Source organism: Rhodanobacter sp. AS-Z3 (assembly GCF_029224025.1).
Taxonomy (GTDB): Bacteria; Pseudomonadota; Gammaproteobacteria; order Xanthomonadales; family Rhodanobacteraceae; genus Rhodanobacter.
Window position 1 is genome coordinate 2,634,540 of the sequence record NZ_CP119392.1, and the last position, 115,343, is coordinate 2,749,882.

The 115,343-nt window shown below is 62.4% G+C and carries 100 protein-coding genes and 1 tRNA gene (1 of these 101 only partly in view); 47 read left to right on the forward strand and 54 right to left on the reverse strand.

The annotated features are described in order from the left end of the window. Window positions 1-598, forward strand: partial view of a hypothetical protein gene (locus PY254_RS11690; protein ID WP_281012219.1) — the 3' portion only. The gene continues 47 nt to the left of window position 1, outside the view; the window shows 598 of its 645 coding nt (coding positions 48-645); its start codon lies beyond the left edge, outside the window; the stop codon is at window positions 596-598. A gap of 556 nt (window positions 599-1,154) precedes the next feature. Here the strand turns inward: PY254_RS11690 and PY254_RS11695 are convergent. Together PY254_RS11695 and PY254_RS11700 are read right to left on the reverse strand one after the other, a co-directional pair. Beyond that, window positions 1,155-2,135 (reverse strand): IS5 family transposase, encoded by a 981-nt coding sequence (locus PY254_RS11695; protein WP_281012220.1) that lies wholly within the window; start codon window positions 2,133-2,135, stop codon window positions 1,155-1,157. A gap of 28 nt (window positions 2,136-2,163) precedes the next feature. Next, complete coding sequence (locus PY254_RS11700; RefSeq protein WP_281012221.1) at window positions 2,164-3,549, reverse strand: DUF6119 family protein; 1,386 nt, start codon at window positions 3,547-3,549, stop codon at window positions 2,164-2,166. Between the two features lie 266 nt (window positions 3,550-3,815). Between PY254_RS11700 and PY254_RS11705 the strand changes: the two genes are divergently transcribed. Together PY254_RS11705 and PY254_RS11710 are read left to right on the forward strand one after the other, a co-directional pair. After that, window positions 3,816-4,517, forward strand: a complete 702-nt coding sequence (locus PY254_RS11705; RefSeq protein ID WP_281012222.1) for a hypothetical protein — start codon at window positions 3,816-3,818, stop codon at window positions 4,515-4,517. Between the two features lie 206 nt (window positions 4,518-4,723). Then, window positions 4,724-6,343, forward strand: coding sequence for a patatin-like phospholipase family protein (locus PY254_RS11710; RefSeq protein WP_281012223.1), 1,620 nt, complete (start codon window positions 4,724-4,726; stop codon window positions 6,341-6,343). A 216-nt stretch (window positions 6,344-6,559) separates the two neighbouring features. On the opposite strand, the gene PY254_RS11715 is transcribed toward PY254_RS11710, so the two are convergent. The 5 genes from PY254_RS11715 to serS all read right to left on the reverse strand — a co-directional run bounded on the left by PY254_RS11715 (window position 6,560) and on the right by serS (window position 11,167). Then, entirely contained in the window at window positions 6,560-7,531 is a 972-nt protein-coding gene (locus tag PY254_RS11715; RefSeq protein WP_281012224.1) for an ImmA/IrrE family metallo-endopeptidase, read from the reverse strand. A gap of 149 nt (window positions 7,532-7,680) precedes the next feature. Beyond that, window positions 7,681-9,117, reverse strand: coding sequence for a site-specific integrase (locus PY254_RS11720; protein ID WP_281012225.1), 1,437 nt, complete (start codon window positions 9,115-9,117; stop codon window positions 7,681-7,683). 84 nt (window positions 9,118-9,201) lie between these two features. Beyond that, a tRNA-Ser gene (locus PY254_RS11725) sits at window positions 9,202-9,291 on the reverse strand. Window positions 9,292-9,506: 215 nt separating this feature from the next. Then, window positions 9,507-9,890, reverse strand: a complete 384-nt coding sequence (locus tag PY254_RS11730; RefSeq protein WP_281012226.1) for an LrgA — start codon at window positions 9,888-9,890, stop codon at window positions 9,507-9,509. After that, on the reverse strand, window positions 9,887-11,167 hold the full coding sequence (serS, locus tag PY254_RS11735; RefSeq protein WP_281012227.1) for a serine--tRNA ligase: 1,281 nt from the start codon (window positions 11,165-11,167) through the stop codon (window positions 9,887-9,889). Before serS ends, PY254_RS11730 begins: the two co-directional genes overlap by 4 nt. A 273-nt stretch (window positions 11,168-11,440) precedes the next feature. Between serS and PY254_RS11740 the strand changes: the two genes are divergently transcribed. Then, window positions 11,441-12,235: a DUF1499 domain-containing protein gene (locus tag PY254_RS11740; protein WP_281012228.1), complete on the forward strand. Its 795-nt coding sequence runs from the start codon at window positions 11,441-11,443 to the stop codon at window positions 12,233-12,235. An 11-nt stretch (window positions 12,236-12,246) separates the two neighbouring features. On the opposite strand, the gene PY254_RS11745 is transcribed toward PY254_RS11740, so the two are convergent. After that, a complete protein-coding gene (locus PY254_RS11745; RefSeq protein ID WP_281012229.1) occupies window positions 12,247-13,599 on the reverse strand; it encodes a replication-associated recombination protein A in 1,353 nt (450 codons plus the stop codon). A 217-nt stretch (window positions 13,600-13,816) separates the two neighbouring features. Here PY254_RS11745 and PY254_RS11750 point away from each other — a divergent pair, with 217 nt between their 5' ends. Beyond that, entirely contained in the window at window positions 13,817-16,864 is a 3,048-nt protein-coding gene (locus PY254_RS11750; protein WP_281015214.1) for a ligand-binding sensor domain-containing diguanylate cyclase, read from the forward strand. Between the two features lie 12 nt (window positions 16,865-16,876). Here PY254_RS11750 and PY254_RS11755 read toward each other — a convergent pair whose 3' ends face one another. From PY254_RS11755 to ald, 4 genes are all read right to left on the reverse strand, one after another. Then, the gene (locus PY254_RS11755; protein ID WP_281012230.1) at window positions 16,877-17,566 is read right to left on the reverse strand and encodes a YoaK family protein; all 690 of its coding nucleotides are present in this window, start codon (window positions 17,564-17,566) and stop codon (window positions 16,877-16,879) included. 7 nt (window positions 17,567-17,573) lie between these two features. Beyond that, window positions 17,574-18,239, reverse strand: coding sequence for an outer membrane lipoprotein periplasmic chaperone LolA (gene lolA, locus PY254_RS11760; RefSeq protein ID WP_281012231.1), 666 nt, complete (start codon window positions 18,237-18,239; stop codon window positions 17,574-17,576). Between the two features lie 101 nt (window positions 18,240-18,340). After that, window positions 18,341-20,617, reverse strand: coding sequence for a DNA translocase FtsK (locus tag PY254_RS11765; RefSeq protein WP_281015215.1), 2,277 nt, complete (start codon window positions 20,615-20,617; stop codon window positions 18,341-18,343). Window positions 20,618-20,701: 84 nt separating this feature from the next. Further along, window positions 20,702-21,766, reverse strand: a complete 1,065-nt coding sequence (gene ald, locus PY254_RS11770; RefSeq protein WP_281012232.1) for an alanine dehydrogenase — start codon at window positions 21,764-21,766, stop codon at window positions 20,702-20,704. 221 nt (window positions 21,767-21,987) lie between these two features. On the opposite strand from ald, the gene trxB reads away from it, so the two are divergent. The 4 genes from trxB to aat all read left to right on the forward strand — a co-directional run bounded on the left by trxB (window position 21,988) and on the right by aat (window position 26,198). After that, a complete protein-coding gene (gene trxB, locus PY254_RS11775) occupies window positions 21,988-22,953 on the forward strand; it encodes a thioredoxin-disulfide reductase (RefSeq protein ID WP_281012233.1) in 966 nt (321 codons plus the stop codon). A gap of 100 nt (window positions 22,954-23,053) precedes the next feature. Next, complete coding sequence (locus PY254_RS11780; RefSeq protein WP_281012234.1) at window positions 23,054-24,310, forward strand: DUF2254 domain-containing protein; 1,257 nt, start codon at window positions 23,054-23,056, stop codon at window positions 24,308-24,310. Next, window positions 24,307-25,470, forward strand: coding sequence for a GNAT family N-acetyltransferase (locus PY254_RS11785; RefSeq protein WP_281012235.1), 1,164 nt, complete (start codon window positions 24,307-24,309; stop codon window positions 25,468-25,470). Before PY254_RS11780 ends, PY254_RS11785 begins: the two co-directional genes overlap by 4 nt. Beyond that, window positions 25,467-26,198 carry a leucyl/phenylalanyl-tRNA--protein transferase gene (gene aat / locus PY254_RS11790; RefSeq protein WP_281012236.1) on the forward strand — a complete coding sequence of 244 codons (732 nt, stop codon included), beginning with the start codon at window positions 25,467-25,469 and terminating at the stop codon, window positions 26,196-26,198. Before PY254_RS11785 ends, aat begins: the two co-directional genes overlap by 4 nt. On the opposite strand, the gene PY254_RS11795 is transcribed toward aat, so the two are convergent. After that, window positions 26,177-27,022: an HD-GYP domain-containing protein gene (locus PY254_RS11795; protein WP_281012237.1), complete on the reverse strand. Its 846-nt coding sequence runs from the start codon at window positions 27,020-27,022 to the stop codon at window positions 26,177-26,179. The two genes, aat and PY254_RS11795, sit on opposite strands and share 22 nt — an antisense overlap. A gap of 103 nt (window positions 27,023-27,125) precedes the next feature. Beyond that, window positions 27,126-28,385 (reverse strand): flavodoxin-dependent (E)-4-hydroxy-3-methylbut-2-enyl-diphosphate synthase, encoded by a 1,260-nt coding sequence (gene ispG / locus PY254_RS11800; protein ID WP_281012238.1) that lies wholly within the window; start codon window positions 28,383-28,385, stop codon window positions 27,126-27,128. A gap of 228 nt (window positions 28,386-28,613) precedes the next feature. Here ispG and ccoN point away from each other — a divergent pair, with 228 nt between their 5' ends. Genes ccoN through ccoS form a run of 7 tightly spaced genes read left to right on the forward strand, consistent with a single transcriptional unit; the run spans window position 28,614 to window position 34,539 of the window. Then, window positions 28,614-30,080, forward strand: a complete 1,467-nt coding sequence (ccoN, locus tag PY254_RS11805; RefSeq protein ID WP_281012239.1) for a cytochrome-c oxidase, cbb3-type subunit I — start codon at window positions 28,614-28,616, stop codon at window positions 30,078-30,080. A gap of 13 nt (window positions 30,081-30,093) precedes the next feature. Beyond that, window positions 30,094-30,753: a cytochrome-c oxidase, cbb3-type subunit II gene (gene ccoO, locus PY254_RS11810; RefSeq protein ID WP_281012240.1), complete on the forward strand. Its 660-nt coding sequence runs from the start codon at window positions 30,094-30,096 to the stop codon at window positions 30,751-30,753. After that, the gene (locus PY254_RS11815) at window positions 30,750-30,938 is read left to right on the forward strand and encodes a cbb3-type cytochrome oxidase subunit 3 (RefSeq protein ID WP_281012241.1); all 189 of its coding nucleotides are present in this window, start codon (window positions 30,750-30,752) and stop codon (window positions 30,936-30,938) included. Before ccoO ends, PY254_RS11815 begins: the two co-directional genes overlap by 4 nt. Further along, entirely contained in the window at window positions 30,935-31,843 is a 909-nt protein-coding gene (gene ccoP, locus PY254_RS11820) for a cytochrome-c oxidase, cbb3-type subunit III (RefSeq protein ID WP_281012242.1), read from the forward strand. Before PY254_RS11815 ends, ccoP begins: the two co-directional genes overlap by 4 nt. Continuing rightward, entirely contained in the window at window positions 31,827-32,078 is a 252-nt protein-coding gene (locus PY254_RS11825; protein ID WP_281012243.1) for a hypothetical protein, read from the forward strand. Before ccoP ends, PY254_RS11825 begins: the two co-directional genes overlap by 17 nt. Then, window positions 32,075-34,333 carry a heavy metal translocating P-type ATPase gene (locus PY254_RS11830; RefSeq protein ID WP_281012244.1) on the forward strand — a complete coding sequence of 753 codons (2,259 nt, stop codon included), beginning with the start codon at window positions 32,075-32,077 and terminating at the stop codon, window positions 34,331-34,333. The genes PY254_RS11825 and PY254_RS11830 overlap by 4 nt, the downstream gene beginning before the upstream one ends. Continuing rightward, window positions 34,330-34,539, forward strand: coding sequence for a cbb3-type cytochrome oxidase assembly protein CcoS (gene ccoS, locus PY254_RS11835; RefSeq protein ID WP_281012245.1), 210 nt, complete (start codon window positions 34,330-34,332; stop codon window positions 34,537-34,539). Before PY254_RS11830 ends, ccoS begins: the two co-directional genes overlap by 4 nt. Here ccoS and PY254_RS11840 read toward each other — a convergent pair. Beyond that, on the reverse strand, window positions 34,469-36,421 hold the full coding sequence (locus PY254_RS11840) for an acetyl-CoA hydrolase/transferase C-terminal domain-containing protein (RefSeq protein ID WP_281012246.1): 1,953 nt from the start codon (window positions 36,419-36,421) through the stop codon (window positions 34,469-34,471). The genes ccoS and PY254_RS11840 overlap by 71 nt on opposite strands. Before the next feature lie 66 nt (window positions 36,422-36,487). On the opposite strand from PY254_RS11840, the gene PY254_RS11845 reads away from it, so the two are divergent. The 4 genes from PY254_RS11845 to PY254_RS11860 all read left to right on the forward strand — a co-directional run bounded on the left by PY254_RS11845 (window position 36,488) and on the right by PY254_RS11860 (window position 42,070). Next, the gene (locus tag PY254_RS11845) at window positions 36,488-37,951 is read left to right on the forward strand and encodes a phospholipase D-like domain-containing protein (protein WP_281012247.1); all 1,464 of its coding nucleotides are present in this window, start codon (window positions 36,488-36,490) and stop codon (window positions 37,949-37,951) included. Between the two features lie 107 nt (window positions 37,952-38,058). After that, window positions 38,059-39,408, forward strand: a complete 1,350-nt coding sequence (gene xseA / locus PY254_RS11850) for an exodeoxyribonuclease VII large subunit (RefSeq protein ID WP_281012248.1) — start codon at window positions 38,059-38,061, stop codon at window positions 39,406-39,408. A gap of 117 nt (window positions 39,409-39,525) precedes the next feature. Then, on the forward strand, window positions 39,526-40,956 hold the full coding sequence (locus PY254_RS11855) for an aldehyde dehydrogenase family protein (RefSeq protein WP_281015216.1): 1,431 nt from the start codon (window positions 39,526-39,528) through the stop codon (window positions 40,954-40,956). A 49-nt stretch (window positions 40,957-41,005) separates the two neighbouring features. Further along, window positions 41,006-42,070 carry an NAD(P)-dependent alcohol dehydrogenase gene (locus PY254_RS11860; RefSeq protein WP_281012249.1) on the forward strand — a complete coding sequence of 355 codons (1,065 nt, stop codon included), beginning with the start codon at window positions 41,006-41,008 and terminating at the stop codon, window positions 42,068-42,070. Between the two features lie 77 nt (window positions 42,071-42,147). On the opposite strand, the gene PY254_RS11865 is transcribed toward PY254_RS11860, so the two are convergent. Continuing rightward, on the reverse strand, window positions 42,148-42,909 hold the full coding sequence (locus PY254_RS11865; RefSeq protein WP_281012250.1) for a YdcF family protein: 762 nt from the start codon (window positions 42,907-42,909) through the stop codon (window positions 42,148-42,150). A gap of 145 nt (window positions 42,910-43,054) precedes the next feature. On the opposite strand from PY254_RS11865, the gene PY254_RS11870 reads away from it, so the two are divergent. Continuing rightward, window positions 43,055-44,494, forward strand: a complete 1,440-nt coding sequence (locus tag PY254_RS11870) for a DUF7379 domain-containing protein (RefSeq protein WP_281012251.1) — start codon at window positions 43,055-43,057, stop codon at window positions 44,492-44,494. 174 nt (window positions 44,495-44,668) lie between these two features. Next, the gene (locus PY254_RS11875) at window positions 44,669-48,094 is read left to right on the forward strand and encodes a trifunctional glycoside hydrolase family 18/polysaccharide deacetylase/glycosyltransferase family 2 protein (RefSeq protein ID WP_281012252.1); all 3,426 of its coding nucleotides are present in this window, start codon (window positions 44,669-44,671) and stop codon (window positions 48,092-48,094) included. A 36-nt stretch (window positions 48,095-48,130) separates the two neighbouring features. Here PY254_RS11875 and PY254_RS11880 read toward each other — a convergent pair whose 3' ends face one another. Continuing rightward, a complete protein-coding gene (locus tag PY254_RS11880) occupies window positions 48,131-48,598 on the reverse strand; it encodes a YehS family protein (RefSeq protein WP_281012253.1) in 468 nt (155 codons plus the stop codon). Between the two features lie 114 nt (window positions 48,599-48,712). Between PY254_RS11880 and PY254_RS11885 the strand changes: the two genes are divergently transcribed. The 13 genes from PY254_RS11885 to PY254_RS11945 all read left to right on the forward strand — a co-directional run bounded on the left by PY254_RS11885 (window position 48,713) and on the right by PY254_RS11945 (window position 62,711). Next, the gene (locus PY254_RS11885; RefSeq protein ID WP_281012254.1) at window positions 48,713-50,548 is read left to right on the forward strand and encodes a vWA domain-containing protein; all 1,836 of its coding nucleotides are present in this window, start codon (window positions 48,713-48,715) and stop codon (window positions 50,546-50,548) included. A 190-nt stretch (window positions 50,549-50,738) separates the two neighbouring features. Next, window positions 50,739-51,293 (forward strand): RNA polymerase sigma factor, encoded by a 555-nt coding sequence (locus tag PY254_RS11890; RefSeq protein ID WP_281012255.1) that lies wholly within the window; start codon window positions 50,739-50,741, stop codon window positions 51,291-51,293. Continuing rightward, window positions 51,290-52,255 carry a hypothetical protein gene (locus tag PY254_RS11895; RefSeq protein WP_281012256.1) on the forward strand — a complete coding sequence of 322 codons (966 nt, stop codon included), beginning with the start codon at window positions 51,290-51,292 and terminating at the stop codon, window positions 52,253-52,255. The genes PY254_RS11890 and PY254_RS11895 overlap by 4 nt, the downstream gene beginning before the upstream one ends. Continuing rightward, a complete protein-coding gene (locus PY254_RS11900; RefSeq protein ID WP_281012257.1) occupies window positions 52,252-52,848 on the forward strand; it encodes an IMPACT family protein in 597 nt (198 codons plus the stop codon). The genes PY254_RS11895 and PY254_RS11900 overlap by 4 nt, the downstream gene beginning before the upstream one ends. Before the next feature lie 42 nt (window positions 52,849-52,890). After that, window positions 52,891-53,241 carry a ribonuclease E inhibitor RraB gene (locus tag PY254_RS11905; protein WP_281012258.1) on the forward strand — a complete coding sequence of 117 codons (351 nt, stop codon included), beginning with the start codon at window positions 52,891-52,893 and terminating at the stop codon, window positions 53,239-53,241. A gap of 117 nt (window positions 53,242-53,358) precedes the next feature. Next, window positions 53,359-55,125 carry an ABC transporter transmembrane domain-containing protein gene (locus tag PY254_RS11910; RefSeq protein WP_281012259.1) on the forward strand — a complete coding sequence of 589 codons (1,767 nt, stop codon included), beginning with the start codon at window positions 53,359-53,361 and terminating at the stop codon, window positions 55,123-55,125. 107 nt (window positions 55,126-55,232) lie between these two features. Beyond that, window positions 55,233-55,916 carry an SDR family NAD(P)-dependent oxidoreductase gene (locus PY254_RS11915; protein ID WP_281012260.1) on the forward strand — a complete coding sequence of 228 codons (684 nt, stop codon included), beginning with the start codon at window positions 55,233-55,235 and terminating at the stop codon, window positions 55,914-55,916. 119 nt (window positions 55,917-56,035) lie between these two features. After that, window positions 56,036-56,593, forward strand: coding sequence for a DUF3228 family protein (locus tag PY254_RS11920; protein WP_281012261.1), 558 nt, complete (start codon window positions 56,036-56,038; stop codon window positions 56,591-56,593). A gap of 274 nt (window positions 56,594-56,867) precedes the next feature. Continuing rightward, complete coding sequence (locus PY254_RS11925; RefSeq protein ID WP_281012262.1) at window positions 56,868-57,944, forward strand: cytochrome ubiquinol oxidase subunit II family protein; 1,077 nt, start codon at window positions 56,868-56,870, stop codon at window positions 57,942-57,944. Beyond that, a complete protein-coding gene (locus PY254_RS11930; RefSeq protein ID WP_281012263.1) occupies window positions 57,941-60,052 on the forward strand; it encodes a cbb3-type cytochrome c oxidase subunit I in 2,112 nt (703 codons plus the stop codon). Before PY254_RS11925 ends, PY254_RS11930 begins: the two co-directional genes overlap by 4 nt. Then, window positions 60,049-60,672: a cytochrome c oxidase subunit 3 gene (locus tag PY254_RS11935; protein ID WP_281012264.1), complete on the forward strand. Its 624-nt coding sequence runs from the start codon at window positions 60,049-60,051 to the stop codon at window positions 60,670-60,672. Before PY254_RS11930 ends, PY254_RS11935 begins: the two co-directional genes overlap by 4 nt. Window positions 60,673-60,758: 86 nt before the next feature. Continuing rightward, window positions 60,759-61,016: a cytochrome C oxidase subunit IV family protein gene (locus PY254_RS11940; RefSeq protein ID WP_281012265.1), complete on the forward strand. Its 258-nt coding sequence runs from the start codon at window positions 60,759-60,761 to the stop codon at window positions 61,014-61,016. A gap of 195 nt (window positions 61,017-61,211) precedes the next feature. Next, window positions 61,212-62,711, forward strand: coding sequence for a catalase (locus PY254_RS11945; RefSeq protein ID WP_281012266.1), 1,500 nt, complete (start codon window positions 61,212-61,214; stop codon window positions 62,709-62,711). Window positions 62,712-62,890: 179 nt separating this feature from the next. Here the strand turns inward: PY254_RS11945 and PY254_RS11950 are convergent, their stop codons facing one another. From PY254_RS11950 to PY254_RS11970, 5 genes are read right to left on the reverse strand one after another with little or no spacing between them, the layout of a single operon-like run. Further along, the gene (locus tag PY254_RS11950) at window positions 62,891-63,067 is read right to left on the reverse strand and encodes a hypothetical protein (protein WP_281012267.1); all 177 of its coding nucleotides are present in this window, start codon (window positions 63,065-63,067) and stop codon (window positions 62,891-62,893) included. Further along, on the reverse strand, window positions 63,061-63,645 hold the full coding sequence (locus tag PY254_RS11955; protein ID WP_281012268.1) for a rhodanese-like domain-containing protein: 585 nt from the start codon (window positions 63,643-63,645) through the stop codon (window positions 63,061-63,063). The genes PY254_RS11950 and PY254_RS11955 overlap by 7 nt, the downstream gene beginning before the upstream one ends. Then, window positions 63,642-64,181, reverse strand: coding sequence for a YeeE/YedE thiosulfate transporter family protein (locus PY254_RS11960; RefSeq protein WP_281012269.1), 540 nt, complete (start codon window positions 64,179-64,181; stop codon window positions 63,642-63,644). Before PY254_RS11960 ends, PY254_RS11955 begins: the two co-directional genes overlap by 4 nt. Next, window positions 64,178-64,687, reverse strand: coding sequence for a YeeE/YedE thiosulfate transporter family protein (locus PY254_RS11965; protein WP_281012270.1), 510 nt, complete (start codon window positions 64,685-64,687; stop codon window positions 64,178-64,180). Before PY254_RS11965 ends, PY254_RS11960 begins: the two co-directional genes overlap by 4 nt. Before the next feature lie 2 nt (window positions 64,688-64,689). Then, window positions 64,690-65,613, reverse strand: coding sequence for a sulfurtransferase (locus PY254_RS11970; RefSeq protein ID WP_281012271.1), 924 nt, complete (start codon window positions 65,611-65,613; stop codon window positions 64,690-64,692). A 153-nt stretch (window positions 65,614-65,766) separates the two neighbouring features. Between PY254_RS11970 and PY254_RS11975 the strand changes: the two genes are divergently transcribed. Together PY254_RS11975 and PY254_RS11980 are read left to right on the forward strand one after the other, a co-directional pair. Next, window positions 65,767-66,966 (forward strand): sensor histidine kinase, encoded by a 1,200-nt coding sequence (locus PY254_RS11975; RefSeq protein ID WP_281012272.1) that lies wholly within the window; start codon window positions 65,767-65,769, stop codon window positions 66,964-66,966. Next, the gene (locus tag PY254_RS11980) at window positions 66,963-67,715 is read left to right on the forward strand and encodes a LytR/AlgR family response regulator transcription factor (RefSeq protein WP_281012273.1); all 753 of its coding nucleotides are present in this window, start codon (window positions 66,963-66,965) and stop codon (window positions 67,713-67,715) included. The genes PY254_RS11975 and PY254_RS11980 overlap by 4 nt, the downstream gene beginning before the upstream one ends. Before the next feature lie 526 nt (window positions 67,716-68,241). Here PY254_RS11980 and ilvD read toward each other — a convergent pair. Beyond that, window positions 68,242-70,083 carry a dihydroxy-acid dehydratase gene (ilvD, locus tag PY254_RS11985; protein ID WP_281012274.1) on the reverse strand — a complete coding sequence of 614 codons (1,842 nt, stop codon included), beginning with the start codon at window positions 70,081-70,083 and terminating at the stop codon, window positions 68,242-68,244. A 104-nt stretch (window positions 70,084-70,187) separates the two neighbouring features. Between ilvD and PY254_RS11990 the strand changes: the two genes are divergently transcribed. The 3 genes from PY254_RS11990 to PY254_RS12000 all read left to right on the forward strand — a co-directional run bounded on the left by PY254_RS11990 (window position 70,188) and on the right by PY254_RS12000 (window position 74,077). Continuing rightward, window positions 70,188-71,093: a LysR family transcriptional regulator gene (locus tag PY254_RS11990; RefSeq protein ID WP_281012275.1), complete on the forward strand. Its 906-nt coding sequence runs from the start codon at window positions 70,188-70,190 to the stop codon at window positions 71,091-71,093. Between the two features lie 384 nt (window positions 71,094-71,477). Next, the gene (locus PY254_RS11995; protein ID WP_281012276.1) at window positions 71,478-72,614 is read left to right on the forward strand and encodes an SPFH domain-containing protein; all 1,137 of its coding nucleotides are present in this window, start codon (window positions 71,478-71,480) and stop codon (window positions 72,612-72,614) included. Continuing rightward, window positions 72,611-74,077 carry a hypothetical protein gene (locus tag PY254_RS12000; RefSeq protein ID WP_281012277.1) on the forward strand — a complete coding sequence of 489 codons (1,467 nt, stop codon included), beginning with the start codon at window positions 72,611-72,613 and terminating at the stop codon, window positions 74,075-74,077. Before PY254_RS11995 ends, PY254_RS12000 begins: the two co-directional genes overlap by 4 nt. A gap of 154 nt (window positions 74,078-74,231) precedes the next feature. Here the strand turns inward: PY254_RS12000 and PY254_RS12005 are convergent, their stop codons facing one another. Next, the gene (locus PY254_RS12005; protein WP_281012278.1) at window positions 74,232-74,960 is read right to left on the reverse strand and encodes a hypothetical protein; all 729 of its coding nucleotides are present in this window, start codon (window positions 74,958-74,960) and stop codon (window positions 74,232-74,234) included. A gap of 367 nt (window positions 74,961-75,327) precedes the next feature. Between PY254_RS12005 and PY254_RS12010 the strand changes: the two genes are divergently transcribed. Next, the gene (locus PY254_RS12010) at window positions 75,328-76,593 is read left to right on the forward strand and encodes a phospholipase D-like domain-containing protein (protein WP_281012279.1); all 1,266 of its coding nucleotides are present in this window, start codon (window positions 75,328-75,330) and stop codon (window positions 76,591-76,593) included. Window positions 76,594-76,696: 103 nt separating this feature from the next. Here the strand turns inward: PY254_RS12010 and PY254_RS12015 are convergent, their stop codons facing one another. From PY254_RS12015 to fabV, 6 genes are all read right to left on the reverse strand, one after another. Continuing rightward, entirely contained in the window at window positions 76,697-77,158 is a 462-nt protein-coding gene (locus PY254_RS12015) for a methyltransferase family protein (protein ID WP_281012280.1), read from the reverse strand. Between the two features lie 598 nt (window positions 77,159-77,756). After that, window positions 77,757-78,029 carry a hypothetical protein gene (locus tag PY254_RS12020; RefSeq protein WP_281012281.1) on the reverse strand — a complete coding sequence of 91 codons (273 nt, stop codon included), beginning with the start codon at window positions 78,027-78,029 and terminating at the stop codon, window positions 77,757-77,759. A gap of 658 nt (window positions 78,030-78,687) precedes the next feature. Further along, entirely contained in the window at window positions 78,688-78,981 is a 294-nt protein-coding gene (locus PY254_RS12025) for a hypothetical protein (RefSeq protein WP_281012282.1), read from the reverse strand. Between the two features lie 203 nt (window positions 78,982-79,184). Continuing rightward, window positions 79,185-79,475 (reverse strand): type II toxin-antitoxin system RelB family anti-toxin transcriptional regulator, encoded by a 291-nt coding sequence (locus PY254_RS12030; protein WP_281012283.1) that lies wholly within the window; start codon window positions 79,473-79,475, stop codon window positions 79,185-79,187. 66 nt (window positions 79,476-79,541) lie between these two features. Continuing rightward, window positions 79,542-79,793 (reverse strand): type II toxin-antitoxin system RelE/ParE family toxin, encoded by a 252-nt coding sequence (locus PY254_RS12035; protein ID WP_281012284.1) that lies wholly within the window; start codon window positions 79,791-79,793, stop codon window positions 79,542-79,544. Window positions 79,794-79,896: 103 nt separating this feature from the next. Further along, complete coding sequence (gene fabV, locus PY254_RS12040) at window positions 79,897-81,099, reverse strand: enoyl-ACP reductase FabV (RefSeq protein ID WP_281012285.1); 1,203 nt, start codon at window positions 81,097-81,099, stop codon at window positions 79,897-79,899. Between the two features lie 135 nt (window positions 81,100-81,234). Here fabV and PY254_RS12045 point away from each other — a divergent pair, with 135 nt between their 5' ends. The 4 genes from PY254_RS12045 to pdeM are packed head-to-tail and all read left to right on the forward strand — an operon-like array spanning window position 81,235 to window position 86,897. Continuing rightward, entirely contained in the window at window positions 81,235-82,242 is a 1,008-nt protein-coding gene (locus tag PY254_RS12045) for a ligase-associated DNA damage response exonuclease (protein WP_281012286.1), read from the forward strand. After that, window positions 82,242-83,837, forward strand: coding sequence for an ATP-dependent DNA ligase (locus PY254_RS12050; RefSeq protein WP_281012287.1), 1,596 nt, complete (start codon window positions 82,242-82,244; stop codon window positions 83,835-83,837). Before PY254_RS12045 ends, PY254_RS12050 begins: the two co-directional genes overlap by 1 nt. Then, window positions 83,794-86,238, forward strand: coding sequence for a ligase-associated DNA damage response DEXH box helicase (locus tag PY254_RS12055; protein ID WP_281012288.1), 2,445 nt, complete (start codon window positions 83,794-83,796; stop codon window positions 86,236-86,238). Before PY254_RS12050 ends, PY254_RS12055 begins: the two co-directional genes overlap by 44 nt. Beyond that, window positions 86,235-86,897: a ligase-associated DNA damage response endonuclease PdeM gene (pdeM, locus tag PY254_RS12060; RefSeq protein WP_281012289.1), complete on the forward strand. Its 663-nt coding sequence runs from the start codon at window positions 86,235-86,237 to the stop codon at window positions 86,895-86,897. The genes PY254_RS12055 and pdeM overlap by 4 nt, the downstream gene beginning before the upstream one ends. Window positions 86,898-86,976: 79 nt before the next feature. Here the strand turns inward: pdeM and PY254_RS12065 are convergent, their stop codons facing one another. The 8 genes from PY254_RS12065 to PY254_RS12100 form a co-directional block, all read right to left on the reverse strand. After that, window positions 86,977-87,180, reverse strand: coding sequence for a cold-shock protein (locus PY254_RS12065; RefSeq protein ID WP_007805352.1), 204 nt, complete (start codon window positions 87,178-87,180; stop codon window positions 86,977-86,979). A gap of 154 nt (window positions 87,181-87,334) precedes the next feature. Beyond that, window positions 87,335-88,096: an S-methyl-5'-thioinosine phosphorylase gene (locus PY254_RS12070; RefSeq protein WP_281012290.1), complete on the reverse strand. Its 762-nt coding sequence runs from the start codon at window positions 88,094-88,096 to the stop codon at window positions 87,335-87,337. 155 nt (window positions 88,097-88,251) lie between these two features. Then, a complete protein-coding gene (locus PY254_RS12075; RefSeq protein ID WP_281012291.1) occupies window positions 88,252-88,815 on the reverse strand; it encodes a hypoxanthine-guanine phosphoribosyltransferase in 564 nt (187 codons plus the stop codon). Next, complete coding sequence (gene nagZ / locus PY254_RS12080; protein ID WP_281012292.1) at window positions 88,812-89,828, reverse strand: beta-N-acetylhexosaminidase; 1,017 nt, start codon at window positions 89,826-89,828, stop codon at window positions 88,812-88,814. The genes PY254_RS12075 and nagZ overlap by 4 nt, the downstream gene beginning before the upstream one ends. Continuing rightward, window positions 89,822-90,343 (reverse strand): CYTH domain-containing protein, encoded by a 522-nt coding sequence (locus PY254_RS12085; RefSeq protein WP_281012293.1) that lies wholly within the window; start codon window positions 90,341-90,343, stop codon window positions 89,822-89,824. Before PY254_RS12085 ends, nagZ begins: the two co-directional genes overlap by 7 nt. Window positions 90,344-90,349: 6 nt before the next feature. Next, entirely contained in the window at window positions 90,350-91,690 is a 1,341-nt protein-coding gene (gene rlmD, locus PY254_RS12090; protein WP_281012294.1) for a 23S rRNA (uracil(1939)-C(5))-methyltransferase RlmD, read from the reverse strand. Window positions 91,691-91,767: 77 nt separating this feature from the next. Beyond that, window positions 91,768-92,367, reverse strand: coding sequence for a YdbL family probable chaperone protein (locus tag PY254_RS12095; RefSeq protein WP_281012295.1), 600 nt, complete (start codon window positions 92,365-92,367; stop codon window positions 91,768-91,770). Window positions 92,368-92,414: 47 nt separating this feature from the next. Next, on the reverse strand, window positions 92,415-94,436 hold the full coding sequence (locus tag PY254_RS12100; protein ID WP_281012296.1) for a translocation/assembly module TamB domain-containing protein: 2,022 nt from the start codon (window positions 94,434-94,436) through the stop codon (window positions 92,415-92,417). Between the two features lie 45 nt (window positions 94,437-94,481). Between PY254_RS12100 and PY254_RS12105 the strand changes: the two genes are divergently transcribed. Beyond that, window positions 94,482-95,219, forward strand: coding sequence for a response regulator (locus PY254_RS12105; protein WP_281012297.1), 738 nt, complete (start codon window positions 94,482-94,484; stop codon window positions 95,217-95,219). A gap of 99 nt (window positions 95,220-95,318) precedes the next feature. On the opposite strand, the gene recO is transcribed toward PY254_RS12105, so the two are convergent. The 11 genes from recO to PY254_RS12160 all read right to left on the reverse strand — a co-directional run bounded on the left by recO (window position 95,319) and on the right by PY254_RS12160 (window position 107,831). After that, entirely contained in the window at window positions 95,319-96,065 is a 747-nt protein-coding gene (gene recO, locus PY254_RS12110) for a DNA repair protein RecO (protein WP_281012298.1), read from the reverse strand. A gap of 275 nt (window positions 96,066-96,340) precedes the next feature. After that, complete coding sequence (era, locus tag PY254_RS12115; RefSeq protein ID WP_281012299.1) at window positions 96,341-97,273, reverse strand: GTPase Era; 933 nt, start codon at window positions 97,271-97,273, stop codon at window positions 96,341-96,343. A 146-nt stretch (window positions 97,274-97,419) separates the two neighbouring features. Next, window positions 97,420-98,079, reverse strand: a complete 660-nt coding sequence (gene rnc, locus PY254_RS12120) for a ribonuclease III (RefSeq protein WP_281012300.1) — start codon at window positions 98,077-98,079, stop codon at window positions 97,420-97,422. A gap of 3 nt (window positions 98,080-98,082) precedes the next feature. Continuing rightward, entirely contained in the window at window positions 98,083-98,466 is a 384-nt protein-coding gene (locus PY254_RS12125) for a DUF4845 domain-containing protein (RefSeq protein WP_281012301.1), read from the reverse strand. 178 nt (window positions 98,467-98,644) lie between these two features. Next, window positions 98,645-99,541: a signal peptidase I gene (lepB, locus tag PY254_RS12130; RefSeq protein WP_281012302.1), complete on the reverse strand. Its 897-nt coding sequence runs from the start codon at window positions 99,539-99,541 to the stop codon at window positions 98,645-98,647. 102 nt (window positions 99,542-99,643) lie between these two features. Further along, window positions 99,644-101,437 carry a translation elongation factor 4 gene (gene lepA, locus PY254_RS12135; RefSeq protein ID WP_281012303.1) on the reverse strand — a complete coding sequence of 598 codons (1,794 nt, stop codon included), beginning with the start codon at window positions 101,435-101,437 and terminating at the stop codon, window positions 99,644-99,646. 177 nt (window positions 101,438-101,614) lie between these two features. After that, a complete protein-coding gene (locus tag PY254_RS12140) occupies window positions 101,615-103,075 on the reverse strand; it encodes a Do family serine endopeptidase (RefSeq protein WP_281012304.1) in 1,461 nt (486 codons plus the stop codon). A 189-nt stretch (window positions 103,076-103,264) separates the two neighbouring features. Next, entirely contained in the window at window positions 103,265-103,948 is a 684-nt protein-coding gene (locus PY254_RS12145; RefSeq protein ID WP_281012305.1) for a sigma-E factor negative regulatory protein, read from the reverse strand. A gap of 9 nt (window positions 103,949-103,957) precedes the next feature. Continuing rightward, entirely contained in the window at window positions 103,958-104,569 is a 612-nt protein-coding gene (gene rpoE, locus PY254_RS12150; protein WP_281012306.1) for an RNA polymerase sigma factor RpoE, read from the reverse strand. 183 nt (window positions 104,570-104,752) lie between these two features. Further along, entirely contained in the window at window positions 104,753-107,323 is a 2,571-nt protein-coding gene (locus tag PY254_RS12155) for a putative bifunctional diguanylate cyclase/phosphodiesterase (protein WP_281012307.1), read from the reverse strand. 13 nt (window positions 107,324-107,336) lie between these two features. After that, a complete protein-coding gene (locus PY254_RS12160) occupies window positions 107,337-107,831 on the reverse strand; it encodes a Ycf46 family AAA ATPase (RefSeq protein WP_281012308.1) in 495 nt (164 codons plus the stop codon). Window positions 107,832-108,140: 309 nt separating this feature from the next. Here PY254_RS12160 and PY254_RS12165 point away from each other — a divergent pair, with 309 nt between their 5' ends. Continuing rightward, window positions 108,141-110,222 carry a 3-hydroxyacyl-CoA dehydrogenase NAD-binding domain-containing protein gene (locus PY254_RS12165; RefSeq protein ID WP_281012309.1) on the forward strand — a complete coding sequence of 694 codons (2,082 nt, stop codon included), beginning with the start codon at window positions 108,141-108,143 and terminating at the stop codon, window positions 110,220-110,222. Between the two features lie 66 nt (window positions 110,223-110,288). Here PY254_RS12165 and PY254_RS12170 read toward each other — a convergent pair whose 3' ends face one another. From PY254_RS12170 to PY254_RS12190, 5 genes are all read right to left on the reverse strand, one after another. Next, window positions 110,289-110,858 (reverse strand): DUF2058 domain-containing protein, encoded by a 570-nt coding sequence (locus tag PY254_RS12170; RefSeq protein WP_281012310.1) that lies wholly within the window; start codon window positions 110,856-110,858, stop codon window positions 110,289-110,291. Window positions 110,859-110,896: 38 nt separating this feature from the next. Next, window positions 110,897-111,121: a SlyX family protein gene (locus PY254_RS12175; protein WP_281012311.1), complete on the reverse strand. Its 225-nt coding sequence runs from the start codon at window positions 111,119-111,121 to the stop codon at window positions 110,897-110,899. Next, window positions 111,118-112,461: a UDP-glucose dehydrogenase family protein gene (locus tag PY254_RS12180; protein WP_281012312.1), complete on the reverse strand. Its 1,344-nt coding sequence runs from the start codon at window positions 112,459-112,461 to the stop codon at window positions 111,118-111,120. Before PY254_RS12180 ends, PY254_RS12175 begins: the two co-directional genes overlap by 4 nt. Window positions 112,462-112,628: 167 nt before the next feature. Further along, window positions 112,629-113,378 carry an FKBP-type peptidyl-prolyl cis-trans isomerase N-terminal domain-containing protein gene (locus tag PY254_RS12185; RefSeq protein ID WP_281012313.1) on the reverse strand — a complete coding sequence of 250 codons (750 nt, stop codon included), beginning with the start codon at window positions 113,376-113,378 and terminating at the stop codon, window positions 112,629-112,631. 192 nt (window positions 113,379-113,570) lie between these two features. Beyond that, entirely contained in the window at window positions 113,571-115,319 is a 1,749-nt protein-coding gene (locus tag PY254_RS12190) for a cation:proton antiporter (RefSeq protein ID WP_281012314.1), read from the reverse strand. Window positions 115,320-115,343: the final 24 nt, after the last annotated feature.

Consider the following 115,343-nt stretch of genomic DNA (forward strand, 5'->3'; position numbering starts at 1 on the left):
TTACCTCATCCATCGGTTTGGCGGTGGCGTCACCAAAACGCCCCCGCTCCAAGTGTCCGAAGACAACGGCTGGACCACCATTGCCACAACACCCGCCCCACTCCCACTTCGCATCACCGCCATCTCGGTCATCTTTGCCACCGGCTTGGCCATCATGGTCGGGGTGTCGAAGTCGTCCAGCAACCCCACCTCCGACATGACTCCCCTTTTCGTGGTCCTTGTCTGGTTAGGATCAGGCATCCTCATCCGTCGGATGTGGCAGGGCTATCACGATGGACGCCGCAAGGTCGTTCATTTTCCCGTCCAGGTGTCCGCGCAAGGCATCCGACTGGGCAGCTTGCACATCCCGCCCGATCGCATCTATGCCATCACCCGTCGAAACGGCCAAGATGGTCGTGTGGTGGTGGTCGCCGGTCGCGGTGCTGCGCTGGGTGTGTCGCAGATGGCCGCCGGCACGCTGTCCTTGCTCACGAAAATCAGCCACACCGTGGAGGTGGAACACGATGGCCAGAGCACGGTGCTGGCGGGAGGTCTGACAGAACCTCAGGCGAATGCTGTGGCCACCGAGATTACGCGGCGGCTTCCGGGCTTTGGTTAACGGAAGTGTTTTACGTGCCCATTTCGCTCGCGCCATCCCACACACGCGACCATGCTGATCAAGCACGGCGGTCATATCAAGCAACGGATGCGTCTAGGGCGGTGCCTGTCAAAAAAAGAGAACTAGCTTCTTATTCTCCTCTTCCTGGGCTTCTTCGGCTTAACGGCTTTCCTCCGTTTCACATCAGGGTCGCACGAAATTTTGGCCAGCATGACATTTTCATAGCCAAGCTCCGACAGCCGTGCGTAGACGCTTTTCAAGACCACCTTGGCAAAGAACGGCAGATGGAGATCTGGCCTCTCCGATTGGCTGATGATGCCAAAAACGATGGTGTATTCGGATACGTTACGGGGCATCCTCGTGCCCACAGGATCGGGGCGAAGCTGATGTGCCGCCGGGAGTTCTCCGTTAGGGATGCTCTGATCAATTAAGTTCAAAATGGCCGTCCAGACGGCCGTGCTAAAAATATGGATTGACTACGACGAAAAGGCAGATTGTGAGGCATATCGCCGCCATCGCCGTGCTGGGTTACCCCCAATCGCCTCGATTTCCCGCCTCACAGGCGCACCTCCCCTGCGGACGCTAGCAACGTTCGTCGCACCATCCACAGATTCGATAGCGCGAACAGCGTGAGTATCTGAGCGGTGTTCTTGAGCAAGCCCTTGAAGCGCACCTTCTGATAGCCGAACTGCCGCTTCACCACCCGGAACGGATGCTCCACCTTGGCTCGAACCGCGGCCTTCATGTGCTCGGTGTGCTTGACCGCATCCTTCAACTCGCCCTCGGGCATCGCCTTCACGCTGCCGCGTTTGGCCGCGATATGCCACGTGCGGCCGCGCTTGGGTGCCCGTTTCTCGGCGCCTTGGTAGCCGGCATCGGCATGCACCGTCTTCTCTTGGCCGTGCAGCAACTTGTCCACTTCCGTCACGTCGCCCACGTTGGCAGGTGTCGTGGTTACCGTGTGCACCAGCCCCGATTCCACGTCCACCCCGATGTGCGCTTTCATGCCGAAGTACCACTGCTGGCCCTTCTTCGTCTGGCGCATGTCCGGGTCACGCTGTTTGTCCGCATTCTTGGTCGAGGACGGCGCCTGAATGATCGTGGCATCCACGATCGTGCCCTGGCGTAGCAACAGGCCCTGGCCGCTCAGGTGCGCATTGACCGCTTCGAAGATCTTCACCGCCAGGCCGTGCTGCTCCAGGAAGCGACGGAACTTCAGGATCGTCGACTCGTCCGGAATCGCGTCCTCGTTCAGCTCCAGCCCGGCAAACCGGCGCATGGACTCGATCTCGTACAACGCATCTTCCATCGCTGGATCGCTCAGTGCGTACCACTGCTGCATGAAGTGGATCCGCAGCATCGTCGATGCCGCCATCGGCGGGCGACCGCGACGACCGGAGGTCGGATAGCTCGGTTCGATCAGCGCCAGCAGGTCGGCCCACGGCACGACTTTGTCCATCTCACCCAGAAACCGCTCACGACGTGTCGGCTTCTTCTTGACTTCAAAACTCAACGAGGCGAACGAACGCTGCTTCATCGGCGATGGGCTTCCTGGGGACTGCTGGCTATGATGCCGCAGACGGGGAATAAATCAGAGCATCCTTAGCCAATTCCACATAGCTGGCGTGGGATTTCAACAACTCTCCTGAGACCAAGCCTTGATTGAACAGGTGCCCAAGGACACTGGAACTACCGTAGTGCTTGACGTGGATCAGCTCGCGGTTACCGTAAATATCGCAAAACTCAACTTTGTCGTAGACGCCCCCGACAGGAAGCATTTTTTTGTCCATCAAGCACCACTGCCCCCGGCTGCCTAGCACTGCTGACTTGTTGTAGTCGTCCTCATCGGTATGGTCATAGATAGGCAAAGGCTTGGTGTATCGTGGAATGCTCCTGAACGCGAGGTCGACGTCGCTCACAAAGTCCCTATCGACTTCGAACCAGCGACCGGCAGAAAGAATAAACGACTTGCTGCCATCATCAATTTCGCAATGAATGCAGCGATAAATGGGCCACCGGTCGAGAACGTGCTCCTCCTCATCCACCGGCATCGCGTAGCGTTTCCGTAGAAATTGCAGAGTTGGCTCTTCTTTCGAATACGCCTGCACTAGGCCGGGAAGGTGCAAGTCGTTGGAAACGCCCTCGCCTGCGGAATGCGTGAACTTAAAGCCGTCCACCAATTCCCAGTTGACGATGTCTGGGACCGCAAGCCAGCAACCCTCAACCAAGCCATTCTTGCCCCAAGCTTCCTTGAGCTTCTCGACAAGCATCGCATCCAACTCGGTGGCCTTCTGCCCTTTGGGATTTAGCTGGCAGACCTGATCCACCCATGGGAAGTTCTCCTGGTAGTCCCTTGACTCGAACTTTGTCAGGTAGCGCCGCAACAGCCGGCGGAGATCGGGAACCTCAGCATCGGTAGTGACAGTCAACGCATCCGCGCCAGCCAAGCGACGTCCGAGTTTCGAGTTCAGTGGACGACCCACAATCCCTCGGATGAGATCGCGTTCGATGTCCACGCCGAAGTTCAGTGCGGATGAGGCTTGGCTGGTTTGAACTCGGCTGTTTTGGTCGTCAATAAACGTTCGCTTGTCGATGCTACGAAGGGCATCGGAGCCAATGGAATTCAAAGTCACCACCAAGCCGAACCGTTCCTCATACGCATCCGGATGAAGGAGAAACCGCCCTTGTCCAAACGTCAATGCGAACAGGCGACCATCAACGGGAACAATGAACGCGGCGGCGGATGACTGCACGCGGCCAAGCAAGTTCTTGTCGACGAAGTTCTCAAAGAGGTCGGCCCATTTGGGAGGCTTCGGGTGCGTGGGCTTGACGAACAACTTCCCATAGTCGGAAGGTCCATCAGCGATCACATACGGCTTGGCCCCTGTGACAACGGCATCCTCTGCGGTCGTCACGCTTTCGCGCAACAAGTAGATCGTGAACGTCGCCATCCTTTCCTCCCGCTGAGGATGAGGTCTCGCCCATGCCAGCATTCCAATGCTGGCCCCTAACATCACGGGCGCGTCTGAGTATGCTCTCAGGAGACCTTGGAAATCTCTAAGGCGCCTCGTTGGCATCAAGGGCAGATGGCTCTTCCGATCCTTAGTGGCGCTTGCCGGTCGCGCGCCCTTTCATGTCTTGGGTCGAGAAGTATCCGGAAAAATGCGGCTGAAAAAATCTCAATGCTGACGCGAGGTTAGTTGAGAATAGGCGATATGTGTATTATACCAATCCTTATACCTACTCTGCGGCAACCATTGGCTCTGGCTTGGGTGCGATCATCAATGCTGCGGCCGCCTTTTCCGAAGGCACCGATCAGATAGACCCCTTAGAAGCAGAAATTGAGCGTATCCGGTTACACAGCGAGCTGGTCATCAACATTGCCAGGTTCTGCGAGGTCACCATCAAGCAACTTCTCCATTGCTCCACGGTGCCACGCCGGACGTATCAGCGGGCCACCTTGGGCCAATTGCTGGCTCTCGATTGCGACGCTTGCCGCAAAGCCGGACAACCGACACATGACATTTCGTTACTAGGCGCACTGGCGCACCACTACTACGAATGCCTTGCCTTGGAACACTGCGTGCTGGACCACCTCAAAATCGTCGGCGAGCGGCGAAAGGTGGATGCCGCGCATTCATCGGCCCCGACCTTGAACCCACGAAGCGCCGCTGCCTCACGTGCTGATCTGCGCACTTTGCTCGATGAAGTCGGCCATGGCCTTGGGCACATGGCCGATCACATCGGCACGTATGAGCGAAAATTTTTGGCCGAAGTAAACCTTGTGATCGTCCAGTGGCCCAACGCGCCCACATTGGACCAGCTTTCACGCATTCCAGTTCGCATCAGGCTCGATGATTCGCGTATTCCACCACGCCCCTCGTCGGCTCAGCAGGATGTTAACCAGCTCGACGCTTAGCGTTGACTTGGGCTGTGAGCGTCGTGTTGGGACAACACTAAGACGCGCTCTCAGGTTTGCAAACTTATTCGGGTATGGACTGGGGCCAGGGCCGAACGCTCCCCGAGCTTCGCCGCACGTATATTTTCTTCCTTATTGCCCATTGACTCGACGAAAACGCCCACGGATGATGAAGAACAATATTGACAATCAAGGCAGGGGCTGACATGGAAGTATCCATCGCATACCAAGGGGGCGGAGCGCGACTCATTGAACTGATGGCAGCAGCCTTAGCCTGTCGGCGCATCGAGGATACCAAGAAGATCAAAGTTGTCCGCTCATCGGGCGCATCCGCTGGCGCTATCGCCGCAGCAATGTATGCGACCGGGTGCGACCTTGAGAAGGTCGTGCGGCACATCAAGGATCTGAAGGGCGAGGTTGAGTTGAAATTCCCGCCAGGCCGGCTACGGCAAGTGCCAGCATTCCTCAGGCTGGCGCGTGGCAAACCCGTGTATGACGAACAAGACGTCAGAGCCGTATTGCTGAAGATGTTTGCGTTCGGGGGCGTTGATGCGTCTCGCCCAGTGCGGGAGCTTATTAAGGGCGATTCGCAGCTTCGCATCCTGCGTTCTGACATTCATATCCATGCCACGTCCAACGTCACGGAAAAATCCGAAGCAGCCCTTGTCGACGCGCTCGTCGATTCTGCGGCGATCCCGTTTGTTTTTCGCACACCGAAGACGACGCAACACCCAGAATTGCTCGACGGCGGGTTGTTTCAGAACTTGCCTGGGCGCGTGGCGGCAGATGACTTGGCGCCGGACCAAGTTGTGCTTGCGTTCTCCTTCGAGAAGGTGATCTCAAAAAATATCGGCAAGCAATCCTTACTGGATTACGGGAAGGCCATCGTCAGCAGCCTGATTGACGAACGCGTCGAGGATGCAGTATTCGGCATCAAGGAGTCGAATGTAATTAGGCTCGCGCACAGACGCGAGACACTGGATTTTTCGAGCATATTCTCTGAAGATGCCGTTGACACCTTCGCGGACGAGGTCGTCGATATTGAAGGTAGGATCAAGCAATGGCTGCGGTCTCAGTTCGGATCGAACGGACCCGACTGGCACTCCAGTCACCCACAAGACGTAGCAGCTGTCGCTGCAGCGATGCGTCGCCAGGTCATGAGCTTTTTTGACGTCGTCAAGGTCAAGGCGTATCACGCCGACCACGTCAAGCACGAGATCACTTACGAACGGCTAAACTCGGAGGAACCAGACACCTGCAAGCTTGAAATACAGCTCAACGGCAACAGGAACACGGGACTCCAGTTTTTCCAATTTAATTACTATGGCGATTCAGACGCGTCCTGCCTTCGGCATGTCGATGTCAAAGTCTTTGATGGTGGTGGTAAGCCGCGTAACGTGATGCTTCTGCCCTTCCGCATCGAGGGCAAACGGGCCATTGCAGCGCTGGTCTGCCTCGACCGCCCTCTCGCCGCTATAGACACCATCAAGATCGTCAAGGTCGAGCAGATCTATCGCGGCTTGGCAAGATACGAACGGGATGGTTTAGTGTGGCAGACTCTCAGTCTTGCAGAGGGGCGAACTGCTGACGAATTGCACATCGTCACCCACTTCAGGAAGGCCGACTTTCCGTTACACTACGGTGATGCGATGCGCGACCGCAGTCGAGATGCTCCCGTCTTTGAAGAGACAACGGGTAATCAGTTACCAACAACAACAATCGTGGTCGACGAAAAACCAGGATGGAAAACTCTATCCTCAACCGTGGACTTGTCAGGATTGACAGCTAGCCGGAACTTTGCTAGTGTTATTTACTATAAAGACTAGGAGTTCAGCATGTCCGGTATCCAAGAAATCTGACCGCTCTGTGGTAAACCGAAAGCTTCGGGATCGACGGTTCTCCGCCTCCCGGAGCTTTTTTGCGTTTAGCTTTCAGGCCAAACCCGAGCCTTACCCCTGCAGCAATAGATGCATCTCATCCGGTTTCAAGGGCTGACAGGGCGGCTACGTTGGTTTGATTTTAAGCGCGCCTCACGCCACCATTTACGGCTCAAGTAAGTCAAGCTCCTCGATCCGAATAGCCATCGCTCCCACCGAAACGCCGAACTGGTTAGCCAGCGACCTGAAAGAACGTGTGTTGTAGGTCTCCGCTGCGGCAAGCGTGCGGGCTAGATGCCGCCGGGTGGGGTTCTTTTCCCGCACGAAATCACTGGTCGTCCTGGACAGTGCAAACGCCGTGTCGTCGGTCAACGCGAAACAATCCGTGCCAAAGCACTGATGGAAGCACTCGCGCAGCAATTTCGCCGGCATAAGGAAGAACGTCGCAAACCGGTCAGCCTCCCACTCCCCTGGCTCACGAGATCGGGGGATCCCGTCCAACGGACGATCACGATGAATGCCACCCCCGTCCGGATGCAGGACCGCGTGTCCCAGTTCGTGGGCCAACGTGAACCGCTGGTATGAGATCTCTGGAAATTGAAGCGACGCCTTGACCACCTTCGCATCGCGATCAATCAGGCCAGCCACCTCGATATGAGTCCGTGGGTCATGTCCTAACCCGCTCTCAAAGACAAGTTCATAGCCCACTAGACCCAGCGCTTTTCGGATGTCTAAGACTTCCAGGGGGTTGTTCGGAGGCGCACCGTCCCACAGACGATCTCGCTCGCGCCAAAGCTGCCGCTGCAGCGCCGTAGCAGCCACTTCGATTTTCGCATCGCTGTAACGGCGCTTCGTGTTGTCGACAGAAGGAGAGCGCAGGGTGCTCGACATGGGAGCATCCTGATGCCCGGTCACACCATCCGGGCTGGCAGCGCTAAAACCCCCATCACCATCCAAATAGGCGCAAGGATCTTCCAGCACCTTGCGACTAGCACTAAGGCGTAAGCGAACGACCTCAGATGCCGCGAGAGACGCAGGCACATCTACATCGAACTCGTCTAAATATTCGATGAACGCATACGGGTTTTGATGGCGCCGCCGACACTCGGCAATGCATGACTTGAGCAGATCGTCCACACGAGCCCCCACAGTTAAGTTGAGCACCGTGGACCGGCTACAGCACCTTTCCGGAAGGGTAATAGCCAGAAAATTGAGCGCATTTGGCACAGCCAAAAGCTCCACGGATTGGGAGTCATACTACACCCGAGAGTTTATGAAGCCGCGCCCTACTGCAACAGCAGGCGCACCCCCTCGAAGTTCAACCACTTCCCCCACGGCAACCCCGGGAAGAACGTGGACAGCTCCCTCGCCGACCAAGCGCGCATGTAGTCGTTTTCGTGGACGTCTTCTCCCGGTTCATGCCCGACCAGCGCACGTCGCCGCTCAGCCGGCATCGTGGAACCTTGAAGCGTCTGAATGACGTTCTTGCGCAGGCTGTGGAATCCCACGATGCCCGCGGCGCGGCGCGGCTTGATGTCCAGCGCGCCCAGGTAATAGGAAAAGCTCTTCGAGATCGCATTGCCGGCTCCTGACTTGCTGTCGATGCGCATGTCGGGAAACAGCCGTTCGGCGCCCTGCTTTCGCAAGACTTCCACTCGCTTCCAGAGCCCGAGCTTTACCAGATCGGGATGCAGCGGCACCAGACGCTTACTGTTCTCTGTTTTGAGGCTTTGTCCGTCGCTGTCGCTGGTGAGCCGCACACACTTCACCCCGTCGAGCTCAACAAAGTCCCGCAGGAAGATCTGCGCCACCTCCGACACCCGTGCCCCGCTATACAAGCCGATCAAGGCGACCCAGCGCACATGGATGCCTCGGGTTCGTTTCAGGTTCTCTGGGTCAAAGATGCGTTGCAGCGCCACGACGTCGAACGGTTCCCACGCGTGGCCGTTGTCGCGCAGCGCATCCTTCTCGGCTTTCTTGACGACCACCACGCCCTTGACGGCGTTCTGGCCAACGGGAATGTGACCTGCGCGGATCTGCGCCTCGAAGATCTGGGCGATGTGAGACACCATGTTCGCCACATAGCGTTTTGCCAGTCCCTGGACTTGCAGTTGGTTCGCCCAAGCCGACACCTGAGGCCGGGTGATTTCGTCCACCCGCTTCTTGCCGCCGATCGCCTTGGCAAACGATGCACAAGCCCGCTTGCGCTGCTCCCACGTGTCGGGTTTGAGGTTCTTGCCGTCCACCTTGGCGTAGATGTCGATGGCTTCGGCCAACGTCGGCGCGTTGCTCTGCGCGCGCCGGGCCAGCTTGGTATGCCCCTCCGCGATCAGATCTTTGAGGAAAGGGCCCGATGGAAAACCGGGGCCCTTGACGCCCACGGCGTAGCCCATCGCTGCCAGTGCGGCCACGTTGTCTTCATAGGTGCCGTTGGTCTTGACCGACAGCCCATCGGGGCCTTGGGTCAGTTCAAAGTGGCTCAGCTGCTTCAAATACGCTTCAAACTCGCTGCCCATGCCAGCCCCCGTCCTTGCTTTGGCGATGAGCTGAGCATACCGCGCGCCGAGCGCGTAGGCCCAAGCCCGAGCCTTGACCGGGTCACGGGTGCCCAAGCTGCGTTTGATGATTCGCAGGCCGAAGGCCACGCGCAAATCGGCGGGCACGGTCAGACGGAAGTGCCACGTTCCGGACGGGTGGCGAAGCAGATGATGAGCCAGGCGCATGGTTGGAGTTGACCAACCGAATTGACCAAGCGCTGCTCAGTGAGAAGTCCCGGAAACCCAGCAAAATAGCGGGTTCCCAAGGATTGGCGGAGAGAGTGGGATTCGAACCCACGGTAGGCTTTCACCTACGGCAGTTTTCAAGACTGCTACCTTAAACCGCTCGGTCATCTCTCCACAAACTTTGTCGCCGCCGCAAGGCGCGCATTGCGCGCCACTACGGCAGTTTTGCTCCGGGCATCCTGCCCTTCACCCCTCCGGGACCAGCGGCTGCGCCGCTGTTCGCTTCGGCTTCCTGCCTTCGCGTCAAGTGGCTGCTGCCTTAAACCACTCGGCCATCTCTCCAAACTTGTTGTCGGCGCTTGTGCGTTGCCGGCAGGGGCGGAAGTCTATCAGGAACCAGCCGATGGGCCAGCGCTGTGGTTCTTCTTTGACAACGCCACGAGACAACCGACCAGGATCGCCACCGGAATCAAAGCGCCAATCAGGGGAAACAACAGCACGGGTTGGCGAATGACCATCGGCACTAGTTGGGTGGCACTGGCGAAGGCGATGACCCACAGGCGCAGGCGGCGGTTGTGGCGACCGAACCAGAAGCTTCCGACGACCAGCAGCAATGCAATGGTGGACAACACCAGGTCGACTTGTGGCATTTGCCACACGCCATCGAAGCTCAGGCGCATGCCGATCACCGTGACCAGCACGGTGAGCAGGAAGTAGCTGGTGTAGAACTCGACTTTGTCCCAGCGACCCGTCGGCACAGCCACGGTGTTCATGCGATGCGGTCCAGCCCGCCCATGTAGGGGCGCAGTGCTTCGGGCACGGTGATGGAGCCGTCGGCGTTCTGGTTGTTTTCCATCACCGCGATCAGGGTGCGGCCGATGGCGAGGCCGGAGCCGTTCAAGGTGTGCACGAGTTCGGGCTTGCCGGTTTCTGCGTTGCGTACGCGGGCCTGCAGGCGGCGTGCCTGAAAGTCTTCGCAATTGGAGCAGCTGGAGATTTCGCGGTAGGTCTGCTGGCTGGGCAGCCACACTTCAAGGTCGTAAGTCTTCACCGCGGTGAAGCCCATGTCGCCGCTGCACAACAGCATCTTGCGATATGGCAGGCCGAGCTTCTGCAGTACCGCTTCGGCGTGACCGACCATTTCTTCGAGTTGCGCGTGTGACTGGTCGGCGCGGGCGATGTGCACCATCTCGACTTTTTCGAACTGGTGCTGGCGGATCATGCCGCGGGTGTCGCGGCCGTAGCTGCCGGCTTCGGCGCGGAAGCACAAGCTGTGTGCGGTCATGCGCAGCGGCAACGCATCCGCTTCCTGGATGGTGTCACGCACCAGGTTGGTCAGCGACACTTCGGCGGTGGGAATCAGGTAGCGTTTGGTTTCGCCGACTTCGGTAGCAAACAGATCTTCTTCAAACTTCGGCAGCTGGCCGGTGCCCTGCATGCTGTCGGCGTTGACGATCACCGGCACGTTGCATTCGAGATAGCCGTGCTCGCCAGTGTGCAGGTCAATCATGAACTGGCCGATCGCACGATGCAGCCGCGCGAGTTGGCCACGCAGCACGGTGAAGCGTGCGCCGGACAGCTTGGCCCCGGCGTCACCATCGAGCCAGCCATGACGCTCGCCCAGTTCCACGTGATCCTTTATCGCGAAATCAAACGTGCGCGGTGTGCCCCAGCGGCTGGTTTCGACGTTGCCGTGTTCGTCCTTGCCGATCGGCACGGATTCGTGCGGAATGTTCGGGATGCCCAGCGCGATGTCGGCCAGCTTCGCCTGTACCTCGGCCAGTGCCTGTTCGTTGGCCTTGAGCTTGTCACCGATGCCGGCGACTTCGGCCAGCAGCGGTGCCACGTTTTCGCCCTTGCCTTTGGCCTGGCCGATCGCCTTGGAACGCGTGTTGCGCAGGTTCTGCAGCTCCTGCGTTTCCATCGCCAACTGCTTGCGGCTGTGCTCCAGCGCCTCGACGGCGACCACGTCCAGCGTGTAACCACGGGTTTCGGCGAGGCGTGCAGCGGTTTCGGCGAGGCGCGAACGCAGCAAGGTGGGATCGAGCATGGGCGGGTCCGGGTGAAGTCTTCAGCCACGGATTATCGCTGCCGCGTGGCAATCGCCGCAATGAAAAGACGTAACAACGTGATCGGCAGACACCCGATGGGCCTTCTGAGAAATTGAATTTCGCCGATTCGAAGACCTCAGAGCTGACGCCGGTCGCGCAACACCCTGCGTCGCCTGCACCGGATCATGCCGAGCTTGCGGCGATCGGGAATGCACGCCAGTGCATAATGCTGGCGCTGCAACGCCGGCCGCAACTACCAAGGATTGAAGTACATGAGCGCACGAATCGACACGGTCACCACGCATCGCCGGGTCCATCGCTGGACGGTTGCCGTGGGGGTTCTGGGCCTGTTGCTCGGTGTGCTGGCATTGCTGACCGTGCTGCTGCCGGGGCCGCTTTACCACTACGGATACATCGGCTTGCGTGCGGCCTTCGGCGCGATCCGCATCGGCGCCATCGCCGGCATCGCTGCGATCCTGGTTTGCTTGGCCGGTATCGGGATGGCGCTTCGACCAGGAACGCGCCGCCACCTACTGTTTGCGGCAGTCGGATTGTTGTTGGGTATCGCAGCCTTTGTGCCGCCATGGCTGCTCGCGCGCCGGGCCGGTTCGCTGCCGGCGATTCACGATATCAGTACCGACACCGCCAACCCCCCGCCCTTCGTGGCCATTTTGCCGTTGCGCGCGGAAGCGCCCAATTCGCCGGTTTACGGTGGCGCCGAAGTGGCCGCCAAGCAACAGGCAGCCTATCCCGACATCCAGCCCCTGCTATCCACCCTTGCTCCCGCAGACGTGCTGGACATGGCGCGCAAAGTCGCCGTGGCGATGAAGTGGCGGATCGTCGCCGAACAGGCCGATACCGGACGACTGGAAGCCACTTCCACCACGCGCTGGTTCGGCTTCAAGGACGACGTGGTAATCCGGATACGTGCGGAAGGTGCTGGTTCGCGGCTGGACATCCGCTCCGAATCACGCCTGGGCGGCAGCGACATCGGAGCCAATGCGGCACGCATCCGCGAGTTCGAGATGCGCATGCGCCAGATGCTCCGCGAGCATTCGGCCCCCTGAACCGCTGACGTTCAACCGCCTGATTCTCGGTCCCCACGAGCACGACGTCGGCGCTCGCGTAAATCATCGAGCTTCTCCTTGAGCTGACGCTCCAGCCCGCGCTCCACCGGCTCATAGAACACGCTGCCGATCAGCGCGTCGGGCAGACATTGCTGGTCCAGTGCAACGCCACCTTCGGCATCGTGGTCGTACTGGTAGCCCTGGCCGTAGCCCATGCCTTTCATCAACTTGGTCGGCGCGTTGCGCAGGTGCATCGGCACTTCCAGCGTGCCACCTTCGCGAATCGCGGCGCGAGCCTTGTTGTAGGCCATGTAGGCAGCGTTGCTTTTCGGCGAAATGGCGAGCCAGATCGCCAGTTGGGCCAGGCCCAGTTCGCCCTCGGGACTGCCCAGGCGTTCGTAGGTATCCCACGCATCCAGCGCCATGCGCCAGGCACGCGGCTCGGCCAGGCCGATATCTTCCACCGCCATGCGGGTCATTCGGCGGGCCAGATACAGGGGATCGACACCGCCATCGAGCATGCGGCACAGCCAGTACACCGCCGCGTCGGGATCGGACGAACGCACGGACTTGTGCAACGCCGAGATCTGGTCGTAGAACTGTTCGCCCTGCTTGTCGAAGCGGCGAGTGCGGTCCGCGAGCACCTGATTCAGCGTGACTTCGTCGATGCGTCCGTCTTTGGCCAGCTCGGCGGCAATTTCCAGCAAGGTGAGAGCACGGCGTACGTCGCCATCGGCGGCCTGGGCAATCGATTCCAGCGCCGCGGCATCCACTTGCAGTTGCAGTTCGCCGAGGCCGCGCTCGCTGTCGGTCAGCGAGCGCTTCAACGCGGCCACGATGTCGTCGGTGGAAACCGGCTCCAGCACATGCACGCGGCAGCGCGACAGCAGCGCCGAGTTCAACTCGAATGAGGGATTCTCGGTGGTGGCGCCAATAAAGATGATCACGCCACGTTCGATATGCGGCAGGAATGCGTCTTGCTGGGTCTTGTTGAAGCGGTGGACCTCGTCGACGAACAACACGGTGCGCCGGCCCTGAGCGAAGTTGACCTCCGCTTCGGCCAACGCCTTGCGTACATCCGGCAGGCCGGACAACACGGCAGAAATGGCCCGGAAGTCGGCATCGGCATAGCGCGCCACCAGCAGCGCCAGGGTGGTTTTGCCGCAACCGGGCGGCCCCCACAGCACCATGGAATGGATTTTGCCGGCTTCCAGCGCGCGGCGCAGCGCCTTGCCCGGCCCGACCAGCCGTTGCTGGCCGACAATTTCGTCGATGCTGGCCGGGCGCATGCGCTCGGCCAGCGGTTTGAGGGCTTCGGGTTCGGCAAACAAGCCGGCGCCAGTTGGCAAAATGGGGCGTGACATGGGGCCATGATAAGGCATGCGCTTCATGCGGCCGGCAGAAGGCTGTCACGGCCACTTGATGGGCAGCGATTACCGCTAAACTGGGCGCTTGTCGCGGGTTGACCCCGCGTGCAAGGGGTCGGGGCAGTGCATGTGGGGAATGATCGGTGAGTAAGATGACTTGCGAACGTCAGGTCGCCCGGTGTCGCGCCGTTGCCGCGCCATCACCGCGCCGACGATGCGCTTCGTGAAACGCTACCTGCGCCATGGATATTCCGGTGCGGCGTTGCTGTGTCTGCTGCTTGGCCTGTTGTTCGCCAGCCATCCGGCCCGCGCTACCGGCGGTGATCCGTGGGCATCGTTCGATGCGCCCTGGTTCACCACACTGGACATCGCCGAGGGTATTCCGCATTCCACCACGACGGCGGTAGTACAGGATCGTGCCGGTCTGGTCTGGATCGGCACCATCGGTGGCCTGGTGCGCTACGACGGTTATCGGATGGAGATTTTTGGCGTTCGCGGCAATGGCGTGGCCGGCTTGCCCGACAGCTATGTTCGCTCGCTGTACGCGTTGCCGGACGGCGGCTTGCTGATCGGTACCAATGCAGGCGGTCTGATCCGGTTCGATCCGACCGACAACAGCTTCACAGTCTATCCGGTCGGTCCTGGCGGGCTGGCCGACCACAAGATCTACGCCATCAGCAGTGATCACGCCGGTGGTGTGTGGGTTGCCACCGAAGGTGGTCTGGATCACCTCGACTTGGCTAGCGGATCGATTCGCCGGGTGGCTACCGGAACGGGCACATCGCCACGCAATTTCAGCGTGTTGCAGGACCGTGCCGGCAACTTGTGGCTGGGCAACAACAACGGCCTGTTCGTGCGTCACCTGGGCAGCGATGCGTTTGTAGCTGAAACATCCACCGATCAGAACGCCAACACGGTGCTGCATGATCAGATCTGGAGCCTGCTGCAGGATCGCGAGGGTCGGCTCTGGGCAGGCAGCGTCCAGGCCGGCGCAAGCTGGCGTGACGACGCCGGCCAATGGCATGAGGTGCCCGGCTTCAGCGGCTACCCGAACAGCGAGCGCCACGCCACGGTGCGCGACATTCTGCAGGTTGCGCCGGACACGGTGTGGATCGCGACCGACGGCAACGGCGTCATTGAATACAGCGCCGGCGAACCGGCAACCCGAACCATTGCCCATGATCCGGCGGTGCATTCGTCACTGCCCGGCGATTCGGTGCGTTCCTTGTTGCTCGATCGCACCGGCAATCTCTGGGCCGCCACCGATCTTGGCGTGGCGCGAACCCACCCCGGCCGGCATACGGCGTTCTCGCTGTATCCGTCGCCACTGAATCCCGATGCGCTGAGCGCACCGAACGTGCGCAACATCTTTGTCGATACGCGCAAGCGCATCTGGTTGGGGCTGGCCTCCGGCCACATCGACGTCCTCAATCTCCAGGCTGGCAGCATCAGCCACCTGCGTCTTGCTGGCAGCCAGTTGCAACGCGGCATCCACACCATCACCGAAGCGGCGGACGGTTCGATTTTCGTGGGCACCCAGGGGCTGGCCCGCATCGATCCGGACACCTTGATCATCCAGAATTCGATCCTGCCGGAATTGCGTGACAAGCCGGTGCTCAGCCTGCATTCCGACGGGCAACGGATGGTGCTGGGCACGTACGACGGCATCTATCGTTACGACCTGCGTACCCACGCGCTGGAGCACGTCAGCCATCAGGCGGGCAAACCTGACAGCCTGATCAGCAATACCGTGCGCCAGATCGTGCGCATCGGCACTGACTGGTGGTACGCCACCAGCCGCGGCATCAGCATCGCTCACGGCGACAGCCTGCCGGCCAGCTTCCAGAACCTGCTGCATCGCAATGCGGATGCCTCAAGCCTGCCGCAGGATTACATCAGTTCGCTGATCCCTGACGCCACCGGGCGGATCTGGGCCAGCACACTTGCCGGCATTGGTTTGCTGGAGCGACAGGACGGCGGTTCCTGGGCGGCGCGCACGATCAACACCAGCAATGGCTTGTCCAGTGACAACGTCAACGCGGTGTTGCCGGATAGCCGCGGAAACCTTTGGGCAAGCCTGTCCAACGGCGTATCGCGCATCGATGGACAGACCCTGGCGGTATCCAATCTGGGCGCCCGCGACGGTCTGCACATTGCCAGTTACGTCAGCATTGCCGCCGCTGTTGCACCGGGTGGTGAACTGCTGTTTGGCGGCCAGTCCGGACTGACCGTGATTCGTCCCGACTGGACGCCCGTGGCCACGACAGCGGCAACACTGGCGGTCACCAACGCGGTCATCAACAACCACATTGTGCCGTTCGCCAGCCTGCCCGAGAACGGTCACAACATCACCTTGAACGACGACACGCACAACATGCGTTTCAGTTTTGCCCTGCTCGATTATCAGGCGCCGATGGAAACCACCTACCAGTACAAGCTGGAGGGTTTTGACCACGCGTGGAACGACATTTCCAAAGGCTCGGCACCGGTTGGCAATTACACCAACCTGCCCCACGGCAACTACACGTTGCGCTTGTCGGCCATGACGCACGGCTTGCAGCCACGCACCATCGAAACGCGGATTGCGGTCACCGTCAGCCCCTACTGGTACGAAACCACGCGCGCCCGCATTGCTGCTGTGCTGTTGCTGCTTGCCCTGATCGCCTTGCTGGTGCATCTGCGCACGCTTTACCTGCGCCATCAGGCGCGCCGATTGCAGGACACGATTGATCAGCACACCTACGCACTGGTGGCGGCGAACCGCCGACTCGACGAACTGGCCAGTACCGACAGCCTGACCGGTGTGTATAACCGACGGCGATTCCTTGAGCTGGTCCGGCAGACTTGCGAACAATCACCGGAAGCCGTGATCAGCCTGGCGCTGTTCGACCTGGATCGCTTCAAGCTGGTGAATGACACCTACGGCCACCAGGCCGGTGACAGCGTGATCGTGCGCGCGGTGGAGGTGATCAACCGCCATTGCCGCCACACCGATCTGATCGGGCGTTACGGTGGCGAGGAGTTCGTGTTGTGCCTGCCACAGACCAGCAAGGAACAGGCGCATGAAATCATCGAGCGCATCCGCAACGAGCTGGCCTTGATGACGTTGATGCATGAAGGCATGCAAGTGATGATCACGGCGAGCATCGGCATTGCGCAAAGACTGCCGGATGAGTCGTTCGAGCGCTGGCTGTCACGTACCGATGAGGCGCTCTACCGGGCCAAACGCAGCGGCCGCAACTGTTCGGCTATTGCCAGCTGACGCTGGCAGTAATCAAGAGTTTTCGGAACTCTCCGTTCGTCGCGAAAGGTGGCTGTAGACCGTGTAACTCAAGCCGCTCAATCCGGTGAGCACGGCGGGCACCAGCAAGGTACGTTCCTGCAGCAAACCGAACAACAAGGCTCCGGCGGCGCTGCCCAGCATGAAGCTAAGCGCGACCACGATGCACACGCGAAGGCGCAGCATGTCCACCGGCAATCCGCGGATCAGGTGACCGATGTAGATGCCCAGGTCAGTGAAGATGCCGGTGACGTGCGTGGTGCGAATAATGGCGCCGCTATAAGCGCTGACGATGCCGTTCTGCAAACCCATCCCCACCGATGCCAGGTACAGGCCCGCCGAATGGGACGCGGCCAGCAACGGCACCGCGGCAAACAGCAGCAACGACTCCAGCACCAGCGCAACCCCGTAACGGCGGCCAAGTTTCAGCGTGCTTTGCTGCACGATTACGCCGCTCAACATCGCACCCAGCACGAACGCCGCAATGGCCAGCGCCCAGTGGATTGTTTCTGCGCAGTTACCGCCGCCCAGCGCAATACCGAGCAGGCTGGTATTGCCGGTCATGTTGCTGATCGACTCGTGCCGGAAACCGAGATAGCCCGACGCATTCACCATGCCGGCAATGAACGCCAGCATGCCGGTGCCATACCAGGCCCAGCGCGGCAGTTGTCGAAGGACGGGCATCGCCGAATCAGTCTTTCAGCGGCTGGGTGGTAATTACCGGCAAGTCGCCGATCACATCGGCACCCTTGGGCGGCACGAAGTTGAAAGTGGCCGGCGGAATCGGCGCGTTGCGCTGCCAGTTGGAGAAACGAATGTCCGTGGTGGAACCCAACTGGTCGCGGAATTTCATGCGCGCCAGGCCGTTCGCATCGAAGCCAAGGTCGGCGTAGTCGAACTGCGGGTCCTTCGCGGTCGAGCTTAGCCGCAGCCACTGCAGCCCGTCGTGCTCACCCTGCTCGACGACCTTGAAGTCCTTGTCGATCTGCTTGATATCGGTCAACACAGTGAGCGGGCTGTGCGACTCCTCGCTGCTCTGGATGCGCACGGTGACTTGTTCCAGTTCCGGGTCATACAGCCACACGCGGCTGCCGTCGGCAACGATGGTCTGCTGGTAGGGCTTCATCGTGTCCCAGCGGAACTGTCGCGGTGCCTGCAGGGCCAGCGTGCCGGAACTGTTCTTGCTGGCACTGCCATTGATGTCGGTCAGGGTCTGGCTGAAATTGCCGGTAAGCGAATGCAGGCCGGTGGCAAAAGCGTCCAGTCGCGCGCGTGCCGGGCCGGTCGCAGCCTGCGCCACGGTACCCAGCGACAACATCAACACGGTGGCAGACAGCACAAGCATGAAACGTTTCATCGGATTCCCCGAAGATGGCGGTGGATGAATTGTGGACAGCTCAGGCTTAACCGAACCGTAGGGCAGCAACGCAAGCGAGCGCGACCTGCCTTGCATCGGTTTCAGTCCCGCGGCGGTGGCGGCGCCAGAACTTCGCGATTGCCGTTGTGCTGGGGTGCGCTGACCACGCCATCGGCCTCCATCTGTTCGACCAGTCGCGCGGCGCGGTTGTAGCCGATACGCAAATGCCGCTGCACGCCGGAGATCGAGGCACGGCGCGTCTGCGTAACGACAGCCACTGCCTTGTCGTATAGCTGGGAATCTGCGTCGCCGCCCTCTTCACCGTCCTGCGGCAGGCCGGAGTCGTTGATGAATTTGCCGTCGCTGGTCGGCTGCGCTTCTTCCAGCACGCCTGCGATGTAGTTGGGCGCGCCCTGCGAGCGCAGCCAGTTCACCACGCCATGCACTTCGTGGTCGTCGACGAACGCACCATGCACGCGCTCGGGCGTGGCGGTACCTGGCGGTAGATACAGCATGTCGCCGTGGCCGAGCAGTGCTTCGGCGCCGCTTTGATCGAGAATCGTGCGCGAGTCGATCTTGCTTGAGACCTGGAACGCAATGCGCGTCGGAATATTGGCCTTGATCAGTCCGGTGATTACGTCCACCGACGGACGCTGGGTGGCCAGGATCAGGTGCACGCCGGCAGCACGCGCCTTCTGCGCCAGGCGGGCAATCAGCTCCTCCACCTTCTTGCCGACAATCATCATCATGTCGGCGAACTCGTCGATGATGATGACGATGTACGGCAGCGGTTCCAGCGGCTCGGCAGCCAGGTTCGGCATGTCCGGATTGGGACGGAACAGCGGGTCCAGCAGCGGCTGGCCGGCGTTCTCGGCGTCCTTCACCTTCTTGTTGAAGCCGGCCAGATTGCGCACGCCGACGGCAGCCATCAACTTGTAGCGGCGCTCCATCTCGGCCACGCACCAACGCAGCGCGTTGGCCGCTTCCTTCATGTCGGTAACCACCGGTGCCAGCAGGTGCGGGATGCCCTCGTAGACCGAAAGCTCCAGCATCTTCGGGTCGATCATGATCATCCGCACGTCTTTCGGACTGGCCTTGTACAGCAGGCTGAGCACCATCGCGTTGACGGCGACCGACTTGCCCGAACCGGTGGTGCCGGCGACCAGCAGATGCGGCATCTTGCCCAGATCCACCACGATCGGCTTGCCGCCAATGTCCTTGCCCAGCGCCAGTGCCAGCGGCGACTTCATCTGGTCGTACTTGTCCGAACGCAGGATCTCGGACAGGTAGACGATCTGCTTGTGCGTGTTGGGAATTTCCAGCCCGATCACGTTCTTGCCGGGGATCACGTCGACCACGCGCACGCTGACCACCGACAGACCGCGGGCGATGTCCTTGTCCAGACTCGAAACCTGCGAACCGCGGATACCCGGCGCCGGCTCCATTTCGAAGCGGGTGATCACCGGGCCCGGATAGGCACCCACCACCTTCACGTCGATCTTGAAATCCTTGAGTTTGAACTCGACCTGGCGCGAGAGCACCTCGAGTGTTTCCTCGGAATAACCCGGGCCCTGCGGCGGCGCCTCGTCGAGTAGTGACAAGGGCGGCAATTCACCCGGCGTGGCAGCGCCAACGAACAACGGAATCTGCGTTTCCAGCTTGGCGCGTTCGCTGCGGGTGACCGGCGCCGGCGGTGACTCGATGCGCAACGGCTCGCGCTTTGCCTGCTTGACCGCCTCGGCTTTCTTGACCACCTCACGTTCGGTGCGCGCCTGCCGTGCGGCCATCGCCTGCGGTGCATCGCGCAGTTTGGTCTTGAGCCAGGCAATCAGCTTCAGCGCGCCCTGCCCGGTCCAGTCCATCACCCGAAACCACGACAGCCCGGTGGCCAGGGTCACAGCCACCAGAAAAACCGCCAGCAGCAGCAACGGCGCGCCAGTCGGGCCAAGTGCGTTGAGCAACGAGTGGCCCAACCATTGCCCGGCAATGCCACCGGCACCCTGCGGCTGCACCAGATCGGGCCGGCTGGCGTTGAGCCAGAACAATGCCGGCAAGGTGATGAAGAAGAATACGAAGCCGATCAGGCGCAGTGCCGATTCCCACGGATGCACCACACGTGCCTCGCTGCGCTGGCGTAGCACCTGCACGCCCAGCAACAGCAGCAACAGCGGAAAACCGTAGGCCACCAGACCGAAGATCCAGCGCAGCAGGTCGGCGATGTATGCGCCCACCGTGCCGCCGAAATTGTGCGCATGTTCCAGCTGGCCAGCGTTGGTCCAGCTGGGATCATGCGGGTTGTAGCTGAACAGGCACACCAGCAGGTACAGCGCCAGTGGCAGCAACAGCAAAGCGCCGGCTTCACGCAGCCGGCGCTTCAGCTCATCGCTGAGGGCGACCCTTGGTTGTTGTTTTACATTCGCGCTGCGCGCCACCTTGGGTGCCCCCTTCCTGCCTGCCAAGGCTTAGAGCATACCTTGCAGCGCCGGATGCACCAGCTTGCCGCCGTCGACGTTGATGCCGACCTTCAGCGGCTCGAACTCGCGCCATTCGTTGCCCGCCGCCAGACGCTGCACGTACGGCAGGATCGCGGCGGAAATCGCCAGCGACGAGGTCTGCGGCACCGCACCCGGCATGTTCGTCACGCAGAAGTGCGTCACGCCGTGCACGTCGTAGGTCGGCTCCTTCCAGGTGGTGGGACGGGAGGTCTCGAAGCAACCGCCCTGGTCGATCGCGATGTCCACCAGCACGCTACCGGGTTCCATCGACTTGACCATCGCTTCAGTCACCACGCGCGGCGCCTTGGCACTGGGCACCAGCACGGCACCGACCACGATGTCGGCATCACGCACTTCTTCGGCCACCGAAGACTCATAGGCGTACAGCGCCGTCACGTTGGGACCCATCGCCATCATCTCGGCCAGACGATCCTGACGCTTGTCGAATACCACCACGTTGGCACCGGCAGCCGCAGCCAGTGCCGCGGCGTTGCCACCCGCCGCACCAGCGCCCAGCACCACCACCTTGCCGCGTGGCGTCGACGCCATGCCGCCGAGCAACTTGCCCTTGCCACCCTGCGGACGATGCAGCAGCGTAGTACCGATCTGGGTGGCGATGCGACCGGCGATTACCGACATCGGGTGCAGCAGCGGCAAGCCGCCCGCTTCCTCGACCGATTCGAACGCCACGCCGGTCAGACCGATGTCGAGCAAGCTCCTGGTCAGCGCCGGTTCGGCGGCCAGGTGCAGGTAGCAGAACAGCAGGTGATGCTTCTTCAGCAGGGCCAGATCGCCGGCGATCGGCTCCTTCACCTTGACGATCAGCTCACCCACTTCGTAGAGCGCGGCGGCATCGGGAACAATCTTGATGCCTTCCTTCACGTAGGCCTCGTCGGCAAAGCCGCTCTTCAGGCCGGCGCCGGACTGGATGAACACTTCGTGGCCGCGGCGCACGAGGTCGGCGGCGGCAGCGGGAACGAGGGCAACACGACCTTCAAGGGTCTTGGTTTCGGAGGGGATACCGATACGCATGGCGAGGAGAATCCTGTGGAAGAACGTAGTAAATCCATCGCGCTGTTGGCGCGGTGGTGTCGTTGATCTGCCGGCACCTTGAATCGGTGCTTCGAATTCCCCATTCTTCGGGGGGTTCGTGCGCTTTGTCGCCATCAACCCGCGTCAGGCTGTGAAACTGCCGCGAGGGCTGGAGCGAATAGCCACTCAAGTCACCAGCAAACCCAAGGATTATACCCACCATGTCCACCCCCAAGCACAGTCGCCTGCTGATCCTCGGCTCCGGTCCTGCCGGCTACACCGCCGCGGTCTACGCGGCGCGCGCCAACCTGAAGCCGACCATGATCACCGGCCTGCAGCAGGGCGGCCAGTTGATGACCACCACCGACGTGGACAACTGGCCGGGCGACGTGGAAGGCCTGCAAGGGCCGGCGCTGATGCAGCGCATGGCCGAGCACGCCGAGCGCTTCCACACCGAAATGATCTTCGACCACATCCACACGGCCGACCTGAAACAGCGTCCGTTCCGACTCAAGGGCGATTCGGGCGAATACACCGCCGACGCGCTGATCATCACCACCGGCGCCACCGCCAAGTATCTGGGCATCGCCAGCGAGGAAAAATTCAAGGGCAAGGGTGTCTCCGCCTGCGCCACCTGTGACGGCTTCTTCTTCCGCGACCAGGACGTGGTCGTCATCGGCGGCGGCAATACCGCGGTCGAGGAAGCACTGTATCTGGCCAATATCTGTCGCAAGGTTTATCTGGTGCACCGCCGCGACAAGCTGCGTGCGGAGAAGATCATGCAGGACAAGCTGTTCGAGAAGGCTGCCGCCGGCAAGATCGAACTGGTCTGGAACCACAGCATTGATGAAGTGCTTGGCGACGACAGCGGCGTGACGGGCGTGCGCGTGAAGGATGTCAACTCCGGTGTCACCCGCGACATCGACGCCACCGGCTTCTTCGTGGCGATCGGCCACACGCCGAACACCGGCATCTTCGAAGGCCAGCTGGAGATGCAAGACGGCTACATCAAGATCCACAGCGGTCAGGCCGGCATGGCCACGATGACCTCGGTACACGGCGTGTTCGCTGCGGGTGACGTGGCCGATCATGTCTACCGTCAGGCGATCACCTCCGCCGGATTCGGCTGCATGGCGGCACTGGATGCCGAGCGCTGGCTGGACCAGCAGACGCCAGCGAAGGCGTGACGGCGCAAACGCGGCGCGGCAAACAGCCTCGCCGCGATATCCGCGTCGCAGAGCGTCGGGCCAGCAGGCACAATGAACCGATGATTGCCGGATTCCCACGATGAATGCCAAGTGGCGCCTGCTGCTCGTTCGGATCGGACGGCGTTTGTGGTTCCGTTCGGCGCTTTACGGTGCGTTTGGCATCGCCAGCGCACTGATCGGCGCGTTCGCGAAATCGCTGATTCCGTCCAGCGTGGCCGCACAGATTGGCGTGTCGGCGGTCGGCAACATCCTCGGCATCCTTGCTTCCAGCATGCTGGCCGTGACCACTTTCTCACTGTCCACGATGGTCGCCGCCTATGCTGCAGCCAGCAGCAACGCGACGCCGCGGGCATCCACCCTGTTGATCGAGGATTCCGGCTCGCAGAGCGCGCTGGCCAGCTTTATCGGCGCATTCCTGTTCAGCATTGTCGGACTGATTGCACTGAGCACCGGCATCTATGGCGACAGTGGCCGTCTGATCCTGTTCGCCGCCACGATCGTGATGATCATCATGATCGTGGTCACCTTGTTGCGCTGGATCGATCAGATTTCGCGACTGGGCCGCGTCAGCGAAACCATCGATCGGGCTGAGCGCGCTACCCGCGAGGCGATGAAAAACCTGGTCAAGGCTCGCCACCTGCATGCCGCGCCATGGTCTGAACCACCAGCGAATGCGGTCGGGATCGCCGGCCCGCGCATCGGCTATATCACCTACATCGACGTGGGTCGGTTGCATCGACTGGCCGAAGAGGCCGACGTGGAGGTATGGGCGGAGGTGGCTGCAGGTCGCTTCGTCACGCCTGACCAGCAGCTGGCGCGCCTGTCGCGCGCCGTCGACCAGGAACTGGCCGAACGATTCGCCGAGGCGTTCGTGGTCGAGGATTTGCGAAATTTTGACCAGGACCCGCGCTTTGGCTTGGTCGTGCTGACCGAAATCGCGCAGCGCGCGCTGTCTCCGGCCATCAACGATCCCGGCACCGCCATCGACATCATCGGCACCGTCACCCGGCTGCTTTGTGGCTGGGCCGAGGGAGTCCGCGCGGCGCCCGAGGAAGCGCTGCGATATGCCCGCGTGCATGTGCGTGCACTCGACGAAAAGGACTGCTTCGAAGACGTTTATGCTCCGCTGGCGCGCGACGCGGCGGGTATGCTCGAAGTAGCCATCCGGCTGCAGAAATCGCTGGAAGCGCTTGGTCGGCTGGACTACCCGCCCTACCGCGAGCCGGCGGCTGCGCACGCGGAACGCGCACTGCGTTTCAGCGCTCACGCACTGCTGCTGGAATGCGATCAGCAGCGGCTGATCGAAATTGCCGCGTGGCGCAACGACAACTCATGAACCCGTTCAATCCGCCGTTGCATACACTCTTTCACCAGCGCATCAGCGATATCGACCCGATGGCGTGGGACGCGCTGCGCGCGAACGCCAATCCGTTCGTGTCGCACGCATTCCTGTCTGCGCTGGAAGATACCGGCTGTATCCGGCCCGACCAGGGCTGGCAGGCGCATCACCTGGGCCTGTACGACGGCGACCGACTGGTCGCCGCCGCACCGCTGTACCTGAAAGGCAACTCGCATGGCGAGTTTGTATTCGACTGGGGCTGGGCGCGTGCGTGGGAGCGCGCCGGCGGGCAGTACTATCCCAAGCTGCTCACCGGCGTGCCCTACTCCCCGGTGCCGGGTCCTCGACTGCTCGCTGGTGATGGTGAACACACGCTGCGGCTGCAGCACGAACTGGTCACTGCGATGCAGCGTGAGGCCAGCCGGTTGGGGCTGTCTTCGATCCATGCCAATTTCCTGCAGTCAGACGAACTGGCCGCTTTTGATGCGAACTGGCTGGCGCGCTCGGACGTGCAGTTCCATTGGCACAATCGTGGCTATCGGCATTTCCCGGACTTCCTGGCGGCGCTGAATCACAAGAAGCGCAAGAACATTCTGCGCGAACGCAGCCAGGTCGAAGCCAGCGGTCTGATGATCGAATGGAAAGCCGGCAACAGTTTGAGCAACGACGAATGGGACAGCGTGCACGCGCTGTATCAGGCCACCTTCGATGCCAAGGGCAATCAGGCCGTACTGACCACCGCATTCTTCCGCCGACTGGGTGAACTCGGTACGCTGGCGCAGGTTGCGCTGGCGCGTCGGGACGGAATCGTGGTGGCGATGGCCTTGTTTCTGCATGGCGACGGCGTGCTCTATGGACGCTATTGGGGCGCCTCGGTCGAGGTGCCAGGCTTGCATTTCGAGCTGTGCTACTACCAGGGCATCGAGTATGCGATCGCTCAAAAACTCAGCCACTTCGAGCCGGGTGCGCAGGGGGAGCACAAGCTGGCCCGTGGCTTCCTGCCAACGCGCACACATTCACGGCACTGGCTGGCGCACAAGGATTTTCGTGCGGCGGTGGCGGAGTCGCTCGCGCACGAAGGTCCGGCGGTCGATACCTATGCAGCTGAGCTGTTGCAGCACAGTCCTTACGCGAACCACGGCGACAGCACGCCATGATCCGCCTGCCACTGCTTGATCCGGATGCACCGGAACACTTCCCGAACCCGGCGCGCGCCCGCGCCGAGCCGAACGGTCTGCTCGCCTTCGGCGGCGACTTGTCGCCCGCGCGTCTGCTGGCCGCTTATAGCAGCGGTATCTTTCCGTGGTTCGGCGAAGGCGAGCCGATTCTGTGGTGGTCACCCGATCCGCGTTGCGTGTTCCATACCCAATCCCTGCACCCGAACCGCAGCCTGCGGCGCCAGCTCGCGGGCAAGCACTGGCGTGTCACGATGGACCAGGCGTTCGAGCCCGTCGTGCGCGGTTGCGCCGCACCCCGTGACGACCACGGCTCCACCTGGATCGTGCCCGACATGATCGACGCATGCGTGCGCCTGCACCAGTTGGGCCATGCGCATAGCGTGGAAGTCTGGGAAAGCGAGCGCCTGGTCGGTGGCATTTACGGCGTGGCGGTAGGCAAACTTTTTTGTGGCGAGTCGATGTTCAGTATCGAAAGTGGCGGCTCAAAAGCGGCACTGATGGCCTTGGGCCACCTGTTGCGCGAGCTTGATTGCCCGCTACTCGATACCCAGGTTGCCAATCCGCACACCTTGCAACTGGGTGCCGTGGAAATTCCGCGCGCCGAGTATCTGCAAAAAATCGCCGGCCTGATCGCCGTGCCCGGACGTATCGGCAGCTGGAGCGACCTTGCGGCTCCGTCACTGACTCAACTTTGCGCAGGAAGCTGAGCTTCCACCACGGCGAAGCCTGATCCCTTGCCTAGCGACTTCAGCTCCTCGTAGTGCCGCAGGAACAGCTCCACCAGACGGGGATCGAACTGGCTGCCAGCAGCTTCGCGCAGATAGCCCAGCACCTCCGGCTCCGGCCAGGCCGGTTTGTAGACGCGAGCCGTGATCAGCGCGTCCCATACATCCACGACGCTGAAAATGCGCGCGGCCAGCGGGATGTTTTCGCCAGACAATCCGCGCGGATAACCATTGCCATCCCAGCGTTCGTGGTGGCTGTACGGAATGTCGCCGGCGTCACGCAGGAAATCGACCTGCTGCAACAGGTTGTTGCCCACTTCCGTGTGCAGCCGCATCATCGCCATCTCTTCATCGTCCAGCTTGCCGGGTTTGATCAGCACGGTATCGGGGATGGCCAGCTTGCCAATGTCATGCAGCAGGGCGCCGAAGCCGAGATTGCGCAATTCCCTGCCGCTCACGCCGGCGTGCCTGGCCAGGCCCACCGACATGCGCATTACGCGATCAGAGTGATCCTTGGTTTCCTTGTGCCGGATATCCATGGCCGACACCAGCACCCGCAGCGTCTGCGAATGTCCACGCCAGAGTGAGCGGTTCACCGCCTTGAGCCGCCGCATATTGCGGCCAATCAACCAGTACAGCATGGCACCGGTGGCCAGCACGAACAGCCCGCCCTTGATGCTCTGCAAAAAGGTAAGTTCGACCGGGTTTTTAGTTACCAGATCCAGCGCGCGATCAGAGAACCAGATCCACAGCAAGGACACGACGACATAGAGGGACACGATTCGAAACTGGGCAGTTGTGCGCAAGACGCGGCTCCGTTGCTGTCGCCAGGTGACAGCATTCATGGCATGTTTTCAGTGCCGTGTCGACACGAAAAATGGAGAGCCGCCGCCTAGTGCGAAGCCGCGATCAACCGGCCCGGACGGCGTATTTCCGTGCCACGTAGTCGTCCAGGATTCCAACGAATTCCCTGGCGATATTGTCGCCGCGCAGGGTCATCGCCTTCTCGCCATCGATGAATACCGGGGCGGCCGGCGCTTCACCGTTGCCAGGCAGCGAGATGCCGATGTTGGCGTGCTTGGATTCACCCGGACCGTTGACGATGCAGCCCATCACGGCGAGGGTGAGATTCTCCACGCCGTCGTACTGCACACGCCACAACGGCATCTGTTCACGCACGTGCTCCTGCACCGTCTTGGCCAGTTCCTGGAAGAACTCGCTGGTGGTGCGGCCACAACCCGGACAGGCGGTGACCAGTGGCGTGAACGCACGCAGGCCCATGGTCTGCAGCAGTTCCTGCGCCACAATCACCTCGCCGGTGCGCGAGGCGCCCGGCTCCGGAGTGAGCGAAATGCGGATGGTGTCGCCGATGCCTTCCTGGAGCAGTACTGCCAGCGCCGCCGCCGAGGCGGTGATGCCCTTCGAACCCATGCCGGCTTCGGTCAGGCCAAGGTGCAAGGCATAGTCACAGCGGATGGCCAGGTCGCGATAGACGGCAATCAATTCCTGCACACCGGATACCTTGCACGACAGGATGATGCGGTCACGCGACAAGCCTAGCTTTTCGGCCAGCGCAGCAGAATCGAGCGCCGAGCGAATCAATGCTTCCCGCGCCACGTGCGACGCTTCCCATGGATCGGCACGCAGGGCGTTCTCGTCCATCAACGCGGCGACCATGCCCTGGTCCAGCGAACCCCAGTTGGCGCCGATGCGTACCGGCTTGTCGTAGCGCAGTGCCTTCTCGATGATCGAGGCGAACTGGCTTTCGTGCTTCTTGCCGAAGCCGACGTTGCCGGGGTTGATGCGGTATTTCGCCAGCACCTCGGCGCAGGCCGGTTCGCGCTCCAGCAATTGATGGCCGTTGTAATGAAAGTCGCCAACGATCGGTACGTCCACGCCCATCATCTGCAAGCGCTCGGCGATCCGCGGAACCGCGGCGGCGGCAGCAGGCGTGTTGACGGTGATGCGCACCATCTCGGAGCCGGCGCGGGCCAGTTCGGCGATCTGCCTGGCGGTACTGGTCGGGTCTTCGGTATCGGTATTGGTCATCGACTGCACCACGATCGGCGCGCCACCACCCACCTTGACCTTGCCCACCTGCACGGCCACGCTGGAACGACGATGCGCCGGCTCGGCCGGACGCGGTTTCTGTGCAGCAAGATCACTCATGGAATCAACCGGAATAACAGGTCGCGAAAGGTCGCGGCGATGGAGACAAGAATACCCGATCAGGCTTGCCCTCCCGCGACAAATCAGCGCAGGCTATGCAACGAAGGAGCTTACGCAAGCCATTGCCGGTATTTCATGACGGACGAATTGCCGCAGTGACTTGATCACGGTCAAGGCGAGGTCGCATCCTTCCTCTAGAATTATCGAGTTATCCAGCCGGGAAACCCCATGCCGAACACCGAGTATTACAACGACAGGGTTGTGCGCCAGTTTCTGTTGGCCGCCGCCGTATGGGGCATCATCGGGATGTCGGTCGGCGTTTACGCCGCCGCCGAACTGATGTGGCCCGCGCTCAATTTCGAGATCCCGTGGCTGACCTTCAGCCGGATTCGACCTGACCACACCTTCGGCGTGATCTTCGCTTTCGGCGGCTCGGCCCTGATGGGCACCTGCTATTACGTGGTCCAGCGCACCGGACATGCCCGACTGGCCTTCACCAAACTGGCCGGGTTCACGTTTTGGGGCTGGCAGCTGATTTGCGTGCTGGCGATGGTTTCGATGCCGCTGGGCATGACCCAGAGCAAGGAATACGCCGAGCCGGAATGGATCATCGACATTCTGATCGCGGTGGTCTGGGTCAGTTTCGGCGTGGTGTTCTTCGGCAGCCTGGCCCGTCGCCGGATCAAGCACATCTACGTGGCGAACTGGTACTACGGCGCCTTCATCATCGCCGTCGGCTTGTTGCACATCGTCAACAACCTGGTCATTCCGGTTTCGCTGTTCAAGTCGTATTCGATCTATTCCGGCGTGGTCGATGCGATGGTGCAGTGGTGGTACGGCCACAACGCGGTGGCGTTCTTCCTGACCGCCGGCTTCCTCGGCATGATGTACTACTTCGTGCCGCGTCAGGCCCAGCAGCCGCTGTGGAGCTACCGTTTCTCGATCGTCAATTTCTGGGCGCTGATCTCGGTCTACATGTGGGCTGGCGCGCATCACCTGATGTATACCGCCCTGCCCGACTGGGTGCAGTCGGTCGGCATGGCGTTCTCGCTGGTGCTGCTGATGCCGAGCCTGGGCTCGGCGGCGAACGGCCTGCTGACCTTCAACGGTTCGTGGCACAAGCTGAAGACCGATCCAGCGGCCAAGTTCATGGTGATGTCGCTGGTGTTCTACGGTGCCGCCACGTTCGAAGGCTCGATGATGGCGATCAAGACAGTGAACTCGCTGTCGCATTACACCGACTGGACGATTGCCCATGTGCATTCGGGTTCGCTCGGCTGGGTTGCGATGATCACTATCGGATCGCTCTATGCGATGGCACCACGCGCGCTGGGTCGACCGGAGATGCATTCGCGCAAAAGCATGGAGCTGCACTTCTGGCTGCACATGATTGGCACCTTGCTGTACATCGGTTCGATGTGGACGGCTGGCGTGACCGAGGGCCTGATGTGGCGCGCCACCAATGCAGACGGCGCGCTGACCTACGGCTTCCTGGACAGCCTGATCGCGATCAAGCCGATGTACGTCATCCGCTGGTTGGGTGGCGTATGCATCCTGTCCGGCATGTGGGTAATGGCCTGGAATCTCTGGTACACCGCGGCCGACGCCCGTGCGCGCCTGATCAAGCCGATCCCGGTGCCGATTCCCGAGCCGGTGCCCCATCAGGTGCCCGCGCCACTTCCGGCCGCTGGCTGAGGAACACGTCATCATGGCTTACAAGCATTTCGAAGCAATTGAAAAACACGTCGGCCTGCTCGGCGTGCTGATCGCGATCATGGTCTCGCTGGGTGGCCTGGCCGAGATCACGCCGCTGTTCATGGAGGCACATTCGGTGAAGGCGCCACCCGGCGTGCAGCCTTACGATCCGCTGCGACTGATCGGCAAGGACGTCTACGTGCAGAATGGTTGCTACCTGTGCCATTCACAGATGATCCGCGCGCTGCGGTTCGAAACCGAGCGCTACGGCCACTACTCCACGGCAGCGGAATCAGTGTATGACCGTCCGTTCCAGTGGGGCTCCAAGCGCACCGGCCCGGATCTGGCCCGTGTGGGCGGCAAGTACTCCGACGACTGGCAACGCATGCACTTGATGGACCCGCGCAAGGTCGTGCCGGAATCCAACATGCCGGGCTATCCGTGGCTGGCGCACAACAAGATAGATGCCAAGGATGTGCAGGCGCGCATGCGCGTGCTGCGCACGCTGGGCGACCCGTACACCGACGCCGACATTGCCGGTGCGCCCGCAGCCGTGGAAGGCAAGACCGAAATGGACGCCTTGATTGCCTACCTGCAAGGGCTGGGCATCAAAAACGAACCCTCGTCGACGGCGGGCGCCAATGCCGCAGCGAGTGATGGAGGTACGCCATGACGCCGATCAACCCGATTTGGGGCCAGATTACCGGCGGCTTCATCCTGCTGATGATGATTACCTTCATTGGCATCTGGATCTGGGCCTGGCGCAAATATCACAAGCCAACCTTCAACCGGATGGCGCACTTGCCGCTGGAAGATGAGCCGGAAACTGAAGTCAGCACCAAGGAGAAGCGCCCATGAGCAGCGGCTGGTCGTTATGGGTGATGTTTCTGGTGACGCTTAATATGGGCGTCACCCTGTTCCTGTTCCTGTGGGGCCCGCGCGCGAAGATCCCCACCCTGCCCGACGGTACCAGTGGCCATGTCTGGGCACATGGTGTGCTGCGCGAAGGCGTGCGCAAGCTGCCGATGTGGTGGATCGTGTTTTCCGCCAGCATGTTCGTGGCCGGTTTCTCCTACCTTTACCTCTACCCGGGTTTCGGCAACCACAAGGGCGCGTTGAACTGGACTTCGCACAACCAGCTGCAACGTGACCAGGCTGCCAACAACGCCAAACTCGAGCCGCTGCTGGAGCGGTTTCGCCTGTATCCGGTGGAAAAGCTGGCGGGTGATCCGGACGCGCTGGCGATGGGCAAAGTGTGGTTCGAGGACAATTGCGCCGCCTGCCACGAGCGCAGCGGCAAGGGCAATGTCCTGCTCGGTGCTCCCAATCTCACCGACGGCGACTGGCTCTATGGCGGCAAGGGCAGCGATATCACCACTTCCATCCATGACGGTCGCAGCGGTGTGATGCCGCCGTGGGCCAGTCTGGGTGCGGACAACGTGAAAAATCTCGCGCAATACGTGCTGAGCCTGTCCGGCGCACCGCACGACGCAGCGAAGGCGGCGGCTGGTCAACCACTGTTCGCCACCTGCGCGGCTTGCCACGGTGCCGAAGGCAAGGGCAACCCGGCACTCGGTGCACCCAACCTCACCGACAAGATCTGGCTGCATGGCGGCAGCGTGGCCGATATCGAGAAGACCATCGGCGAGGGACGTCAGGGCCACATGCCCGCATGGAGCCCGCGCCTTACCGACGACCAGATCCACGTGATCGCCGCCTACGTCTACCAACTGTCGCATCCGGTCGATGAAAGCAAGCAATGAAACCCCAGCCCAACCTGGATCGGCGTGGTATCAACAGCCGATCCTGTGGTTGGGTGCATTCGTTTTCGTGGCATCGATGGCAGGTTGCATCTGGCTGATCGTGGTGGGTGCGCGCTATGCCGACACGCCGCTGGATACTTCGCATACCGTATTCGGGGTACCGGTCAGTGCTCACAGCCGTGCCAGTCCACCGCCCAGCGTGCCGGCGCGTGCGCCGACTGACCCGCCGCAATGAACCGCTACGCGGCGTGGGCTCATCCGCAACTCGCCGCGCAGGTACTGCGCCGCCGCCGTGACGGTTGCAGCGAGATAGCTCTCTCGGTTGAATCCCTCAGCGATGCCCGCCAGGTGTTGCAACTGGAGCAGTTGATTCGTTCGCTGCCCGGGGTAAAGCGTGTCGCCATTGATCGACCCGCGCGGCGGGTCCGCGTGGTGCTGGATATCAGCTGCACACCGTTACCCACCCTGCTGGCAAATTTCGCTGCCGCAGGGTGCCCGGCGCAGCCGCTGCAGCACGACAGCATCGATGATGCACGCTCCGAGGAGCAGCGCGACGCCCTGAAGCGCCTGCTGGTAGCGGGAATGTGCGCGATGCAGGTGATGACGTACGCCTTTGTCATCTACATCGGCGTAGTCGATTTTGTCGACTTCAGCACCCGCAACCTGTTTCGCTGGCTCGGTCTGCTGACCAGCATTCCGGTAGTGTTCTACTCGGCCCTGCCGTTCTTTCGCGGCGCCATACGCGAGCTTGGCGAACGGCGACTTGGCATCAATCTGCCAGTCGCACTGGCGGTGGCCCTGGTGTTCCTGGCCAGCATGTTCAACACCTTGCGCGGCCACGGTGAAATCTATTTCGACTCGGTGACCATGTTCGTCACCCTGCTGCTGGGCGGGCGTTATCTGGAATTGCGCTCACGCCATCGCAGCGGCGCGCTGGGCGATGCGGTGATCGATGCGGCGCCCTTGCTGGCGCAGCGCCGCCGTGCCGACGGCGAACTGGAGACCGTGCCCGCGATGACGCTGTTGCCTGGCGACCGCGTACATATTGCCGAAGGCACGCGCGTGCCTGCCGACGGTGTTTTGCAAACCGCGGATGTGCAGGTGGACGAAGCATTGCTGTCCGGCGAGTCGCGTCCGGTACGTCGTCAGCGTGGCGAACCGTTGATCGCCGGCAGCGTACTGATCTCCGGCCCGGCCGAGCTGATCGTCGAACACAGCGGCAACACCACTGCGGTGGCGCGACTGGGCGAGCTGGCAACACGCGCACGCCAGACACGCACGCAGATCGCTGCCAGCGACCGCGAGGTCGGCCGCTTCGTCGCGCGCGTGCTCGGCCTGACCGTACTTACCGCGCTCGGCTGGCTGCTGGTCAACCCGGAGCGTGCTTTTGAGTCCGCGGTGGCGGTGTTGGTCGTCGCCTGCCCCTGCGCGTTTGCACTCACCCGCCCCGCCACCTTGACTCGTGCGCTGGGCGTGCTGGCCACTCGCGGTGTATTGGTGACCAGCGGCGAGGCGCTTGCTCGATTGGCCACGGTCGATTACGCCATGTTCGACAAGACCGGCACGTTGACGGTGCCACAGCTCGACCGTCGCGCGGTCGAGCCGTTGCGCGGCGACAGCATCGCGCAGGTATTGCAGCTGGCTGCCGCGCTGGCGCACGAAAGCTCCCATCCGCTGGCCCGCGCACTGGCCGACACGGCACGCCAGCAGGCGCTGCCGCTGCAGGCGTCGTCAGTACACGTTGATGCCGGTGCCGGCATCAGTGGTGAAGTGGACGGCCAGATGTTGTGGCTGGGACGCGCGGACTTTGCCCTGCGTGCGAGTGGTCAGGCAATGCCTTCGCATGCCAGCGATGCCCTGCTGCTGGCCGACACCAACGGCGCCATCGCCGCGTTCCATCTGGACGAACAGCCGCGTGCCGAGGCGCGCCGGCTGTTGCACAGCCTGCGTGCTGATGGCATTGCCATCAGCATGGCCAGCGGTGATGCCGAAACCCGCGTGGCATCGATGGCCGAGCACCTCGGCATCACCGACTGGCAGGCGCGGCAATCTCCGATCGACAAACTTGAACGCCTGCAGGCCGCACATGCCGCGGGTCACACCACGCTGGCGGTGGGCGACGGCAGCAATGACGCACCATTGCTGGCTGGCGCCGATGTCTCTGCGGCACTGTCTTCCGGCACCGAACTGGCGCAGGCGCATGCCGACTTGCTGCTGATGGATGGACGGCTGGGCGGCTTGATCGACGCGCGATCCATCGCCTGCCAGCTGCACTACGTCACCGCGCAGAGTCGTCGCTGGGCGCTGGCCTACAATCTTTGCGCCGTGCCGTTCGCCGCGTTCGGCCTGGTGCCGCCGTGGCTGGCCGGGATCGGCATGTCGCTCAGCTCGCTGGTGGTGGTTTTGAATGCACTGCGCGTGGGCAAACAGGACTTGGCTGCCGACCAGCGCACCGGGCCGACATCGGGCGCACGCGAGGTGGCGGCATGAATATCCTGCTGGTGCTGATTCCGGTGACCCTGGTCATTGTGGTCATCGCGGTCGGGTTGTTTTTCTGGGCCGTCAATCACCAGCAGTTCGATGACCTCGACAGCCCCGAAGTATTGCCCCTGCTGGATGACCCGACTACGGATTCGGCACCTGTCGCCGCAACGCCACCTGCAGCAACCGGCGCTGCCAGCGATCCGCAAGACTGATCGGAGCAGACAGACCCATGCGTGCCAGCGCCGCGGACTCGCCCGGTGCCAGCTCACCCCGGCGACAGGCCGCAACCAGCAGGCCCAGCTTGCCGCGCCAGTTGGCGCTGACGTATTTCAGCCACTCCAGTGCCGGCAGCAGGCGCTGCTCGATCTCGTTGAAGTCACTGCCAAACGGAAATTTCGGTAACAAGCCATGCTGCCGGAACGGTGCCAGCGCCTTGTGCAAATGACGCGGACGATGCAGCCGCCAGCTTTCGGGTATCACGAAATTGGCGGCCAGCTTGCCATGTGCCTTGGCCTCCGCGCACAACGCATCGAGGAAACGCGCGTCGGTGATTCCCAGCATCGCTTCGATGCACTCGCTGTCACTTTTCCCACGCAGGTCGGCAATGCCGTACTCGGTGATGATGATGTCGCGCAGGTGCCGCGGGATCGTGGTTTCGCCATAGTTCCAGCGAATATTGCTCTCGATCCCGCCACCGCTGCTGCGGGTGGAACGCAACAACAATACCGAACGCGCATCGGGCAGCTCGTGTGCCATCGCCACGAAGTTGTACTGGCCACCGACACCGCTGACGACGCTGCCGTCTTCAAGCGTATCGGAGACTGCCGCGCCGAGTGCGGTGGCCATCATGCAGGTGTTGAAGAAGCGCGCGCCGCGCCGCTGCAACATCGACAGTGATTGGTGCATGCCGTACAGCTGGTTGACGTGGGACACCGCACACATATCAATCGCATCCGGATCAGCCGCCTCGGTGTCGGCCAGCCATTGATACAGTTCACGCGAACCGAGAAAGAACGCGCCGCGCAGATAATGCCCACCTGATGTGCGGTGATCGATCCGGCCGGCCACTGCAGCACGTTCCAGCGCCAGGCTGTCCCAGCTGCGCCGCTTGAGAATGCCGCCGCGCTGCAGGTGCATGAAACCGTCCATCACCATTTCGCTGGCGCCGTACAGACCCTTCTCGAACGCCGCCAGCCCGCCCAGCCAGCCGGCCAGCGCATGGGTCTTGCCGAGCGGGTCCAGCGCCACCAGCGCACGACGCCATTGAATATTGTTCTGATGCCGCAGCAGCAAGGCCTTTACCAGTGCGTCTGACAACGCGCCAATGCCGATCTGCAGGCACCCATCATCCTGGACCAGCGCGCTGGCATGCAGACCCAACGCGTACTCGACCAGATCGACCGGTGCGCGCGGCAGCGCAAACAACGGCGGTGAATGTTCCGGCTGCAGCTCCACGTCGAAAAAGGCTTCCGCCACTTCGGCATCGCCGCCCATGTAAGGCAGGTCCGGATGTACCACGGCCACGCACAGAGGTCGCGGCTTGTCCGCCAACTGGGTCAGACGCAGCAAATCCAGGGTGAGATCAGGGTTGCAGGAAAGGCTGTAATGCACGCCGTCCGGTCCTTCGCGACGGGCAACCAATTGCACCAACAAGTTGATGTCCTGCACCACCAGGTCGCGGGCGACATGTGTGTAGTTCTGGCTGATGTAACTGCGTTGCGCGCTGGCCGAATTCAGCATCGCACCGGACTGCAAATAGAACTCGTGCACTTCGACATTGGCCGGCAACGCGTCGCGAGCCTGATCCAGTGCGTATTGCGGGTCCACCGCGTCACTGCCGAAATGACGTTCGAGAAACGGCTGCAGAAAGCGCTGCTCCAGCCCGGCTGCCGGTTGTGGCCGGGTCAACGACAGCGCGGTGTACAGGCGCATCGAGCGTGTCTTGTCCTTGCCGACCATGCGATACAAGGCATTCAGCAGGCCGTGCGGCTTGCCCAGACCCAGCGGCGCGGCAATACGCAGGTCGGAACCCAACACATCGGCGAGGTGACGGACGCAGGCGGTAGTGTCGGTGTAACGGTGCTCAATCGGCATGCACGCGATGATGCCAGAAGCGTGACGCCGTCGGCGCGTTGACAGGTCATCGCCTACACTCAGCCCATGCCGATACCTTTGATCCCGCCAACCCCGAGTCGCCTGCTGGCCGAACAGGCCTTGAGCCGCGCCGCCGGCGCGCCGCTGCTTAGCGGCAACGCCGTGCAATTGCTGATTGACGCCGCCGCCCACTACGACGCCTGGCTTACGGCCATCCGTGGCGCCCGGCATCGTGTGTTACTGGAAAACTACATCGTGCGCGACGACGAAGTCGGTCGTGCGTTTCGCGATGCGCTGGTCGAGCGAGCCCAGTCTGGCGTTTTCGTCGCGGTGGTCACCGACTGGATCGGCTGCCTGGGCCAGTCGCGTCGTTCGTTCTGGGCGCCTTTGCGTGCTGCCGGTGGTGAGGTGCGCGTGTTCAATCCGCCAGCACTGGGTCAACCACTGGGCTGGATCAGTCGCGATCACCGCAAGCTGCTGGTGGTCGACGGCGTGCTCGGTTTCCTGTCCGGCGTATGCATCAGCGCAAAATGGCTGGGCGACGCGCAGCGCAACGTGCCGCCGTGGCGGGATACCGGCGTGGCGTTGCAGGGGCCGGCGGTGGCGGAACTGGAAGCGGCGTTCGCGCAAAGCTGGGGCGAAACCGGTGCGCCGTTGCGCGTGCTGCCCGCAGCGCCGGATGCGGAAAGCCCGGTCGGCGAGGTTTCGCTGCGGGTGATTGCCACCCAGCCCGCCACCGCCGGCATGTATCGACTGGACCAGTTGATCGCCTCGATGGCACGCAAGACGCTGTGGCTGACCGACGCGTATTTCGTAGGCGTGGCACCTTACGTGCAGTCCTTGATCGCCGCCGCCCGCGATGGTGTGGACGTGCGCCTGCTGGTGCCCGGTAGCAGCGATATTCCGGTGGTGGCCAGCATGTCGCGCTCGGGATATCGGCCGCTGTTGAAGGCTGGCATCCGCGTGTTCGAGTGGAATGGCTCGATGCTGCACGCCAAGACCGCGGTTGCCGATGGACAATGGGCGCGCGTGGGCTCGTCCAATCTCAATATTGCCAGTTGGCTCAACAACCAGGAAATCGACGTCGCGGTGGAGGACGACGGTTTCGCCGGCCAGCTTGCCGTGCAGTACGACAAGGACCTGGGCCATGCCACCGAGATCGTGCTGGCCTCACGCCGCAGCCGCCACGGCAGCAGCGAAAAGGTGTGCAGCAGCGAGGCCCGGCCGGCGCGGCCGCGGCATGCTGGCGGCAGTTCCGGCCGTGCCGCCGCCGGTGCCTTGCGGATTGCCAACAGCGTCAGTGCCGCGCTGATCCATCGTCGCGTGCTGGCTGATACCAGCAGCGGCCCACTGCTGCTCAGTGCCGCGATCCTGCTGGCGCTGGCCGTCGTGGCGGTCCTGTGGCCGGCATGGATCGGCTGGCCGTTCGGCATCCTCGCCGGTTGGTTCGCGCTGAATCTGGGTATCCGTGGCTGGCGCGCCCGCAAGCGCCGCTGGCGCGAATTGCGCGATGGCAGCGACGACGAATGAGCCGGCACGGTGCCCAGCACTTGTCTTGATGCTGTACCTGCGCTTTGAACTTCAAGCAGATGTTTTCTCACAATTTGATACGACGCCCATGTTAGGCTCGCGCCCTTATGCCAGCGTCGTACGACAACCCCGAGACACGTCATGTGCTCACCCCCAGTTCGCTCAACCGGTTGGTGCGCGACCTGCTGGGCGATGCCTTGCCGCAGGTCTGGATTGAAGGTGAATTGTCCAACGTGGCGAAGCCGGCCTCCGGGCATCTGTACTTCACCCTGAAGGACAGTGGCGCCCAGGTGCGCTGCGCGATGTTCAAGATGAAAGCCTCCGCGCTGCGCTTCCGTCCGGTCGACGGCATGCAGGTGCTGTTGCGCGCCAAGGTCGGCTTGTACGAACCGCGCGGCGAGTTCCAGCTAGTCGCCGAATACATGGAGCCGGCCGGCGAAGGCGCGCTGCAGCGCGAGTTCGAGCAACTCAAGGCGCGGCTCGATGCCGAAGGCCTGTTCGACCCCGCCCGCAAGCGTACCCTGCCTGTTTACGCCCGCCGCATCGGCGTGATCACCTCGGCGACCGGCGCAGCGGTGCGCGATGTGCTCAGCGTGCTGGCGCGACGCTGGCCGCTGGCCGATGTCGACGTGTTGCCGGTGCCGGTGCAAGGGCGCGAAGCGCCGCCGGCGATCGTGGCGATGTTGCGCAAGGCTTCCGCCAGCGCACGTTACGACGTGCTGCTGTTGACCCGAGGCGGCGGTTCACTGGAAGACCTGTGGGCTTTCAACGATGAAGCGGTTGCACGCGCGATCCATGCCAGTGCGGTGCCGGTGGTTTCTGCGGTTGGTCACGAAATCGACTTCAGCATCGCCGACTTTGTCGCCGACCTGCGCGCGCCCACACCGTCAGCTGCCGCCGAATTGCTGGTGCCGGACGCGCTGGCCATCGGTCGCCATCTGCGGCAACTGCAACAGCGTCTGCTGACCTTCCAGCACCGCCGGCTGCAAGCGCACGCACAACGCGTTGACCACTTGTTCGCGCGCCTGCAGGCACAACGGCCACAGGCGCGATTGGCACGCGACGGCGAACGACTGCAACACCTTCGTCATCGACTGATGGTGGTGCAGCGCGAACAGGTCCAGCAACGCCGAACCCGGCTGGAGCGACTGCACGCACGTCTGCTGAGGCAACATCCCGGTGCACGATTGCCGTTGCTGGCACGTCGGCTCGCCGAGCAGGATCAGCGCCTGCGCCGCGCCATTACCCAGATTCTGGAACGGCGGCAGACAGCCTTGCGCCATGCCAGGCATGAGCTACATGCGATCAGCCCGCTGGCTACGCTGGAGCGTGGCTACGCCATCGTGTTCGACGCTCAGGGCAACGTGCTGCGCTCTGCCAAGAACCTCGCACCGGGCACACCGCTGCGTGCCCGTCTGGCCGATGGCGAGTTGCCATTGCGGGTCAGCGAAGACTGAGCGTTCCACGTTTGCGACAGCCGCTTGTCGTCGTCATCATCACATGACAACGCAACAACTATGCTGGAGCATTACTGCGCCGAAGGCGCGCTGAAACACCTCATAGAGGACGACGCCGTGCTCAGGAAAACCTACCCGTACTACCTTGCGAACCGTCCGCAGACCTCAAAGCAGATGCTGGAGGTGCACGACAAGTACACCGGCAAAGTCGCCACGCGTGTTGCCGTGCCCGACGCCCGCGCCACCGAGAAAGCGATCGTCGCGGCGGTAGCGGCAACCAAGCCGATGCGCGAGTTCAAGCCGTGGGCGCGCCAGGCCGTGCTGCAGCACTGTGCGCAGCGCTTCACCGAGCGTCGTGATGAACTGGCCGAAGCCTTGTGTATCGAGGCCGGCAAACCGATCAAGGACGCCGCCGGCGAAGTGACCCGGTTGATCGAGACGTTCCGGATTGCCGCCGAGGAAGCGGTGCGCATCAACGGCGAGACCTTGAACCTGGAACTGGCTGCGCGGCTGGACGGCTATCACGGCTACACCAAACGCGTGCCGCTGGGGCCAGTCTCCTTCATCACGCCGTTCAATTTCCCGCTGAATCTGGTGGCGCACAAGGTGGCGCCGGCGATCGCCGCAGGCTGTCCGTTCGTGCTCAAGCCGGCAGAAAAAACTCCGATCGGCGCATTGATCATCGGCGAGGTGCTGGCCGAAACCGATCTGCCCAAAGGTGCATTCTCGATCCTCACTCTGAACGGTGAGCATGCCGCGCCGCTGGTCGAGGACGAGCGCTTCCACCTGCTCTCCTTCACCGGCGGCCAGATTGGCTGGGACCTGAAAGCGCGTGCCGGGCGCAAGAAAGTGGTGCTGGAACTGGGCGGCAATGCCGCCTGCATCATCGACGCGGATCAGGGTGCGAAGCTGGACAAGGTAGTCGATCGACTGGTGTTCGGCGCGTTCTACCAATCCGGCCAGAGCTGCATCGGCGTGCAGCGCATTTATGCCCACGCGGATATCTACGAGGCGCTGAAGCGCAAGCTGGTAGCCGCAACGAAGAAACTCAAGGCCGGTGACCCGAAGAAGAAGGATGTGTTCCTCGGCCCGATGATCGACGAAGCCGCTGCCACCCGCCTGCACGACTGGATCATTAAGGCAAAACAGGCCGGAGGAAAAATCCTCTGTGGCGGCAAGCGCAACGGCAACATGCTGGAAGCGACGCTGATGGAGCACGTACCGACCGACGCGAAAGCGAACCGCATGGAAGCCTTCGGCCCGTTCGCCCTGCTCGCCCCATTCAACACCTTCGACGATGCCATCGCGATGGTCAACGACTCGGATTTCGGCCTGCAGGCCGGTATCTTCACCGACAGCCTCGATCACGCCATGCGCGCCTGGAATGAACTGGAGCAAGGCGGCGTGGTGGTCAACGACATCCCCAGTTTCCGCGTGGACAACATGCCTTACGGCGGCATCAAGCTGTCCGGCCTCGGCCGCGAAGGATTACGCTACGCGATTGAGGACATGACCGAAATACGTTTGATGGTCATGCGCGAATCCTGAATCGCTGTTGCGTCCCCGTCCCTGTTCAATATCATTCAAAGGAACTCCCATGACGATCGATATCCGCGGATACGCCGCACATTCAGCCACCACGCCACTGACGCCTTACCGCTTCGAACGACGCGACCCACGCGCCGACGATGTGGTCATCGACATCCTGTACTGCGGCGTGTGCCACTCCGACCTGCACACCGCGCGCAACGAATGGCATGGCACCAAGTATCCCGTCGTACCCGGCCACGAAATGATCGGCAAGGTCAGCGCGGTGGGTTCGAAGGTCAGCAAGTTCAAGGTCGGCGACATGGTCGGCGTCGGCTGCATGGTGGACTCCTGCCAGCACTGCACCGCCTGCGACCGTGGGCTGGAACAGTATTGCGTCGAAGGTGCCACCTTCAGCTACGGCAGCAAGGACCGGCAGGACGGCCGGATGACCTACGGCGGTTATTCCGAGCGCATTGTCGTGTCGGACAAGTTCGTGCTGAGCATCTCCGACAAGCTTGACCCGAAATCTGCCGCGCCCTTGCTGTGTGCCGGCATCACCACCTGGTCGCCACTGCGCCACTGGAATATCGGCAAGAACAGCAAGGTCGCCGTGGTTGGGCTGGGCGGGCTGGGTCACATGGGCCTGAAGTTCGCCAAGGCGCTGGGCGCCGAAGTCACCCTGTTCACCCGCTCGCCATCGAAGGAAGACGAAGCGCGCCGGCTTGGCGCCGATCACGTGGTGCTGTCCACGGACCCCGAGCAGATGAAGGCGGCAGCAGGCCGGTTCGATTTCATCCTCGATACCGTTCCGCACCAGCATGACCTGAACCCGTATCTGGCCACCTTGAAGATCGATGGCGTACACGTGCTGGTGGGTCTGGTCGAGCCGATCGAACCTACGGTCCACGCAGCCAGCATCATCTTTGGTCGCCGCTCGATCGCCGGCTCGTTGATCGGTGGTATCGCCGAGACTCAGGAAATGCTGGACTTCTGCGCCGAGCACGGCATCACCTGTGATGTCGAGATGATTGACATGCAGTACATCAACGAAGCCTACGAACGCATGCTGAAAAGTGACGTGCGCTATCGCTTCGTGATCGATCTGGCCTCGCTCGACAAGAACCCAGCCTGAGTTGCAACCGGTGCGCGATGCCTACGGCCCGTTAAAAGCGGAAGCCTGGGCATCGCGCTTGTGCGCCGATAGCTGCGCTACAACGCGCCCGCGCGGGTGGCCTGCACGTTCCAGCCCATCGCGTTGTACCAGTGATAACGGGCAATGCCGGCGTATTCATGCAAGGCCATGTCGGCCATGGTGAAGTTGTACGACAGCGGCAACCATGACGCGATGCCGCTGACGTAATCCGCGCGTACTGGCGGGGCGTGGATGCCAAAGTGGCTGAAATACAGTTCGCCACGCCGCAAATGGAAGCCAGAGGAAACCAGCAACACGCGGTCAGCACCGTAGGCCTTCAGCAAGGGGCCACTGAACTGTGCGTTCTGCCAGGTATTCAAGCTGCGTGGCTCCAGCAGCAAATCGGCGGGATCGACGCCAAGCCGCTGCAGATCGCCCGCGTAGATGGCCGCTTCGGACTGTCCCAGCCCACGTGCGTCGCCGCCACTCACCTCGACCTTGCAGTCGCGCTCGGCCTGCCGGCAGGCGTGATAAAGCATCGCGGTCTTGCTGATCCGACCATAGGCAAAAAAGCTCGCCTCGACCGCACCAGTACCAATCACGCGCACGGTGCCGGCGCCCAGCAAGACGATCACATTGTGCTGACCCCAGACTACCGGCGCCGGCACCGCAACCTCCGATTGCAGGTGCGAAAGCAGCCAGATCGGCAGCGGACCGCAACCGGTGGCCAGGCCAATCAGCAGCGCCAGGCCGAACAGCACGCGGCTGCAACGCCGCCAGTGCAGCCAGCCCAGCACGCTCGCCAGCAGGAGCAGGATCAGCAACGTGTTGAAGGTCATCGATTGAAGGCCCGGGTGGGTAAGTGGATGATGGCGCACGCTACTACCATTATGCCGCTGCCCCACGCCGACCTGACCACCACCTCGATGGATTCATGGCTGCGCGGATCTTGCATGGAATGGATCAACGCATCGGAGTTTGCGCATGGCCACCCTCGTCTTCGTGCACGGCTGGAGCGTCACCAACACTTCCGCCTATGGTCAGTTGCCGCAGCAAGTGCAGCAGCAGGCGGCGAGTGCGGGCCTGTCGCTGACCCTCGCCGACGTATGGCTGTCCGAATACGTGAGCTTCGACGATGCGGTGACCATGGCCGACTTGGTGCGCGCCTTCGATCATGCCTTGCGCGACCTGCACCTGCTGGACGCCAGTTTTGATTGCATCACCCACTCCACCGGCGGCCCGGTGATCCGCGAGTGGCTGCGCGCACAACGTGATCGTCCGGCTACACACAGCACCATTCGTCTCAGCCACCTGATCATGCTCGCGCCGGCAAACTTCGGCTCGGCATTGGCACAACTCGGCAAGGGTCTGCTGGGCCGGCTCAAGTCCTGGTTCGGTGGCGTGGAACCCGGCCAGCGCATTCTTGACTGGCTGGAACTGGGTAGTGCGGCATCGCTGTCACTCAACCTCGATTACATCCACAGCGACGACCCGCTCAATCGCGGCCAGTTCCAATTCGTGCTTATCGGCGATCGCCCTGATCGCAGCTTGTACGACCACCTCAACAGCTACACCGGCGAAGACGGTTCCGACGGTGTGGTGCGCATCGCCGCAGCCAATCTCAATGCCCACCACGCGGTGCTGTCGCCACGCACCAACAGTACCGGCGGTATCGATAGGCTGGCACTCAATCTCACCGCCGGCCCGCGTTGCGCGTTCAAGATGATTGCCGGCGCCGCGCACTCCGGCGATCTGGTCGGCATCATGGCGGCCGCCGCGCCTGCCACAGTGGCTGCCATCCTGCGTTGTCTGCAGGTACGCAGCGCCAGCGATTATTCCGCGCTATGCGACGCCTTCGACCATGAGAACGCTTCACGCGACGCGGACAAGGTCGAACTGGAACCGGCCGGCCCCTTCGCGCCGCGCGTGCATATCCACGATCCACGCAGCCTGTTGATCGTGCGACTCACCGACGAGGCCGGCGAGCCGCTGACCGGCGCCGGCTTCCTGCTGACCGCCGGCAAGCCCGCCAGTGCCGACTTGTTGCCCGAAGGCTTTCTGCTTGATCGCCAGGCCAATTCGAAACAGCACACCACCATCTCGCTGTTTCTCGATTACAGCCTGCTCGCCGGCGATGATCGGGTGGCCGATCCGCGCAACAGCCGCAAGACATTGCGCCCCGCCGTGATCAGCCATCGACCCTACGGTGCCAGCGTGCAGCCGATCGATCTGCTCGGGCTGGTTCATCACGCACTGGCCGAAAGCTCCCCGGACGACGATCTGTTCGGCATGCTGGCGCCACACCAGACCACCGTGCTCGACGTGGTACTGCCGCGCAAGCTCTGCGAAGGCGTGTTCCGGTTGACCCGGAACCTGACCCCCGAAGATTTCAGCAAGCCCGTGCCGGGTCCGCTGATCGACTGAGCCAGATCGTCTCGGTGTCAGCCGATGGCAACCCAGGCTGACTGAATACCGCGAGCCTGCCATTCAAGCGCGGCCAGATCAGCGATACTGCCTGCTCGCAAGATCCGTGTGTTCGGCCTGTGGCAGAGCTCGACCGGACTGGCACCACGCAAACTCGGTCGATTCGGCACTGGCATGCAAAAGAAACCCATCTTCTTCGACCCTACCGGCCGTCGCGCCAGCCATGTATCGCGGCTGGCCCTGCTCGCTGGCGTGGTCAGCACGCTGTTCGTGGTGGCTTGTGCCATCAGCCTGTTTGTAAGCCCGACCATGAGTAGCCTGCACATTGGCGAACACGCAAGGACGCGACACGCCCTGACCAATGTGAAAGCGGCGGCGCCGGAATTGCTCAAATCGGCAGCGAAACTGGCGGCGGAAGTTCGGGCGCGACAAAAGCTGCTGCACGCACCACGCACGCACGCCAGCAAAGCCGCAGCAACCCATGTGCCGCCACCCTCGCTGGACAAACCTGCAGACCGGCCGCTGGCGATCGGTTTCTACGTCAACTGGGATGACAGCAGTTACGCCTCGTTGAAACGCAGCCTGCCCCAACTTGATTGGGTGATCCCGTCGTGGATGAGCCTCAGCGGCAAGGACATGGCGCTGCACACCAGCGCCGATGCCAAGGCGCTGAATCTTATTCGCAAGCAAAAACCGTCGACGCCGATCCTGCCGTTGCTGCAGAACGCGGTGGACGCCAAGTGGGACGGTGCAGGGCTGGCTCGCATGCTGGCCAATCCAGCGCTGCGCAAGGAGCGCATTGCGCAGATCGTGGGGTTTCTCGCCAGCAACCATCTTCAGGGCGTCACCGTCGACTTTGAAGAAGTACCCGATGCCGCGCAGCCAAATCTGAAACTCTTCCTCAGCGAGCTCAACGACGCTTTCGATCCGCATGGCTGGGGCATCGTACTGTCGGTGCCTTTCGATGACGCCAACTGGGATTACGCCGGTTACGCCGACATCGTCGACTTCGTGCTGCTGATGGCCTACGACGAACACTGGGCTGGCAAGATACCGGGCAGCATTGCCGGTCAGGCGTGGTTCGAGAAAAATCTCGAACAGCGCATGAAACAGCTCGATCCTGACCAGACCATCGTCGCCATCGGCAGCTACGGTTACGACTGGTCACATGGCAACAATGCCGAGGCGCTGACCTTCCAGGATGCGATGGACCGCGCGTCGGACGCGCAATCGGACATCAGCTTCGACTCGGCTTCGCAGAATCCGCACTTTTCCTACGATGACGACGACGGCCACACGCATCAGGCGTGGTTCCTCGACGGTGTCACCGCGTACAACCAGATCCATGTCGCCGACGAATATAAACCGTATGGCTATGCCTTGTGGCGACTCGGCTCGGAAGACCCGTCGGTGTGGTCGGTGCTCGGCCGCCCTTACGCCGCGCCCGCGCCCGATCAGTTGCGCACGATAGGTGCGGGCGAAGACATCGACATCGAAGGTCAGGGCGAGGTGCTGGAAGTGGCCTCCAAGCCGTCACCCGGCGCGCGCACCATCGAGGTGGACAAGGACGATGGCAGCATCGCCGACGAAAGCTATACGAGCCTGCCCAGCTCCTATGTGATCCAGCGTGCCGGCACGCTGCCGCACAAGATCGCGCTGACCTTCGACGACGGCCCCGACCCGGAGTGGACACCGCAGATCCTGGACATCCTCCAGGAAAAACATGTACCCGGCACGTTCTTCATCATCGGCGAAAACGCCGAGATGGCGCCGAAACTGGTGCAGCGCGAAGTGTCCGAGGGTCACGACGTCGGCAACCATACCTTCACCCATCCCAATCTCGGCGACAGTCCGCCGGGCATGGTGACGCTGGAACTCAACGCCACCCAGCGCTTGTTCGAAGCGCTGACCGGCCATTCCATGCGGTTGTTCCGCGCACCCTATTTCGGTGACGCCGAACCGACCACGGCCGACGAACTGGTACCGATCGAACTGGCGCAGAAGATGGGCTACATCTCGGTGGGTCTGCACGTGGACGCCGAGGACTGGCAGCGCCCCGGCGTCGATGCCATCGTCAACAACGTGTTGAACGCGATCACCACCACCAACGTCGAACGCAAGGGTCAGGTGGTATTGCTGCACGATGGCGGCGGTGAACGTTCGCAGACGGTGGCCGCGTTGCCGCGGATCATCGATGGTCTGCGCGCGCAGGGTTATCAGTTCGTCACGGTTTCGGAACTGGCGGGCCTGACCCAGGCGCAAACCATGCCGGCGATCGAACCCGGCTCGCTATCGCAATGGACCGACCGCATCGTGTTTCTGGCGCTCGGTTTTTTTGGTCATTTCATCCGCTGGTTGCTGACCGTGGCCATCGCACTCGGCGTGGCGCGACTGATCCTGCTGGGTGGACTGGCGCTGATCAATCAGGCCCGCGAACGCCGACGCGTCGTCCCCGTGCTTGGCGAGCAGCCACCCCTGGTTTCCGTGCTGATCCCTGCCTACAACGAAGAAAAAGTCATCGCCAGCTCGATCCGGCAGATCCTCAAGAGTCGTTACGCGAATCTCGAGGTCATCGTGGTCGACGACGGTTCCGTTGATGCCACCTCGGCGGTGGTGCGTGAACACTATGCCGATGAACCGCGGGTGTGCCTGCTCACCATTCCCAACGGCGGCAAGGCGCATGCGGTGAACACTGCATTGCGCGAATCCCACGGCGCGGTGGTGGTGGCTCTGGATGCCGACACCCAATTTGAGCCGGACACCATTCCCCGACTGGTGCGCTGGTTTGCCGACCCGCAAGTCGGTGCCGTCGCCGGCAACGCCAAGGTCGGTAACCGGGTCAATCTGATCACGCTGTGGCAGGCACTGGAATACATTACCGCGCAGAACCTCGAACGGCGTGCGCTGGCCGCACTCGGCGCAATCACCGTGGTGCCGGGCGCCGTCGGCGCATGGCGTCGCGAAGCACTGGAACAGTTGGGCGGCTTTCCCGCCGATACCCTGGCTGAAGATCAGGACCTGACCATCGCCGTGCAGAAGGCCGGCTTCAAGACCTTGTTCGACGCCGAGGCCATCGCGTGGACCGAAGCACCCGATACCGCGCGCGGCCTCGCCCGTCAGCGTTTTCGCTGGGCCTACGGCACCTTGCAATGCCTGTGGAAACATCGGGGCGCCACGTTCAATCCGCGCTACGGATCACTGGGCACCATCGCGTTGCCGCAGGTATGGCTGTTCCAGATCCTGTTCTCGGTGGTCTCGCCACTGGTCGACCTGGTGCTGGTCTGGCAGATCGTCTCCACCACGCTGGACTACATCCAGCATCGCGGTCAGTTCGATGACACCAACCTGATCCGCATGCTGGTGTTCTATGCCGCCTTCATGACCGTCGACCTCGCCGCCTCTGCACTGGCCTTCGCGATGGAGAAGAAGGAAAAGTGGAGCCTGCTGTGGTGGCTGGTGCTGCAACGCTTCGGCTACCGCCAGCTGATGTATTACGTGGTGGTGCGCTCGGTTTGGACGGCCATCAAGGGACCGTCGGTCGGCTGGGGCAAGCAGGAGCGCAAGGCCACGGTGACGGCGGGCGAAAGTTTATCGACTTAATCAGCCGCCACCGGCATCGCTGGCCGGGTGCGTTGCCTAATCGCGCACCCGCATCGTCAAACCCTTCAGAAAATTCCGCAGCAACTGGTCGCCGCACAGCTTGAAGTTCTTGTGGCCCGGTTGGCGGAACAACGCGCTGAGCTCGGGCTTGGAAATCGGCAGGCCGGCGGCTTCGAGGATCTCGTGCATGTCGACGTCCTTAAGCTCGAACGCCACACGCAGCTTCTTCAGCACCACGTTGTTGGTGACGCGCTTCTCCGGCGGTCGCGCCGGACGGCTTTCATCCTTGCCACGACGGTGGAACACCAGCCCGTCCAGAAACAAGGCCAGCGTCTGGTTGCTGCATTCCGCGTAACCCGGCTCGCCGTCTTTTTTCAGCATCGCCAGCACATCTTCCTTGCTGATCGGCTCATTGGCATCCGCCAGGTGGATCAGTTCAACCACCTTGCCGTCGCTCAGGTCGAGCATGTAGCGGATGGAGCGCAGTACGTCGTTGTTGATCATGTCAGTCCGGTGGATGTCGCACAGGGGTGCCATGCTACCGCGCCACGTCGAGTTTGACCCCGTTTCCGTGTTCGGTGCGTTTCATCTTGCACCACAGGAGAGGAGCACCGCCCCATGAAACTGAAAGCCCTGCTGCGCAGCTTGCTGCTGGCCTTGCTGGTGATCATCACCGGCTGCAGCGTGTCCAAACCAGCAAACAACATCCCCGTACCCAAGGACAACAGCGTACCGATGCCGCCACCCAAGACCGAAACGCCGACGAGCGATCCCGCTCCGGTGCCGAGTCTCCCGGCCAACGTCGCGCAAGACAAACAGCAGAACAAGACGGACAACCGGGTCGATGCCTCATCACCGCCGGCTTCGGGTCAGGCCGTACTCATGTCGGTTGCGCCGCCGGCACCCTCTGCGCCGCCAGCCATGGCTGAGGCCATCAGAACCACCTACAGCGCGCAAAGCCAGAAAAGCATGGGCTATATGCGAGCGCCGCCGCTGATCCAGCCGATGCCCGGCGACATCAACCGGGAGAACTACACCCATCGCGATACCAACCCGCTGCAGCTGGTCAGCGAGCAGCCGGTGTCTACCTTCAGCATCGACGTCGACACCGGCTCGTATACCAACGTACGGCGCATGTTGAATCAGGGACAACTGCCGCCAGCCGACGCCGTGCGTGCCGAAGAATTCATCAACTACTTCGATTACGGCTACACCCCGCCAGCTGCGCGTGAGCAGCCGTTCAGCGTGACCACGGAGTTGGCGCCCTCACCGTGGAACGCCAAGCGTCAGCTGCTGCTGGTCGGTATCCAGGGCTACCGCGTGCCGAAGGCGCAGATTCCAGCCTCGAACCTGGTGTTTCTGATCGACACGTCAGGCTCGATGAACGAACCCGACAAACTGCCCTTGCTGCAGGCTTCGCTGAAGCAACTGGTCAATCAACTGCGCGAGCAGGATCGGGTGGCCATCGTGACTTATGCCGGCTACGCCGGTGTCGTCCTGCCCTCCACCGCAGGTGACCAGCACGCCACCATCAACGCAGCGATCGATCACCTCGGCGCCGGTGGCTCTACCAACGGCGGCGCCGGCATCGAACTGGCTTATGCACAGGCCGAGCAAGGCTTCATCAAAGGTGGCGTGAACCGGGTGATCCTGGCCACGGATGGCGACTTCAACGTCGGCACGGTGAGTGAGGAAGCATTGAAGACCACCATCGAGGATCACCGCAAGAGTGGCGTGGCGCTGACCACGCTGGGCTTCGGTGAGGGCAACTACAACGATGCCATGGCGGTGATGCTGGCCGACGTGGGCAACGGCAGCCACCACTACATCGACAGCCTGCAGGAAGGCCGCCGGGTGCTGGTCGACGAAATGTCCGCGACCCTGCTGACCATCGCCAAAGACGTGAAGATCCAGGTCGAGTTCAACCCGCAACAAGTACAGGAATACCGCCTGATCGGCTACGAGAAGCGCATGCTGAAGCGCGAGGATTTCAACAACGACAAGGTCGATGCCGGCGACATCGGTGCCGGTGCCAACGTCACCGCGATCTACGAGATCACCCCGACCGGTTCGGCCGGTGCCCGCATCGACCCACTGCGCTATGGCCACCAGGCTGAGCCCGCCAAACGCGGCAGCGAACTGGCCTTTCTGCGCCTGCGCTACAAGCTGCCGGGTCAGTCGGACAGCCAACTGATCGAACAGCCGATCGCGGCACGGCCTGCCGCCGAGGCCAGCGAACGCCTGCGCTTTGCCGCTGCCGTATCCGCTTTCGCTGACGCGCTGCGCGGCGGCAAGTATCTGGATGGCTACGGCTACACGCAGATTGCCGCACTGGCCAACGGCGCGCGTGGCGATGATGCCGACGGCTATCGTGCCGGCTTTGTGCAACTGGTGAAACTGGCTGACGGTCTGGCCACGCATGGTCATGACAACGACCGCACCGCGGCGCGCTGAAGTTCCCGGCCCCGCCGCCGCGGCTCTGGTTATGGGTAGCACCTCCTCGCTGCCCTTCCCCAACCAGCACCGCGCGACGGGGCCGGACCCTGGCCTGACCCGCTGGAGCGCGTCATCCAGGGCAGTCCGAACCGGCAACAGCCAACGCCGCCTACCCGCTGCAGGGCGATTTGTCTTACCCTCAGCTCCCATGGATGCTGCGGTTGATCCCGATGCCTTGCTGATGCTTGCCTACGCGCGGGGCGACCTTGCTGCGTTCGAAGCACTCTACGCGCGTCATCGCGGCATGCTTTATCGGTTTCTGTTGCGCAGTGTGCGCGACCCGCATCGCACCGACGAGCTGTTTCAGGAAACCTGGAGCCGCGTCATCAGTGCTCGCGAACGTTACCAGCCGCAGGCGAAATTCAGCACCTGGCTGCTGCAGATCGCCAACAACCTGATGATCGACGGCAGCCGCCGCCAGCGCCCCGTGGCCAGTGGCGAGGAAGCGGAAGTCGTGCTGGGCAACCTTGCCACGCCCGAGCGCGAGCAACCCGATCACGCACTGTCCGCATTCGAGCGCCGCCGCAACCTGCAGCTGGCGATCGAGCAATTGCCGGAAGAACAACGCACCGCCGTGTTGCTGCGACTGGAGCAGGAACTGAGCCTGGAGGAGATTGCCGAGGTTACCGGTGCCGGTCGCGAGACAGTAAAGTCACGCCTGCGCTATGCCATGAACCGCCTGCGCGAAGTGCTCTCCGAATGACCACGCCCCTGCCCCCTACCGATCCGTCAACTGCAGACGAGCAACTGCCCGGCGAAGCCGAGCTGTCCGCTTTGTATCGGCAGTTGCCACAGAACGAGCCCTCCGCTGCGCTCGACGCTGCCGTGCTTCGTGCTGCCGCCGCGGCCTTGACCGGAGCCGTGGACCCGACCGTTACCGACCGCCGCCGCGGGCCGCGCGAGCCTGGCGACTGGGTCCATCCCAAGCCGGAGACGCTGGCCATTTCCTCGATCGGTGGCGCCAAGCGTCGTGAGCGCACGCCACGCTGGCTGATTTCGCTTGGCAGCGCCGCCAGCCTGGTGCTGGTTGCCGGAATGGCATGGCAATTGCGCGAATCCAGCCCGCCGCCGCCCGCACAGATCGCACAGCAACATGCCGTGGCTGCAGCAGCTGCCGACATGCCGATGCCTGAAGCCAACGCCCCGATGGCTGCCGCAGCACCGGCCGTCGCTCCGCTAGCGAACCACATGGCCGAAAAGCAGGCGACGGCGCAAGCTGATGCCGTTGCCGACACCGCGAAGAAGCTGCAGCAGGACGACAAGGCTCGCTCCGCAGCACGCATGATCGCTGCCAAGCCGATGGCCACACCGCCGCCGGCCGCTGAAGTTGCCAGCGTGCCGCCTGCACCGCCAGCGCCACCCGCAGCGCCTGCGCCCCCGGCACCACCAGCGATGCTGCAGGAAACTTCGACAAACGCCAGCGCCGGCACATTCGATGCCAGCGCACCGGTTGCCGCCGCACCGGTGGCAACCGGCAAGGTCGACAGCAACCAAGAAACCACGCTGCAGCCCGGCGACACCCCAACGCAGGAACTGGACAAGATCCAGCAACTGTTTGCGCAGGGCCATCACGATCAGGCCATGCAGCGGCTGCGGTCGTTCCACAAGGCGCATCCGCAGTGGCCATTGTTGCCGGCACTGCAGGCACATTTGCAGGAACCATGAGCGAAACGCTGTCCACCCTGGTCCAGCGTTGCGTCCATCAGGAAGAAATAAAAAAGAGCCGCTTTCTCGCCCACGCCGCGCCGGTGGACTCCGCCGAGCAGGCGCTGGCCTTTCTGCGCGAAGTGGCCGACCCTGCCGCCACCCACAATTGCTGGGCTTACCGCATCGGCCAGGACTACCGCTTCAACGACGACGGCGAACCCGGCGGCACCGCCGGCCGACCGATCCTGCAGGCGATCGAAGGCCAGGGCATGGATCGCGTGATGGCGGTGGTGACGCGCTGGTATGGCGGGATCAAGCTCGGCGCCGGCGGCTTGGTCCGTGCCTATGGCGGGACCGCCGCCGAGTGCCTGCGCCGGGCCGAACACCGCGCCATCATCCCGATGGCCACGCTGACCCTGTCATGCCCGTTTGCCGATCTGGCCCTGTTCAAGGCGCGCTTGCAGGAGTTTGATGGGATCATTACGCAAGAAGATTTCACCGCCGATGGGGCGGATCTGCAGCTGACGCTGCCGGTGACGCGCGTGCAGGAAGCGATCGCGCGCATCACTGATCTCACCCGTGGCCATGGTCTGCCCGTACGCATCGACTGACGCAGTGGGCTGCCGTTACTTCCATTCCAGCAAGGAATACTGATGAATCGCGATCCCCAACGTTTCCCCGACGACGAAAACGGCAACGCGCTGTGGCAGATGGCTGAAGCCGGCGACGACTTGTCGATCCCTCGCGAAGTCGATTTCGCCGTGCTGTTTCCCACGGAAGACGACGCCCTGCAATTTGCCGTGCATCTGTTGCGCAGCGATCAGAAGGTGTCGTTGTCGTCCTACGAGGAAAACCACGAATTGCCGTGGCAGGTGCTGGCTCACCCATTCATGGAGCCCAGCCACAGCAACATCTGCGGCTTCGAGCGACTGCTGGGCGAGTCCGCTGAGGACTTCAGCGGCCGCAATGACGGTTGGGGTTGCGAGGCACAGGCGGAGCACTGAAGCGAGGCGCGAGTCGCTCGCTGCCGTCGAGGCTGCAAGCTGCGGTGGGCCGGCGCATTGAATCCACCCGGGACCCGCCCCACGTCATGAAGTCGACGTCGCCTTTCGCGAGACTCCATGATTGCCACCGAAACACCCCAACCCTCCCGTCGCATCGGCGCCCTGCGCGGCTTGTGGCCGTTTGTGAAACCCCATCGCACGCTGGCCATCGGCTGGCTCGTCTTCCTCGGCCTGTCTTCCGGCGCGTCGCTGACCCTGCCGATGGCGTTTCGCTACATCATCGACAAGGGTTTCGGTCATTCCAGCTACGCGGTGATCAACCAGACCTTCATCGCCTTGTTCGGCGTGGCGCTGGTGTTGGCGGTGGCCACCGCAGGGCGCTATTTCTGTATCACCCTGCTGGGTGAACGCGCGCTCGCCTCGCTGCGACAGACTTTGTACGCGCAGGTGATCCGCCTCGATGTCAGCTTCTTCGAGCGCAGTCGCGTGGGTGAATTACTCTCACGCCTCAGCGCCGACACCGAAGTGGTGCAGGCGTTGATCGGCTCCGGCGTGTCGGTGGCGTTGCGCAGCGCGGTGATGCTGGTCGGTGCCAGCGCCATGATGGTGTGGACGGCGCCCTCACTGGCCGGCCTCACCGCGCTGATCATTCCGGCGGTGATGTTGCCGATCCTGGTGTTCGGCCGGCGTGTGCAGAAGCTGTCGCGGTCCAGCCAGGATCGTCTGGCCGACGCCGCCGCGATTGCCAACGAAACGCTCAACGCCTCCACCGCGGTCAAGGCCTACGCACGCGAGAAGATCGAGAGCACGCGTTACAGCAATGCCATCCTGCGCGCGCTGGCCACTGCGCGCCGCCGCATCGGCATGCGCTCTCTGCTGACCATGGCGGTGATCGTGCTGGTGTTCGGCGCGATCACCCTGGTGCTGTGGGCCGGCGCACGCCACGTCGTCACCGGCACGCTGGATGCGGGCGTGCTCGGTCAGTTCGTGTTGTACGCCGTGTTCGCCGCCGGCTCGGTCGCTGGCCTGTCGGAAGTATGGGGCGATGTACTGCGTGCAGCCGGTGCGATGGAACGCCTTGGTGAGCTGCTCAACGAGCGCCCGGAGATCATCGAGCCGGCGCAACCGGTGGCCCTGCCCCGACCGCTACGCGGCGCGCTGCGTTTTGATGGCGTCAGCTTCCATTATCCGACGCGACCCGATACCGCCGCACTGCACGATTTCACGCTGGACGTGCGTCCCGGCGAAACCGTCGCCCTGGTCGGCCCGTCCGGGGCCGGCAAGAGCACGGTGTTCTCGTTGTTGCTGCGCTTCTACGATCCGCAGAGCGGCGCCATCAGCATCGACAACACCGATCTGCGCGCGGTCACGCTGGACGACTTGCGCAGTGCCATCGCGCTGGTACCGCAGGAAACCGTGATTTTCAGCGGCAGCGCCGCCGACAACATCCGCTTTGGCCGCGAAGGCGCCAGTGACGAGGAAGTACGCGAAGCGGCGAGCGCCGCCGAAGCGAATGAATTCATCAGCGCGCTCAACGACGGCTATCAGTCTGAAATGGGCGAGCGAGGTGTGCGCCTTTCCGGTGGTCAACGACAACGCATTGCGATCGCCCGCGCGATCCTGCGTGATGCGCCCTTGCTGTTGCTCGACGAAGCCACCTCGGCACTCGACGCGCAGTCCGAAGCGGCGATCCAGCAGGCACTCGAACGTCTGGAGAAAGGCCGCACCACCCTGGTGATCGCCCATCGTCTGGCTACCGTGCAACGCGCTAATCGCATCGTGGTACTGGACGGTGGCCGCATCGTGGCGCAAGGCACCCATGAAAGCCTGCTCGCCGAAGGCGGCTTATACGCCGAACTGGCGCGCCTGCAGTTCGTGGCGTGACCCGGCTCGCTGGCCCCAGCCGCAGCACAACATTCGCCAGGGTCGTGCGGCTTTCGGACACCCTGTTCGCCCGCTATTCTGTTGGATGAATATTTCTGGAGGCCACCATGCAACTCGATAAACGACGCATCGCGATAACCGGCGGTTTCGGCACACTCGGCCTGGCGGCCGTTCAAGCAGCGCTCGGCGCAGGCGCGCAGGTCGTGGCCATCGACCGTGCTGACGCACCCGCCGAAGGCATCGGTCAGGCGACCTGCATCGGTGGGGTCGATCTGGCCGATCCAAAGGCTGCGAAGCAGGCACTGGCCGCCGCTGCCAAGGCGCTTGGTGGTCTCGATGCGCTGGTCAATATTGCCGGCACCTTCCGCTACGAAACCGTGGCCGATGGCAGCGTGGATACCTGGGATCTGCTGTACCGCGTGAACCTGCGCACCGCCGTGGCCGCCAGCCAGGCCGCGTTGGAACATCTGCATGCCGGTGGTCGCATCATCAATATTGGCGCCGCTTCCGCGCTTAAAGCGGGCGCAGGCGTAGGTGCGTACACCGCATCCAAGTCCGGCGTGATGCGCTTCACCGAAGCACTGGCCGAGGAACTCAAGTCGCGCGACATCACCGTCAATGCGTTGCTGCCCAGCATTCTCGACACGCCGCCCAATCGCGCCGACATGCCCGACGCCGACTTCGCCCGCTGGGTAAAGCCGGAGCAACTCGCCGACGTGATCGTGTTCTTGTTGTCGAAGCAGTCCTCTGCCATCACCGGCGCGCTGATACCGGTGACCGGTCGGGTCTGAACGGGGTCGAATCGAAGGCGCCAGCCTGCAACAGGCTGGCGCCTTCGCCGTTTTTGACCCAGGGCAAGCAACGTCACGACGGGTTACTCTCGTCAGCTGATTCCCACCTGTCAAACCCCATGTCCATCGTACTGACCCCGTTCGCCCACACCCGACTGTTCCCGCGCGACAAAAGGCCGAGCGCCATCCAGGATTGCAGCGCCGCGGAGTTCGAGCAGCGTCTCAACAGTGAAGCACCGCTGCAGGTATTGCCCGGCTACGCACCGTTCTGCCAGCTGCACGTTCATCGCAATTGGACGTCCACCCGTTGCACCGCCACACCCATCACCGACGGCAATAGTCATCTGCTGCGCTCTGCCTACGAGGCGCGCAGCCGCGATGAACTGCCGGTGCTGGTGCGTTGGTTCGAAGGCATCGATCCGCCGGTAGCGAACTACCTGCTGCCGATCCTCTACAGCCGCGACCAGCTCGCCAAGGAAGGCGCGCCGATTGACGCGGACTGGGGTGTGGTCGGCTGTCTCTATACCAGCGAACCGCAAGAGATTCCGATGGTACCCATCACCATGCTGCGCAATGCGCTCGGCGTGAAGGAAGGCGGTTCGGGCGTGCCGCTGGATCATGTAGCGTATCGACGCAGCGTGGCGTTCTGGGAAAGTCACGCCAACTGGCGCGGCTGACTTGGGTACGCCTGTCGTGAGCCTTGCGCCGAAGCCTGTGGCACGCACTGCACATCCCGCCACGCACTGACGGAAAATGCACCGTACCGCTCGCATCATCGCCCCATCATCACAAACACAGGCATACGATTTCGGGCTGAAGCTTGGGAGCCACAGTTGCTCCAACCCTGGCCATACGCGGCGTCGAGTGTTCTTCCGCTGCCGGTCGTTAGCTGAGTGCCTGTCCGTCGCATCGCAGCGCAGCGCTCATCGATGAGAGGAGGCAGCGTTCACCGTGATCAGCGGAAACTCGCACGAAACTCTGATCCGATCCGTCACACCCAAGACCGGTCATAGCGCAACGAAGCCTGGTCGATGCGGCCGCTGCGATCGTTCAACAGGCAGTCGCATACACACCCAGCGCGTGCTATGGCGGGCCCTGGTCTGCGCCGCGACGCTCAGCCTGGCCGCCTGCGCAGGCGGTCCTCATCTTTCGTTCCTGAATCCTCAAGGCCCGATAGCCGATGCGCAACGCTGGCATTTTTACGAAGTGCTCGGGGTCATGGTGGTGCTGGTGGCCGGACCGATCTTCCTGCTACTGCCGTTCTTTGCCTGGCGTTATCGCCTTGGCAACAACAAAGCCAGGTACACGCCACAGTGGAAATATTCGCGCCTGCTCGAAATTTTGTCGTGGGGTGGACCGGTCGTCATCGTCGCGATACTCGCCTTTTTCGTTTGGCGTGACACGCACCGACTGGATCCCTACCGTCCGCTGTCGTCGACGAAAGCTCCGTTGCGGATACAGGTAATCGGCTACGACTGGAAGTGGCTGTTTATCTATCCGGACCAGAACATTGCCACCATCGGAACGCTGGCGCTGCCGGTCGATCGCCCGGTGAGTTTTCGCATCACCTCGGCAACCGTCATGCAGTCGTTTTTCATTCCGGCGCTGGGCAGCCAGATCTACGCGATGGGCGGCATGGTCTCTCAATTGAATCTGGAAGCTCACAAACCTGGAGCATCACTGGGCGAAAACACCATGTACAACGGCGATGGCTTTCATCAGCAGAAGTTCACCGTGCAGGCGATGGATGCGAACCACTTCAGTGCATGGACCAAACAGGTGCGCGCGAGCGGCATGCCGTTGGACGCAAAGACTCTGCAACTCATTGCGAAGCGCTCAACGCGCGCTGAGTTGATCGCCGCCATGCCACGGGTAAATACCATCGAGGGAACCGCCTTTTTCACCGGGGCAAGCCCGACAATTTTTCCGGCCGTGGTCAAAGCGACCATGCAAGGCGACAGCTCGATCCCGGCAAGCGCCTTCACCCCATCGGGTAAACCTGCCGCCGGCAAGGACGATCAGCCATGACCATGCTGCAGCACTGCGCAGGCCCGTTTGGACGGCTGAGCCCGGATGCGCTGCCGTTCTGGCAGATGTTGCAGGCACCTAGCCGCGACAACGTCATCAACGGAATCATCGCCACCGGCGCGGCTTCGCTGGTGGTCTTGGGCGGTATCGCCTTGATCGTGCTGCTGGTCCGCTACAAGTTGTGGCGACCGCTGTGGTCGCATTGGTTGACCAGTCCTGACCACAAGAAAATCGGCATCATGTACGTGGTGATCGCGCTCGTCATGCTGGCACGCGCCTTGATCGAGGCGGTATTGATGCGGGCACAGCAGGCATTCGGCCTTGGCGGCGGTTTTCTCTCGCCTGATCACTTCGCCCAGCTGTTCAGTACCCACGGCACGATCATGATTTTCTTCATGGCAATGCCGTTTCTCACCGGCATCATCAACTACGTCATGCCGCTGCAGATCGGAGCGCGTGATGTTTCCTTCCCCGTGCTCAACTCGATCAGCCTGGGACTGACTGCGGCCGGCGCCGCACTGGTGATGGTCTCACTGGTGATCGGCAAGTTCTCCACCGGCGGCTGGTTCGGCTACCCACCGTTCACCGAAGCCACCTTCAGCCCCGGGGTCGGACCGGATTACTGGATCTGGTCGCTGAGCCTGGCGTCATTGGGCTCCACGTTTACCGGCATCAATTTTGCCGTGACCATCTACAAGGAGCGTGCCCCCGGCATGACTTTGATGCGCATGCCGCTGTTCACCTGGACAGCGCTGTGCACCAGCATCCTGATGATTTTCGCGATGCCGCCGTTGACCGTCGCCACCGCTCAACTGGCACTGGATCGATATCTGGGGTTTCACTACTTCACCAATGCCCTTGGCGGCAACATGATGAACTTCGCCAACCTGTTCTGGCTGTTTGGCCACCCGGAGGTCTACATCCTGATCCTGCCAGCGTTCGGCGTGTATTCGGAGGTGGTCTCCACGTTTTCCGGCAAGGCGTTGTTCGGCTACCGCTCACTGGTCATGGCCACCATGACGATCGCCATTCTGTCGTTTACGGTGTGGTTGCATCACTACTTCACGATGGGCCAGAACGCCAACATCAACGCGGTTTTCGGCATTGCTTCCATGCTGATCGGCATTCCCACCGGGGTGAAAATCTATGACTGGATGTGGACGATGTTTCGCGGGCGCATACGCTTCACCGTGCCGATGATCTATTCAATCGGCTTCATCCTGCTGTTCGTGCTGGGTGGCATGAGCGGCATCCTGCTGGCCAACCCCACGATCGACTATCAGGTACACAACACCGTGTTCCTGGTCGCGCACTTCCACAACGTGGCGGTGCCCGGCGTGCTGTTCGGCATGCTGACCGCTTATCACTTCTGGTTTCCCAAGGCATTCGGCTTCCGACTCAATGAACGCTGGGGCGTTGTCTCCGCGCTGTGCTGGATCGTGGGCTTCATGCTGGCGTTCTTCCCGCTGTATGCGCTGGGCATCATGGGTCTGCCACGCCGCTCGGTGGCTTATGCCGAAGCGCGCTATGTACCGCTGGAATGGGTCGCCTTTGCAGGGGCGTTGGTATTGCTGGCCGCCTTGCTTTCGCTCCTGTGGCAGCTATGGATTTCCATTCGGCAGCGCGAGAGCCTGGGGGTTCCCATCGGCGATCCGTGGGATGGACGAAGTCTGGAATGGGCGGTTCCCGCCCCGCCACCGGCGTACAACTTTGCCGTGCTGCCTACGGTAGAGGCGCGCGATGCGTTCACGCTGGCCAAGCAAGACGATCGCGCCTATCGGCAGGCTGATGACTATCGCGATATTGCGTTGCCACGGAACAGCGCGATGGGACCGGCGGTGGCACTGATCGGTTTTCTACTCGCGTTTGGCCTGGTCTGGCACATCGGCTGGATGATCATCTTGTCGTTTCTCGCTGCCGTTGGCAGCATGATCATTCACGGCTTTGCACGACACACTGATCGAATCGTTACTGCCAACGAGGTACGTACCGAGCATCGTGCCTGGCTGGATGCGGTAGCGCAGACCCGCGCCGTAACCCGTGAGCGCGAGTGCAGCGTTGCCAACCGTGGTCTGGCCACGCAAGACCACGCTGGGGTGAGTCGATGAACCTGCAGGTCACGCAGCCGCCGGAATTCAATCTCGGATCGGAATTCGCAAAAGCAGATCCGATCGCCGAAAAAGTCATGTTCGGCTTCTGGGCGTTCTTGATGAGCGACGCCATTCTGTTCGGGATGGTGTTTGCCACCTACGTGACATCGCTCCACGGCATGGCAGGTGGACCCGGACCACGGCAGCTGTATGACCTCAACAGCATCTTCATTGAAACCTTGCTGCTGTTGATCAGCAGCTTCACCTTCGGCATGGCGTCGCTGGCGCTCAAGTACCAGCACCGCCGCACCAGACTGGTCGGCTGGCTGCTGCTCACGTTGTTGCTCGGGGTGGCATTTCTGTGCCTGGAACTGCACGACTTCGCCAGCATGTTTGCCAAGGGCGGCGTACCCACGCGCAGCGGTTTCCTGTCGGCATTCTTCGGCCTGGTCCCGCTGCACGGACTGCACGTCGCCGCTGGTTGTATCTGGTTGATCGCCCTGCTCGGCCAGCTCGCCCGCTACGGGCTGGATACCGCGACCCAACTCGGCATCAAGCGGCTGGCACTGTTCTGGCACTTCCTCGACATTATCTGGATTGCCATTTTTTCCGTGGTTTATCTGGCGGGGCTGGCATGACTGAGACGGTGAAATCCGCTTCGCACGAAGCCCCTGTGGCAGACCAGGAACGCCGTGAGTTCCACGCCTACGTGTGGGGTTTGGGCTTGGCATTGCTGCTCACCGTGGCGGCGTTTGCGCTGGTATCAAAAACCCTGCCGCTCTCACACGTTCTCTTGCTGGGAATTATCGGCGCACTGGGTCTGCTGCAAATGGCCGTCCACTTCCGCTGCTTCCTGCATATCGGCTTCAGGCGGCAGCGGGAGGATCTTCTGCTGATCCTGTTTTCCACTCTGCTGTTGATCATCATGGTGGGCGGAACGATCTGGATCATGGCCAGTCTGGCAGTTCGCATGGCTCCTTGATGGAAACGTCCGGATTAGGCATGCCGTGCTCCCTGCGCATCCGAACGACGGCTGGTGCTGGAGTCCAGCGAGGTTCCGGCCATCGCAAGAGACTGCCTATCAGCATCATTGGAAGAATCGAATGGCTTGCCCGCCACCTTGCGGGCAGACTGCAAGAACGTACTCCCGCCAGCTTCTGACCAAAGGACGCACGCCATGTCAAAGTCCGACAACGCCGCCAACGGCGGCTCGACCACCGGCTCCGGTGCCCCCGCCATCAGCGATCGCAACTCGCTGACCGTCGGTCCGAACGGCCCGATCCTGCTGCACGACGTGCATTTCCTCGAACAGATGGCGCACTTCAACCGCGAGAAAGTGCCCGAGCGGCAGCCGCACGCCAAGGGCGCTGGCGCGTTCGGCGTGCTGGAAGTCACCGAAGACGTATCGCGTTACACCAAGGCTGCGCTGTTCCAGAAAGGTGCGAGTACCGACATGCTGGCGCGCTTCTCCACGGTCGCCGGCGAGTCCGGCAGCCCCGATACCTGGCGCGACGTGCGCGGCTTCTCGCTGAAGTTCTACACCGACGAAGGCAACTACGACCTGGTCGGCAATAACACGCCGGTGTTCTTCATCCGTGATCCGATCAAGTTTCCGCACTTCATCCGCAGCCAGAAACGGCTGCCGGATTCGGGGCTGCGCGACAACCACATGCAATGGGATTTCTGGACCAGCAACCCGGAAACCGCGCACCAGGTCACCTACGTGATGGGCGAGCGCGGCCTGCCGCGCACCTGGCGGCACATGAACGGCTACGGTTCGCACACCTATATGTGGATCAATGCCGCCGGCGAAAAGTTCTGGGTGAAGTACCACTTCCACACCCGCCAGGGCATGGCGTTCTTCAATAACGCCGAAGCCGCCGCGATGGCTGGCGAGAACGCCGACTTCCACCGCGCCGACCTGTTCAACGCGATCAAGCGCGGCGAGCATCCGGTGTGGGATCTGTCCGTACAGGTCATGCCTTACGCCGAAGCGAAGGGTTACCATTTCAATCCGTTCGACCTCACCAAGACCTGGGCGCACAAGGATTACCCGCTGATCAAGGTCGGTACGATGACCTTGAACCGCAACCCGGAAAACTTCTTCGCGCAGATCGAGCAAGCCGCGTTCTCACCGGGCAACACCGTACCCGGCATCGGCCTGTCGCCCGACAAGATGCTGCTCGGCCGCGCGTTCGCCTATGCCGACGCGCAGCGCAATCGCATCGGCACCAACTTCCATCAGTTGCCGGTCAACCAGCCGAAGGTGCCGATGAACACCTACATGTTCGACGGTCAGATGGCCTACCACCACAGCGGCAACGCACCGGTGCACGCGCCGAACAGTGGCGGCCGCCCGTGGTCCGATGAAACCGGTCCGGTGGCCGACGGCTGGGAGACCGATGGCGAGATGGTGCGCAGCGCCTACACCCTGCATGCGGAAGACGACGACTTCGGCCAGGCCGGCACCTTGGTGCGCACCATCTGGAACGATGCCCAACGCACCCAGTTCGTCGACCAGGTCGCCGGCAGCCTGCTTGGCGGCGTACGCAGTCCGGTGCTGGAGCGTGCGTTCGAGTACTGGAATAACGTGGACGCCAGTATCGGCCAGCGAATCGAAGACAAGGTGCGTGCCGGCAAGGCTGCGGACCCGGCCGAGGGTATGGGCGAGGGCTGAGTGGAACGAAAAATAGGGCCGGTTCGTCCACTTGGCGAACCGACGCTACTTGCCCCGCGGGACTTCCAGCAACGGTCCGTGTCGGCATCGAAGAAGACGAACGTCGCGGCACGAGCGGTGGCCTGCGCGGCACAGTCGTTGTGGGACGCCCGATGCGCTGAATGGGGACTGCCGAAAATTCAGTGCTCCAAACGGTCACCATGCGCTCGTGCCTGCGAGGTACCGAACAGCGCGCTCGCCGCGTAATCGAGATAGGCAATACTGGCGCTATCGAAACGCATGCATTTGCTGGCGCGAAGAGTGGCGAAGTCGAATGCATCGGTCGCATCGGAGGGCTCCATCGCACGCGCTAGCATCCGCGCCTCCGCAAGCTGCCCCCGGTCTGCGTTACGCCCGTAACCCCTCCTTCCTGCTCTGCCTCGATGTGGGGAGACCCTCCGAAGTAGTGACTCAATGCCGCGATTCGTGCACGTTCCGTGGGCGAGCCATTCACCGGCAGCAGCGGACTCAAGACCTCTTCGCGCCAGTCGGCAAGGCCGCCCGGCACGAACACTGCGTGGATGACGCCGAGCGAGCGCAACATGACCCAGGCTTGGGCGGCGTGCGCCCCCTCCTGCGAGTAAAGGACGATGGTCTGGTCGGGCGCAAAGTGTGACCTCGCCAACTGGTCGATCGGCACGTTCTCGGCGCTCGGAATGGCATAGTCGCGAAACTCGGCCGGCGAGCGCACGTCGATGACGCGTAGACCCGGTCGGCGATCGCGTATCCATTCGGCAAGCTGGCGTGCACTGACATGGTCGGAGCCTTCGTCGATCGCCCGGGCGATGGAATCCAGATCAAGCCCTCGCTGCGTCGTGCGAGAGGGGCTGCCTGCAAAAGGCGCCACCAGCCCCAAGGCAAGCGCGCCGATTCCCAACCCTCGCACAAGTTTCATCGTGCTGCCTCCCGCTTCGCGATCCACGCCAACATCGAGATGGCGATTACCGTGACCAGCGCGACCACGACTCCGTAAGGCAGGCCCGTGAGGCGCTGAAGCGTCAGCGGACCGTGTGGCGTCGAGCGGTAGAAAGGTTCGATCGCAGGGAAGGCCAAGCCGACAAGCAAGACGCCAGCGAACAGCCCGAGCATCGTCGCAGCACCTTCGATGCGGCCGCTGGCCAATGCCACGCAGGACGTGCCCGGGCACAGGCCACTCAGCACGAAGCCGAGTCCGAAGACCAGACCGCCGACCAGTTGCGGCAGCAGATAAGTTTCGGGCACATAGAACGTACCAGGATCGAACATGCCCAGCCGGCCGCCCCAAAAAACACCGAGCATCGCGGTCAGCATGGCGCTCAGCATCACCTTGAGGACGGTGAAATCCCGCAGGTAAAACTGGCCGGCGAGCTTCGGTGGATCGCCCAGGCCGGCGCGTTCGAGTGCCCAGCCAAACGCCATGCCGATGCCTCCCGCGATCAGCAAGTCGTTCATGACCAGAGCCTGCGAAACATCGGCGCCACGAGGAATCCGGCGAGGAACAACGCCACCATGAAGATCCAGGCACCGACACTGAGCATCGTGCCGCCACTCAATGCGAGGCCACTGGTGCAGCCTCGCGCCAACGCCGCACCAACACCCATCAACATGCCGCCTCCGATGCCAGCAGAAAGCAGGGCGCCGGACGGACGCACGGCGCGGACGAAGGTCAGGCGGATTCGCCCTGCCAGAGCAGCCGATACGGCTGCACCGACCATCACACCGAGAATTTCGACGACAAGCCAGGCCGTCCATGGCGAACCGTGCTGGAGATAGCTATGAAAGTAAGCACTGTGCACAGCAGTTTCCGGCGAGACTGCGACAACGACACCGCTTGCCACGCTTGCGAAAGCGCCAGATGCACCCAGCCCCTGCCCGGTCAGCGCGAAGCAGGCGAGCAGCACCAGGCCCAAGCACACGCCGGTCGCATGGGGGTCGGCATAAGGACGGAGCGCGGGCATCCTCAGAGCTCAACCGGCAAATCGCGCATCGTCCAATCTTCGAACGAGCCGTCGTAAAGCACAGCATCAATCCCCACGGCACGCGCTGCGAAGAGCACCGCGGTTGCCTGCTGGCCAATGTGGCAATAGGCGATCACCCGATCGCCCGGTTCGACGCCGGCCTTGCGAAACAAGCCAAGCAGTTCGGCGGGTGTCTTGAGGGTCAGATCATCGTTGGTGATGCCGGTGAAGGGCACGTTGTGCGCGCCGGGAATGTGACCGCGATGGTGGTGGCCATCCGCACCGCTCTCTTCGAGGCCGTCGTAGTACATCGCGGCACGCGCATCGATGAGAACGTAGCCCGGCTGCCGGGCGTGCGCACGCACGAACGCGGCGTCGACGATGGTCGGCTGAAGGTTGAAGGGCGTCAGCGTTCCCGGCTGCGTGACTGCAGTGACCAGGTCGGTCAGCGTCCGGCCCTCGCGGCGCCACTTCGGCATGCCGCCGTCAAGCAGGTCGGCATGCGCTGCCAGTCCGGCCGATTGCAGCGTGAACACTATCCGCGTCGCCACGGAAACCTGATTGTTTCCAAAGTACACCACGACGCGGGAGCCGTCGGAGATACCGAGGCCCTGCAGTCGCTGGCGCAATTCCGGCGCCGTCGGCATTTCCAGCGAAAGTTCGCCCGAGGTAGCGGCGACGTCGGCAAGCCTGACCAAGTGCGCCCCCGGAATGTGCGCGGACTTGTACTGCGACTCTTCGCCGACCTGCAGCAGCACAAGGTTCGAGTCGTGCAAGTGACTTTCCAGCCACGCTGTAGATACCCATGGCGCGGATTGCGCGGTGGCCTGCGGGGCTGCTTCTGCGTGCGTACGGTGCGGCAAGGTCGTGGCACCGAAGAGGATCGCAAACGCAACGGCGGCCTTGCCCGGAATCTTGATCTGCATGGTCTCTCCCAATTTCGTGTGTGCGACAGATATAGGGCACGCAGGAGTGCAGCGGGGTGGGCATGCGATGAAACCGGTCGACGATGCGATGAACCGGTCAATGCGCGGATGGTTCGCGGGCGCGATCGCGCTTGCTTTGCTAACGTGTTGCCTATGGATTTACCCAATGACGACTTGCATTCCCGACTGCCGCGAAGCGTGCTGTCGGACCTCGGCAGCTGGACGCTCTACCAGAACTTCCGCACCTTCACCTGGCCCTGGTTGCTCCGCCGGGGCATCGTGTTGTGGCCTTTGGCAGCTCTCGCCGGTTGCACCTATGCCACCTGGCATGCGTCGGCCATGGGTGGGTGGGCAGACTGGCCTGGACTGGCACTCCGGACATGCATTGCATCGTTGATCGCCGTGTCGGCCGGTCCCTTGCTTGCCACGCTGATCAGGCATTGGCGTCTGCCGCTGGCCGTGGAGCGCTTGCTGGTGCTGTTGGCGATCATGCTCGGACTATGGATAGGAACCATTGCACTGGACTGGGTGGGTGCTTATCACGCCCATCTCATGCAGGCCTATTCCGGACGCCCCACGGGACCCAACCTGATCGGTCAGACCGTTTCAAACTTTCTCGCTGCCACCATCAACGCGTCCGTCCTTGTGCTGATCGTGGCGGGCGGAGGTCTCGCCGCCATCTACTATCTCGGCGAACAGCGACGTATCGCCCAATACGCAGCCGGTCGCCAGATCGAAGGCCTGCGCGCGGAACGCAACGCAGCCGACATGCGCCTGGCTGTCCTGCAGGCGCAGATTGAACCGCACTTCCTCTTCAACACACTGGCTTCCGTGAGATCGCTGATCGCCAATGAACCCGAACGTGCGGCAAAAACCATCGACGCGCTTGCGGCGTATTTACGCGTCGCGCTGCCGCGCATCCGCACAACAGGCATCGAGGAAGCCACGCTCGGTCGCCAGATCGATTTGTGCCTGGGCTATCTAGAGATCATGAATGTCCGTACGGCCGGCCGTATCAAGGTTCATCTCGATGCGAGCGACGATGTCCGCGCGCTGCCGTTCCCTCCATTGATCCTGCTGACGCTGGTGGAGAACGCGATGACCCACGGCATCGAGCCGAAACCCGGACCCGGCATGATCGCGATCATCGCCGGCACCGTGGATGGATTCCTGAGCGTGAGCGTCGAAGACAACGGCATGGGATTGCAGCCTGGCACCACGCCCGGCCTGGGCCTCGCGAATGTTCGCGCCCAGCTCCGCGATCGTTTCGGAACACGTGCGAGTTTCGACATCGCATCACGTGCCGGAGGCGGGGTGAGCGCACGCATCCAAGTTCCGCTCACGTTCCCATGACCGCACCCATCACCGCCCTCATCGCCGGAGACGAGAAACCGCAGCGCACGGAGCTGCGCGGCATGCTGGCAGCCCTGTGGCCGGAACTGACGATCGTCGCGGAATGCGAGGATGGCATCAGCGCGCTCGATGCGTGGACATCGAAGAAACCGGACGTTGCCTTCCTCGACATCCGCATGCCGGGACTGGGTGGCATCGAGGTTGCGCGGCAGGCTGAAAGTCCAGCCCAGGTCGTCTTCATCACCGCTCATGACGAATTCGCGGTGAAGGCCTTCGACGCTGGCGCCATCGACTACCTGCTGAAACCGATCCGCACCGATCGCCTTACCGAAACGGTGAAACGTTTGCGTAGCCGTCAGTCCGCAACGCAAGTCGATCTGCCGGCATTGATCGACAGCCTTGCAGGCCGGTTGACGCGAGCGGACACGATCACTTGGATTACCGCAAGCATTGGCGATACCGTCCGGATGATCTCCGTCGAAGACGTCGTTCTTTTCCAGTCCGAGGAAAAGTACACCCGCGTAGCCACGGCCAAAGATTCTGCATTCATCCGGACGCCACTGAAGGATCTGATGCTCAAGCTCGACCCGGAAGTCTTCTGGAGAATTCACCGCAATGCCATCGTTCGCGTGTCGGCGATCCGGCAGGTCAAGCCGGACGGGGATGGTCGCTTCCTGGTCTGGCTCCATGGCATGGCAGAGCCGCTCCGCGTGAGCGACGCTTACCGCCATCTTTTTCGCGCCATGTGATGTGGCATGCAGGACTGATGGCAGGCCAAAGCTGCTGCTCGTGACGAGCCCAACATCGCCTGGTTCAGCAACTGCTGATGTGATTCAGGGGACCCTCGCGCTTCTACGATCTCAAGCAGGTGCGAGGCAAGGACGATCGTGTCGCGTGCATCGTCTGCCGTGATCTCCACTGGGCGATGTTCGGGCGGCCGAGCACTCCATTCCGACAGCCAGTCTTGGCTGCGATCGACAACCGCGAAGTATCGGGATGCCGCGATGCAGAAACTGCGGTGGTTCCAAGCGCCACTTTCACTAGGGCTTGCTGACATGAATACCAAGATGGGCGATCTCTGCCTGCAGCAGCTTGCCCGGCCGTCGTCGGTCCCACAGGGGCAGGTTTCGCCAAATTCGACCATTTGGCACGGTGCGCTGCCCTCTTGAATAGCTGTCGAACCCGGCAACAAAAGGCAATCATCAACTACCAGAGCTGGCGACAACAAGACTGGAATTTTCCATCAGGTGAACCAGTCTGTGCGGCAATCGGCTGTTAGTCCTCCAGCATGCTGACATCACGCACCGCACCCTTGTCCGCACTGGTCACCAACTTGGCGTAGGCCTTGAGCGCGGAACTGACCTTGCGCTTGCGTGGTGACTTCGGCTTCCAGCCGGCGGCAGCCTGGGCGGCGCGTCGACTGGCGAGCTCTTCGTCGCTGACTTCAAAGCGCACGATGCGATTGGGAATATCGATGACGATGGTGTCGCCGGTCTGTACCAGGGCGATGTTGCCGCCTTCGGCGGCCTCGGGGGAAACGTGGCCGATCGACAGCCCGGCGGTGCCGCCGGAAAAGCGACCGTCGGTAATCAGCGCGCAGACTTTGCCCAGCCCCTTGGATTTCAGATAGCTGGTGGGATACAGCATTTCCTGCATGCCCGGGCCACCGCGCGGACCTTCGTAGCGAATGATCACGACATCGCCCGGCTTCACCATGCCGCTCAGGATGGCGGCGACTGCAGCGTCCTGGCTTTCCAGTACCACGGCCGGGCCGCTGAATTGCAGGATGCTGTTGTCGACGCCGGCGGTTTTCACGATGCAGCCGCGCTCGGCGAGGTTGCCGTACAGCACGGCCAGCCCACCATCCTGACTGTAGGCAAATTCGCGCGAACGGATGCAACCGGCTTCGCGATCGGTATCCAGCGTGTCATAGCGGCAGCTCTGCGAAAACGCGGTCTGCGTGCGGATGCCGGCCGGTCCGGCACGATAGAACTCGTGCACTACGGGATCGCTGGTGCGCTTCACGTCCCATGCTTCCAGCGCTTCGGCCAGCGACGGGCTATGAACTACCGGCACCGAGGTATCGAGCAGACCGGCGCGATCCATCTCGCCCAGTATTGCCATCACGCCGCCAGCGCGATGCACGTCTTCAAGGTGGTAGCTGCTGGATGGCGCGACCTTGCACAGGTTCGGCACTTTGCGCGAGAGCCGGTCGATGTCGCTCATGGTGAAATCGATCTCTCCTTCCTGCGCGGCGGCCAGCAAGTGCAGCACGGTATTGGTCGAGCCGCCCATGGCGATGTCCAGCGAAATTGCGTTCGCGAACGCGGCCTTGCTGGCGATGTTGCGCGGCAACGCGCGTACATCGTCTTCTTCGTAATAGCGTCGGGCCAGTTCGACGATGGTTCGACCGGCCTTGCGGAACAACTGCTCGCGGGCGGCATGCGTGGCCACCAGTGAACCGTTGCCCGGCAGTGACAAACCCAACGCCTCGGTCAGGCAGTTCATCGAGTTGGCGGTGAACATGCCCGAACACGAGCCGCAGGTGGGACAGGCGGAACTCTCGATCTGCAGCACCTCCGCATCGGATATCGTGTCGTCCGCCGCCGCCACCATCGCATCGATCAGGTCCAGTGCGACCTCCTTGCCCGCCAGCTTGGTCTTGCCCGCTTCCATCGGGCCACCGGAAACAAACACCACCGGAATATTCAGACGCAACGCCGCCATCAACATGCCGGGAGTGATCTTGTCGCAATTGGAAATGCACACCAGCGCGTCGGCGGTATGTGCGTTGCACATGTACTCCACGCTGTCGGCAATGATGTCGCGCGACGGCAGGCTGTAGAGCATGCCGTCATGGCCCATCGCGATACCGTCATCCACCGCGATGGTGTTGAACTCCTTGCCGACGCCACCGGCGCGCACGATCTCCTCGATCACCAACTGCCCCATATCCTTCAGATGCACATGGCCGGGCACGAACTGGGTAAACGAGTTGGCCACCGCGATGATCGGCTTCTGGAAGTCGCCGTCCTTCATGCCGGTGGCTCGCCACAGCGCGCGGGCGCCGGCCATGTTGCGGCCGGCGGTGCTGGTACGGGAGCGATAGACAGGCATGTGATTTCCCCGGCGATTCTGGCTAGTGGCTGGAACCATTCTGGTTGGCGCTCACCATATCGTCCAATACAATAACCTTGGTCTGGCCATATGTGGAACGAATAGTGGAAATCAGGCAACTGAGATACTTCGTGGCCATCGTCGAGGAAGGCGGTTTCTCGCGTGCGGCCGAGCGCCTGCACGTGTCGCAGCCGCCGTTGTCGACCCAGATCAAGAGTCTCGAAAGCGAACTGGGCGTGCAGTTGCTCGAACGCAGCAACCGCGGTGTCTCGTTGACCGCTGCCGGCTCGGTGTTCTACGAGGAAGCACAAGCGGTGCTGGCTCGCCTGGAGCATGCGCGGGTCAAGACGCAGCAGACTGACCGCGGCGACATCGGCATGCTTGCCGTCGGCTTCGTCTCGATCGCCGACTACAGCATCCTGCCGCCAGCACTGAAAAGCTTTCGCGCCGACTTTCCGCGGGTCGAAGTCCAGTTGCACGAGCTGACCACCGATGCGCAGATTCGCGAACTGCGCGCCGGCCGGCTGGATCTGGGCATCGGCCTGGCGCCGGTGGACGAGCCAGACCTGGCGTTCAAAGGCATCATGCGCGAAGCGCTGGTGCTGGCCGCGCCGTCGGGTCACCCGGCCGCCAAAGGCGATGGTCCAATCGACCTGCGTACGCTGTCGAAGGCCCAGTTCATCGTGCCACCACGCGAAATCGCCTCCGGCCTGTACGACCTCACCATCAGCCACTGCCACGCCGCCGGGTTCGCGCCGCAGATCACCCAGCACGCAAGGCAGATGCAGACAGTGATAGGACTGGTCTCCAGCGGCATGGGTTTGGCGCTGGTGCCCTCTTCCGTGCGCAACCTGCAACGCCGCGGTGTTCACTATCGGCCGCTGCGCGGCAAGCCGGCGCTGATTGAACTGGGCATCGTACGCGCTCGAAATGTCACCAGCCCGCAAGCGGAAAACTTCATCAAGGCACTGATGAGCGCCAAACCCGCAGTATCCGTCGCGAACGCCTGAGTTCTCGATAGTCGACGGCGGCGGCGCTCCGTCGAGTCAGCTTTCGATGGTGGCCCGGTGATCGACCTCTTCCCACGCACCCGGCCAGCGCGTTGCGATGACGCTGCGTGCGAACAAATCACTGGCGTTGAGCAAACGCGACGGGCAAACACACGCCCGATGCGCCGCCGTGCCCGCAAGTTGCCTCATCTGATCCGCAATCCGCCGCATCTTCGGCCCGGCCGCCGCTCCCGTTGCTGTCCCAATAGCCACGAGCGACCTTCCCGCGCGCGTGCAACATGCGCCCGGGTCGGAAACGGTGCGGATTCAATCAGCCACAACAACACAGGGGAGCGCGACATCATGATGGAAAATTCGAGCAGGTTCAGGAAGGCAAGCACGCGCGTGCTCAATCGCAAAGTGCTGGTGCTGGCCTTGCTCGCCCTGGTTGGCTACGAGCTCTACCAACATCCGCCCATCGAAACCATCGGCAGGCAACAAATCGGTATCCGCGTGAACGGGTTGACCGGCTCGGTCAGCGAGCTGGGCGAAGGCATCTGCCTGATGATTCCCGGCATCCACAGCTTGCGCACGTTTCCCCTGCAGGATCAGATCTACCGCCCTGAAGGCAGCGCCAAGGCTAACGGCGCTGCGCCCTTCCAGTCATCGGAGGGCTTGTCGATCGGCGTCGAGCTGGCGATCCGCTACGCGGTGGATTCAACCAGTTTGCCCAAGGTCGCCAGGAAGTTGCCCGATGACATCGGTCGTGACCTGGTCGAGCCGTTGGTTCAGGGCGTCATCTACAAGGTGTTTACGCGCTACACCGTGCGCGAAATTTTCTCGACCAAGCGGCAGGAAATCCAGACGGTGATCGAAGCCGAGCTGAAGCCGATGCTGGCAGCGGACGGCATCGTTCTGCGCAACGTGATGATGGGCAACGTCGACCTGCCGCCGGATTACCGCGACGGCATGAACAAGGTGCTGGCCACCGAACTGCAGACCGAGCAGATGCAGTACACCTTGCAGCTGAAGACCAAGCAGGTGGAGGAATCAAAGCTTCAGGCCGAAGCCGACAAGGCTCGCAGCGACACCGCGGCCGAGGCGGCAGCCAACGAGCAGGTGATTGCCGCCAAGGGCCAGGAGGAAGCGATGAAACATGTGCTTCCATTCAAGCGCAAGCAGATCGAGCAGCGTGAGCTTGAGGCCGAAGCCGACAGTGCTGCCCGCATCCGTACCGCCAAAGGCGCAGCCGAAGCACGCCGCATCGAAGCCTCTGGCGAAGCGGACTCACGCCGCAAACTTGCGGACGCCGAAGCCTATCGACTGGAGCAGATCGGCAAGGTCAACAGCGAACAACTCGAACGCGATGGCGTGCTGATCGACAAGCACCCGCTGCTGATCCAGAAGACCCTGGCCGACAAACTGTCCGACAAGATTTCGGTGATCATCGCACCGCCGCCTGCTGCCGGTGGCTTCATCGGCCAGGCACTGATCGATAGCAAGCAGCAAGCAGCGGGCAACAACGCCGGGGCGGCGCAATGAAGGCCCTTGCATGCATTCCCTTGCTGTTGGGCATCGGCCTCGTGCACGCCGAGTCCGCTCCAGCACCGTTGACGCAGCTGGCGATCGTCACCGAGGACGGCGTCGCCTTGCGTGCCGAGGCGCGCCATTCTGCGGCCCCGCATGCGGTGCTATGGCAGGGCGAGAATCTGGAAGTCCGCGGGCGCTCACTCGACTATTTGCAGGTCTACGACCACCGCATCGAGCGTGCCGGCTTCGTTCGCGCCAGCGCGGTGCACATCATCTCCACCCAACCTGACGACGCTGCCGAGTTGTTGGCCGTCGCGCGGTTTCTGCGCGACATTCCGGGCAACGAGTCACTGGGCATTGCCTACACCGCGGCCTATCTGAAAGCCGCGCCGGCGAAGGAAATAACCGCCGAACCGTTCGACGCTCTGGGCGTGATGGCAAGCCATCTGGCCGAACGCGTTTCGACAAACCGCAGCAAAGCGCAGGAACCGGTTTTGTCGGGGCAACTGGAGGTTGCCGCCGGTTACGGCGTCGCCATCAACAGCATCAATCGCAACGGCCGCATGCGGCTGTGCTACGACGGTGATGCGTTCCGACGCGTCATGGCGCTGGACGCCACCGCAATGCAAAAAGCGACCGCCGCGTTGGCCTTGACCACGTCGGAATGCATGGCCCCGGACCAACCGCCGGTTCAACGCGACGCCTTCGATAGCTGGCGCGCCGAACTGCTGGATCGCGTGCCACGAACAGATCTCCCCCGCTACGTGCAAAATCGCCTGCACATGCGTGCTGCATCGATCTGGTCGGCAATCGCGTACGAACGCACCCGGCGCAATGAATCCGCACAGCAAGCCGCGTCCCGCGCCCTCGATGAATTGGCCGCTGTCGATACCCACGCGCTCATCGAAAGCGACCGCGCCGAGTACAACGATGCAGCAACCCGGGTCGGTGCATCACGCTGGGCGGCAGCGCCGCTGGTCAAGCCGAATACCGGCCTGCATATCGTCACCGCCGTGGGTCAGCCCGGTGAAACGTGCATCAAGCTGCTGGATGGCCAACACGACGAAAGCAAACCACTGGCGCAACGTTGCACCTACGGCACCGTCTGGGCCAGTTCGGCGCGCGCCAACGCCAACGGCACGGCTCTGGCTTTGGCCGTGCAACCGATGACCAGTTGGCGCGAATTGTGGCTATTCCATCGGGTCAACAAGCAGTGGACGATCGATGTGTTGCCGCCGGCAAATGACGATCCCGGACTGGGCTATATCGAATTTGCCGGCTGGGTGCCTGGCGACCACGTGCTGCTTGCGGCCCGCGAAGCCCGCGTCAACGGGCGGTTCGTGCACCGCTTCGAGATCATCGACATGGCCACCCTGGCAACCACCCACTACGCCGACAAGCCGTCATCACTGAGCCTGTTTTATCGGCATCAAGATGCCCTTTGGAAAGGTGGCACGGTCAGCCTGCGGAATTGACGCCCGGTCGTGACCGGCAAGCAAGATCGAAGCTCGGATGGCGCTGTCATGAACAAGACCCTTTCCGTTGGGGTGCATCACGCTCGAGCGGCTTCGCACCAGACCGGCCAGACGATTTGGGGCCACGCATGCAGCTGCCTCCGATTCGCCTGATTCACAACACCGACACCAGCTTGTCCGCCAGCCAAAGCCAAGCCGCAGACCTTTCGCCGACCACTTCGATCACGTGGGCGATGAAGAACACGACAAGGATCAGCAGGAACGGGCTGCGCAACACTGGCTGGTGCAGCCGAAATTTCGCGTAAAGCAGGAATGCCACCAGCGAGGCGTACATCAGCAACAACATCAGTAGGATACCCGGCAGCCCGCCCACGACATGCAGCCCCAGCCGCACCAGCCCCGGCGTGGCGGAAGCCAAGGCGGCCGCGATCATGAAAGCCACATGCTGATGAAAATGCCGTCGCCTGAACAAGGCGATCGTGTAGAACGACAGGAACAGGGTCAGATCGATAAACGGTTGCTCAAGCCCCGCCAGCACCGCATTTCTGGGCGTATGGGCAATATCGTTGAGGTAGGTGTGCTTGATCACCTGCAATGCCGTGAAAAAGAACAGCGCCACTACCACGAGCGACGCCCGGCCCAGCCACCGGTGCAGATCGAGCCGGTTGGCACGGATCAGGAACGGCTGGATCGATAGCAGCGCGAACCAGATCACTGCCACGGCAGCATGCAGATGGAAAATCCAGGGAACTTGTCCGTGATGCGCCAGCGTGCTGAAGTAGCCGAAAAACGGCGTGCCCGCGATATGTGGCGTGAAGCCGGCAACAACCAGCACCAGCAGCAGCAGGAAGAAGAATCCGAGATTGCGGTAGGGGCGCTTCATCGTCTGACCTTGGTGGCAGGGCAACGGGAAATGGAGCGGGACAGAAACACCTGCAGACGAGCTCACGCTGGAAGGAAAGCAGTCGACGCAGCTTAGTGGAAAATCTACCGTCTCCGTCGATATGACGAAGGCCCCGCACTTTGTCGGCGAGTCCGGTCATAGCGCGGCATAGTCGGGGGAACCTACCTCTGATTCCACGCCAGCCATCGAAAGCCGCAGCCGACGATACGACACCAGAAAAAGCCGATTGGCGTCGTCTCACCTCCGCAGGGATGTTGCCGCCATCGACGCCATCAAGACACGATGGGAGCTATCGTGACGGTCATACTGCTTGCCAGCTCTCACTGCCTTCCAGGACTCCGCGCCCATGTGGATCGTGATACTTGTCACCGTCGTGATCACCACGCTCATCGTGATGATCTCGATGAACTTCCATCGTCCGGAAAAGTCCGTGCGGCATCACGTCAAGCACTGCCATCCGATTGACGATCCGCAATTCAAGCTGGAAATGGACGCCATGCTCGGGCCGGCCGTGCTCGATGGCAACGCCATCACTGCGCTGCAAAATGGCGACGAAATCTTCCCGGCCATGCTGCAAGCCATTCGTGGCGCAAAATGCAGCATCACCTTCGAAACCTACATCTACTGGTCCGGCGATATCGGCAAGTTATTCGCCGATGCACTGAAAGAGCGTTGCCAGGCCGGTGTCGCCGTCCATGTCATGCTCGACTGGGCGGGCAGCGCGAAAATGGACGGGCGCTTGCTGGACGAACTTACTGACGCCGGCGTCGAGGTGGAGCGTTACCACCCGCTGCGCTGGTACAGCATTGCGCGGCTAAACAATCGCACCCATCGCAAACTGCTGGTGGTCGACGGACGCATCGGTTTCACCGGCGGCGTGGGCATTGCCGACCAGTGGCAAGGCCACGCGCAGGACCCCGAACATTGGCGCGACATCCACTTTCGCGTGGAAGGCCGGGTGGTGGCGCAGTTGCAGGCCGGCTTCATGGACAACTGGATCAAGACCACCGGCCGGGTTCTGCACAGCGACCTGTACTACCCGCGACTACAGCCTGCGGGCAATAACGGCATGCACTTGTTCGTCAGCTCACCGGCCGGCGGCAACGCCAGCATGCGCCTGATGTACCTGCTTGCGCTGGCCGCTGCCAGCCGATCGATCGACCTGCAGGCCGCGTATTTCATTCCGGACCGCCTGGTCGTCGACGCCCTGCTCGACGCGCGCAAGCGCGGCGTCGCCATCCGCCTGCTGGTGCCCGGTCACTACATCGACTCGAGCCTGGTGCGCATGGCGTCCAAACGCCGCTGGGGCCGATTGCTGACTGCTGGTGTGGAGATTTTCGAATACACGCCGACGATGATGCACAACAAGATGCTCATCCTCGACGCAGAACTGACTTCGGTAGGCTCGACCAACTTCGATATGCGCTCGTTCGACCTCAACGACGAGGCAAGCCTGAACGTCTACTCTCGCGAATTCGGGCAGCAAATGACCGCCGTGATGGATGCCGACTTGCAGCATGCCAAGCCATACACGCTGGCAAAGTGGAAGCAGCGTTCATGGAAGCAGAAGCTGGGCGAGTTGTTGGTGCGGCCGGTGGAGTCGCAACTGTAGGGCTAAACGAAGCATCCTGATCCTGCCGGTCAACAGTAAGAAGTCACCGTTGTCCATGGGCGAAACATGACAAAGTGACCTGACCGTTCCGCACCTTTCATGCTCAAAGCCAGCGGCTGACCGACCGTGTGTATTGCTGGTACGGCTCGCCAAACGTCGCCAGAAGAACACGCTCTTCGGGCATGACCTGGAAGCGCGTGAGGTACGCGATGAAGACGACAACAGTGACGAGCGTCAAAGGATTTGCAAGGTAGGCACAAACCCCCAGGAGCACCAGGGCGAGCCCTAAATACATGGGGTTTCGAGTGAATCGGTACGGCCCGCTCTGCACAATCGTGGTCGCTTTTTCCGGGGTGTGCGGGTTGGGCGTCGTTCGGGCTCGGCGAAACGCAAAAAAGCCAGCCAGCGCCAGTGCCATACCCGCAAGCGCCAGGATCACCGCAATCACGATTCGGGCTGGCATAACGAAAGTCCAGCCAGGCGTGAGCTGAGCCAACAACCACGCCAGTGCCATGCAGGAAAGCGCGATAACCGGGGGCGGAATCTTCAGCTCCAGTGTCGACATTTTGCCTGGTCTCCATGGTTGACTTGAGTCGCGGAACACCTTGTCGCTGCGGACGCGATGCGAGATTCCACCAGCCTTTCTACGCGCTTTTCGTCACGAAATGGACGTGCCGTCGGCGCTGTTGAACGCGTGCAGTATTTCGACGTTGCAATCGTCTGCCTTCATGCATTTATGCGAAATCGCATCCGCAAACTATGCAGCTCCTGTGCGATCAAGCAACGCCACAATGCAGTTGCGTTCCGGCGGCATGCCGAAAGTGAACAAGCCAGAGTGCTTGTGACCGAAACCTTCGGCGTTCTGGCTGGCTTGGCAGCGCGTACAACAAGTGCGCTCGCCATCAAACTGATGGAACAAAGCCTAGCTGCTGCAGAAAGTTCAATCCTCATGATTTGCCCCTGCCGCAGGAGACAGCAGGCACATCATGCAGTGCGCATAGCGACCGCGACAGTGTCTTGGTCTGATCCAGTGCATGAGCCCCAAAGCTCAAACGCTCACATCGCAAAGAGCGTACGGCTCCAGCCTTCTTTCATCGTCACGAAAGCCGTTCCCGGGCCAAGCCGCGACGGGTCAAGCAGAAGTTCATCCCGCAGGTTCTGACTCAACCCACGCTCCTGACACCCGGTGCGTCTTGTGCCGATAGGTCCGGTCGAACTGGCAACGAGGGCTGGCATGGCGCATTCGGGTTCACGCGACCCAGGGTAATATTCTTCGATGCGCGCACATACTTGTTTGCGTACGTCCAGATTTCGCCTGTCTCGGTGATCAGCACGGTCCAGTAAAGATCCGACTCGGGGCCGTAGTCCAGCAGAATGTGGGCAAACCCTTCGCCCTTCGGCGTGTTCATGGGAATCGGCGGGTTGAGCTGAAGCATGGCGTTCTCCATATGGCTAACGGCCTATGTGCCAGCGCACCCGTCAGAAAACGGTGAAGAAAGTTGCCAAGCTTGGCTGAGTCGCGATTTTGCAGTGGGGAGCATCAACCAAGTAAGCGCGCCTCCGGTACGGCCGTCTCCTGGAACGCCTTCGAGCTGCTTCTCCACGTTCGATCTCGTGCCACTGGGTGAGTGAACTCCCAACCACTGCACCGGTAGAACCTTCTGCGCTTGTATCTCCGTCAGCTACTCCTGTTCAACCGGGTGCAAGTGAACCTGACCCCGTTTTCGCCGTTTTCGTAAGTGAACCTGACCCCGTTTTGCATTTACGATGAAGCAACGACAGCTACCTGATGCTTCGCGGGCATACTTGGCCGACGCCTTGCCCCACACTTGGTCAGCTTGTTGACGGGACAGGCCCGAGGCGGGGGTGTAGAGGTTCTGGTTTTCAAGCCACTTCCCGCAAGGCGTCGCTTCCAAGGTCGTGGTTTTCTTTCCCGCTCGACTGCAGAGTTCTGCATAAGCTTCCGCCGCACCACGGTTTTTCCCCGCATCGTCGGAATAGAAAACCGCTCCATCGTGCGAGGATGCAACCGGGAAAGTTCCGGATGCTATGACGCCTTCCAGTCGCACCACTTCCATGTGGGATGTCATGAGATCAGCTCTCGATGGTCACCCAGTAGTCGACTGCGCCCCAGGCATCCAGCAGATTCTTTTCAATCCTCGCCCGAACAAAGCTGTCAATCCGCTCCTGTTCGAACGGCGGCTGCCAATAGGCATCGTGCGGCAGAAGAATGGCGGCCCCGAAACGTCCATCGTCATCCACGATGGTGTCGCAATACAGCAGCAGCACGTGGTCACCATCCTTGTACTGCATGGTGTTGCGATCCCTGCTCGATACCTCGACTCCAAGATCGTTGGTCAACCATTGCGGTGCGATCGCCCTGAACATGTGAACCTTCCTTGATTGTGTGAGCGTGACGGGCACCCATCATTGGTGTCGGCACCATGATGATTCGAAAACAGGGTCAGGTTCACTTACGAAAACGGTACGAAAACGGGGTCAACTTCACTTAAACAAAACTGATGGAATTTCCCGCATGAAATGGATCGTTCAAAAGCGATCTAGCCAAGTCTTCGACACACCCCGCCGCATCACCCAGCCAACGCCTGCAAAACGTTCTTCGGATCCCTGCTGATAGCGCGCAGCAGTGCCTTGGCCGGACCGGTAGGCTCGCGCCGCCCTTGCTCCCAGTTCCGCAGCGTCCCAACTTGCACGTCAATCAGCGTGGCGAACCTGGCCTGAGACAAGCCCGTAGCCTTGCGGATATCGGTGACGCCGATGGCATCGATATGGAATTCACGTGATGGCTCACGCACGCCGTGAACGATCTCGTCCATCTGCGTCACGCTTTCGAAGAAGCTGGCAAATTGTTTGGCGTCCACGACTATCTCCACTGCTCGACGACTTTTCGGAGTACCACTTTCTGTGCTGGCGTCAGGTTGACCTGTTCATTCTTGGGATAGACGAACAACAGGCCGATGCGTGAGGCGGAAATTAAAGTGGTAGTAGATCACCCGTGCACCACCGCTCTTGCCGTGGCCTTTCGCGGCGACCCTCACTTTGCGCAGACCACCTGTACCTGGAATGACATCACCTGCCTGGGGATTGTCGGCCAGCGTTCGTTGAAACGTTCCATAGTCATCGTCGCTTAGCAGCAACTTGATCTGACGGGTGAATAGTGGTGTTTCAACAAAGATCATGAGCGCACATTACGCCAATGACGTATATGCGTCAATGGCGTATATGTCGCGACTTGCACGAAGCGGGTGCGGGTGGCTTTTTATGTACTACTACAGCCGCAGTTCACCCCTCCAAACAATCAAACCGCCGATCCGCCTCAACATCCGCCTCGTAATCCACGTCCTCCCGGTCAAACCCGAACAGCTTCAAAAACTCGTGCTTGTACCCGGCGTAGTCAGTGACCTCGCGCAGGTTTTCGGTAGTAACCGTCGGCCACAGCGTCTGACACGGCTCCTGCACGTCCTCGCGCAACTCCCAATCGTCCAGGCGCAAGCGCCCTTCGTCATCGGTCGCCGGCACCGCGCCATCAGCCCGATACAGCCGATCGTGGAACAACCGATTCGCCTGCTCGATCGGATTCTCGTGGATGCCCTTCTCCTTCATGACCTTGAAGGCGATCGACACGTACAGCGGGATCACCGGAATCGCGGCGCTGGCCTGGGTGACGACGGATTTCATCACGCCGACGTAGGCTTGCAGTCCCGGGTGACGGCTGCGCAATTGTGCAGCAGTGTTGTCCAGATGCTGCTTGGCCTGGCCCAGCGTGCCGTGCCAGTACATCGGCCAGGTGATTTCGGTGCCGATGTAGCTGTAGGCAATGGTCTTGGCGTGGTCAGCCAGTACGCCAGCGGCGCTCAGCGCGTCGATCCACAGCGCCCAGTCTTCGCCGCCCATCACGGTGACGGTGTCCTTGATTTCCTGCTCGGTGGCCGGCTCGACGGTAGCGTCGATGACGGTGTCCTTGTTGGTGTCGACCGAGGTGTTGTGGAACGGTTCGCCGATGGTCTTCAGCGCCGAACGCACCACTTCGCCGGTGTCCGGCAGCTTGCGCACGGGTGAGGCCAGCGAATAGACGACCAGATCGATCGGGCCGCCCATTTCGTTCTTGATGATCTCGATCGCCTTGGCGCGGGTCTCGTGCGAGAACGCGTCGGCGTTGATCGACTTGCTGTACAGGCCGGCCTGCTTGGCCGCCTTGTCGAATGCGGCGGAGTTGTACCAGCCGGCGGTGCCGGTCTTCTCGTGGGTGCTCGGCTTTTCGAAGAACACGCCCAGCGTGGCCGCGCCGTAGCCGAACGCCGCAGTGATGCGCGAGGCCAGGCCGTAGCCGGTGGAGGCGCCAATCACCAGCACGCGCTTCGGACCCTTCGACGGGTCGTGCCCGGCAGCCTTGGTGATGGCGATCTGGTCGAGCACGTTGCGCTCGCAGCCGACCGGGTGGGCGGTAATGCAGATGAATCCGCGGACTTTGGGCTTGATGATCACTCGGTAACTCCTGCGAAGGTTCGGCAATCCGTCATTTTAGCCATGCCGGACGGCCATGCGCTGCCGTAGGGTCAGGTCGGTCGCCGGCTGCGCGCCTTATCGTGGCTTTGACGTTTGCACCCGTAGCATTCGCGGATGTCCGACCCCTTGCTCCAGCCACGACCTGAGGGACTGTATTGTCCCGTCGGCGACTTCTTCATCGACCCCTTGCTGCCGGTGGCGCAGGCGGTGGTGACGCATGCGCATGGCGACCACGCGCGCTCAGGCAGTAGCCGCTATCAGGTGGCGGCGGCTGGCCTGGGGCTGATGCGCGAGCGGTTGGGGGCGGCAGCAGCCATTGACGCCCATGCCTACGGCGAGCCATTTGCGATGGGCGCGGTGACGGTGTCGCTGCATCCCGCCGGCCATGTGCTCGGCTCGGCTCAGGTGCGCATGGAGTACGCCGGTCGGGTGGTGGTGGTTTCCGGTGACTACAAGCGTGAGCCCGACCCCACCTGTACTCCATTCGAGGCAGTGCCATGCGATGTGTTCGTCACCGAATCCACGTTCGGCCTGCCGGTGTATCGCTGGCCACCGATGGATCAGGTGATCGACGAGCTGCTGGCATGGTGTGACGACTGCGCACGAAGGAAGATACCCGCGGTGCTGTTCTGCTACGCACTGGGCAAGGCGCAGCGGATTCTGGCCGAGCTGGCCCGGCGCACCGGTCGCACGGTGCATCTGCACGGCGCGATGCTGCGCCTGGTCGAAAGCTACCGCGAGGCGGGCGTGGTGATGGTGCCGACCGAACCGGTGAGCGAGTCCGCGCACGGCCGTGACTTTGCCGGCGAACTGATCATGGCGCCGCCCTCGGCCGCGGGCTCGCCGTGGATGAAGCGCTTCGCCAAAGCCTCGACCGGATTCGCCTCGGGCTGGATGCAGATACGCGGCAACCGCCGCCGTCGCGGCTATGACCGCGGTTTCGTGGTGTCCGACCACGCCGACTGGCCGGGACTGCTGCGCAGCATCGAGGAAAGCCAGGCCAGCCGTATCTATGTCACCCACGGCGACGGCGAGACCTTGATCCGGCATCTGCGCGACCAGGGCCACGACGCAGTGGCACTGCGCGTGCTGCGCGGGACCGACGCCGAGAGCGGCGGCTGATGCGTCGCTTCGCGGCCCTCTATGCCGAGCTGGATCGAACCAGCTCCACGCTGGCCAAACGCGAGGCGATCGTGACGTATCTGCGCCACGCACCGCCAGCGGATGCGGCGTGGGCGGCCTACGTGTTGGGCGGCGGCAAGCTGCGCCGGTTGGCGAAATCCGGCGAGCTACGCCAGGCGCTGGCCGAGGCAACCGGCTACGCGGACTGGCTGATCGACGAAAGCTACGAACAGGTGGGCGACTTGGCCGAGACGATCGCGCTGATGCTGCCGGCCGGCGACGGCAAACTGTCCGCGGTGCCGCTGCAAAACTGGATGGAGGAACGCCTGCCCGAACTGGGGCGGCTGGCGAGTGACGCGCGCATCAAGCGGCTACAGGCGTGGTGGGCAGCGCTGCTGCCGGCGCAGGTGTTTCTGCTCAACAAACTGATCACCGGTTCGCTACGCGTGGGCGTGTCGCACAAGCTGGTGGTGCAGGCAATCGCCCATTGGTCCGGCCAACCTACCGACCTGATCGCCCATCGCATGAGCGGGGACTGGCGCCCTTCCGCCGATGCGTTGAACGCGCTGGCCCAGCCACCCGGCGAAGACGAGCATCTGGCCGACCGGCCCTACCCGTTCTTCCTCGCCTCACCCCTGGAGCACGAAGTGCACACGCTGGGCGAGCGCGACGAGTGGCTGGCGGAATGGAAATGGGATGGCATTCGCGCGCAACTGATGCGCCGCGGCGACAGTGTGGATTTGTGGTCGCGTGGCGAAGAACGTCTGGACGGCCGTTTCCCCGAGATCGAACGCGCGGCATTTTCGCTGCCGGCGCAAGCGGTGCTGGATGGCGAAGTGCTGGCGTGGGATGCAGTGGCCCAGATCCCGCTGGTGTTCACTGCGCTGCAAAGGCGCATCGGCAAGCTGAAGCCCGGCCCCAAGCTACTGGCCGATGCGCCGGTACGTTTCATGGCCTACGACGTGCTGGAGCACGAAGGCATTGATTTGCGCGAGCAACCGTTGCACGCGCGCCGCGCCCTGCTCGCCCGTCTGCTGACGTCTACTGATCCGAGCCTGATCCTGTCGCCGGCGATCACCAGCGACTCGTGGTCCGCGCTGACCAGCGAGCGTGAGCAGTCGCGCGTGCGGCAAACCGAGGGCTTGATGCTGAAACGGCTGGACTCTCCGTATCGTGTGGGTCGCAAGCGCGGCGACTGGTGGAAGTGGAAGGTCGATCCGCACACGCTGGATGCGGTGCTGCTGTATGCACAGCCGGGGCATGGTCGGCGCAGCGGGCTGTTCACCGATTACAGTTTCGGCGTGTGGGACGGCGAAGCACTGGTGACGGTGGCCAAGGCGTATTCCGGACTGGACGACGAGGAGATCGGCAAGCTCGACCGCTGGATCCGCGCGCACACCACCGAGCGCTTCGGCCCGGTGCGCGCGGTGGAACCGGTGCACGTATTTGAACTGGCGTTCGAGGCGGTGCAGCTGTCCGGCCGCCACAAGTCTGGCGTGGCGGTGCGCTTTCCGCGCATCGTGCGCTGGCGTACCGACAAGGGAATCGGCGATGCCGACAAGCTCGACGACCTCCGCCGCCTGGCATCGGGCTGAGGCCCGCCTGCGCGCGTGGTTCGCCACGCTCGAGCGCAAGCCGGCGGCTTTCCAGCGTGCGGCATGGCGGGCGTGGGCGGACGGCCAGAACGGCTTGATCCACGCACCCACCGGCACCGGCAAGACGTTGGCTGCCGTTGGTGGTCCGCTGATTGATGCCGTGCTGCGGCCGCAACGCGGGCTGCAGTTGCTGTGGATCACCCCGCTGCGCTCGCTGGCCACGGATACCGCACAGCACCTCGCCACCGCGGTGGAAGCGATGGAACTGCCGTGGCGGGTGCTGCGCCGCACCGGCGACAGCAGCAGCAGCGAGCGCGCGAAGCTGCGTCGCGGTGACTGCGAGTTGCTGGTGACCACGCCGGAAAGCCTGGCCCTGCTGCTCAGCTACCCCGACGCAGCCGAACGCTTCCGGCACCTGCGTGGCGTGGTGGTGGATGAATGGCACGAATTGATCGGCAACAAGCGTGGCACCTTGCTGCAGCTCGGTCTGTCTCGCTTGCGTGCGCTGCAGCCCGAGGTACGTATTTGGGGCCTGTCGGCCACGCTGGGCAATCTCGATGAGGCGCTGGCTACGCTGGCTGGTGAAGGCGTACTGATTGGTGGCGGCGCCAACAAGCGCGTGCAGATCGAAACCGCCCTGCCCGATGAAGGCGAACGCTTTCCGTGGGCGGGTCATCTCGGTCTGAAGCAACTGGCGCGCGTCTTGAAAGCGGTGCTGAAAGTACGCTCGGCGCTGGTGTTCGCCAACACCCGTTCGCAGGCCGAGCTGTGGCACGAAGCGCTGGCCTCGGTGTGGCCCGAAGCACCGGAAACATTGGCGATCCACCACGGCTCGATCGATCCCAAGCTGCGCTTCGCCACCGAAGAAGGTTTGCGCCAGGGCACGCTGCGCTGCGTGGTGGCCACCTCCAGCCTTGATCTGGGCGTGGACTTTTCGAGTGTGGATCGGGTGATCCAGATCGGCAGTCCCAAGGGCGTGGCGCGACTGCTGCAGCGTGCCGGTCGCAGCGGTCATGCGCCCGGTCTGCCGTCGAAAATCCTGTGCGTACCAACCCATCTGCTGGAACTGGCCGAAATTGCCGCCGCGCGGCGTGCGCTGGCAAAACATCATCTGGAACCGCGCCGGCCGCTGCGTGGCTGCCTGGACGTGCTTGCGCAGCACCTGCTGACGCGTGCGCTCGGTGGCGGTTTCGAGGCTGACCAGGCCTATGCGGAAATCGCCAACACGCGTGCCTACGCGCAACTGCCGCGAGCGCAGTTCGATGCGGTACTGGCGTATCTGCAACACGGCGGCACGGCCCTGGCCGGCTACCCGGAATATCAAAAACTGCAACGCGACGCGGGCGGCCGCTACGTCGTCGAAAGCAGTCGAGTGGCGCGACTGCACCGCTTGTCCATCGGCACCATCACCGCCGACGGCAGCCTGCAGGTGCGCTACCTGAAAGGCGCCCGACTGGGCGCGGTGGAAGAGAGCTTCGTATCACGGCTGCGCCCGGGCGATCGCTTCCTGTTCGCCGGTCGCAACCTGGAACTGGTGCGCGTGAAGGACATGACTGCCTACGTACGCAAGGCATCCAACCGTCAAGGCGGCGTGCCGCGCTGGATGGGCGGGCGGCTGCCGCTGTCCGGCGAACTCTCTGCCGAACTGCGGCGCACCCTTGCCGATGTCGATGCACCGGAGGCGGAGATGCGCGCACTGCAGCCGTTGCTGGCGATCCAGCGACAACAATCGCGGGTACCGGCCGAAGACGAGCTGCTGATCGAACGCTGCCACACGCGCGAGGGCGAGTATCTGTTCGTCTATCCGTTCGCCGGGCGGCTGGCACATGAAGGCCTGGCCGCCGTACTCGGCTATCGGCTTTCGCAGCTGGCCAAAGCCGATTACGGCTACGCCATCAACGATTACGGTCTGGCGATCACCGCCCGCAAGTTGCCACCGCTCGATGCCGCTGCGATGCGCCAGCTGCTGCATCCGTGGCAGCTGCGGCGTGACATTCGCGCCAGCATCAACCTCACCGAACTGGCACGGCGGCAGTTTCGCGAGGTGGCGCGCGTGGCCGGGCTGGTCTTCAACGGCTACCCCGGCAGCGGCAAGACGCTGCGCCAGCTGCAGGTATCCAGCGGCCTGCTGTTCGACGTGCTGCGCCGGCATGATCCCGATCATCCGCTGCTGTGGCAGGCGGAACGCGAGGTGCTGGACCAGCAGCTGGACTACGCCCGCCTGCGCGACTGCCTGATTCGCTGCGCGCGCCATCGGCTGTTGTGGGTGGAAACACCCCGACTGAGCCCGCTCGCGTTTCCCCTGTGGGTGGAACGCTTGCGCGGCGGGGTGCATGCGGATGACTGGAAGAGTCGCGTCGAGCGGATGTTAGCCAGTCTGGAAAAGGCAACCAACCGATGAATGAGATGCGCCTGGAGATCGCTGGGGAATCGCTGGAATTGCACGCAGAGCGCGCAGCATATTGGCGCCACGCGAAATGCCTGCTGGTAGCCGACGTGCATTTCGGCAAGGGCGCGGTTCTTCGCCGTGCCGGGATCACCGTGCCTACCGGACAAACCTTGGCTGACCTTGGTCGTCTCGATGACCTGATCGCTCACTACCAGCCTGCCCAACTGATCGTGTTGGGCGATCTGGTGCACGGAACAGCGCCGCGGGATGCACCGTGGATCGGTCAGGTCAGCGCGTGGCGACAGCGTCATGCCGACGTCGACATGCGCTTGATTGCCGGCAATCACGACCGCCATTTCGACACTCGACGGCTGGGTTTCGAAATGGTCGGCGACGCACTGGCCATGCCACCGTTCCTGCTGCGCCACGAGCCGGGTGCCGTCGCTGGAAGCTATGTGTTGGCCGGCCACGTGCACCCTGGCACGACCTTGCGCGACGGCTGGCGACGCCATCGCGTGCCCGCCTTCCGGTTTGCAGACGATGCTGGGTTGCTGCCCTCGTTCGGAACGCTGACCGGTCTGCACGAGACGCCAGTGCAGCCAGGCGAACGAATCGTGGCGGTCACGCCCGGCGGGTTGCTGCCGTTGGGCGCCGCCAGCCGGCGTGAATGAATTGCAGCGACCGCATAAAAAAAACCCCGCACAGGATGCGGGGTTTTCAATCGTGCTTGGCAAGGCTTAATCAGACAGATCAGGCAGCTTCAACCGCCGACGCCTGGGCACCCTTGGGCCCCTGGGTGACTTCGAACTGCACGCGCTGACCTTCCTGCAGGCTGCGGAAGCCCTTGGTATTGATCGCCGAAAAATGGACGAACACGTCCGCACTGCCATCCTCGGGTGCGATGAACCCGAACCCCTTGGCATCGTTGAACCACTTGACCGTACCAAAACTCATTGCGAGAACCTCTGGATACATGGAGTGAGTACGCCAGGTTTTTACGCGGTTCATCCCCCGGTTGGCCGCCCTGACCGCGGGGAAAATAGCAAGATGTGAAGACCAATTGCAATACGAATATGTCGTGTGAGTGCAACAACTCCGCCGATGGTTCTCAGAGCTGCAGCAACTTGCCCAGAATGCGCGGCACTTCAGCGGTGGCGGCAGCGAGATGGGCGAAGATTTCCTCGATGCTGATTTCCGCCTCGTCACCGCAGCCGGCGGCGAAGTTTGCCACCAGTGCCAGGCAGGCATAATCCAACCCCAGCTCCCGTGCCAGCACAGCCTCGGGCATGCCGGTCATGCCGACCAGGTCGCAGCCGTCGCGCTTCATGCGGGCGATCTCGGCGCGTGTTTCCAGTCGCGGCCCCTGAGTGGCACCGTAGCAGCCGCTACCGATGACCCCAACGTTGGCTGCGTGCGCCGCTTCCAGCAACTGCTGACGCAACGACTCGGTATACGGCTCGCTGAAGTCGATGTGCTTCACCTCGGCGCCGTCGACATCGCAGAAGCTGGTGAAGCGTCCGTGGGTGTAGTCGACCAATTGATCGGGCACCACAATCACCTGCGGACCCATGTCGCCGCGAATACCACCGACGGCATTGACGCCGATCACCCGGCGCGCGCCCAGGCTGTGCAGCGCCCACACGTTGGCTCGGTAGTTGACCCGATGCGGCGGCAGCGTGTGGCTTTCGCCATGGCGGGCGAGGAAGGCGATGCGCTTGCCGACGAAGTCACCAATCACGATGTCGCCGGAGGCCGGGCCGTATGGTGTGTCTACCGTGTACCGCTCGGCGTTCTCCAGCCCCGGAAAGTTGTACAGGCCGCTGCCGCCGATGACGGCCAGGTCGATGGAAGTTGGCTCAAGATGGGACATCAGAGTGATCCGTCTTCGGGTGGTGGACTAAAACGGTGTTCGCGAGGCTCTGCATTCGTAGGGCGGGCACGGCCCGCCGCACTTTCAATGGTGCTTGCGCTCAACAGCGGCGGGCCCACGCCCGCCCTACAAAACGCATCGCGTACGGGGCGTTTCTACAAGGTGTTGGCTTCTTTCAACGCGTAGATGCCCGGCAAGTTGCGGCCTTGCTCGTAGTAGTCCATGCCGTAGCCGAACACGAAGCGGTCCGGCAGCTCGACGCCGTTGAAGTCCGAGGCGATGCCTTCCACCAGCCGGTCGTGCTGCTTGGTGCACAGGCTGGCGATCAATACTTTCTTCGCGCCGCGTTTGTAGCAGTCCTCGCGAACTTCCTTCAGCGTGTGGCCTTCGTCGAGGATGTCATCAACCAAGAGCACCACGCGATCGGTCAATGACACGATCGGCTCGCGCAACCAGTGCAGTTCGCTGCCGGTGGTTTCCCCGCGGTAGCGGGTGGCATGCACGTAGTCGAATTCCAGATCGGTGCGGATCGCCAGCGCGAGCTGGCCGGCGAAGATCAGCGCGCCGTTCATCACGGTGAGGAACACCGCGCGCTCGCCGTTCAGTGCGGCATCGATGCGTTTGCCCATGTCGGCAATCACCGGCGCCAGCGTCTTGCTATCGAACAACAGGTCGGACTGAGCCAGTGCATCGCTCAAAGCGGGAGTGGAAGTGTTCATGCGTTTCCTTGGTCGGCGTGCAAGGCCGTGATGCGCGCCACGAAGCGATCGCGCTGCGGGTTGTCGGTAAGGCCGGCCCAGCTCGGGCCGAGGGTGCCGCGCAGAGCGGCGAGTGAAAGAGGCATCGTGCCAGCGTCGGCAGGCATCGCGGCAATCGCTGCCTCGACCACGTCGGGGAAGCAGGCCAGCACCAGATCACAACCGGCATCCAGGTGCGCCCTCACCCGCTCACCCACGCTGCCGGCGGCACCGGCGGCCGCCATGCTGATGTCGTCGCTGATCACCGCGCCGGTGAAGCCCAGCTCGCCGCGCAGGATCTGTTCGATCCAGATGTTCGAATAGCCGGCTGGCTGGCTGTCCACCGCGGGATAGGTAACGTGCGCCATCATCACCGCCTCGACGCGTGCCTCGATGCACTCGGCAAACGGGCGCAGGTCGTCGTGGCGAATCTGTTCCAGGCTGCGTGGGTCGATCGCCGCCACCTTGTGTGTATCGCCAACCACCGAGCCGTGTCCCGGAAAATGTTTGAGCACCGCAGCCATGCCGCCCAGGTGCATGCCGCGCACATAGGCCTGGCCCAGCTCGGCGGCGATCGCCGGATCGGCGTGGAACGCGCGCAAGCCGATCGCCGCATTGCCGCGCGCAAGATCAACCACCGGTGCAAAACTGAAATCCACACCGCTGGCGCGCAGCTCGCTGGCCATCACCCAGGCGTGTTCCTCGGCGAGGCGGATCGCTTCGTTGGCATCGCGCTGGTACACGGCACCGATGGCCGCCAGCGGCGGCAGGCGCGTGAAGCCGTCACGGAAGCGCTGCACCGGACCGCCTTCCTGATCGACCGCAATCAGCAGATGATCGCCACCGACTTCACGGATCGAATCGCACAAGGCGATCAGTTGTTCACGCGACTGGTAGTTTCGCGCGAACAGCAACACGCCAGCGACACATGAAGCGCGCAGCCAGGGTTTCTCGTGTTCGGCCAGTGCCAGCCCAGCCACGCCGATCATCAACATGCGGCATCCTCGGCAGCGCGCTCAGCCGGCGACCATTGCCGGTACGGGTGCGTGATCAGGTTGACGTTGTAGTAGCGCGTCAGCGCGCTTACTTCGCGGCCCAGCCACGGCGGACGAGGGAATGGCGCGTCAACCGCCGGCAACTCGACCTCGGCCACGATCAGGCCGCCGTTGTCGCCGTTGAACTCATCAATCTCGAACAGCACGCCGTCGACGCGGACATGGTGACGGACTTTCTCCAGCACACCGTCACACAGGCTCGCCAACATGACCCGCACATCGGCCACCGGCACGGGATAGTCAAACTCGGTGCGCGCGATGCCCGGCGTGGCAGCCTTGATGTTCAACCAGGCCTTGTCACCGGCCAGACGGGCCCGCACCGAAGCGCGCGCCTGGCCCTCGCGCAGCGCCTGTGCGCCGACCAGATAACCTTGTGCCATCGCCTCGCTGTGTTCGACGTTTGCGCGCCAACTGTCATCGGCCAACAGAAATTTCCGTTCGATTTCGATACCCATACTGACTTACCCGCGTTCGAACAAGGCAATCGACTCGACGTGCGCGGTGTGCGGAAACATGTCCATCACACCGGCCGAGACGAGTTTGAAGCCGTGCTGGTTGACCAGGATGCCGGCGTCGCGCGCCAGCGAGGCGGGATGGCAGGAAACGTACACGATGCGTTTGGTCTGCTTGTGCGGCAGGTAGTCCAGCACCTTGTCGGCGCCCGCGCGCGGAGGATCGAGCAACAGCTTGTCCCACGGCTGCCGCGCCCAGTCGGTGTGGCGCTGGTCTTCGAACAGGTTGGCAACATGGAACTTCGCGTTGTCGATACCGTTGCGCGCGGCGTTTTCGGCAGCGCGTTCGACCAAGCCATGCTCACCTTCCACGCCAACCACTTCGGCGACACGGCGGGCGATCGGCAGGGTGAAGTTGCCGAGGCCACAGAACAAGTCGAGCACACGATCGGTGGGCTGCGGATCAAGCAGTTCCATCGCCCGCGCCATCATCAACTGGTTCATGCCGGCGTTGACCTGCACAAAATCCAGTGGCTGGAATTCCAGTTCCACATCGGCAAAACGGGCGTCGTCGCTGGCAATGCGGAACGCCAGCCGCGGGCTCTCCGGCCATAGCGGATGCACGCTGCTGACGCTGCCAGGTTGCAGGTAGATCGCGAAACCGTGCTGCTGGCCGAAGGCAAGCAGTTCCGCCTGATCACGCTCGCTCAGCGGCTGCATGTGACGAAACACCAGCGCCATCAGGTCGTCGCCGGCAGCGAACTCGATCTGCGGAATCGTGTCGGCCGCATCCATCGTGGCGATCAACTCGGCCAGCAGGCCGACCTTGGGGCCGAGTGACGGATGCATGACTTCACAGCGCTGGATCGGCGTGACGAAGCGCGGGTTCTGCTCTTCGCGAAAGCCGACCAGCACGCTGCCTTTCTTCGCCACATTGCGAACGGACAGCCGGCCCTTGCGACGATAACCCCACGGCTCGGCGGTGAGCGGCGGTAGCCACGAGCCTGACGTGACCTTGCCGATGCGCTCGAAATTTTCGGCCAGCACGCGTTGCTTGGCGGCGATCTGCGAGGGCGCATCCAGATGCTGCAATGAGCAGCCGCTGCACAGCGCGAAGTGCTGGCACAGCGGCTCGACCCGGTGCGGCGAGGCGGTGATCACCTCGACCACTTCGGCCTCGTCGAAATGGCGATGACGCTTGCGCAGTTTCGCCATCACCGTCTCGCCGAGCAGGCCGCCGCTGACAAAAACCGTCTTGCCGTCGATCCGCGCCACGCCGCGGCCATCATGGCCGAGGTCGGTGATGTGAGCCTCGAACGGCTTGGGCGACACGGAGTTGGATCGGGACATGGGTTCGCGTTGGCTGATGGCTGGCAGACGATTATCCCAGATCAGCCCGCATCACGCCCCGTGACGCCCTGCCCGGCTCATTTTTTCTGCCACGCACCGCCGGCATTCTGGTAGTACCAGCCCGCACGCGCCTTCTCGATCCACGTTTTGGCGAAGGTGCCACGGATCTGCGATTCCCACTCGGGGTGGTTGTTGGCGTTGGCGATTTCGCGGTACAGCGCGTTGCGATCGCGATTTTCGTCGGCAATCGTGGCATTGGCCTGCGCGCGGGCGCTCAGCGGCACCTTGGCCGCATCACGCATGGCGACCATGCCGTCGTGGGTGAAGCCGGCCGCGCCACTGTCCAGCAGATCGCCCAGCGCACCCTGGAAACGGCCATGCATGCGCGCACGAATCGCTTCGGCAGCTGCGGTCTGGATCTGGATATTCGGCACGTCACCGGCGTGTGCTGCCGGTATCAGCAGGTCCAGCAGCATCGCCGACGGCTGCGTGACAGCGGCTTCCGGCTTCGGGTTCTTCGGCGCTGGAGTCGCAGGAGTCGCCTGATCCAGCACATTGCCGATGAACTTGTCGGCCGCCTTCTGCGCTGCCGCTTCGGGGAAGTAGACGTTGATCGTGACGCAACCGACCAACGCCATGGCCAGGGCGGTCAGAATGACGTAGAGGAGTTTGCGCATGATGAGCTCCAGTAGTTGATGAGGGTTGTTGCCAATCCGCCGTTCGCTCAACGAACTTGCGGAGTCTCTCCGTGAATGGCGTCCTGCAAGCGCTTGACCAGAGTTGGCCAATCGACCTGGGTCAGGTGGCCAATCACTTGCAGTCGCGGCAAACCACTGCCTTCGACGATAGTGTAGCCATCGTCGCTGCTATCCAGCCCGCCCATCTGGCAAACCGTACCGTGCAGCCGGCAGTTCAGGCCGATCCGTTTGTAACCAAACGTCTTGAACAATTTCAGTACGGCGCCCTGCAGGCCGGCGGCAATTCCGCCGCCGCCCACCGAGGTGAGGTTGTTCACCGCGCGTTGGCTGATCCGGCCGCCGCCGTCGGCCAGCAGGCTGGCGTTGAAGGCCACCGGATTCCAGTTGACCAGGCGCAAGTCGTTGATGAAGCCGTCCAGCGGCCCACTGATGCTGCCGAAGTCGAACACGCTGGTGATCGCGCCAAGGTCCAACTGCTTCAACGCGATGTCCCCGGTCAGCACCGGCGTCGGGCCGAACGGTTGCTGCAACGAAAGACGGGTGATGTCGACGAAGCCGCCAAACAGGTTGGCGGACAGACCACCGGCCAGTTCGAAGCGATCATCGACCCAGCGCAGCGAAGGGATAGCTCCGCCCAGAGTGCCCGGAAATGCCGGCCACCCCATCGCCTTGCTGAAGCTGGCCATATCGATGCCGGTCAGCACCATCGAGGCCGCCAGCCGCTGGCCTTGGGCGGCCGCCGGGCGCCAGTCGAGTTGACCCACTTGCAATTGCCCCTGCAACACCGGCACTCGCAACGTTTGCTGGAGACTCAAGGTGCCGGCGCGACTCTGCCAGTGTGAAGTGGCTGCCCCATTTGATATCCGGTAGAACTGCAGGGTATGCCAACCCAGCGTGGTGGCGGGTTGATCGCCTTCCAACGTCCAGTCCAGGCCGCCTTGCAGATCGTCAATGGCTACTCGCCCGTCCGCATCAGCCAGGCTCAAGCCGGCCGCGTCGAAACTGAAACTGCGCGGACCGTCCGCTCGCAAATCGAGGCTCGCATTCAGACGCCCCGCGATGTGCATGTCACGCAACCCCAGCGTTGCCAACCAGGCCTGGCCGTAGCGCTGATAGGCTGCCGGGAAATCCGCGCGCAGATGATCCAGCCGCAGGGTTTTCAACTCACCCTTCGCATCGAACGCCATCGCACCGTAGAGTTGCAAGGCGTCGGCATCATTGATGCGCAGGCGACTGAGTTCGATGGCGCCGTTTTGCGCATCGGCGTGCAAGCCCAGTTGCACCGGATGATCGGGCAGCTTGGCGTAGAGCGGCCCCAGCAACAGTTCGCCCCCACGCAGGCTGGCGTCCAGGTCGATGCTGGCGACGCGGCCGGTGGTGTCGAGACTGAAACGTCCGTTGCCGGCCAGTCCCTGAGCCGCCAGCGTGCCGGACGGGGTGTCGAAGCCGGTGTCAGCCAGGGTGAACTGCCCCGACGATTGCACGCCCCGATCACGCAAATCCAGCGCCAACTCGGCTTTCAGTCGCCCGGCTGTCGGTCGCCCCGACCACACGGTGCCCAGCAGCCCCCGCAACCAGCCCGCCGGAAGGTTCTCCACGCTGATCTGCGCATGGGTGGGCTGGTCCAGCGGCAACCAGGCATTCGCATTTGCCTTGCCCTGCTGGATATCGATCAGCAAGGTGTTTGCCTCACTACTGATCTGCACATTCACCTGCGCGTCGCTGAGTGCTCCGCCGGGCGCGCCTGCGAGGCGCAACTTGCCGTCCAGGGTCCAGCGAAGTCGTTCATCACGCTGCACGCGGCCATCCAGAGTCAGCCCAAGGTGCTGCCAGCCCATCGCCGGGATGTCCGCCTGCGCGGCGCGCAATTGCACGCTGATTCCACCTGCCGCGTCGCTGCCGATACGCAGGCTTGCCGCCTGCAGCCGAACACCCGGAACCGAGATCGACTTGGCGGTCAGCAGCACATCCGCGCGCGCGGGTGCTGCCCGACCGATGCCGAACAGCAGGCAACAACAGATCAACAGATGGCTTGAAGTCGGACGCATGTAGGGCCATTCTGCCAAATCAAGCTGAACGAAAAGGAATTCGTCATGAGCAGCCGTCTTGCCAACACCGCTTTCGAGCCCGTCTCCATGCCTCGCCCACGCGTACTCGTTGCCGATGACGACCCTGGCAGTTGCCGCTTTCTCCGCGATGGCCTGAGTTCGATGGGAGCCGAGGTGGAGGCCTGCTTGGACGGCAGCGCGGCGCTGCAACGCGCGACCAGCGAGTCTTTCGATCTGTTGCTGCTGGACTGCCGCATGCCCGGCGCCGGTGCCCTGCAAATCTTGCAAACCTTGCGCGCCGACGTGCAGGCGTGCTCCGCCGACAGCATGGCCGTGGCCACCAGCGCGGAGCTGGCGGCAGGGATGCGCCAGTCGCTGCTGGACGCCGGCTTCAGCGAAGTACTGCTCAAACCCTGTGGACTGACCGAATTGCGCACAGTGCTGGCGCTGGTGCCGACGGAACACCGCAATGCCAGCGTGCTGGATGACCAGGCCGCTTTGAATACCACCGGTGACGTTGGCACCATGCGCGCCTTGCGACTGCTGCTGCGCGAAGAACTGGCCTTGTTGCAGCGAGAGCTGGATACGTTGAGCCGGGACCCCCATGCCCTCAGCGAGCGCCTGCACCGTTTGCGTTCGTCCTGCGGGTTCTGCGGTGCCCGCGCGCTGTCACGGCAGACTGTGTTGTTGCAGCAACAACTGCAGCAAGCCGTCGGCGGCAGCGCCGCTCTCACCCGGTTTCGGCGCGCCCTGCTGGCTACCTTGCAGGCATTGGACGCTTAGCTTTTCGGCGGATCGACGCCGCGGCCGGCCGCTGATTGGGTACCTTCTGCCAACTACACGGCCTTGCGCCATGCCGCCATCCGCCGTGTACGCCTGCGATCAGTCAGACTGGTTCGGTGACGGATTGCGCGAAGGCTGGCTGCGCGACACCGCCATGGCCAACACCCGCCAGGCCCGCAATTCTCCGCCGCCCAGGTGAAAACGGATCACCCCGCGAATCATGTCACGCAGGGCTTTCAATCCGTAGGCGTCGGGCAGGACATCGGCCTCCAGTGCCAGCAGATCGCTGCCGCGAATTGCATGCGGACTGCTCGCGGGGCAGCGCGTGGCACCCTGCTCGACCTCGTATCGATAGCTTGATTCGGGGTCCAGCAGCTCGCCGGATGCGGCGTCGAACTGCAGCTGCAGACCGTAACCGGTGGTCTCCAGCAGATCGCGCTCGAAACGCCGCAGGGTCCAGCCCAGCGACTCGCCCAGGGCCAGCCGTTGCACGGTCAGCGCATACGCATCGAATAGTGGTGGAGAGCCATCCTGACGCGCAGTCAGGCGCACCACCAGTTCGTTGAGATAGAGCCCGGCCAGACCGGCGTCACCGGTCAGCCGCGCCGGCGTGCCCACCGACTCGACTGCGGTCAGCGTGGCCATCTCGCCACGTAGCAGCAAGTCCACGCTCAGCGCCTGGAACGGCTCCAGTTGGGCCCGACGCAGCCGAGAACGTTCACCGCGCACCCCACGCGCCACCACGCCAAGCCGGCCATGTTCGCGGCTCAGGCATTCCAGCAGCAGCGACGTCTCGCGGTAGGGACGCGCATGCAGCACATAAGCAGGTTGCTGTTCGATGCGCATGAGTCAGGGGAACGGGGAACCGGGAACGGGGAACGGGGAACGGGGAACGGGGAACGGGGAACGGGGAACGGGGAACGGGGAACGGGGAACGGGGAACGGGGAACGGGGAACGGGGAACGGGGAACGGGGAACGGGGAAGAGCATAGAGGGCTGGGGTCATCACGCAAGCAAAAATGCGTGATCTCACCTTGATTAATTCCACTGAGCCAGCAAGCTCAGCACAACCCGGACTATACGTTACCCGTTCCCTGTTCCCTGTCCCCTGTTGGCTGCCCTCAATCCGTATATCCGAATTTCTTGAGCATATTCTCGTCATCGACCCAGCCTTCGCGCACCTTCACCCACAACTTCAGGAACACCTTGCGCTCGAACATGCGCTCCATGTGGCGGCGGGCGTTGCTGCCGATGGCCTTGAGCTGGACGCCACCGTTGCCGATCACGATGGCTTTCTGGCCATCCCGTTCGACCCAGATGATGGCGTGGATTTCGGCAATGCCGTCGGGACGATCGGTGAACTGCTCGATCTCCACCGTGGTGGCATAGGGCAGCTCCTGGTCCAGCCGCAGCATCAGCTGCTCGCGGACCATTTCGGCGGCCAGGAAGCGCTCGCTGCGATCGGTGACCTCATCTTGGCCGAACACCGGCGGACCCACCGGCAGGCGCTTCAGAATCGCCTGTTCCAGTTCTTTCAGACCCTGCTTTTTCAGCGCACTGATGTAATGGATTTCGTCATAGCTGTGCTTGGCCACCAGCTCGGTGACGAACGGCAGCATCACCGTCTTGTCCTTGTTGAGGTCGACCTTGTTGATCACCAGCAGGCGCGGCGAGGACTGCTCGACCAGCGCGGCGTAAAGTGCCTCGTCTTCATCGGTGAAGCGCCCGGCTTCGATCACCTGCACCACCAAGTCCACGTCGCTGATCGCTGAACGCGCCGCACGGTTCAGGCTGCGATTCATCGCACGCTTGGCGCCGCGATGCAGTCCGGGCGTGTCGACGTACATGATCTGCCCCGCATCATTGGTATTGATACCCAGGATGCGATGGCGGGTGGTCTGCGGCCGCGGGCTGATGATCGACAGGCGAAAACCGATCAGCGCGTTGAGCAGGGTCGACTTGCCGACGTTGGGGCGTCCGGCGAGCGCGACGGTGCCACAGCGAAAATCGTCGTGCGGCAGGCTGCCATCGGCAGAATCCAGTGGGTGCTTCATGACTGAGGTACTCGGCAAGTCGAATGGCAAATCAGGTGGCAAGTGTAGTGCTTTGCCGCAAGTGGCACGTTGCAGACGGCGCGGGTGTCCCGGCACCAGGCCAGGCCAGGTCGGGTCAGCGTCCCGTGCACAACGGAACCACGAATTCAGGCGGGGCGCTGTTGTTCCAGTAACTGGTTCAGCACGATCTCGGCGGCGTCCTGTTCGGCTGCTCGCCGGCTGCCGCCATGCGCCTCGGCGACGAACGCCACCGGCTCAACTATGGTGCAGGTGACATCGAACGTCTTGGCGTGGTCCTCGCCGCGGCTGGCCACCAGTTCGTACTGCGGCAACGGCAGCCCCTTGGCCTGCAGCCATTCCTGCAGCCGCGTCTTGGCGTCCTTGGACGAACGATGCAAGGCGGCAATACGCTCGGCGAACAATCCGCGCACGGTGGCGCGACACGCATCGAAGCCACCGTCCAGAAAAACTGCCGCGAGGGTCGCCTCGAAGGCGTCGGCAAGGATCGATTCGCGCCGGAACCCGCCGCTTTTCAATTCACCCGTGCCCAGTTTGAGGCCATCACCCAGCTCCAGCTCTCGCGCCACCACCGCCAGCGCCTGGCCGTTGACCAATTGTGCACGCAAGCGTGACAGCTCGCCTTCGCTGGCCTTGGGATGCACCTCATACAACATCTCGGCGATGATCGCGCCCAACAGCGCGTCACCGAGGAATTCCAGTCGCTCGTTATTGGGCTTGCCCATGCTGCGATGGGTCAGCGCCAGCTCGGCCAGCGCAGGGTCCCGGAAACGGTAATTCAGATCCAAAAGTCACTCACCCACATTGCCCTTGAGTGGAATGCTTTTCTCGAAATGCAGCAGGAAGTCGATGTTGTACATGAACGGAATATCCTTGTCGTAAGCCACCTGCAGATCGCTGGCGCCCCCGGCATTCTTCTTGATCGTGATGTCCTCGGGACGAACCACGGCATCGTCCACGTACTGGAAGTCCATCTTGCGCAACAAGTCGCGACGTACCTCGTCCAGCGACTTGCCCGTTGTGCCTTCGCTGGCCAGTTGATCCATCGCCTTGACCACACCCATGTATTCGGAATACGAAGGGACCAGTTTCATCGCCATGTAGGCAAAGAAAGCGACTATTCCCAGAATGAACAGGAACCCGATCAGGGTTACACCCGACTGCTTCGATTTCATAGTCCCCTCGCTATGCCGACTTTGCGGCTGGTTTTGCTGGTGAATGATGCGACTGCGCAACGGGCAGCTGAGCCGCCGTGCCGATTATGCCTGTGGATTCTCGCACTGTTGGCGATTATCTGTGCGACCCGTGGATCCGAACATGCCCCGACCTGCCAGCCTGCCCAGGCAAGCCCGCTCAATGGATGACCGTACCGATTCGGGAGAAGTCCACGCCACCGGTGCCCCAACCTTTCCAGCTCATCCAGATCAGGAAAGCCTTCCCGGCCAGGTTCTGTTCCGGCATGCAACCCCACCAGCGGCCGTCCAGACTGTCGTTGCGATTGTCACCCATGACCAGATAACACCCTGCAGGAACCTTGGACGGGACCCGGTCGTTCGGGATGGAGTTCGGCGTGTTGTACGCCGGCATGCGCGCGATCATGTGGTTCACCGAGCCCAGATGTTCGGTCCACACCGTAGCGCCCATGTTCAACATGATCTGGTCGACCGTGCGCTGCGGATTACCCACATAAGGACCGATGCGGTCCGCGGTGACGCGTTCGCCATTGACCAGCAGTTCGTCGCCATGCACATCAATGGTGTCGCCCGGCAGGCCGATCACGCGCTTGATCCAGTTCTGCGACGGCACCGGAGCATTTGGGTCGTTGCAGCTCATGTCGCCGCTGCGCACCAGCTTGCCGTCAACCGGGCACAGATAACCGGGGAAGCGGAACACCACCACGTCGCCGCGCTTCGGTTCACCCAGGCTGATCACTTTGTTGTTGAAGGCCGGCAGGCGCAGGCCATAGGCAAACTTGTTGACCAGGATGAAGTCACCCACATCCAGCGTCGGCATCATCGAACCAGACGGAATGCGAAACGGTTCGGCCACGAACGAGCGCAGCAGCAACACCACCAGCACTACCGGGAACAGCGAACGCGACCAGTCCACCACCACCGGGTCGTGATATTCGCTGCCCGCCGCGTCCAGTCGCGCCTTGCGCTGCTTGTACAGGAACAGGCGGTCCAGCCCCCAGATCACACCGAACACCACGGTGAGACCAAGCAGAATCGCCGAGAAATCAAAATCCATGTGCGGCTCCATTGAGAGCCGGGCTTCGGGATTCGGGGTTCAGGGCACGCGAAAGCCAGAGGCTGCGCGTCCCGAACCACGATCCAGCGGACCCGGCCAAAACTATTTGTCCACCCTGAGAACGGCAAGAAAGGCTTCCTGCGGGATTTCCACCCGACCCACCTGCTTCATGCGTTTCTTGCCTTCCTTCTGCTTTTCCAGCAACTTCTTCTTGCGGCTGACGTCGCCACCGTAGCACTTGGCGAGCACATTTTTGCGCAACGCCTTCACAGTTGAACGCGCGATGATCTGCGCGCCGATCGCAGCCTGGATGGCCACATCAAACTGCTGCCGCGGAATCAGATCCTTCATCCGCTCGACCAGATCGCGGCCGCGACGGTCGGCATGGCTGCGGTGCACGATCAGGCTGAGCGCATCGACCCGATCGCCGTTGATCAGAACGTCGGTACGCACGAACGGGCCGGCCTCGAAACGGTCGAAGTGATAGTCCATCGAGGCATAGCCACGCGACACCGACTTCAATCGGTCGAAGAAATCCATCACCACTTCAGCCAGCGGCATTTCGTAGCTGATCTGCACCTGGCTGGCCAGATACTGGATCGAGCGCTGTACGCCGCGCTTTTCCTCGCACAAGGTGATCACGTTGCCGATGTAGTCCGGTGGCGTGAGGATGTTGGCAATGATGATGGGCTCGCGGATTTCCTGCACCAGGCTGGTATTGGTCGGCAACTTGGCCGGGTTGTCCAGCAGCATGGTGGTTCCATCGCTTTTCAGGATCTCGTACACCACGGTCGGTGCAGTGGTGATCAGATCCAGGTCGTATTCGCGTTCCAGTCGCTCCTGCACGATTTCCATGTGCAGCATGCCGAGGAAGCCGCAACGAAAGCCAAAGCCCATCGCCTCGGATGATTCCGGCTCGAAGAACAGCGCCGCGTCGTTCAGGCGCAGCTTGTCCAGTGCCTCGCGCATCGCCGGATAATCATCCGACGAGATCGGAAACAAACCGGCGAACACCCGCGGCTGCATGTGTTGAAAACCCGGCAACGCCTTGTCGGCCGGTTTGCCGGCGTGGGTCAGCGTATCGCCGACCGGTGCACCATGGACGTCCTTGATCGACGCATTGATCCAGCCCACTTCACCCGCACCCAGCTTGTCCAGCTTCTTGCGCTTGGGTGTGAATACGCCAACGTCGCCGACTTCATGCGTGCGGCCGGTGGACATCACCAGCAGCTTGTCGCCAGGTTTGATTTCACCCTGCATCACGCGCACCAGCGACACCACGCCCAGGTAGTTGTCGAACCAGGAGTCGATGATCAGCGCCTGCAGCTTGTCGGTGTCGCGCGGTTTCGGCGGCGGAATGCGGGCGACGATCGCTTCCAGCACTTCGATCACGTTCAGCCCGGTCTTCGCGCTGATTGCCACCGCATCCGTCGCATCGACGCCAATCACCGCCTCGATCTCGAGCTTCACTTTCTCGACGTCGGCCGTAGGCAGGTCAATCTTGTTGAGCACGGGCACCACTTCCAGGCCCATCTCCACGGCGGTGTAGCAGTTCGCCACGGACTGTGCTTCGACGCCTTGCGCCGCGTCAACCACCAACAACGCGCCCTCGCAGGCCGCCAGCGAGCGGCTGACCTCGTAGGAAAAGTCAACGTGGCCAGGCGTGTCGATGAAGTTCAACTGATAGGTCTTGCCGTCGCGCGCGGTGTACGGCAGGGATACCGACTGTGCCTTGATGGTGATGCCACGCTCTCGCTCGATCGGGTTGGTGTCCAGTACCTGCGCTTCCATCTCGCGGTCGGCCAAGCCACCACAGATCTGGATGATGCGATCAGCGAGAGTCGACTTGCCGTGATCGATATGGGCAATGATGGAGAAGTTGCGGATCAATTCCATGGAACGCTGACGGCCTGTGTTCGGGCTGGGGCTGGCGCCGTGCGATGGCACGGCGACGCCGCCAAGAGGCGACGCTAACCCGGCATTATCGCATGGGATTGTGCTGATCAGGCGATCCGGGCTGGCGCCGTCGCTACCGGGCAGGAGCGACGGCGCCAGCTCAATGCCTGAGCTAGCTCAACGACCCGCCGGTACCGTCAGTCCGACAAAGTTGCTCTGCTCACCACGACGCACCAGCAACAACACCGTACTGCCCGCCTTGACGCCCTTCGTGGCCGCCTCGAACTCAGCCACGCTGCCCACTTTCTGCTGATTCACCATGGTGATCACGTCACCCGCCTGCAGACCGGCCTGCGCCGCCACCGGGCCAGTGATGTCAGCAATAACCACGCCCTGCCCCGATTTCAGCCCCAGTTGGCTGCGCGTGTCGCTGTCGATCGACTGCACCGACAAGCCCAGTGCTGCCGAACCAGCCTTGCTGGCCGACGAGCCCGCCGCAACGTTGTTGACCGCATTGCGATCGCGCGTGGCTTCGCTGATGGCGACCTGAAGCGTCTGCTTCTTGCCGTTGCGCAGGATTTCCACCGGCACCGTGCTGCCCGGCTTGGTCATGCCGACCAGCGGCGGCAGGTCCGACGCCTGCAGCAACGGCTGGTTGTTGTAGCTGAGAATGATGTCACCAGGCTGGATGCCGGCCTTGGCCGCACCGCTGTCCGGCGTTACATCGACCACTGCAGCACCGGTGCCATTGTCAAGCTTGAACGCCTTGATGATGTCGTCATCGACCGGCTGCATGGTCACACCCAACATGCCGCGCGAGACATAGCCCTTGGTTTTGAGCTGCTGCACGGCACTCATCGCCACATCGATCGGGATCGAGAACGACACACCGAGATAGTCGCCGGTGTTGGAGTAGATCTGCGAATTGACGCCGACCACGCGGCCTTGCAGGTCGAACAGCGGGCCACCGGAATTGCCGCGATTGATCGGCACGTCGGTCTGAATGAACGAGGTATACGGCTGGTCACGCTGGCCCAGGTTGCGCCCAACCGCACTGACGATGCCCTGGGTCACGGTGTAATCGAAGCCGAACGGCGAACCAATCGCCAGCACCCACTGACCCGGTTTCAGGTTGCGCGAGTCACCCAGATCTACCGCCGGAAGATCGCTGCCGGCATCGACCTTGAGCAGGGCAATGTCATAGGTCGGGTCGGTACCGACGACCTTCGCGGTCAGGGTACGCCGGTCCTGCAGGCGCACGGTCACCTGGTCGGCATGGTCGACCACGTGGTTGTTGGTGAGAATGTAGCCATCATGGGAGATGATGAAACCCGAACCCAGCGAGGTGTGCTTCTGCTGCTGCGGCGACGGCATCATCGGCATGCCGAAGAAGCGACGAAATATTTCCGCCTGCGGGTCGTTTGATGGCGGCTGACCCGGCATCATCCGGCGGCTGCCGGGGGATGACTCGCCCGTGTACTTCGCCTCCACGTGGACCACAGCCGGCGCGTTCTTCTGCACGATGCCGGTGAAATCCGGTAGCGTCGCGCTGGTCGGGGTCTGCGCCTGCACACCGCCAGTACTGGCGACGACCAACAGGGCACAACACGCCACACGGCGCAGAATGGAATGATTCATGGCTCCTCCTCGGATTGACTGCGGCCTTGCAGGCCGCCAAAAAATGGTCCTGGAATGGCTTGGGTGACAGGCAGACGGTAAACCGAGCGATCGCAGAGGGATCAGCTCACACCGATACTGCGGCTCGCGGAGGAGCCGGTCATGCTGCAAGCCAAGACCCGTCTGCGGAAACTACCCGCCGACCCGCAACTATTGCGCGACGGCAGAAGTTCCCGGCAACCGCGCGGGCACGCGCTGTTGCGGATCGAGCAGCAACAGGTAGCTTCCGTCGTTGTTTTCCAACGTACGATAACGCGGCATCGACGGGTAACCCGACAATCGTCGCGCATAGACGGGCTGACTCTGATCGAACGGCGAGCCCAGAGTGGCGGAGGCTTGCTGACTGAGCAGCCCAGCGGAATTTCCGCTGAGCCACGGCGGTACGGCGGCCGGCGCGACGGGCTGACTCGCAGGCGCAACGCCGGCAACCGCCTGAGTCTGCTGCACGCTGGTAGAAGCAGCCACCTGATCAAGACTGCTGGTGTCTGCACGGGGTTGCGCCACCATCAACGCTGCTGCAGCAACGCTGGCAGCGATAGCGCCACCGGCAGACCAGCGCAACCAGTGACGGTGTCGGGCTGGCGCCATGCCGGTAACTACCGGCTCCTGTTCAATGGCAAGCATCACCCGCGCAGCAAAACCGCTACTGGCCAGCGCCGGCAACTCATGACGCAAGCTGTCGCGGGCGGTGTGGTAACGAGCCCAGTCCTGCTGCAAGGAGGCATCGTGATCGAGGCTGCGCAGCAGGAATCGCAGCTGCTCCTTCGACAACTCGCCATCGATGCCTGCAGAGAGATTCTCTCGTGTGTTCTGATTCATGCCTGCCTGTTTCATGTCTGATCCTCAGCGGTCCGACAAAAGTGGCCGCAGCTTCTCGTCAATTGCCTCGCGCGCCCGGAAGATGCGCGAACGCACCGTACCGATCGGGCAGCCCATCGCTTCGGCAATTTCATCGTAGCTGAGGCCATCCACTTCACGCAGCGTAATGGCGGTCCGCAGCTCTTCGGGCAGTGCTTGGACAGTGGAATACACGGATTGTTCAATTTCCTGACGCATCAACTCGCGCTCCGGCGTGGCACTGTCGTGCATGCGTTCGGCGCCTGCCATGAATTCGGCGTCGTCGGCGTCAATATCGCCCGAAGGGGGCCGCCGCCCCAGCGCCACCAGATGATTCTTCGCCGTGTTCACCGCAATTTTGTATAGCCACGTATAAAACGCGCTGTCGCCACGGAACGAGCCGATCGCACGCCATGCACGAATGAAAGATTCCTGTGCGATGTCCTCGCACTCGGCATGGGTACGCACATAACGAGAAACCAACCCGATCAGCTTGTGCTGGTATTTGCGCACCAACAGATCGAAGGCGCGCTTGTCTCCCTGCTGCACACGCTCGACCAGCGCGCGATCCAGTTCATTTTCGCCCAACCGGGCCGTATCCGTCGTCAATGCCGTCATCCGCTGCGGGAGCTTGTTGTGAACTGAACGCGGCGATCAGACCATTGTCTGGCGCCGTAGTTCAACGTGAACAGGGTATTGCCCCAGCTTAATGCACCGCCTGTTGGCGGGTTGTTGTCAGGCAGGGGAGCCACCCGGCCCCATCACGAGCCATGCTCAGTTATGGGGGCGGCTGCAACGTGCTCAAGCCAGCTCGGCCGCGCGGCCCTCACGCAGACGTTGCCGCTCGGCCAGCAGATTGTCAAAGCTGACCGGCTGCAACGGGCGGCAGAACAGATAGCCCTGCAACTCATCGCAGTCATGGTCGCGCAAGAACTGCAGGTGCTGTTCAATCTCGACACCTTCGGCAATCACCGACCGTTTCAAGCGGTGCGCCATGTCGATGGTGGCGCGCACGATCGCCTCGTCATCGGGGTCCACACCAATATTGCGCACGAAACTCTGGTCGATCTTGATTCGGTCGGCGGGAAGCCGGCGCAGGTAATCCAGCGACGCCGCACCGGTACCGAAATCGTCGATGGCGATATGACAGCCCAGCCGATGCAGGGCATTCAGGTTTTCGATCAGATAGGGCGCAGCCTTGATGCTGATGCTTTCGGTTACCTCCAGCTCCAGCAAGGTCGGGTCCAGCCCGGTATCACGCAATGCCGCAGCCACCGTATCGAGCAGCAGCGGCTCCATCAACTGCACGGCGGACAGGTTCACACCCAGCCGCAACCGCAACCCGTAGCGCTGATCCCATTCTTTTGCCTGGCGACAGGCGGTTCGCAAAACCCATTCACCGATCGACACGATCAGGCCGCTTTCCTCGGCCAGCGGGATGAATACCGCCGGACTGATCATGCCCAGCTCGGGATGTTCCCAGCGCACCAGCGCTTCCATGCCGACGATGTCCTCGGTTTCAGTGTTGACCTGCGGCTGGTAGACCACCCGCAACTCTCCATTGCTTTCGGCATGGCGCAAGCGCGTCTTCAACGCCATGCCATGCTGTTGCGCGTACTCCGGGCTCACCTCGTAAATCTTGAACGTATTGCGCCCCTGATGCTTGGCCGCATACATCGCTTCGTCCGCATGCTTGAGCAAGGTTGCGGCATCGTTGGCGTCATCCGGAAAGAAACTCAGCCCCATCGAAGCGGTGACCTGCAACTCAACGTCGTCATCCAGATACAACGGTGATTCCATGACTTGCATGATTTTTTCGGCCACACGCGTCACGTCATCATTCTTGACGATGTGACGAAGCACGACGATGAATTCATCACCGGCGTAACGCGCCACCGTATCGGACGCACGGATACTTCCGCATAGTCGCTGGGTCACCATCCGCAGCACCTGATCACCCGCCGCATGTCCGTAGGTGTCGTTGATCGCCTTGAAACAGTCCAGATCGACAAACAGCACGGCAAAGCACTCGCTGTTCCGGGAGGCTTCGCGGATGATCGTTTCCAGCCGGTCGTTGAACAGCAGCCGGTTTGGCAAGCCGGTCAACGCATCCACTAAACCTTCGGCACGACCCTGTTCCCGTGTGCGCCCCAGTTCCAGCAGCTGCGCAAAGCGCGCCGCGGCGCAACGCAATACCGGTTCGATAATGCTCATCTCGCCGAAACCACTGCGGCTGCCCGCAAGCATCGCACCCAGCACGCCGTGACGTTCGTCGTACAACGGCAGGCCGGCAAAGCCAGCCAGTTCAAGCTGCTGCAGCAAGGGATCGGCTGGCGCCAGGCGCTTCGCATCGGCGCGAAGCAGAATCGGCTTGCCGGCAAGCACGTGTTGCAGCGACGTCTGCAATTGCGCCGTTGGCCAGGCCACTTCTTCACCGCTCCACAACTGCAATATTCGGCTAGGCGCATCTGCGCCCTCGCGACGTGCCGACCAGACGGCCAGATAGTCCAGCCCGAGTTCGTCGAGCAGCAGGCGACCTGCCGCTATCTGCGCATCCACCCCGCTGGTCGAAGCAAAGATGCGCGACAGCAGCGACAGTGCCGCCTCGGCGCGCAGGTCAGCGCGATCCGTGCGAAAAAGCAGCGCCAGCGCGTCAGCGCCGGCATGCCGAATGCGTCGGGCACTGGCCTGGCCGATATCCGCCCCCTGCGCTGACTTGCGCTGACACGGATACCAGTGGCGACTGGCCTCGGCCAACACTTCGCTGATCGCAATGCCCTCGAAGTGCAGTACCTCGCCCAACGGCAGGCCCTCCCATTGCTCGACGGGCACGCGCGCATGCCGAGCCACGGCAGGGCTGACCTCGAGCAGACGATGGCTCTGCAGATCAGCAATCAGCCACTCGGCCTCACCTTCCTCGAAAATGAAGCGGTAATCATCTGACGGGCTTGCAGCTACCACTGCCCTGGCTGGCGCCGGAAGCCCCAACCCCATCTTGGTCAACGACCGCTGCCAACGGGGAATCAGCTCCTCGGAAACATTCCATGCAGACAGCCAATCGGTAACCCCGTGCGGAAGATCGGCAGGGCTGACACTGGCCTCGTCGGCCAGCACAACGATCAACGGCGCGTCGTCAGCCCCTGGAAAATCACGCATTTGCTCACACGCATGGCGTGCCTGTTTCGCATCGCCGGCCACCACCAGCACCATCAATTGCAGGGGCGACGATAACGGACGTCCCTCCAGCAAGATCGCTGCGTGTGGCACATCACGGGCGCTGTATATCTGCGGATAACCTGCCTGGTCGAGTGCATCGAACAGGCTGCGGCGCAATTCACGCTCGGCAGCGACAACCAGAATGCCTGAATTCATTTCGGACTCGTTCTCAAACCAGCCAGCGACCGTCGCGCAGACGCAGGCGTCGCGGCTGACTGTCCTCGCTATCCACCCGCATGGCCAACTCGCCCAGATGCTCGATCAGGGTGCTTGGAACATCAATCAACACCACCCGACGCAAATGCCCCTTGGGCGCACGGGCCAACTGGCGCAACAAGGTGGCATCCATCGCAGACAGCGGCAATTCCAGCCCGAGCAGAAAATACACGCCGAAATGCATGCTTTGCTTCATGTAGCGCAGCGCATTGCCCAAACGCTGACAGTCGGGAACGCGCACATGCGCATCACGCAGACTGATCAAGCCGGTATCAGGCTGCCACAGATAAACCGCCTGACCGCTATGCCGGGCAACCGCCCGAATCTGTTCGACCAGCGCGGGAACGTCCTTGCTGTCCAGCACCACCAAGCCACTTGAAGCAGCAATGATGCGCTCAAGAATCTGGTTACCGGCTTGCACAGGTTCGGAAGTCATCGTTGCATTCATTGGATTCCCGTGCGGCGGTGAAAACGAAAGAACAGCCCGCGCAGGACTGCCGGGACCACGAACATGCACCAGTTCATCAACTGCTGCACCTGATTGAAGTGCCATGGGTACACGGCGAGTATCGGGTCAGCCGCGCCCTCCACCTGCGCACCGCAGCCACTGGTCCGGCACGGCAGCACAATCGGATTGGCCGACTTTCACCCGATTTCACACCGCTGGCAACGCGCGGTCAAGCAGATGCGTCACATCTCGCAATCATCGCCTCAGGACGGTATGGTTCAGGCCTCCTCCATCACCCGTGTCTCCTCTATGTTCGAAGGATTGCGCTTCAACCACTGGAAAACCAGCGAAGGTGACGATGGTGTTGTCACGCTGACCCTGGATCGCGCCAACAGCAGCGTCAACGCGATCTCCCGTGCCGTGCTGGACGAACTGGAACAGATCATCGAGCGCTTGTCCATCAACAAGCCTGCGGGCGTGATCATCACTTCGGCCAAGCCGTCAGGGTTTGCGGTGGGCGCCGACATCAAGGAATTCGTCGAGTACGCCAAACACGATGCTGTGTTGGAGAACATCGAGCATGGCCAGCGCGTCTATGAGGCACTGGCGCGCCTGCCCTGTCCGACGGTGGCTGCCGTGCACGGTGCCTGCATGGGCGGCGGCGCCGAGTTGATCCTCGCCTGCCGCCAGCGCATCGCGGCGGACGACGAAAAGACCCGCATCGCGCTGCCTGAAGTCATGCTCGGCATTCACCCCGGCTGGGGCGGCACCGCACGCCTGCCGCGTCTGATCGGCGCCACCGAGGCGCTGCCGCTGATGCTGACCGGAAAGTCCCTGTCAGCCAAACGCGCGCTGAGCCTGGGCGTGGTCGACCGACTGGCCCGCCCGGAAGACCTGCTGACAGAGGCGCGTGTGTTGCTGCGCCACGCCCCTGCCCGTCCGTTTGCCCGCCGTGCCAAGGCCTGGGCCAGCAATACCTGGCTGGCGCGGCAAGTACTTGCACCGATGGTGCTGAAGCAGACCGCCGCCAAGGTTCGCAAGGCTCATTACCCGGCGCCGTTCGCAATGATCGATGTGTGGAAGTGTGGTGGCTCCAGCATCAACCAGCGTTTGAAGATCGAAGCGCGCTCGGTAGCCAAGCTGGCGCAGACGCCCACCGCGCAAAACCTGATCCGGATCTTCTTTCTGCAGGAACGCCTCAAGAGCCAGGGCGCAGGCGTCGACCCGCAGATCAAGCACGTGCACGTGGTTGGCGCTGGCGTGATGGGTGGCGATATTGCCGCCTGGGCCGCGCTCAAGGGGTTCGATGTGACCCTGCAGGATCGCGAGATGAAATACATCCAGCCCGCGCTGGACCGCGCTCGCGCACTCTACGAAAAGAAGTTGAAAGCGCCGGACAAGATCGAGGCCGCCATGCTGCGGTTACGCGCCGACGTCAGCGGCAGCGGCGTGGCAAAAGCCGATCTTGCTATCGAGGCGATTTACGAGAACGCCGAGGCGAAAGAGGCGCTTTACGCGACCATTGAGCCACAGTTCCAGAACAACCAGATTCTCGCCAGCAACACCTCCAGCATTCCGCTGGATGAACTGCGCAAGAACCTCGCGGCACCCCAGCGCTTCCTTGGCTTGCACTTCTTCAATCCGGTGGCGCAGATGCCCTTGGTGGAGGTGGTACGGCACGACCAACTCGATCCACTGATCGAGAAACGCGCGCTGGCGTTCTGCAAGGCGATCGGCAAGTTGCCGGTGGCGGTCAAGGGCACGCCGGGCTTTCTGGTCAATCGCATCCTGATGCCTTATTTGCTGGAAGCGTTGCGCATGTACAGCGAAGGTGTGCCGGGACCGGTACTGGATCGCGAGGCAAAGAAATTCGGCATGCCGATGGGTCCGATCGAGCTGGCCGACACCGTCGGACTTGACGTATGCGCGTCCGTGGGTCGTGAACTGGCACCGTTCCTGGGTCTGGAGCTTCCGCCGGGACTCGACGACAAGCTGGCGGCCGGCAAGCGCGGCAAAAAAGATGGCCAGGGCTTGTATGTCTGGCAGGACGGCAAACCGCAAAAGCCGACCGTCCCCGAGGATTATGTGACCCCGCCTGACATTGCTGACCGGATGATCCTGCCGATGGTCAACGAGGCGATCGCCTGTCTGGCTGATGGTGTGGTCGATGACGCCGACCTGCTCGATGCCGGCGTGATCTTCGGCACCGGCTTCGCGCCATTCCGCGGCGGCCCGATTCAGTACGCACGCAGCGAAGGTATCGACAAGCTGAGGGCAAAACTCGACGAACTGGCGCAGCGCCACGGCGAGCGCTTCAAGCCGAAGAACGGTTGGGATAATCCGGTGCTGGCTGCAAGTGGCCTCGAACTGCCGGCCGCTTCGGACGACTGACCCTGCGCGAACGGTGGAAATGAAGAGGCCCGGCATGCCGGGCCTCTTCATTTATTCATTCCGCCATCACCACATAAGATCGTCCGGCACGCCATCGTCGCCTACGGCGACAGCATTCGGATCAACCAGCAAGGCCACCTGCTGCGCATCAATGGCGCGAACCTGCTCGGCAATTTCTCGCGTCACCAGCAGGTAGCGACCCGCTTGCTGGACCACTCCCAGTTCGCCGGCATTGAGCGCGGCTAGCTGCGCGGCATCCACGTGAATCCGCCTGATCTTGCCGCCGAATTCGAAATTGCGTGGCTGGTCGGCATCGGCCTTGTTCAGCGCCTTGCCGTCGAGCAGCTTCTGGATGTTCTGCTTGCGCTCACGGCGCAGCCGGGCCTGCTCTGCCGCTTCCTGTTCGACCTGCTTGCGTTCGCGTGCCTCGGTTTGTGCGCGCAAAGCATAGGCCTTGGCCAGATCAATTTCCTCCTGGCTGCGACCCGCCGCTGACGGCGGCTGTGGTTTTCCACCATGCCGAGCGGGTTTGCCCAACTTCGGCGCAGGTGCACGCTTCGGCTCGCGCGAGCGCTCGGGTTGAACCTGTTTGACGATGCCGCTCTTGAGCAGCTGATCGCGCAGGGAATCGGCCATGCGGGTGTTCCATTTTCGGTGGACGGGAAAGCTTCGAATCAATAATGCGGCGGCGGCGGTTCGTCGTGAGCATCGCTGCCCTGTGCGACACGCATCGAGGCCATTTCGCCGCGCAGGTCACGCAAGGCGCGCTCCAGCGCAGCGATGCGCTGCGACTGGTCGGCATCCGCCGTAGTCAATGCCTGCACCGCCTCATCAATGAAGGTCAGCTTGACCTCCATCTCGTCGAGACGGTGCTCGACGGTGTCACTGGGACGGCTCATAGCGGCACCTGCAGGCTGCGCCCGCGTCCAATGCCGTAATAGGCCAAGCCCGCCTCTTCCACCACGGTCGGATCGTACAGATTGCGACCATCGAAAAGGGCCGGCTCGTTCAACGCCGCACGAATGGCAGCGAAGTCCGGGCTGCGAAAGGCCTTCCACTCTGTCACCACAACCAGCACGTCGGCACCCTGCAGTGCACTCATCGCGTCATCACACAACAACAGGTCGCTGCGATCACCGTACAGTCGCTGTGTCTCGTGCTGCGCTTCGGGATCAAACGCGCGCACCTTGGCGCCCGCATCCCACAGCAGTTCCATCAGACGTCGACTGGAGGCTTCACGCATGTCGTCGGTGTTCGGCTTGAACGCCAAGCCCCACAAAGCAATCGTGCGGCCGGCCAGCTGACCGTGGAAATGGCGCGAAACAAGCTCGAACAATTTGCCCTTCTGCTGCCGATTGACCGCCTCAACCGCACCGAGCAGGTGCGCTTCGTAACCATGTGCGTGCGCGGTATGTTCCAGCGCCTGCACGTCTTTGGGAAAACAGGAGCCGCCGTAGCCCGCACCCGGGTAGATGAAGTGATAGCCAATTCGCGGGTCCGAACCGATACCCTGACGCACCAGTTCCACGTCGGCACCGACCCGCTCGGCAATATTCGCGATCTCGTTCATGAAGCTGATCTTGGTCGCCAGCATCGCGTTCGCCGCGTACTTGGTCAGCTCGGCCGAACGCTCATCCATCACCACCATGCGATCGTGGTTGCGATTGAATGGCGCGTACAACTTGCGCAGAACCGCCACCGCGCGTGCGCTGGACGTACCCACCACGATCCGGTCCGGTCGCATGCAGTCATCCACCGCAGCGCCTTCCTTCAGAAATTCGGGATTGGATACCACGTCGAATTCCAGGGCCACTTTGCGGATAACCAATTCGTCCGACACCACCTTGCGAACGCGGTCAGCGGTACCTACCGGCACGGTCGATTTGTTCACCACCACGGTGTAGCGCTCAAGGTGTTGCCCGATGGTTCGCGCTACCGCTTCCACGTACTGCAGATCGGCGCTGCCATCCTCATCCGGCGGCGTACCCACGGCAATGAAGATCAGCTCCCCGTGCGCGATGGCCGGTGCCGCCTCGGTGGTGAAATTCAGCCGTCCAGCGGCATGGTTGCGCTGCACGATGGCCTGTAGCCCCGGCTCGAAGATAGGGATTTCACCGTGCTCAAGGCGCTCCACCTTGCTCGCGTCGATATCGACACACACAACCTTGTTGCCCATTTCCGCCAGGCAGGCACCGGTAACCAGCCCGACATAGCCGGTGCCGAAAATAGTGACATTCATCATCGTCGTGACGATTTCCGCAAACGTTGGACGCCCATTCTAACCGCCCGCCGGATTGGTTCGGCCCTGTGGTCGCAGGCGATGGAGACGCGAAAGGGCGCGAATCGCTTCGCGCCCTTTCGAGACACACTTGCCAGGTTTCTACCCTGGCAATGACTCTGAAACGATCAGTGACCGCCCGGAGCGGCGCCTGCCGGCGTCGGGCCGGTCGAAACCAGGGTCACGTCAAAGATCAACGTGGCATTCGGCGGCATCGGCGGCTGCGGCTCGGCACCGTAGGCCAGCGTTGACGGAATGAAGAACTTGTAATGACCACCCACCTGCATCAACTGCAGACCTTCGCGAAAGCCCGGAATCACGCCAGCCAGCGGAATCTTGGCTGCGCCCGGCGGGTTGTGCTTGGCCGATGCGTCGAACACCTGACCATTGATGAAGGTGCCGGTGTAGTTGATCTCGACGGTATCGTTCGGACCCGGGCGAGCACCGCTGCCCTGGCTGATCACCTGGTACTGCAGGCCCGATGCCGTGGTCTTCACGCCCGGCGCCGTCTTGTTCTTGGCCAGGAAGGCATCGCCTTCAGCCTTGTTCTTGGCCGCCAGCTTGGTCATCTCGGCCTGATACTTGGCCTGGATCTTGGCCATGAACGCGTCATGCACCTGTTTGGCTTCAGCGTCGCTCATGGTCGGCTTCTGACCGGACAGGGCTGCCTTCACCGCATTGGCGACCGCGTTCGGGTCCAGCTCGTCACGCATGATCGGCGGAACCTGGGAAGCAATCTCCCAACCCACCACGTAGCTGGCCTTGGCCTTGTCGACAGGTGCAGCCGCGCCAGCGGTCTGGGCGGCAACGCTGGCCGTCATGCCCAACGCAACGGCCATCGCAACCGCCGTCAGCGTGGGACGCAGAAAGTGCTTCATTCGTAACTCCCTCAAGTATGGATATGCCGGTTTTGCCGGCCGCGCCTCCCGGTGGAGGCAGGCCACGCATTGTGCGGTGCTTGTCGGATCTTGGCAACGATCTGGCGATGAGACCGTCATTTGCGGAAAAGGTTCAGCCCGCCGCACCCTCCGGCGAGCGCACAAGTCTGCCAGTCAAGCGCCTGCGCGAACTCAGGGGGCCGGCTTTTCGAGAGTCTCCTTCAAGGCCGCCTGCAAGCGCGCATGCATTCTTACGAAGCCGCGCCACAGCACCACCGCAACCAGCACCACCACGACCACCAGCGCCAAGGCGACCCCTCGCGGCGGCAGAATGGCCGAACTGAGCGCGCTGACCAGCAGGGCCAGCGCCAGCAACGTGACCAGCGGAATGACCCGCGCCAGCACATTGCGGATCGCCTGCGTATACGCGCCGGCAAACCGTTCGCGAATGCCCAACTCGGCCAGCACCATGCCAAGTGCTTCGGCCTTGCGGTACACCGCGACCAGCATGGGCAACGACAGGAACAGCGCACAGGCCCAGATAAGCGTGTGCCGCAGTTCCCGGTCGATGCCCAACATCGAGAACCAGCTCCAGTTGTTCGCATTGATGTAGGCGCCAATGATGAACAAGGCCACCACCAACAACACATTGATGCCGATATGCCAAAGCAGTCGCCGAAAGATCGCCGCAATGGCAGCGTTTTCGTTGACCGGCTTGAGGTTTTCCAGCCAGCCGCTGTAGCTGCTCGCCAACAGGCGCAGCGACTGCGGGGTCACTCGTCTCACCGCGTTCCCCACGCCGTCGGCGGAGCGATTCAGATACGGCGTTGCCGCCATGCACAGCACCGACACCGCCACGGCAATCGGGTAGATGAAGTCACTGATCACCCCCAATGACAGACCCAGCGTGGCAATGACGAACGAGAACTCGCCGATCTGCGCCATGCCCAGACCCGAACGCAATGCCGTGCGGCTGTCGTGACCCACCACGAAGATGCCCAGGCTGCAGGCCAACGTCTTGCCGGCGATGACCACCATGGCAATGACCAATGCAGGCAGCGCGTACTGGAGCAACATGGCCGGATCAATCTTCAAGCCGATCGCCACGAAGAACAACGCGGCAAACATGTCGCGCAACGGCTCCACCAGACGCAGTACACGCCCGACGCTACGTGACTCGGCCACCACGGCGCCGGCCAGGAACGCACCCAGCGCCACGCTGAAACCCATCCACGCGGCGAACAGGCTGGCGCCGAAGCAGATGCCGAGCACACTGACCAGCAAGGTCTCGTCGCGCCCGAAGCCCGCCACATAATCAACCAATCGCGGCAACAGCAGCAGCCCCAGGATCATCCCGACAATCACGAACAAACCCAGATGACCGATCAGCGCGAACGCCGTCTCAGCCTGCACGGAGCCGCCCATCGACACCGCCGCGAGCAGGGTCAGCATCACGATGGCCAACAGGTCCTCGGCCACCAGCAGGCCAACGACCAGTTGTGCAAACTTCTGCTCGCGCTGACCGGACTCGGCGAGGGTTCGAGTCGCCACCATCGTCGAGGACAACGAAATGATCGCGCCGAGGAACAGCGCGTCCTTGCCGGACCAGCCGAACATGCCGCCAATGCCATAACCAATCCACAACATGAATCCGACTTCGGCCACCGCCACCACAAGTACGCCGATACCCACCTCGCGCAACTTGCGCACGCTGAATTCCAGGCCCAGCGTGAACATCAACAGCACCACGCCAAGATTGGAAATGTCGTCGATGGCACGCGGGTCGCCCACCAACTCGCCAGGCGTATGCGGACCAATCAGCACGCCAGCCAGGATGTATCCCAGCAGCACCGGCTGGCGCAGCCGCTGGAACACGATCGTGGTGGCGCCCGCCACGATCATGACGACAGCAAGATCACGAATGAAGCCAATTTCGTGCATTCACCAACTCTGCTTGAAACCCTG

Excerpts from the sequence above, each read along its gene's own strand:
- PY254_RS11720 (WP_281012225.1), bottom strand. The coding sequence starts at position 9,117 with ATGCGCCTGGCTCATCATCTGCTTCGCCACCCGTCCGGAACGTGGCAC.
- nagZ (WP_281012292.1), bottom strand. The coding sequence starts at position 89,828 with ATGTTGATGATCGGCGTGGCTGGGCTGGCACTGGCCGAACACGAGAAA.
- PY254_RS12085 (WP_281012293.1), bottom strand. The coding sequence starts at position 90,343 with ATGGGTATCGAAATCGAACGGAAATTTCTGTTGGCCGATGACAGTTGG.
- PY254_RS12015 (WP_281012280.1), bottom strand. The coding sequence starts at position 77,158 with ATGTCGACACTGGAGCTGAAGATTCCGCCCCCGGTTATCGCGCTTTCC.
- PY254_RS11950 (WP_281012267.1), bottom strand. The coding sequence starts at position 63,067 with ATGCTAGCGCGTGCGATGGAGCCCTCCGATGCGACCGATGCATTCGAC.
- PY254_RS12055 (WP_281012288.1), top strand. The coding sequence starts at position 83,794 with ATGCCGACAAGCTCGACGACCTCCGCCGCCTGGCATCGGGCTGAGGCC.
- trxB (WP_281012233.1), top strand. The coding sequence starts at position 21,988 with ATGTCCACCCCCAAGCACAGTCGCCTGCTGATCCTCGGCTCCGGTCCT.
- PY254_RS11965 (WP_281012270.1), bottom strand. The coding sequence starts at position 64,687 with ATGCCCGCGCTCCGTCCTTATGCCGACCCCCATGCGACCGGCGTGTGC.
- PY254_RS12035 (WP_281012284.1), bottom strand. The coding sequence starts at position 79,793 with ATGATCTTTGTTGAAACACCACTATTCACCCGTCAGATCAAGTTGCTG.
- PY254_RS11755 (WP_281012230.1), bottom strand. The coding sequence starts at position 17,566 with ATGCCCGTCCTTCGACAACTGCCGCGCTGGGCCTGGTATGGCACCGGC.
- lolA (WP_281012231.1), bottom strand. The coding sequence starts at position 18,239 with ATGAAACGTTTCATGCTTGTGCTGTCTGCCACCGTGTTGATGTTGTCG.
- PY254_RS11955 (WP_281012268.1), bottom strand. The coding sequence starts at position 63,645 with ATGAAACTTGTGCGAGGGTTGGGAATCGGCGCGCTTGCCTTGGGGCTG.
- PY254_RS11845 (WP_281012247.1), top strand. The coding sequence starts at position 36,488 with ATGCCGATACCTTTGATCCCGCCAACCCCGAGTCGCCTGCTGGCCGAA.
- PY254_RS11865 (WP_281012250.1), bottom strand. The coding sequence starts at position 42,909 with ATGACCTTCAACACGTTGCTGATCCTGCTCCTGCTGGCGAGCGTGCTG.
- PY254_RS12140 (WP_281012304.1), bottom strand. The coding sequence starts at position 103,075 with ATGAATCATTCCATTCTGCGCCGTGTGGCGTGTTGTGCCCTGTTGGTC.
- PY254_RS11880 (WP_281012253.1), bottom strand. The coding sequence starts at position 48,598 with ATGATCAACAACGACGTACTGCGCTCCATCCGCTACATGCTCGACCTG.
- aat (WP_281012236.1), top strand. The coding sequence starts at position 25,467 with ATGATCCGCCTGCCACTGCTTGATCCGGATGCACCGGAACACTTCCCG.
- PY254_RS12075 (WP_281012291.1), bottom strand. The coding sequence starts at position 88,815 with ATGAACACTTCCACTCCCGCTTTGAGCGATGCACTGGCTCAGTCCGAC.
- PY254_RS11915 (WP_281012260.1), top strand. The coding sequence starts at position 55,233 with ATGCAACTCGATAAACGACGCATCGCGATAACCGGCGGTTTCGGCACA.
- PY254_RS11860 (WP_281012249.1), top strand. The coding sequence starts at position 41,006 with ATGACGATCGATATCCGCGGATACGCCGCACATTCAGCCACCACGCCA.
- ilvD (WP_281012274.1), bottom strand. The coding sequence starts at position 70,083 with ATGCCTGTCTATCGCTCCCGTACCAGCACCGCCGGCCGCAACATGGCC.
- ccoO (WP_281012240.1), top strand. The coding sequence starts at position 30,094 with ATGGCTTACAAGCATTTCGAAGCAATTGAAAAACACGTCGGCCTGCTC.
- era (WP_281012299.1), bottom strand. The coding sequence starts at position 97,273 with ATGAAGCACCCACTGGATTCTGCCGATGGCAGCCTGCCGCACGACGAT.
- ccoN (WP_281012239.1), top strand. The coding sequence starts at position 28,614 with ATGCCGAACACCGAGTATTACAACGACAGGGTTGTGCGCCAGTTTCTG.
- PY254_RS11785 (WP_281012235.1), top strand. The coding sequence starts at position 24,307 with ATGAACCCGTTCAATCCGCCGTTGCATACACTCTTTCACCAGCGCATC.
- PY254_RS11930 (WP_281012263.1), top strand. The coding sequence starts at position 57,941 with ATGACCATGCTGCAGCACTGCGCAGGCCCGTTTGGACGGCTGAGCCCG.
- PY254_RS12000 (WP_281012277.1), top strand. The coding sequence starts at position 72,611 with ATGAAGGCCCTTGCATGCATTCCCTTGCTGTTGGGCATCGGCCTCGTG.
- PY254_RS11815 (WP_281012241.1), top strand. The coding sequence starts at position 30,750 with ATGACGCCGATCAACCCGATTTGGGGCCAGATTACCGGCGGCTTCATC.
- PY254_RS12050 (WP_281012287.1), top strand. The coding sequence starts at position 82,242 with ATGCGTCGCTTCGCGGCCCTCTATGCCGAGCTGGATCGAACCAGCTCC.
- PY254_RS11830 (WP_281012244.1), top strand. The coding sequence starts at position 32,075 with ATGAACCGCTACGCGGCGTGGGCTCATCCGCAACTCGCCGCGCAGGTA.
- PY254_RS11840 (WP_281012246.1), bottom strand. The coding sequence starts at position 36,421 with ATGCCGATTGAGCACCGTTACACCGACACTACCGCCTGCGTCCGTCAC.
- ccoS (WP_281012245.1), top strand. The coding sequence starts at position 34,330 with ATGAATATCCTGCTGGTGCTGATTCCGGTGACCCTGGTCATTGTGGTC.
- lepA (WP_281012303.1), bottom strand. The coding sequence starts at position 101,437 with ATGGAATTGATCCGCAACTTCTCCATCATTGCCCATATCGATCACGGC.
- ispG (WP_281012238.1), bottom strand. The coding sequence starts at position 28,385 with ATGAGTGATCTTGCTGCACAGAAACCGCGTCCGGCCGAGCCGGCGCAT.
- PY254_RS11885 (WP_281012254.1), top strand. The coding sequence starts at position 48,713 with ATGAAACTGAAAGCCCTGCTGCGCAGCTTGCTGCTGGCCTTGCTGGTG.
- PY254_RS12145 (WP_281012305.1), bottom strand. The coding sequence starts at position 103,948 with ATGAAACAGGCAGGCATGAATCAGAACACACGAGAGAATCTCTCTGCA.
- PY254_RS11745 (WP_281012229.1), bottom strand. The coding sequence starts at position 13,599 with ATGTCACGCCCCATTTTGCCAACTGGCGCCGGCTTGTTTGCCGAACCC.
- PY254_RS11695 (WP_281012220.1), bottom strand. The coding sequence starts at position 2,135 with ATGAAGCAGCGTTCGTTCGCCTCGTTGAGTTTTGAAGTCAAGAAGAAG.
- PY254_RS11970 (WP_281012271.1), bottom strand. The coding sequence starts at position 65,613 with ATGCAGATCAAGATTCCGGGCAAGGCCGCCGTTGCGTTTGCGATCCTC.
- PY254_RS12180 (WP_281012312.1), bottom strand. The coding sequence starts at position 112,461 with ATGAATGTCACTATTTTCGGCACCGGCTATGTCGGGCTGGTTACCGGT.
- PY254_RS11960 (WP_281012269.1), bottom strand. The coding sequence starts at position 64,181 with ATGAACGACTTGCTGATCGCGGGAGGCATCGGCATGGCGTTTGGCTGG.
- rlmD (WP_281012294.1), bottom strand. The coding sequence starts at position 91,690 with ATGTCCCGATCCAACTCCGTGTCGCCCAAGCCGTTCGAGGCTCACATC.
- PY254_RS11890 (WP_281012255.1), top strand. The coding sequence starts at position 50,739 with ATGGATGCTGCGGTTGATCCCGATGCCTTGCTGATGCTTGCCTACGCG.
- PY254_RS12010 (WP_281012279.1), top strand. The coding sequence starts at position 75,328 with ATGTGGATCGTGATACTTGTCACCGTCGTGATCACCACGCTCATCGTG.
- ccoP (WP_281012242.1), top strand. The coding sequence starts at position 30,935 with ATGAGCAGCGGCTGGTCGTTATGGGTGATGTTTCTGGTGACGCTTAAT.
- PY254_RS12070 (WP_281012290.1), bottom strand. The coding sequence starts at position 88,096 with ATGTCCCATCTTGAGCCAACTTCCATCGACCTGGCCGTCATCGGCGGC.
- PY254_RS11825 (WP_281012243.1), top strand. The coding sequence starts at position 31,827 with ATGAAAGCAAGCAATGAAACCCCAGCCCAACCTGGATCGGCGTGGTAT.
- PY254_RS11980 (WP_281012273.1), top strand. The coding sequence starts at position 66,963 with ATGACCGCACCCATCACCGCCCTCATCGCCGGAGACGAGAAACCGCAG.
- xseA (WP_281012248.1), top strand. The coding sequence starts at position 38,059 with ATGCCAGCGTCGTACGACAACCCCGAGACACGTCATGTGCTCACCCCC.
- PY254_RS12160 (WP_281012308.1), bottom strand. The coding sequence starts at position 107,831 with ATGAATGCAACGATGACTTCCGAACCTGTGCAAGCCGGTAACCAGATT.
- PY254_RS12025 (WP_281012282.1), bottom strand. The coding sequence starts at position 78,981 with ATGTTCAGGGCGATCGCACCGCAATGGTTGACCAACGATCTTGGAGTC.
- PY254_RS11750 (WP_281015214.1), top strand. The coding sequence starts at position 13,817 with ATGCGCTTCGTGAAACGCTACCTGCGCCATGGATATTCCGGTGCGGCG.
- serS (WP_281012227.1), bottom strand. The coding sequence starts at position 11,167 with ATGCTCGATCCCACCTTGCTGCGTTCGCGCCTCGCCGAAACCGCTGCA.
- PY254_RS12170 (WP_281012310.1), bottom strand. The coding sequence starts at position 110,858 with ATGGCCGATTCCCTGCGCGATCAGCTGCTCAAGAGCGGCATCGTCAAA.
- PY254_RS12045 (WP_281012286.1), top strand. The coding sequence starts at position 81,235 with ATGTCCGACCCCTTGCTCCAGCCACGACCTGAGGGACTGTATTGTCCC.
- PY254_RS12165 (WP_281012309.1), top strand. The coding sequence starts at position 108,141 with ATGTTCGAAGGATTGCGCTTCAACCACTGGAAAACCAGCGAAGGTGAC.
- PY254_RS12185 (WP_281012313.1), bottom strand. The coding sequence starts at position 113,378 with ATGAAGCACTTTCTGCGTCCCACGCTGACGGCGGTTGCGATGGCCGTT.
- PY254_RS11700 (WP_281012221.1), bottom strand. The coding sequence starts at position 3,549 with ATGGCGACGTTCACGATCTACTTGTTGCGCGAAAGCGTGACGACCGCA.
- PY254_RS11710 (WP_281012223.1), top strand. The coding sequence starts at position 4,724 with ATGGAAGTATCCATCGCATACCAAGGGGGCGGAGCGCGACTCATTGAA.
- PY254_RS11975 (WP_281012272.1), top strand. The coding sequence starts at position 65,767 with ATGGATTTACCCAATGACGACTTGCATTCCCGACTGCCGCGAAGCGTG.
- PY254_RS11870 (WP_281012251.1), top strand. The coding sequence starts at position 43,055 with ATGGCCACCCTCGTCTTCGTGCACGGCTGGAGCGTCACCAACACTTCC.
- PY254_RS11895 (WP_281012256.1), top strand. The coding sequence starts at position 51,290 with ATGACCACGCCCCTGCCCCCTACCGATCCGTCAACTGCAGACGAGCAA.
- PY254_RS11900 (WP_281012257.1), top strand. The coding sequence starts at position 52,252 with ATGAGCGAAACGCTGTCCACCCTGGTCCAGCGTTGCGTCCATCAGGAA.
- PY254_RS12100 (WP_281012296.1), bottom strand. The coding sequence starts at position 94,436 with ATGCGTCCGACTTCAAGCCATCTGTTGATCTGTTGTTGCCTGCTGTTC.
- PY254_RS12065 (WP_007805352.1), bottom strand. The coding sequence starts at position 87,180 with ATGAGTTTTGGTACGGTCAAGTGGTTCAACGATGCCAAGGGGTTCGGG.
- PY254_RS12125 (WP_281012301.1), bottom strand. The coding sequence starts at position 98,466 with ATGAAATCGAAGCAGTCGGGTGTAACCCTGATCGGGTTCCTGTTCATT.
- PY254_RS11935 (WP_281012264.1), top strand. The coding sequence starts at position 60,049 with ATGAACCTGCAGGTCACGCAGCCGCCGGAATTCAATCTCGGATCGGAA.
- pdeM (WP_281012289.1), top strand. The coding sequence starts at position 86,235 with ATGAATGAGATGCGCCTGGAGATCGCTGGGGAATCGCTGGAATTGCAC.
- PY254_RS12005 (WP_281012278.1), bottom strand. The coding sequence starts at position 74,960 with ATGAAGCGCCCCTACCGCAATCTCGGATTCTTCTTCCTGCTGCTGCTG.
- PY254_RS12095 (WP_281012295.1), bottom strand. The coding sequence starts at position 92,367 with ATGCGCAAACTCCTCTACGTCATTCTGACCGCCCTGGCCATGGCGTTG.
- PY254_RS11875 (WP_281012252.1), top strand. The coding sequence starts at position 44,669 with ATGCAAAAGAAACCCATCTTCTTCGACCCTACCGGCCGTCGCGCCAGC.
- PY254_RS12020 (WP_281012281.1), bottom strand. The coding sequence starts at position 78,029 with ATGCTTCAGCTCAACCCGCCGATTCCCATGAACACGCCGAAGGGCGAA.
- ald (WP_281012232.1), bottom strand. The coding sequence starts at position 21,766 with ATGCGTATCGGTATCCCCTCCGAAACCAAGACCCTTGAAGGTCGTGTT.
- rpoE (WP_281012306.1), bottom strand. The coding sequence starts at position 104,569 with ATGACGGCATTGACGACGGATACGGCCCGGTTGGGCGAAAATGAACTG.
- lepB (WP_281012302.1), bottom strand. The coding sequence starts at position 99,541 with ATGGATTTTGATTTCTCGGCGATTCTGCTTGGTCTCACCGTGGTGTTC.
- PY254_RS11920 (WP_281012261.1), top strand. The coding sequence starts at position 56,036 with ATGTCCATCGTACTGACCCCGTTCGCCCACACCCGACTGTTCCCGCGC.
- recO (WP_281012298.1), bottom strand. The coding sequence starts at position 96,065 with ATGCGCATCGAACAGCAACCTGCTTATGTGCTGCATGCGCGTCCCTAC.
- PY254_RS12155 (WP_281012307.1), bottom strand. The coding sequence starts at position 107,323 with ATGAATTCAGGCATTCTGGTTGTCGCTGCCGAGCGTGAATTGCGCCGC.
- PY254_RS11740 (WP_281012228.1), top strand. The coding sequence starts at position 11,441 with ATGAGCGCACGAATCGACACGGTCACCACGCATCGCCGGGTCCATCGC.
- PY254_RS12105 (WP_281012297.1), top strand. The coding sequence starts at position 94,482 with ATGAGCAGCCGTCTTGCCAACACCGCTTTCGAGCCCGTCTCCATGCCT.
- PY254_RS11910 (WP_281012259.1), top strand. The coding sequence starts at position 53,359 with ATGATTGCCACCGAAACACCCCAACCCTCCCGTCGCATCGGCGCCCTG.
- PY254_RS12190 (WP_281012314.1), bottom strand. The coding sequence starts at position 115,319 with ATGCACGAAATTGGCTTCATTCGTGATCTTGCTGTCGTCATGATCGTG.
- PY254_RS11905 (WP_281012258.1), top strand. The coding sequence starts at position 52,891 with ATGAATCGCGATCCCCAACGTTTCCCCGACGACGAAAACGGCAACGCG.
- PY254_RS12175 (WP_281012311.1), bottom strand. The coding sequence starts at position 111,121 with ATGAGCCGTCCCAGTGACACCGTCGAGCACCGTCTCGACGAGATGGAG.
- PY254_RS11780 (WP_281012234.1), top strand. The coding sequence starts at position 23,054 with ATGAATGCCAAGTGGCGCCTGCTGCTCGTTCGGATCGGACGGCGTTTG.
- PY254_RS11730 (WP_281012226.1), bottom strand. The coding sequence starts at position 9,890 with ATGAACACCGTGGCTGTGCCGACGGGTCGCTGGGACAAAGTCGAGTTC.
- PY254_RS11945 (WP_281012266.1), top strand. The coding sequence starts at position 61,212 with ATGTCAAAGTCCGACAACGCCGCCAACGGCGGCTCGACCACCGGCTCC.